Below are 115,343 nucleotides of genomic sequence, written 5' to 3'. Positions count from 1 at the left end.
AGGTGTGACGGCCGATCATGATACCGCATTAAGAACCTAGTTCACATTACCCTATTAGCAATGCGCATTTGATATAAACACACTTTATGTTCTTAATAAGTTACTCTTAACTGAATGCAATTTTAACAGAGTAACTTTCTAAAAAAGTCGATGCGTAGGAAACAAAATCTTGTAAGTATATGCCGCTTTATAGTTTCTTACTTTTTTACTTTAGTTGAATATGTTAAAAAATAACAAAAAAGCCTCATTGATTTATCAAAGAGGCTTTTATATTTTGGCTTCAAAGTTTGAAGCCATTTTCAATAACAATGAAAAGTGCTTGAGCAAATTGAAATATTACTAACGCACCGAAGAACAACATCACTAACGAGTAGATTCTACTTTTATTATTATCATTACGCCTAGGCGCCATAGTCGTACTTTCCCAAGCACTTACCCTCAATAACCATCTCATTAATGATTACTGAGGATTAATTGTATCTGTTAACCAATAACGGCTAAACCACCCATATATGGACGCAATACTGCAGGCACTGTAATAGTACCATCTGCATTTTGATAGTTTTCTAATACTGCCACTAAAGTACGTCCAACCGCTAAGCCCGATCCATTTAATGTATGTAATAAAGCAGGTTTATTATCCACTTTATTACGATATCTAGCCTGCATGCGACGCGCTTGGAAGTCCTTCATGTTTGAACAAGAAGATATTTCACGGTAAGTATTTTGGGCAGGTAACCAGACTTCAATGTCGAATGTTTTACTTGCGCCAAAGCCCATGTCACCAGTACACAATATAACTGTACGGTAAGGTAGTTCGAGCGCTTCTAAAATGCTTTCAGCATGTTTAGTTAACTCATCTAATGCGGCCATTGAATGGTCTGGGTGAACAATTTGCACTAATTCAACTTTATCAAATTGGTGCTGACGAATTAAACCTCGAGTATCACGACCGTATGAGCCTGCTTCACTTCTGAAACATGCTGTTAAGGCCGTCATTTTTATCGGCAATTCGGCTTCATCAACAATCGTGTCACGCACCAAGTTAGTTAGAGGGACTTCGGCTGTTGGGATCAAAGATAAGCTTTGTGCTTCTTCAGTTGCAGGCTTGGTGTGGAATAAGTCTTCACCAAACTTAGGCAACTGACCTGTGCCCAGTAAGCTATCTTCATTGACTAATAACGGCACATAGGCTTCGGTATAACCATGTTTACTAGTATGGGTATCAAGCATGAATTGACCAAGAGCACGATTTAAACGCGCGATTTGACCTTTCATCACAATAAAGCGCGAACCGGTAATTTTGACCGCATTTTTAAAATCTAGACCTTGGAGTGCTTCGCCTAAATCAAGGTGATCTTTAACTTCAAAATCAAACGATTTAGGTGTGCCCCAACGTCTCACTTCTACGTTGTCGTTTTCATCTGCACCTTGTGGAACAGCATCGTCAGGTAAGTTAGGTAAGCTCATTGCAATTAAGTTTAACTCTTGCAATAACGCGGTTAATTCGGTTTTTTTAGCATCTAACTGGGCACCTAAATCACCTACTTGCGCCATGATCGAACTGGTATCTTCACCACGAGCTTTTGCTTGGCCTATCGACTTAGAAATCGCGTTACGAGAAGCTTGTAACTCTTCTGTTTCGACTTGTAGCGTTTTGCGCTTGTCTTCTAATGTGGATAAGTGTTTTACATCCAAAGTAAAACCTCGGGCAGCTAAACGCTCAGCTGTGACTTCTAGTTCGTTACGCAAAAATTTTGGATCTAGCATGTTGTTAGTTCTTTTTAGTTAAACGCGTGAAAAAATCAGCTGCTGACCTAAATACACCATGAATAAACACAGTGATACATTCAGCAACACATTAAGCATACTTTTAAACCATAAACCCTGCTGCATCAGCAATAAGGTTTCATTGGAGAAAGTAGAAAAGGTAGTTAATGCCCCAAGTAAGCCAACACCAACCAGTGACTTTACTTCAGGGCTTAAATGGCTCAGTTGCCCTAAGGCATAAACTATCCCCATTAGAAACGATCCTAATACATTGACCAACAGTGTACCAAAAGGAAAACTGCTTCCAAATACTTGGATCATAAAAATTGAAATAAGATAACGTAAAACAGCACCTATTGACCCACCTAACGCAACAAATAGAATATTAGTCATAGCGTTTGTGCTCACTTTGGCGATTACGTTGCTCAAGGTTGGCTAATTTATCTTGTATACGCTTTTCAAAACCACGGTCTGTTGGTTGATAAAAATGACTGTCGAGTAAAGATTCTGGGAAATAATTCTCTCCCGCAGCAAATGCGTCAGGTTCATCATGGGCGTAGCGGTATTCTTGACCATAGCCAATATCTTTCATTAATTTGGTAGGAGCATTACGTAAATGGTTGGGTACAGGTTCATGCCCAGTTTGTTTTGCAAGCTCTCTGGCCTGTTTAAATGCGGTGTAAACAGCATTACTTTTTGGCGCGCTGGCTAAATAAAGTACCGCTTGGGCTATAGCACGCTCACCTTCAGCAGGTCCTAAGCGAAGAAAGCAATCCCAGGCATTTAACGCAACTGTCATTGCCATCGGGTCGGCATTACCAATATCTTCAGATGCAATAGCTAATAATCGCCTAGCAACATACAAAGGATCACCGCCACCCTCTAGAATACGGCAGAACCAGTATAAAGCGGCATCAGGGGCGGAGCCACGAACCGATTTATGAACCGCTGAGATTAAATCGTAAAACTGATCGCCATTTTTGTCATAACCTGCAACTTGATGACCGGCTACTTGAGTAAGCATATCAAGGCTGAATTGACCTTTATCGATTACCAGATCGCTCATTAACTCGATTAAATTTAGCGCTTTTCGGGCATCGCCATCACATATTTGCGCCAATGACTTAGCGACTAAACTAGGCAATTCAAGTTGTCTTTTACCCAAACCGCGCTCATTATCCATTAATGCTTGTTGCGCTATTTGGATAATTTCATCATCAGTTAACCGATTAATGAGATAAACACGCGCACGAGATAATAAAGCATTATTGATTTCAAAAGAGGGGTTTTCAGTGGTTGCGCCAATAAAAATCACCGTACCATCTTCAATAAAAGGTAAAAATGCATCCTGCTGACTTTTATTAAATCGATGTACTTCATCAACAAACAATAAGGTGCGTTGTCCACGGCTTTGGGCGATCGCTTTAGCTTGTTCAATAGCAGCACGGATGTCTTTTACACCTGATGTTACCGCAGAAATACGCTCAACGTGAGCATTGGCATAATGGGCAATAATTTCGGCTAAGGTGGTTTTACCGGTCCCAGGTGGCCCCCACAACAACATAGAATGGGCACGATTTGCCTCTAAGGCTTTACGTAAGGGTTGCCCTTCACCTAATAGATGTTTTTGGCCTATGTATTCGCTAATTTCACGCGGCCGCATTCTTGCCGCAAGTGGGCGAAAATCAGGCGCGAAATCAAAACCGAGATTTGCCACCTTCAGTTATTGGATCTGCTTTAAACGTTGATCGTCAATATCAACATTTTCAGGAATGGCAAACTTAAATAACGTTTTTTCAGATGGCGAAACAGGACGTTGCTCTGTCAGCATAAACTGACTTAAATTGCCTTGCTCATCTGTTAAATCAAACGCCGACAGTTGCTTACCTTTAAAACACACAGCTACCGCCACAACATTACCACGGGCTTCTTTAGGGGAAATATCAAAACACTCAGCTTTGCCAGCCGTTTTGGTGACATTATATTGCGACCATGTTGCTTCATCACGATGAACTAACAGCGCTATAGGAGAAGCATCGACCGCTTGTGATACATCCATCACAGTGACTTCCTCTGCAAATGGGTTATATACCCATACACTAAGACCATCGGCTACAATCAATGATTCATCAGGTTCAGTTAAGTGCCAGTAAAATTTATTCGGGTACGACAAAGCAAATATTCCGCTACCTGACTGAATAAGCTTTTGATTTACATCCGTTACTTTTTGCTCAAACTTAGCATGTAAGTTGTCAATATTAGTGAGCTTGGCTCGCAATGAATTGGCATCGTCAGCCATTACACTGTGGCTGCTTAATAAAGCCATTACTGTCATTGAAATCATGGTCGTACGCATAAATAGCATAAAAATTCCTACTAATTTCTTGGTGGCGGTGGCGCCAAAACTTCACGATTTCCGTTATGCCCTTGTGAGCTAACAATCCCTTGCGCTTCCATTGATTCAATAATTCGTGCTGCTCGGTTATAACCAATTTTGAATTTACGTTGCACACTTGAAATAGAGCCTCGTCGAGTTTCTGTGACAAACGCAACCGCATCATCATAAAGTGCATCTAACTCATCATCTGAGTCACCGGTCTCACCAGGTAACAGCACTTGTTCTCCATCTGAGATACCATTCAAAATTTCTTGAACATATTGAGGCTTACCGCGTTCACACCAATCTGCAACCACTTTATGAACTTCATGGTCATCAATAAAAGCACCATGAACACGGTTTGGCACGCTAGTACCTGGTGGTAAATACAACATATCGCCCATACCTAATAACGTTTCGGCACCCTGTTGATCTAAAATGGTTCTTGAGTCTATTCGAGACGATACCTGGAATGCGATTCGAGTCGGTATATTAGCTTTAATCAAACCAGTAATAACATCTACCGATGGGCGCTGGGTGGCCAAAATAAGATGAATACCTGCAGCTCGGGCTTTCTGGGCGATACGAGCAATAAGCTCTTCCACTTTTTTACCCACTATCATAATCATGTCAGCAAACTCATCTACCACAACGACAATTGCAGGTAATTTGTCTAATGGCGGTGCTTCATCTAACATGCTTTCAGACTGCTTCCAAAGTGGGTCCGGAATATATTCCCCTCTGGCTGCGGCTTCTTTAATTTTTATGTTGTAACCTTTTAAATTACGCACCCCTAAAGCCGACATCAATTTATAACGACGTTCCATTTCGCCCACACACCAACGCAGTGCATTGGCGGCTTCTTTCATATCGGTTACCACTTCACACAGTAAGTGTGGGATGCCTTCATATACTGACAATTCAAGCATCTTAGGGTCGATCATAATAAAGCGCACGTCATCAGGACCAGACTTATACAATAAGCTGGTGATCATCACGTTTACGCCTACTGATTTACCCGAGCCTGTGGTACCCGCTACCAATAGGTGTGGCATCTTACCTAAATCGACAATGACAGGCTCGCCGGAAATATCCTGGCCGAGCACCATAGATAAGGTTGATTTACTGTCTCTAAAAGCATCGCTGTCTAATACATCGCGCATGTACACAGTTTCACGGAACTTGTTAGGTAACTCTATACCGACATAGGCTTTACCTGGAATAACTTCCACAACACGGACATTTTCTGACAATAATGAGCGCGCTAAATCTTTTGACAAATTAGTGATTTTTGAGGCCTTCACTCCCGGTGCAAGTTCGAGTTCAAAACGTGTCACAACAGGGCCAGGATACACACCTACAACGTTAGCGATAATATTAAAATCGGCTAACTTCATTTCCACTAATCGCGCAACTTGCTCTAATTCTTCTTCACTAATCGGGTTTTTCTTTCTATCTGGCACATCTAATAAACTGATACTGGGCAATAAAGTCATCGGTTTTTTGGCTTGTTGAAGTGTTTGACCATCAATAAGCACAATGCCATCTACAATTTTGGCTTCTTTTTTAGGTTGCTGTTGTGCAACTAACGCGCCAGTAGAATGTACTGGTGCAAATTCGATGTCATCATTAGATTCATCTAAATCATCGTCAAGATCATCATCCAAATCATCAATAGCCGAAAAACTCGGGGGTCTGACTTCATCGTCTTCAGACCAAGAGGTAAAAGACGGGTCTAAATCATTAATGTCCTGTTGGAACATTTTAGGTTCCAAGCGTTCATCATCGTCATCTTCATTTATTTCAGACTCAACTTTAGGCTCAAGCGGCTCAGGTTTTATTTTACGACTAAAAATACTGCGCTTTTTCTCTATTGTTGGTGTTGGACTATCTTCATCAGTTGATGACTCATCAGCATCAAATACATTAGAAGTTGTTTGCTTTAATTCAGAATGTGATTTATCTGCTTTAAGTAAGCTTTGGATATTTCGTGATGAAGCAGTTTTCTTTTCATCAATATTAGCGGTAAAAGAATGTGACAACTCATCGTCAAACCCACTGTCACGGCGTTGTTTAAACTTATCTACAACAGACATAAAACCACGTGTATCTTCGGTTTCACGTTCACGTTTGAACACTTGCGGTAATTGCCATATCTTCTTTGCTAACCAAATAACGCCACGGCCAAGCAATTCAATAATCGTTAGCCAGCTAATTCCTGTTGCGAGGGTAAATCCCGCACCAATAAAACACAGTAATAATAACGTGGTACCCAATATACTAAAATAAGGCAACATGGCTTGACTGATGACATCGCCCGTTACACCACCAGCAGAAAATACATAGATATCATCGACATTCATGCTCACCATAGCAGCCAGCGCAAGTACCATTAACATGAAACCAATAATACGAAGACCTACAGAAAAATAATCGACTTCTAGCAATCGATGTGAGCGGTTAAAAAAGAACCAGCCGGTGGCAGCAATTATCACCGGAATGGTATAGGCGATAAAACCAAAAAAATAAAATAAAACATCAGCAGTCCATGCGCCAACAGCGCCGGTCCAATTGTGTATTTCACCTTGAAAATGCGATTGGCTCCAACCCGGATCATTAGGGCTAAAGCTAGATAACGCCAACAAAATGTAGGTGGCGACCATACAGCAAAGAATTAAACCGCCTTCAAGCAGTCGCTGCAGTCCACTGAGTGTTTTTAAATTGTTTCCCTGAGTCAAAGGAATCATCCATAAAAAATGAGAGAGATTAATAGTACAGAATATAACAGAATTAGTCTGTGTTATCAGTGATTATGCACTGAGTACACCATAAGCTCAATTGAATGTGAATAGGATTTAATCGCTTGAATTAAGGAATGATTAAGAATGGATGAATAATAAACAGAATTAGCCGATTCAACGACTAATTCTGTCGCAGTTTCTTTTTTTGACTCACTAATGTAGTACGCCATGTTAATGTGAAATCAATAATTGCGATTAATCCACCAGTAAATTTAGGGCAACTTTATTGGTTTGCTTCACTTCTTCCATCACCACGTATGTACGTGTATCAGAAACTGAAGGTAATTTTAGCAGAGTTTCGCCAAGTAAACGACGATAAGCAGACATGTCGGGTACCCGCGTTTTAAGCAAATAGTCAAAATCGCCGGAGACTAAATGACACTCTTGAATATCATCGAGTAGTTGAACAGCACGATTAAAACGGTCAAAAATATCAGGGGTATCGCGATTTAAGGTGATTTCGACAAATACCAATAAAGATGCGCCTAAATAGTGTGGATTAACTAATGCCGTGTACCCGTTTATATACCCTTGCTTTTCAAGACGCTTAACCCGTTCTAAACAAGGTGTTGGGCTAAGGCCAACACGTTTAGACAATTCGACATTTGAAATACGACCATCCACTTGGAGTTCATTCAAAATGTTTCTATCAATCCGGTCCAAATCTTTTATTGAATAGTTTTTATTGTTAGCCATATTTTAAACTCTAATTTAACACTTAAACGACATTTGTATCTTTTTATTATCAAACTTCAGCAGGATAAACTACTTAAGCAGTACTATACTAGAGTTCTCTGAAACAAGCACGTTCAGGGTAAATAATTAATAATAAAATTACTCGTCTATCCTACGAGTACAATTCTAATCGAGGCTCAAAAATGATTATTGGTGTTCCAACAGAAATCAAAAACCACGAATACCGTGTTGGCATGGTTCCTTCAAGTGTTCGCGAGTTGACTATTAAAGGTCATGATGTTTTTGTTCAATCTGATGCTGGTGTTGGTATTGGCTTTACCGATCAAGATTACATCGACGCAGGTGCTGTTATTTCAGCAACGGCTGCCGAAATTTTTGCTAAAGCTGACATGATCGTAAAAGTAAAAGAGCCACAAGCGATTGAGCGTGCCATGTTACGCCACGACCAAATTCTATTTACTTATTTACACCTTGCACCAGATCTAGCACAAACTGAAGATCTGGTTAAAAGTGGTGCTGTATGTATTGCTTACGAAACCGTTACAGATGACCGTGGCGGCTTGCCACTACTTGCTCCTATGTCTGAAGTTGCTGGTCGTATGTCAATACAAGCTGGTGCCCGTGCACTAGAGAAGTCACTTGGTGGTCGTGGTATGTTACTAGGTGGTGTACCAGGTGTTGAGCCAGCTAAAGTTGTGATTATTGGCGGCGGTATGGTCGGCACTAATGCTGCACAAATGGCTGTTGGTATGGGTGCTGATGTGGTTGTTCTTGACCGCAGCATTGATGCTCTTCGTCGCTTAAATGTGCAATTTGGCTCAGCAGTCAAAGCGATTTACTCTACAGCTGATGCTATTGAGCGCCATGTACTTGAAGCTGACTTAGTGATTGGCGGTGTATTAGTGCCAGGCGCTGCAGCACCTAAACTTATCACCAAAGAAATGGTTAAGCGTATGAAGCCTGGCAGTGCCATTGTTGACGTTGCTATTGACCAAGGTGGCTGTGTAGAAACTTCTCACGCAACTACTCACCAAGACCCAACTTATATCGTTGATGATGTAGTTCATTACTGTGTCGCTAACATGCCAGGTGCTGTTGCACGCACGTCAACTTTTGCATTAAATAATGCCACATTGCCTTATATCATTAAGTTAGCGAACCAAGGATATAAGCAAGCTTTATTGAATGATAAAAACTTCCTCAATGGCTTAAATGTTATGCATGGAAAGATCGTCTGTAAAGAAGTAGCTGAAGCACTTTCACTCACCTTTACCGATCCAAAGAGTTTACTTGCTTAATAAGCTTAAACATCAAATTTAAATACCGCTATTCAGCGGTATTTTTTTGCCCATAAAAAAGTGATGTTTAAAGTTGCACTATTGAATATCAGCATCGCCAAATAACAACTTACTGAATACAACTTAAGAAGGGTATTCCAAAGTTAACCCACTTTTTAGGTTAGTTTAATAACATCAAATTAAGAAAATCGGCTTTAGGCATCGGCTTATAGAAAAAATAGCCCTGTACTGCGGGAATATTCAAATGATTGACAAAGTCTAACTGGCTCTGAGTTTCAACCCCTTCGGCAACAACAGTCAGATCAAGTGCATTACTCATGCTCACAATAGCCTCGACCAAAGCATTATGCCGAGAGTCTGTCTCAAGCTTTTGGATAAAAGACTTATCTATTTTTATTTGGTCAACGGGGAAATTAACTAAATATGACAATGATGAATAGCCTGTACCGAAGTCATCTATGGAAATTTGTATGCCTCTTTTACGTAATAGCGACAAAACCTCGCACACTTCAGATTGCTGTTTCATCATAAGTGATTCAGTAATTTCTAGGGTAATCATCTCATAAGGAAATACATCAATACTTAGTGTTTCAAGGACTGTATCAAAATACTGTAAAAATCGTTTTTGAAGATCCCCAGACCAGAACTCTAATGTGGAGACATTAATCGATAGTGGAATGATTAGATTACGTTTTTTTAGCTCTATCGCGGTCATTACAGCTTGGGTTTTAACCCACTCGCCTATTTCAACAATTAAGCCTGATTGTTCTGCAATAGGTATAAACAGATCTGGGGAAATGAACTTACCGTCATGGCTCCAGCGCAGTAAGGCTTCGGCCTTAATTATTTTGCCACTAATAGGATCCACAATCGGCTGATAATATAATTCAAATTCATTTTGGCTTATTGCTTTTTTCAAATAAAAATGCAGCTGCGCTGTGCGCTCAGCTTCTAATTGTATGTCCTGATTAAAAAATTGATAACAATTACGTCCACTGGCCTTGGCATTGTACATCGCTTGGCTAGCACAATTTAATATGAGTTCTGCACTCGAAGCATCATTGGGGTATGTGGCAAATCCACTGCTAATACTCAAGCTCAGAAGTTCATTACTAATAGCTATTTCTTTACCTATTACAGCTTTAACTTGCTCAGCAAACACAGATAATTTTTCAATGGTTTGATTTCCAGGTAGCACGATCGCAAATTCATCTGCAGCAATTCGGCAAGGCAAGCTATTTTCAGGAATAATCTCGAGCAGACGCTTGCCTACTCGGCACAAAACTTCATCACCATTATCAGCACCCAAGGAATCATTAATTTGCTTAAAATGATCTAAATCTAGAATCATTAAACTGAACTGTGATTGGCCGTGTACGGCTGTGCTTTGATTAATTAATGTTTGTAATTTTTTGAATAAATATTTTCGATTCGCTAAGCCAGTAAGTTGATCATAATTATTTTGGAAGTCGATTAATTTTTCAGCTGTTTTTCTAGCGGAAATATCGGTAATCATCCAGGCATAACAATTTTGCTGGGTTAACGAATCGCGAATAACTGTAACAACCAGCTCAATATCGATAATATCGTCAACTGTTTTTAAGCCTTTTAATTCCCCTACCCACGAATGTCCACGATGAATAAATGTGAATAACTCATCAATAAGGTCTTGATCTGAAGACTGCAAATAAGCCTTAATATCAAAGGTTTTATTATTACAGTCATAAAGTGTGGTTGATTTAATAAAGCTAGGATTAGCGGATAATACCGCATTTTGCTCGTTAGTAATGACTAATGCTATTGGTAAATTTTCAAAAATTTTACTGCTTAAACGTTGTAAATGTAATCCTCGACTACGCTCAATAGCTAAGCTGGCTAATCTTGCTGCTTCTTGAATTAAATGTAAATCTTGCTCAGTGGGTGATTTTATCGTGTCGTAATACATGGCAAATGTACCGAGTATTCGATTGTCAGTATCAAAAATAGGTTCGGACCAGCATGCCCTTAACCCCGCTTCAAGAGGTAGAGATTTATAATCAATCCAATTAGGATCAGTTTCAATATCTTCGACTATTACTCTTTGCTGCAAATGTGCCGCGGTACCACATGAACCCACGTTAGGGCCAATTGCTACACCATTGATGGCATCATTATATTCGCTTGGAAGGTTAGGCGCTGCACCGGATAATAATCTTTTCCCATCATCACTGAGTAATAAGACTGATGCCCGGGTACCCACTTTTTGAGCTTCGATTAACAACACTAAGGAGTGTAAAATCTCACCCAATGAAACGCCTTCAAGCACCATGTTAAGAATAGTGCTATAGCGTTCAATACTGGACTTGTATTGTGCGGTTAATAATAACTCGGACACAAGGTTGGTATCTGGTTGACCTAAATCCATGCAACTCCAAACAGACAATAATTACAAGTTAAAACACTCAACATAAGTACCCAATCAAGGGTATGCATTATATTAAATATGATCAACATTTGTTTCGAAATTATTGTTTTTTAGTAAAAGAATTTTACATTTTCACCTAACACTATTCTGCATTTCGGCTCATTCTGGCGATATAAAAACCATCAAAACCATGCTCTGAAACCAAAATAGATTCATCATCAATTAAACTAAAATGAGGATTGTCTGCTAGAAAACGATTAACTTGATTGCGGTTTTCATCCGGCATAATTGAGCATGTCGCATAAACCAACATACCGCCGACTTTGACCATACGGCTGTAGCTGTCAATAATTTGCTTTTGCAGCTCAATTAATATCGGTAAACGCTCAGCGGTATCACGCCATTTTGAATCTGGGTTACGTTTTAACACCCCAAGCCCTGAACAAGGTACATCAAGTAATACCCGATCTGCTGTCAGCTTTAACCGTTTAATGGTTTTAGAGCTGGCAATAATGCGGGTTTCAACATTATGCGCACCCGCTCTTTTAGCACGGGTTTTTAGGTTATCAAGTTTCCACTGCTCAATATCCATTGCGAGTAAACGTCCTTTACCTTGCATTTGTGCTGCTATATGTAATGTTTTACCGCCAGCACCAGCACACGCATCTACTACCCGCATCCCAGGTTTAGCATCTACAGCTGCGGCAACTAATTGCGAGCCAGCGTCCTGTTGCTCAAATAACCCTTTTTGAAAGCAATCTGTTCTAAATAAGGCAGAATTAGATGTGACTTCAAGGGCGCTATCGACAGATTCAACTATTTGAGTTTCAACACCTTCTTTAGTGAGTTTGTCCATCAGGGTTTCACGATCGCACTTTAAGGTATTCACTCGAATATAACGCTTAGGCGCTTGCATTAATGCCGCGCGTTCAGCGGGCCATTTATCACCTAATTGCTCACTACCCAAAATATCTAACCATTCTGGGCAACCATCCCATAAGGTAGGTATCGTCTTAGCTAATTCAATCTTTTCTCTTAATGCAGCTTCATCAACTTGCAATGAATATTGCATTTTAGGCAAGGCTAAGTCATGAAAGAAATGCCAACCATTGAGTAATTTAGATCCTAAACGTTCAAATTCATCCTGTTCAATATCAACAATAAAACAGTACAAATTCAAGCGGCGTAATATATCACCGGTTACCACAGTAATCCGCGCCTGCTCAGCAGGTTCAAGCTGTAAGCCAGAGAAGTTATGTGAATAGGCACGATCTAATGGCTTGCCCTGGTTTAACACCATGGTTAACACATTTAACACCAGCTCAGAAGAACTGCCAGATAAAGAATAAGTCAGCATAACACTCTCAATTTAGACACAATGAAAAAACAGAAACATAATTGCGTCGATCATAGGTATTTACGCCACTGATAGCAATAAAAAAGCGACCTAAATGGTCGCTTTACATAGTCATATAGCCTAGTCGCTAATGAATGTAACCTAAATTACATTTTTGAGCCCTTTGCACCATAGAACAAGATAAACCCATAACATATCACGGGTAAAATAAACGCAGGTTGTAAGCCCATACTATCGGCCATAACACCTTGTAATAATGGGATGATTGCGCCGCCAACAATAGCCAAACATAAAATGCCTGAGCCCTGTGAAGTATGTGGGCCTAAATCACGTAACGCTAAACTGAAAATAGTCGGAAACATAATAGAGTTAAATAAGCCAACCGCTAAAATGGCCCACATGGCAAGCATGCCTTCAGTATTCATCGCCACTAACACTAAAGCCGCTGCCATTAATGAATTAAACGCAAGCACGGTTCCCGCTGGAATTTTTTGCATCACGGCGGAGCCAATAAAGCGCCCTACCATTGCCCCACCCCAGTAATAAGCAATATAGTTAGCGGCATCGGCTTCTTTTAATCCAGCGATATTTGCTTCACCTAAAAAGCTGACTAAAAAGCTGCCAATGGCGACTTCTGCACCCACATAAACAAAAATACCCACAGCACCTAAAACAAGATGTAACGATTGAAAAGCGCTGGTTTTGCCGTTGTGGCTAATTTTACCGGCGGCATCTGCAGGTTCATTATGTTCAACAATTTTGGGCAACGTGATTTTTGCAAAAATAGCCGCAAGTAGCGCCAACATACCCGCCAAAATTAAATAAGGCAGTTTTACCACTTCAGCTTCTGCCTGAGCATGGCTTAAGTCACCCGTTGCACCTGAAGCAACAGATAGAATTAATACCGCACCAAAAAAAGGCGCCACTGTAGTTCCTAAGGCATTAAACGCTTGAGTTAAATTGAGTCGACTTGATGCGGTTTCAGCGCTGCCTAATGCATTGACATAAGGATTAGCCGCAACTTGTAAAATAGTGATGCCTGAAGCAAGAACAAATAACGCCCCTAAAAACAGACCATAAACGGCTAAGGCAGCAGCAGGATAAAACAATAGGCAACCAATACTGGCAATCACTAATCCTGTGACTATGCCTTTTTGATAACCCAACTTTTTAACCAACATACCTGCTGGAAGTGACACTAGAAAATAGGCACCAAAGAAGCAAAATTGAATGAGCATTGCTTCTGCATAGCTCAGCGAGAATACTGATTTAAGATGGGGAATAAGAATATCGTTTAAGCACGTAATAAACCCCCACATAAAAAATAGTGAAGTTAATGATACGAGCGCAAAACGGTAACTACCATTGCCACCCGACACAGAGGTATTTGTTGCACCTGCTATTGTTGAAGCCATAATTAAGGTCTCTTATTTATTGTTTTTATTGTGGCACTTAAGCTTATTAAGTGCGGTTATTAACTAAAACGCCATTAACAATGAGGTTAACGGCGTATTATTATATTTATAATAAATCAGCAAAGAAACTAGCAAATGGCGGCAGCTCTATCTGCTTAGAGCCATCAATCTCTCCTGTAAGCAATCCATGCTCACTGTGGATATCACCTAGCGTAACTGAACTTGGCACATCTGAACTTAGTGCCAAAGCATCTAAGTCAAAATAAGCAGTTTCAGCGGCTAAATTGAATAACACCAGCATAGCTTTATCGGTATTGTATCGTTTAAACGCTAACACTGCCGGAGGTGCATCAATAAACTCAATATCCCCTTCTATCAATACAGTCTGTTTTTTACGCCACGCTAAGAAATGACGGTAGCTGTGCAATACTGAGTGTGGATCCATTTCTTGCACATCAACAGCTTGGTTAGCATGTTCAGGTGGAATAGGTAGCCAAGGTTGCCCTTGAGAAAATCCAGCCTGAGTTGCAGTTTTACTCCAAGGCATCGGCGTTCTGCATCCATCGCGGCCTTTAAACATCGGCCAAAATGCAATGCCAAATGGGTCTTGAAGCTGTTCAAACTCAATAGGCGCTTCTGTTAAGCCTAATTCTTCACCTTGATAACTGCAAATACTGCCACGCAATGAAAACAGCATACCATTAAGCATTTTAACTAAATCAGTATTAGTCTCACCTTTACCCCAGCGAGATGCCACACGTTGTACATCGTGATTCCCAATTGCCCAACATGGCCAGCCATCACCAATGCTGGCTTCTAACTCTTCAACAGTTTGACGAATATAGGCTGCACTAAAATCATCGGTTAACAGTTCAAAGCTATAAGCCATGTGTAAACGATCGTCACCTTGAGTGTATTCAGCCATAGTCGCTAACGAGTCTTCAGAAGAAACTTCACCTAAGGTCACAGCACCTGGATAGCGATTAATTAATGCACGTAACTGTTCAATAAAGCCAACGGTTTGCGGACGGGTATTATTATAGTAGTGATATTGATAAGCGTAAGGATTGTCTTCACTAAAACCACGACCTTGGCGCTGATCTTTGGGTTTTGCAGGGTTATCGCGCAGTTGCTCGTCATGATAACAAAAAGTAATTGCATCAAGACGGAAGCCATCAACCCCTTTTTTAAGCCAAAACTCGACATTATCTAGTACCGCTTGGCGTAAATCGGCGCAATGAAAGTTTAAATCCGGTTGGCTTTTTAAGAAGTTATGTAAATAATATTGCTGACGACGAGGCTCCCACTCCCAAGCACAACCACCAAAAATAGCTAACCAGTTATTCGGTGCACTGCCATCATCTTTAGGATCAGCCCATGCATACCAGTCAGCTTTAGGATTGGTTCTGCTTTGGCGACTTTCTTCAAACCATGCATGTTGATCAGAAGTATGGCTGAGTACCTGATCGATAATAATCTTAATATCTAAACGATGAGCTTTATTAATCAGTTCGTCAAAGTCAGCCATGGTACCGAACATAGGGTCAATATCACGATAATCGCTAATGTCGTAACCAAAGTCTTTCATCGGTGATTTGAAAAAAGGCGAAATCCAAATAGCATCCACATTTAGACTAGAAATGTAGTCAAGCTTAGCAATGATCCCCTGTAAGTCACCCACGCCATCATCGTTCGAATCCATCAAACTCCGTGGATAAACTTGGTAAATTATTCCGCCACGCCACCAGGTTACTTGACCCATAACATTCCCTCTAAATGATGTTTACCATCGACCCACTGCTTTAATGATGTTAAACACATGTTGCGGCGTTATAACACGTCATCGTTATATTGTTGTGGCATTGAGGATACGTGAATAGGGAAATGAGGTTCAATAGACCTGCATACGTATGCATAAAAATACTTTGAAAACAATCCATTCTAAAATTGCGATATCATAAATGTATACATAGGCTTAAGTGATATTAGTGACATCAAATTCAGGTTAGCAAAATGTAAACTCTGTACAACTTTATCACCGCAAAGCTTTTGAATACGTATGCATAATATTGTCGGTCAAACAATCCTAGGAGTAGTATCGTCACTGTTGTGCAACAATTTGGTCATAACTTCAGCACTTACTGCAGTCAATTAAGTATGCTGATACAAAAACACAATAAAGACTGTAACCAAAATCAAAAAGATTGCTAATACTTGAACTCGATATATCAAGGTTAAGCCGTCGTAAAAGGGGAACGATGAATGTTGCTATTTAAACCAAGCCTACTCACATTAGCGTTAGTTGCTGCAGGAGCAAGCATCAGTGCTTATGCTGCTGACGGCGTGAATGCCGCAGCCACTGCCGATGAAAATATCGAAGTGGTAAAAGTCACAGGTATTCGCCGCAGTTTACAAGAATCACAATCACTTAAAATGTCTTCATCTTCTATCGTAGAAGCCATTTCTGCTGAAGACATTGGTAAATTACCGGATGTGTCAATCGCTGAGTCACTAGCCCGTTTACCTGGTGTATCTGCACAGCGTCTTGATGGACGTGCAAACGTTATCTCTATTCGCGGTATGGGCCCAGATTTCACCACGGCAACATTAAACGGACGCGAACAAGCCTCTGTGAATGATAACCGTGGTGTCGAGTTTGACCAATATCCATCAGAATTATTAAACCGAGTCGTTGTATACAAAACACCTGACGCCTCTGTGATGGCCCAAGCCATTGGTGGCACGGTTGACATGCAAACTATTAGCCCATTAGCACACGGCGAGCAAACTTTTGCTATCGGCTTACGTGGCGAAATGAACGACCTAGGCGCACTTAACAGCGGCTCTGAAGACAAAGGTTATCGCGGCAGCATCTCTTATATCGACCAATTTGCTGATGATACTATTGGTATTGCTTTAGGCTATGCGCGTATGCAATCGCCTAACCAAGAAGAACGCTGGCAAGCATGGGGTTACCCAGAAAATGCTGCTGGTGATAGTGTATTAGGCGGCGCTAAGCCATTTGTACGTTCAAGTGAACTTGAGCGTGATGGTGTGCTAGCCGTTTTTGAATATGCACCAAATGACTTTTTCCATTCTGTGGTAGATGTTTACTACTCTAAATTTACCGATGACCAACGTTTACGTGGTATTGAAATTCCTGCTGCTTGGGGTTCTAACGGCGGTGTTGAAGCGACTAAAACTGAAGACGGCTTAGTCACTGAAGGCGTAATTCGTGGCGCAGAAGTTGTGGTGCGTAACGATGTAAACAAGCGTGATGCAGAATCATTATCTATTGGTTGGAATAACAAGTTCCAAATTAATAACAATTGGTCTGTAACAGCTGACATTGGTTTGTCTAAAGCTGACCGAACCGACATTGGTATGGAAAGTTACAGTGGTACAGGCCGTGGCACTGGTGTTGGTGCAGTTGACGACTTAGGTTTTGTGAATAATGGTAATGGTGGTTATGAATTCAACCACAGCCTAAATTATGCTGATCCTAGCGTAATTAGACTTGGCGATTCACTTGGTTGGGGCAGCCCATTAGGTGCTAATACTCAAGATGGCTTTATTAACAAACCTGAAATTGAAGATGAATTACAGTCTTTTCGTTTAAGTGCTGAGTATGTTTTTGATGGCGGCGCTTTCCGCAGTATCGAGTTTGGTGTGAACTACACTGAGCGTGACAAAACAAAATTAGACAAAGGTTACTACTTAACCCTTAAAGGTTATGACGGTACTGATCCTAATTATATGATGACAGTGCCAGATCAATACTTGTTATCACCTACATCACTTGGCTTCTTTGGTATGGGTGATGTACTCAGCTATGACTCATTAGCCTTCTATAATGACGGTAACTATACTGAAACTGACGTAGCAAATGTTGATTTATCACGTGCAACCAATTCTTGGGCTGTAAGTGAAGAAATTACCACTGCATACGTGATGGGTAATTTAGAAACTGAATTATTTGATATTCCAGTAACCGGTAACCTGGGTTTACAAGCAGTACAGTCTAAGCAAAGCTCTGACGGAACTGTGGCAACAGTTACTAATGGCGAAGTCACCATGACGCCACGCACTGCGGGCGATGATTATGTTGAGTGGTTGCCTAGTATCAACTTAGGCTTTGAAATTGCTGACAGCCAAATGATCCGCTTTGCCGCAGCGCGTACATTAACTCGCTCTCGCATGGATCAAATGAATGCTAACGTTAACTTTAGCTACAATGAAAATCCAAATGACGGTATTAACTGGTCTGGTGGTGCAGGAAATCCTGAACTTCGTCCATGGTTAGCCCGTCAGTTTGACATAAGTTACGAGAACTACTTTAGTGACCAAGGTTACTTTGCAGTAGCGGCATTCTACAAAGACTTAGAAAACTTCGTATACAATCAACAGGCTGTATTTGATTTCAGTACAATTTTACCGCAAAACCCAGGCGACAACCCATTGGGTGTTGTATCGCAACCACAAAATGGTGACGGCGGTTATGTACAAGGTATCGAAGCCACATTCTCTTTAGACTTCGGCTTATTTGCTGATTCACTAACGGGTTTTGGTACAGTACTAAGCGGTGCTTACAACGATTCTGAAGTAAAAGAAACCGCTGAAAGTGATCCAACTGCATTGCCTGGTTTATCAGAAAAAACATTCAGCGCAACGGTTTACTATGAAAACTCAGGCTTTGAAGCCCGTGTTAGCTCACGTTACCGTAGCGACTTCCTAGGTGAAGTCACGGCAATCAGTTTGACTCGTCAAAATGTTAACGTTAAAGCTGAAACCGTGGTTGATGCGCAAGTGGGTTATGACTTTACTGAAAGTGGAATTGATGCCTTATACGGTCTATCAGTAGTACTTCAAGTGAACAACTTAACCAATGAGCCATTCACTTCATATACGGGTGAAGATGCGCGTCATGTTCGTGACTATCAAAACTACGGTCGCAATTTCATGTTAGGTGCGAACTACAAGTTCTAATCTAGCGGCGACAAAAAAGCCTCTGTAACCTGTTACAGGGGCTTTTTTACTTTAAAGGTAATATCAAATAAGGCGATTACTATGAATAACAATAAAATCAATAACATTGTAATTGTAGGCGGCGGTACATCGGGTTGGATGACAGCGTCCATGCTCACTCGGCTATTTAAGTCACAGCTCAACATTACCTTAATCGAATCAGAGGACATTGGCACCATAGGCGTTGGCGAAGCAACGATTCCTCCGTTACAGATATTTAATAGTGTGCTGGGCATTAAAGAAACTGATTTTATTAAACACACCCAAGCCACCTTTAAATTAGGTATTGAATTTGAAAACTGGGGCAAGCAACAACAAAGTTATATGCATGCCTTTGGCGACATAGGTAAAGACATTGGCTTTACTCAATTTCATCATTACTGGCTAAAATCAAACCCGTTAGACAATAGCGACTTTTGGCAATACTCACTCAATTATCAGGCAGCTAAGGCCAATAAATTTACCGTCATGGACAAGGTTGCAGGCTCACCACTTGCCGGTATTACCCATGCCTATCATTTCGATGCCGGTCTTTACGCCTCATTACTGCGCCAATACAGCGAAAACCTCAACGTTAAACGGATTGAAGGATTAATTACCTCAACTCAATTGACCCCAAACGGTAATATTGAATCCGTCACATTAGAGGGTAATCAGTGTATTCGCGGCGATTTTTTTATCGATTGTTCTGGTTTTGCCGCACTGCTTATTGAAAAACAATTGCACGTTGGCTTTGAAAATTGGCAGCATTGGCTCCCCTGTGACAGTGCTTATGCTGTGCAATGTGAACGCACAGCAACACTCACGCCCTATACACGATCAATTGCCCACGATGCAGGCTGGCAATGGCGTATACCATTACAAACCCGTACCGGTAATGGTTTGGTTTATTGCAGTAAATTTATATCCGATGATGATGCCAAAGCACTGTTATTGAACAATCTTGACGGTAAACCATTAACCGAACCCAGAAAGATTAACTTTAAGACTGGCCGGCGTGAAAAGCAGTGGCACAAAAACTGTGTCGCCATTGGATTATCAAGTGGATTTTTAGAACCGCTGGAATCAACCAGCCTTCATTTGGTTCAATCCGCCATTATTCGGCTCAGCAAATTTTTTCCCCATAATGGGGTTCAACAAGCCAATATTGATGAATTTAATCGCCAGTCAAAAACAGAGTTTGAGCAAATTCGTGACTTTATCATTCTGCATTACCATCTAAATCAGCGGGAAAATAAGTGCGCTGAACAAGCGGATTTATGGCAACAATGCCGCGAAATGGCGATACCTGAATCACTGCAACAGAAGATAGATTTATTTACCGCAACAGGGACAGTGACTCGCCATCAAGATGAGTTATTTACCGAGGCCGCTTGGGTGCAAGTAATGTTAGGCCAAGGCATTACGCCAAAGGATTTCAACCCACTGGCTAATAGCATTCAAAACAGCGATTTGCAGGAGTTTCTGTCTAATATAAAAACCATCATAGGCCGAACTGTTGATGCAATGCCTGAACATGGGCATTTTATTAACAAGCTGTAAATAATGAGCAAAAAATTGTTGATTACAAAAATAACTAACCTCAACTCGAGTTAAGAGATGAGCTCAATAAGCTGAATTCAACAGATTTAGCTTATTTTTTAGCAAACTTGCTATTTGTTTTGAAAACAAGGCGCATTAACACGTCAATAGCTGGCCTATTGCACGTTAATGAAACGCAGTTAGCAAGACAAAGGGCTGTTTGGTAAGCGTTTATTATCCCGAGCTGAGGTTAACTAAAGACTAAATTTAATAAGGTACCCCATGGAATTAACTCGACACCAGCAGGCTTATTCTCTTATCACTGGCTTATTATTCAGTGCCACTGTGTTGTTCAGCGCTCATACATTTGCAGACATCAGTCCAATAAAAATTGAATCGTTCAAAGTGGAGCCCGAGTCCTGGTGGGCTGGCATGCACAATAGCCAATTACAACTATTAGTGTACGGCAAAAACATAAGCCAATTTGAGGTAAAGCTTATTCACGCAATCGATATAAATTTAGTCGATGTTAATGCCTCACAAAGCCAACATCACTTATTTATCAACTTAGATTTGACCAATGCACCGCCACAAAACTTAACGATTGGGCTTTATGATAATAATACGCTCATACAACGTATTGAATACCCTATTTTAGCGCGAGAGAAAGAGTCTAAAAACCGTCAAGGTTTTAGCAATAAAGATGTAATTTACCTCATTACACCCGACCGTTTTATTAACGGCAATTCGGAAAATGATAACCACCCTGACATGCTTGAACAGGTTAATCGAGCCGATAAAGATGGTCGCCATGGTGGTGACATTATGGGTATTCGTAAAGCACTGCCCTACTTGAAAGATTTAGGCGTCACCCAGCTTTGGATCAACCCACTACTTGAAAATAATCAACCGCAGTATTCTTATCATGGCTATTCGGCCACCAACTTTTACAACATTGATCCACGCTTTGGCAGTAATGAAGAATATAAATCCTTAGTAGAAGAAGCCAACATTTTTGGCATTGGCATCATTAAAGATGTGGTGGTTAATCATATGGGTTCTGGCCATCAATGGATGAAGCCATATGGCCTAGGTTTTCCCACCTCAAGCTGGATTAACGGCCAAGCTAAATGGCAGCAAGATGCTAAAAATATCACTTATACCAGCCACAGACGCACCACAGTACAAGACCCTTATGCAGTAGCATTAGACACCGCAGAGTTTGAAAGCGGCTGGTTTACCGACACTATGCCTGATCTGGATCAGCGCGATCCCTATTTAGCTACCTATTTAATTCAAAACAGTATTTGGTGGGTGGAATATGCAGGCCTTAGCGGTATTCGTGAAGACACCTACTCCTACGCCGACAAAGCTTTTTTGGCAAAGTGGTCTAAAGCGGTAATGGATGAATATCCCAACTTTAATATCGTCGGTGAAGAATGGACCGCCAACCCCATCACGGTCAGTTATTGGCAAGCAGGCAAAAACAATAAAGACGGTTATCAATCATATTCACCAAGCATGATGGATTTCCCTTTGTATGAAAAAATCATTTCAAGTTTAAACGAAAAAGAAGATTTGGGGACTGGGTTAATAAACTTATATGAAATGCTCGCCAATGATGTGGTTTATGCCAACCCAACAAAGTTGGTGTTATTTGAGGGTAATCATGACACTAATCGTTTATACAGCTTGTTAAATGAAGACATGGCGTTATACAAAATGGCCATGGCATACGTGCTAACCAGTAACCGTATTCCACAAATTTTTTATGGTACTGAAGTGGCGATGACCAGCCCCACAAAAGACCGAAATGACGGCGCGGTTCGGGCTGATTTTCCAGGTGGTTGGAATGGTGATAACCGCAGCGTGTTAGAAAATACCAATCTCACCGCCACTCAAGTTGATGCACTTAACTTTACGCGAACATTGCTCAATTACCGTAAGCAGTCTGAAGCGATTACGGCAGGTAAACTCACTCATTATGCGCCCCAAGATGGCGTTTATGTGCAATTTAGGCAAGCCGAAGATGAAACGTTAATGATCATTTATAACAAAAATGAGCAAGTGGTTGAATTAGAGTTAGCTCGATTTCAGTCAAGTATTACCGGTAATGAACCGAGTGCAGAACCTATCATCGTCAAAGATATTCTGACATCACAATCGTATTCATTAGAACAAAGCCTTAAATTAACGCAAAAAGGCGTCACCATTCTGCTACTTTCCAGTAGACAACATTAATCGTGACTGACACATGCCAGCATTTAAAATCAATAAATACGTTAACCAATAAGAATCCTAATATGAATTTAACGCCATTACCCTTAACTCTGTCTCGTGTATCCACTTTACTCATCCTCAGTGGTTGCTTAACGGCTTGCTCTGGTGACAAGCCTTCTGCAACAGGATCTATTATTGATACCACATCAGCACAAAATCAAAGTGCTGACATTGCCGCTGAACTGCCCCATAAAGCAGTGGTTTATCAAGTGTTCACCCGCCTATATGGCAATACCAACACAACCAACAAGCCTTGGGGTACTCTTGACGAAAACGGCGTGGGTAAATTCAGCGACTTCACCGATGTGGCATTACAAGACATTAAGTCGTTAGGCACAACCCATGTTTGGTATACAGGCGTTCCCCACCACGGCGTCATTAATGACTACACTGCAATAGGGATAGCAAACGATGACCCTGACGTAGTCAAAGGCCGTGCGGGATCACCTTACGCAGTAAAAGATTATTACAATGTTAATCCTGATCTAGCAGATGACCCAGCCAACCGTTTAGCCGAGTTTGAATCGCTCATTGCCCGCACCCATCAGCAAGGAATGAAGGTCATTATCGATATTGTACCCAACCATGTGGCGCGTAATTATCAATCCTTATCCTCGCCCGCAGGTGTAGAAGATTTTGGCGCTCAAGATGATAAAACTCAAACCTACAGTAAAAATAACAACTTCTATTATGTCGTTGGCGAAAACTTTCAAGTCCCTGACCCAGCCAATGGATATCAACCACTTGGCGGCGATGCTAATCCACTGAGTGACGGCTTATTTACTGAGTCACCAGCAAAATGGACAGGTAATGGCTCGAGATTAGCCAAACCGGACGCTAATGACTGGTATGAAACAGTCAAAATTAATTATGGTATTAAGCCCGATGGCAGCCATGACTTCCCTGCCTTGCCTAATGACTTTGACACAAAATCAGCTGCTGGACATTATCTATTCTGGCAGTCGCAACCCAATAAGGACATTCCAGATTCATGGCGTCAGTTTGAGCACATCACTCAATATTGGTTAGATAAAGGGGTTGATGGTTTTCGTTACGATATGGCCGAAATGGTGCCCGTAGAATTTTGGAGCTATCTCAACAGTCACATTAAACACACCAAACCCGATGCGTTTTTACTCGCCGAGGTGTATAACCCAAGTCTTTATCGCGCCTATATTCAACAAGGCAAAATGGACTATCTGTACGATAAAGTCGATTTATACGATACCCTCAAAAACATCATTCAAGATAAGGCTAGTACCGCACAAATTGCTATCGACCAGGTAAAAGTCGCCGACATTGAAGCCCATATGCTGCACTTTTTAGAAAACCACGATGAACAGCGGATTAACACTACTGACTTTGCGGGTTCAGCAGAAGCAGCCTTACCGGCTATGGTGGTTTCAACCTTAATTAGCCGCTCCCCCACTTTGCTTTACTTCGGACAAGATGTTGGCGAACAAGGCGCTGAACACGCAGGCTTTGGTCAGCCGACTCGTACCAGTATTTTTGATTATATTGGCGTACCGGCGCATCAACGTTGGATGAATAACGGCAAATTTGATGGAGGACAATCAACAGCGCAAGAAAAAGCCCTGCGCCATTATTATCAACGGCTATTAAATTTAAGCCACACAGCAACAGCATTAAAAGGTGAGTATCAAGAGTTAGATACATATCAGCGCAAACTTAACGTGGTCGGATATGACCATAAAGTGTTTGCATTTAGCCGCTATAACCAGCAGCAGCAATTGATTATAGCCAGTAACTTTAGCCAGCATGAAGCCAAGCAATTTAGCCTTGAACTCCCAAAAAACCTTATGCAAAAGTGGAACATTCATACTCACGTTAAGTTAACTGACTTACTGAGCGGATCGACATATCAGCTAAAATTAACACCACAAAAGCAGGGTAATGCCACAATTAATATCAGCTTACAACCACTAGAGTCGGTTATATTGAGCGTTTCACCATAGGCATCTTTACTGTATCCCCTAGCTTGGCAAAACTGGCTGGGGGATGAAGTCAAAGGCAATCCATCCATCGCTGGTCATTGCTTGTAGGTAATAATCATTACCACAAATTGGCCAGGCTGAATAAATAGCAATGTCATTTAGCCTCACCCAATACCATCACTCTCATTAATACCTCTAAGACCAAAACCCAAAACATACAAAGAAATAAGTATTAATCAATCTATCGACGCAGCAATATTTAAACTTATTGCTATGCTTAAAGCAACGTAATGAAAAACATATTATAGCAAGATAACCAATTTTTACGGTTTCAATGCCTAGGGCGCTTATGGAATATAAAACCCAACACACCATTATATTGCTTTATGTTTTGGCTTTTATTTACAAAGTCACTATTTATACTTTTGCTTGGCCTGAAGATTTAATTGAATTCGTTGCTGAAATTGCGATGCTGATCGCGTGTTTTGCGGTAATGTACTACATCAACCCTCTCAAAGTGTTTCCGAAAATATATTGGCTAATGCTGTTTGGTTCAGCCTTTTACAGCATGTCTGCATTTATGGATTTAACAGAAGAATTTTTTGTAGAAAGTACTGTTCGTAACAGTAACCTTGATGATTTTTTAAAAACCTCAGGCTTTATTCTTTTAAGCCTTGGGATCCATAGATGGATGAATTTACACCTGCAACTAATCAGCGAGTTAAAACGTAAAGCAGAAACGGATCAATTAACCGGATTGCTAAATCGGCGCGCTTTTATCCAAAGAATAACAGGCACATTTAAGCCTAAAAAGTCAGAAGGTCGTGCTTTTTTGTTACTCGATATCGATCATTTTAAAGCAATAAATGACAATTACGGCCATACGTGTGGCGATCAAGTATTAGCCGCTGCGGCAAAGTCATTAAAATCTCAAGTACGAAAAGACGATATTTTAGCCCGTTGGGGGGGAGAAGAATTTCTGTTTTTCCTCGCGAATGTGACCAAGGATGAAGCCATTGCTATCGCAAATTCATTAAGGCAACACATCGCACAACTGACATTTGAATGTAATAACGAAGCCATTCAATGCACCACAAGTATCGGCATTTACCATGCTTTTAGCTCAAGTGGCCTTGAAAAAGAAATTGACAGTGCGGATCAAGCCTTATATCAAGCTAAGTCAAATGGGCGTAATTGCGTTGTGTTATACGAGTAACAGAGTCCCTTTCCTTTTGATTAATACCATTCACAAACGGCTTAAATCGTCTTCTGCCTATATCAATCAAACACACCCTTAAATCAATTTTAGCGTTACAGCCTGTAGTAAAACTGAGATAATGCCATGAGGATTTATTATCTTTATGCGAATCCTAATATTGCGCATAGCCTTCATAATTTATCGGTGTTTTTTGCGTCTTTTTATTTCAATAGGATATTTTCATGCGCGCCTTTGTTTTACGAGCCAGAGCGGCTCCCGTCGACAGCAAACTTTTTCTAGCAGGCATTGGCCAAGAAGCCCACACCGAGATTTTAGCCCACGTACTAATGAACACGATTTTTGTGGCGCAATCATACCGCGGCGATGTAGTGGTGCATTTGGTGCTTGAAAGCACTAATGACTTTTCCCGCACCATCAGTTTTACCTCAAGCGAACTGCGCAATATTGGCGGCTTTCATGAACAAAATCTCACCGCTAAAATCGCCAAAGCGTTAGATGCCTCTAAAGGCATGAGTAAAGAGCAGTCCCGTGTCGTTGAATCTGGTATTACTGTGCGCACTGTCAGTTTTGAAAAGTTAATCCAAGAGTTAGCTGAACATTATCAGCTGTATATGTTGGAGAAAAAAGGCACCCCAGTACGGGAAGTCGAGTTTGCTCATAATGCGTGCTTTCTACTCACTGACCATATTCCCATGCCTAAAAAGAGCTTTAATAGTTTAAAGCGTCTTGGCACCCAACATATCAATTTGGGTCCTAAAATGCTGTTTGCATCTCAGTGTGTGTTGTTAATTCACAATGAGTTAGACATGAGATTGTAATGGATATTGGCTAAGGCAGAAATCTTATTATTCCATATTCAATGACTTGACGTAGGGATATTTTGTATGACAACAATGTCCTGTTAGCATAACGGTGACACCGCTATGATTAGTCCACAACCATCATCAAATGGTGGTTTTTTATTTCTTAATAAACATCTACAAGGGCTTTCTAAAATATTCCTTCCACCGCCAAATGTTCCAGCTGCATTTTTATAAAAACAAATCATATCCTCAGATAAAAATTAACATACAGGTTTCACATTAACTTACTCTCATTGAGCCGTGAGGTAATACGCTGCGCCATGCTAGAGCACGCTTTACCGGCCTTGTAAGAGTCGCTGGCGAGTGCCTTATTTATCATCACAGCAATACAAAAGACATTCGCCGCCTTTTAAAAGGCGCATCAGAGCAGAGGCTTAGCCGGCGTTGTCTATAAAAAAACTACCATAAAAAATAAATTCCTCTAGTCTTTTATGTAATGTGAAAGTTACCGACTAAAATTGACGTGGTATAGACCCTGCCCTATAAGTCATCTATACCTTACAAATCACATAATCACATAATCACATAATCACATAATCGATTTTCAGCTATAAAGGAATAGAACGATGAGCATGATGAAAGAATTTAAAGATTTTGCAGTAAAAGGCAATGTAGTTGATATGGCTGTTGGTATTGTCATAGGCGCGTCTTTTGGCAAGATTGTCACTGCATTAGTTGCGGGGGTTATTATGCCTCCGATAGGCGTGTTATTAGGTGGAGTAAATTTTACTGATTTAGCCATTGTGGTAAAAGATGCGGTTGGTGATGCGCCAGCTGTGGTGATAAGTTATGGGGCTTTTATCCAAACCGTTATTGATTTTACTCTCATTGCATTGGCAATATTTGTGATTGTAAAAGGCATTAACAAATTAAAGAAAAAAGAACAGGCAGCGCCTAAAGCACCACCAGCCCCGACTGCACAGGAAATATTACTAACGGAAATACGTGATTTATTAAAAGCTAAATCATGATGATTCCTGCTAGCTAAAAATGATCGCAATCGATGCCACCCCTTTGATTCTTACATTGTTAAGCATTGTAAAATAGCGCTCATTGCAAGCTCCCTCGATTACGGAAAAAGGTGGCTAATACTGATTAGCCACTGAAATTTAATCGAGTTAAGGTCATCTATTTTTCTGTGAACCAAATTGACTTGATATTGTCATCAAAAACAGAAATTTATCTTATTGTTAATATTACATTATTTATATTAATGTGATCTTAAACATAATTCCAAATACGAATAGTTTGCATTATTCATATCAATTGGTAGAATCCGTGTAATTTCCACTTTTACTATTAATTGAGATGAAAATGATGAAGAAAACATTACTTGCCACAGCATTATTGGGCATGTTTGCAAGCCACTCTGCCGTTGCGTCACAAGAGACTCAAGAGCTACGTAAAATTATTGAACAGCAGCAAAAAGTATTAAAAGACTTAGAAAAACGCCTTGAACAGACAGAACAACGTGTGGAAAAAACCGCTGATGTTGTTGAATCTACTGCATCAAGCAAATCTGCCACCACTATCGGTGGTTACGGTGAATTGCACTACAACAACATCTCTAACAATCTGAATAACACCGATAAGAAAGAATTCGATTTCCACCGTTTCGTATTATTTGTGGGCCATGAATTTAACAGCACAACACGTTTCTTCTCTGAATTAGAAGTTGAGCATTCAATTGCTGGTGAAGGCAAAAAAGGCGAAGTGGAATTAGAGCAAGCTTATATCGAACATGACTTTAATAACATGTTCACCGGTAAAGCGGGTCTATTCCTGATGCCAGTGGGTATTATCAACGAAACTCACGAACCGACAACTTTTTACGGTGTTGAGCGTAACCCTGTTGAAAAAGACATCATCCCAGCAACGTGGTGGGAAGGTGGTCTTAACTTAAATATTAAAGCGGCTCCTGGTATTACGTTTGATACCGCTGTGACTTCAGGTCTTTATCTAAACCAAGATTCAGGTTATAAAATCCGTAACGGTCGCCAAAAAGTCTCTGAAGCCAAAGGCGAAGATTTAGCTTATACCGGCCGTGTTAAGTACACTGCGGTGCCGGGTCTTGAGCTTGCAGCGACGGTACAATATCAATCAGATTTAACCCAGGGTGAAGCCGGCGTTGATACTGCATCAGCGACATTAATGACAGCTCATGCTATCTACAACATCGAAAAACTCTCTGTTAAAGCGCTTTACGCTCAATGGGATATCGATGGTAAAGAAGCTGAAACCTTAGGCCGTGATAAGCAAAACGGTTTCTACATCGAGCCTTCTTATCGCATTAATGACCAATTTGGCGTATTCGCTCGTTACAACGAGTGGGACAACAATGCGGGCGACGATGCAGACACTAAGAAAAAGCAAACTAACGTAGGTATTAACTACTGGTTACATGAAAACGTAGTCTTTAAAGCAGACTATGAAAACATCGGCGGCGCCGCTGATTCAGACGGCTTTAACTTAGGCGTTGGCTATCAATTCTAAGTAATTGAGTCTGTGGATATAAGCCTTTGGGCTTAATCACATAAAACACTTGGGGTGGCTATCATTTTTTCAGTATGATAGGCACCTTTGTTTTATGTGCCTTTTTTTCAATAGTGCCTAATTAAACCGATTCTAATTAGTCGACCCTAACTAAGAGCTCCATTGATTTATGAGATTACTTTACTGCATCGTACTTGGTATCAGTTTATTAATGCCTCAGGCTCAGGCCGAAACCACTCAATATTTATCTTCTCAGGATTTTATCAAACAGGCTTTTGCAGGCGAATTACCTAAAGCTAAGGTGTTTTGGCTTGATAATGAAGCCAAAGCGGCTATTGAAGATATTTTATCCCACAGTTTTAATAAAATGCGGGTGCGTTATTGGCAAAAAGATGACGCCAGTGTGTGGATTTTGGATGAAATTGGTAAAGAAGCCCTGATAACGGTAGGCATTCACGTCAAGGCTGCTGAGATAGCTCAGACAAAAGTGCTAGTTTACCGTGAAAGCCGCGGTGATGAGGTGCGCCATGATTTTTTTACCGACCAATTTAAGGCTGCCAAGCTTAATGCTGATAATAAGCTCGACAGACATATTGATGGCATTACTGGGGCAACCTTGTCTGTACGCGCCTTAACCAAATTATCCCGTATTGCACTGTGGCTCGATGCCCATGTTAATAAAGCTGAGAATTAGTCCATAACAATGACAGATATGACGAGCAAAGGTAATGACAAAAAGTAGACGCCCAAACCAACAACTGAGACGCCAAGGGATTAAATATCAAATCCTCAGAGCACTGCGTCCTTGGCATCGTCGACTTGGTCTATTCAGTGGCTTGTTTATTCTATTATTAGCCCTCACAGGTGTGGCCATTAATCATAGCCAAGACTTCAACCTAGATACAGCCAAGGTGAAACAGGCTTGGTTGCTGGACTATTACGGCATCAATGCACCGCAACAAATAACGGTATTTTGCCTTGATTCGATTACAGGATCTGCTTCTGACGCCAATGTGACAGCTAATGCGGCATCGCCTTCCCAATGTAAAGTTTTAGTGGCGGCTACAGACCGCCAACTCTGGCTGAAAGACAAACTTATTCTGGAAAGTCAGTTACCAATAATTGGTGCTACACAGGTTGGAAACTCCCTGGTGGCCGTTGATGCTAAGCATGTGTATTTGTTTTCAGCAGCTGGTGAGCTTTACGAAACCCAAGGCCCAAGTACCGGACTTCCACAGGGCATATTGGCTCTGGCTAATACTGATGCTGGAGTGTGGATAAATACTGCTAAAGGGCTGTTTTTAAGTGATGTCGATTTACTGGAATGGTCGCCACAACCAGCCAATGCTGATTTTGCTTGGTTAGCCCCAATGGCTAAAAATGAATTAGTGCCATCACAATGGCAAACTATCGAGCTCAATGCCCGTAGTGTTCACTTAACCTGGGAGCGAGTCATGCTAGACTTACATAGTGGTCGATTATTTGGTGCGTTAACAATCTGGTTGTGGGATTTATTCGCCCTCGCCTTGTTGTTAGTTGCCAGCAGCGGTGTGTGGATTTGGGCAAAACAGCGCTAAAATCATCAACAATTTCCTGTCATAAACGCTTGTATTCGACAATACTTAGATTCTAAAACACATCAATTCAAAAACACTTAGAGTTAAAAATAGTTAGATCGAAAAATAATTGGGATCAAAAATAATTGCCGTCTCTGCCCGAGTGCCCCTACTCGTATGATTCGCATGACTGCGTAAGCTTGATTAACGCTTTTAGCACCTGATTACTGCTCGCCATTTATGGTACTTAGCGATTTATATATCTTTAAACATTTAATGCCAGAATAAGTATTAAAATTGCCCCCCTCTTCGAATAAAAAGATGATAAATTGAGTTACCACTACCAATATAAAATGATAAGTAACGATAAGTAACAAATGAGAAGTAACTTAAGTGGCTGACATCAACATAAGAGTCATTTCACTAGATGTCAGATAATTACTTTACAGTCAAGATTTAGACCATTCAGGAGCATATCAAATTGAACCAATTAACTGAGCAGCTTATAGATTGTCCCTACTGTGGTGAAGCTATTGACATTCTGATTGATTCATCCGACATGGGGCAAGAGTACATTGAAGATTGCCAGGTGTGTTGTAAACCCATTAATTTCCTGGTTTCTGAAAGCGTTAATGGCGAACTGACGGTTAATGTTTATGGTGAAGACGAAGCTTACTAATCATTGATTAAATGGCGATAATTTCGGCCTAATCCCAAAGCAATTCGAGTTTTTAAAAGTTTATTAAATACATATAATTGATTGTGATCAAATACATGCCACAGCCAGACTCGGTATCAACGCGATACCACCAATACTGGCTGTGAAACAATGATATCTAGTATACTAACCACAATTTAATAAATCGAAAAATCGTCGATGCGCAATACCCTAGGGGAAATAGCCCTTGCACTCAATCATCCAGGTACCCCTATGACACATAAACTCTCCCAGGACACTTCTGCAACTGCCGAGACCGTCAATACCATCGACGACCTCACTAAATTGGCTAACTATTCATTCATGGATACGCTCAACTGCGATCCTGACGCAAAAGAAAATGGCATCGACTATGCGCCGCGCCAAGTATTTAGCGGACACTACGTCACCATTAAACCGACGCCTATCGAAAACCCCGAATATGTAGTGCATAGCAACAGCTTATTTAGAGATTTGGGTTTTGCAGACAGCATGGCGCAGTCAGCCGACTTTATGAATATGTTTTCCGGCGACCTCTCAAATGTGCCAGCACCCATGAGTAAACTTGGTTGGGCAAGTGGCTATGCTTTGTCTATCTTTGGCACTGAATACATTCAACAATGCCCGTTCAAAACCGGTAACGGCTATGGTGACGGCCGCGCTATGTCTGTATTTGAAGCTGTCATAAAGGGAAAACGCTGGGAAATGCAGCTTAAAGGTGGTGGTCGCACGCCATATTGTCGCGGTGCAGACGGTCGTGCAGTGTTACGTTCAAGTGTCCGTGAGTTTTTAGCACAGGAGCACATGCACGCGCTGGGTGTACCAACATCGCGTTCGCTAAGTTTGTATGTGTCGAAAACCGAGACGGTAAAACGGCCGTGGTACTCTGAGGGTTCGCGTTCGCAAGATCCTGACAGAATGATTACGGAGGCAGTTGCGATTTCAACGCGTGTGGCATCTTCATTTATTCGAGTGGGGCAACTCGAGCTTTTCGGTCGCCGTGCCCGCAAACAAGAGCACCCGCAAGCAATGGCTGAGCTTGAACAACTGGTATTACACTTAATCGATCGTGAATACGCTGATATAATCGACTCACAGCTTAGTATCAACGACAAAGTGTTGCTGCTAGCAAGCGAGTTCCGTCACCGCCTAACCTCATTGGTGGCAAACTGGATCCGCGTCGGCTATTGCCAAGGCAACTTTAATAGTGATAATTGCGCCGCCGGTGGTTTCACCCTCGACTACGGTCCTTTCGGATTTTGCGATGTGTTTAACCCACAATATCAACCCTGGACAGGCGGCGGTCAGCACTTTGCGTTTTTGAATCAAGGCGTGGCTGCAGAACGTAATTTTCTGATGTTTTGCAAGGCATTAAGCCCATTATTAGTCAGTACACCCAATGACTTAGAGCAACTCCAACAGTTAGTAAATGGCTTTTCGAGCGAAATGCAAACAAAAATGCAGCAGATGTGGGCCGCTAAACTTGGGCTTAACACATTCAATGCTTCGCTATTTACAGAGCTTGAAACGCTTATGGTGCAAACACCTGTTGATTACACCTTGTTCTTCCGCGAACTCTCAGCACTACCTGCCGATATTACCCCTCTGAAAAAAAGTTTTTACCAGGATCTACATCACGCTCCCGAAGGATTTGAGCAGCGCTGGTCAGCCTGGTTAAGCCAGTGGCAGTCATTACTGGGTTGCACAGCTGATTCGGATATTGATGTGAGTTCTGGTGAAAGTGCAGATGCAAAAAACAATGTCAATTCAGCGCAGCCTCGCACCCATGATGAAATAACTAAGCAGATGACACTGGTTAACCCAAAATACACTCTGCGTGAATGGTTACTGGTGCCAGCCTACACCCAAGCAAACGAAAGCAATTACTCACTAGTTAGAGAATTGCAGGCTGTGATGACTCAACCTTATGCCGAGCAGCCTAAACAAGTGGAAGATAAGTTTTATCGACTTAAGGCATCTGAGTTTTTTGCGATCGGTGGCCTGTCGCACTTAAGTTGCTCATCGTAAGCCAAGGGGAGCTGGTCGATCAGGAATAAGCGCTGAATACGTATGCAGATCTTTGCGGTAAAATCGTAAAGCGTCATATATTGCTTGTTGCATAAATAAAATAATAAACAACAAGGATTTTGTATGGCGCACGCTTCTTTATCTGGCTCAACTAAATTACCTAAGCTCACTAAATTAACCCGCTTAGTTCATTCAACGGGATCAACTCACTCAACGGCCTCGACAACAACTCACAATGCTGGCATAGCTAAATATGTAAGCTTTACACCTAGCGCAATTAGCTTGTCATGTGCTTTAGCAGTTTTCAGCTTGGCCATTCCAAACATGGCGCAAGCTGAAACAGTAAACGTCGTCTCCCCTGATAAACACATTTCAGTCAGTTTGACAGACGACAATGGTCGTCCTGAATATCAGGTTAAATTTAACGGTAACACCGTGGTTAACCCAAGCAAACTGGGCTTGGTATTCCAGCAGTTGGGTGAGTTTGGCGTTGATTTCAGCATTAAAGAGGTTAAAAGTAACAGCGTTGATCAAACCTGGCAGCTACCTTGGGGCGAGCGAGAAAATGTGCGTGATCATTACAATCGTATTGTCGCGACGCTCAGTAATGGCAAAGTCGATTTTGATATTGAATTTAAAGCCTTTAACGACGGTATTGGTTTTCGCTACATAGTGCCAAAACAAGCTGGACTGGCTAAAACACCCAAGCTGGATATTACTGACGAATTAACTGAATTTGCCATACCTAATCCGCAAACGGCTACCGCATGGTGGATCCCCGGTCGTGGCTGGAACCGTTACGAGTATTTATACCGCACTACCTCGCTGGATAAAATCGATAGAGCCCACACGCCAATGACGTTTAGAACCGCTGATGGCGTGCATTTAAGCATCCATGAAGCCGCCCTCACCGACTATGCGGCTATGGTACTTAATCAAGGTCGTGATGGTATTTTACGCGCAGATTTAACCCCCTGGTCCGGCGGTATTAGGGTTAAAACCCAGCCAGGTTTTTCAACACCCTGGCGTACTATTCAAATTGCTAAAGATGCCCCAGGACTGCTTAACTCAGACATTATTATTAACCTCAACGAGCCGAATAAACTCGGTGATGTGTCATGGGTGCAACCGGGTAAATACGTGGGTATTTGGTGGGGTATGCACTTAAATGAAAACACCTGGGGCAGCGGGCCTAAACATGGCGCGACCACCAGTGAAACTAAGCAATACATGGACTTTGCCGCCAAGTATGGTTTTGATGGCGTATTGGTTGAAGGCTGGAATGAAGGCTGGGACGGCAGTTGGTTTGATAACGGTGATGTGTTCAGCTTTACTAAAGCCTACCCTGATTTTGACCTTGATGGGATTAGCCAATATGGCAAAAGTAAAAATGTGCGCTTAATTGGTCACCATGAAACCTCAGGTTCAGTCACTAATTACCGTAAACAAATGAGTGATGCCTATGATTTGTACAAAAAGCATGGCGTAACTCAAGTTAAAACCGGCTATGTGGCCGATGGTGGTGATATTAAACGGGTTGATGAACACGGTATTACCCGCCATGAATGGCACGACGGCCAGTTTATGGTTAATGAGTACCTTCACAGTGTCACCGAAGCGGCTAAGCGCGGTATTAGCATTAATACCCATGAACCGATTAAAGATACTGGGCTTCGCCGTACTTATCCTAACTGGATAGCCCGTGAAGGCGCTAGAGGCCAAGAGTTCAATGCATGGGGCTCGCCACCTAATAACCCTGAACACACGGCCATTTTACCTTACACTCGCATGTTGTCGGGCCCGATGGATTTTACCCCTGGCATATTCAATCTTGCGCCTGAAGGCTTAGATGCGGTTAATCGGGTACAAACCACATTAATGAAGCAGCTTGCGCTTTATGTGGTGCTTTATAGTCCTATTCAAATGGCGGCAGACTTACCGCGTAACTATGTTGAGCGTTTAGATGCATTTCAATTTATTTTGGATGTGCCAACCGATTGGAGCGAATCAAAAGCACTTGCTGGCGAAGTCGGCGATTATGTGGTTTTTGCACGTAAATCACGTAAAAGTGATGATTGGTTTATCGGTGGATTAACCGATGAAACACCGCGCAGTGTCGAAGTGGCGTTAGATTTTTTAACCCCTAATACACAATACCAGGCGCAAATTTATCGTGACGGTGATAAAGCTGATTGGTTAACTAACCCATACGACTATGTTATTGAACAAAAAGTGGTTTCAGCTAAAGACAAGCTGACACTAACGATGGCCGCCAGTGGTGGTACTGCGATTAGATTTAAATTAATTAAATAACATAGACTTGCTAAAGAATATTGGCTTGAGTATTAAGCTAAAAAATGTAGCGAGAATGTGCTACTTAAGTTACCTATAATTGATGAATACGTATGTATTCAGTTGTGCAAATCCAGACAGCGAGGCTACTATAAAACCTGCTAAATTCGCTCTCGCTTGTGGAGATGAAGAAGGCTAGGTCGTTTCTGATACTGACCAGACTATGGCAAGTATCGGCTTTGGAGTACCTCGATTAACTTTGTTTAGCGTTTTGTTTGCTGAATAAGGATATTAGGTCATTGGCGAATACCCGTCTTAGGGAGATGTGTATTCGCCATTTTTTTATCTATCGACTGAACAACCGCCTACCCATAATAAGGATAAAAAATGTCGGCAAATAACCATATATCGCAAGAGCTAGGTCAGCAAAGCCATACTCAAAAAAGTAATAGCTCAAAAAATAATAACCAACAGGTTCAGCCGCAACTCAATTTTTGGCAAATATTTAATATGTGTTTTGGCTTTCTAGGCATTCAATTTGGCTTTGCCCTGCAAAATGCCAATGTCAGCCGAATATTTCAAACCTTAGGCGCTGAGATAGACGACATTCCTATTTTATGGATTGCAGCACCGCTCACCGGATTAATCGTTCAACCCATTATTGGTTACTTAAGCGATAATACCTGGAACTTTTTAGGTCGCCGTCGTCCTTATTTCTTAATCGGTGCCATTTTTACCACTCTGTCGTTATTCATTATGCCCCACTCGCCAACCTTATGGATCGCCGCGGGGATGTTATGGATTATGGATGCTTCAATTAACATCGCCATGGAACCATTTCGCGCTTTTGTGGGCGATAATTTACCGCAAAACCAACGCACCCAGGGCTATGCAATGCAAAGCTTTTTTATTGGTGTCGGCGCGGTAATTGCATCAGCATTACCCTATATTTTGACTAATTATTTTGATGTCGCCAATACCGCACCTGCGGGTGAAATTGCCGACTCAGTACGCTACGCTTTCTACTTTGGTGGCGCGGTACTGTTTCTAGCTGTTGGTTGGACAGTTGTGTCCAGTAAAGAATACTCTCCTGAAGAATTGGCGGATTTTCATCAGCAAGAAACTGATCAACAGCAACCGCTAGTGGAAAACCAGCGCAGCGTAAGCCAGTATCGAAATGGCGCAATGATTTGGATGGCGATTGGGGCAATATTTACTGCCATCATTGTGACTCAAGATCTCGATAAACAGCTTTATATCTTAAGTTTAGGCATTTTTGCTTTTGGTCCTTTGCAACTCATTTGTTCAATAAAACTGGCAAACAAGAACCAACAAGCACGCAGTTCTTTGGGATTAGTGTTTAACGTGGTTGACGACTTATTCCACATGCCAAAAGCGATGCGACAACTGGCTGTAGTACAGTTTTTTGCCTGGTTTGCCCTATTCGCCATGTGGATTTACACCACAGCCGCGGTCACCTCATATCATTATGGTTCTACTGACGTGGTTACCCAAGCCTATAATGACGGCGCTGATTGGGTCGGCATGTTATTCGCTTCATACAATGGCTTTGCTGCCATTGCGGCAATCATTATTCCTTTTTTAGCCAAAGCTGTCGGCATTAAGTTTACTCACACTATCAATATGTTTTTAGGCGGCATTGGCTTAATCAGTTTTTACTTTATTAAAGACCCGACTCAATTGTGGATCCCGATGATAGGTGTCGGTTTCGCTTGGGCTTCTATTTTATCTGTGCCGTACGCCATGTTATCGGGGGTTATTCCACCGAAAAAAATGGGTGTATATATGGGCATTTTTAACTTTTTCATCGTGATACCCCAACTGTTGGCCGCCAGTATTTTAGGATTATTACTGAAAATATTCTTTGATGGTCAGCCAATATATGCCGTGGTATTAGGTGGGGTATTTATGATGATTTCAGGCATAGCCGTGCTATTTGTTGATCAAAACAAACACACTCAATAATAAGTAATTAATAAACAATCAGTCACCGTTTTATAAAGGCTAAACAGCTCAAACAAGTGCCTTCATAGCGACTATAAAAATAGTTGATACACATAATTAACAATAAGAAATTGGGGAACTCAATGTCAAAAATTGAATCACTTATCAAGCAGACAACAGTTGCCAGTGCAATTAGCCTTGCGCTACTCAGTTTAAGCGCCTGTTCAGATAGCACAACGGCACCAATAGATGAGCCTATCGCTAGCACAGTGACTCATATTGCACCTGGCGCTCCGGGAGCGGATCCTGTGTGGGCATTTTCAGGAAAAACCGGTATTGGCACTTCCTATGAGCCTTATTCCAGTGGCCAGTATGTTGACAGCGAAGCTAACCCTGTCAGTAAAGTGTGGTTCTCAGTCGCCCAAGGTATTTTAACAGAAACCATGTTCGGCATGATCCACAATGCACAGCTAAAAGAATTGCAATTTGTGATTGTGGGTAATGGTTTTGTTGATACTGAAAAAGAGAATACCAACAGTACTATTGAATATCTGCATACCGACGACCAAGGTCGACCATTATCTTTGGCCTATAAAATTGTTAACACGGATAAAGACGGTAAATACAAGATTGAAAAACATCTTTTCACCGATCCAAACCGCGACAGCTTAATGATGAAGGTGGTTTTTACCGCATTTGAAGATGGTATTACCCCTTATCTTTATGCTAACCCACACATAGACAATAGCGGCGCAAATGATATTGCCAGTATTGAAAATGATGCCTTGGTGGCTTATACCAGTGCTGATGATTCATCGGTATTAACCATTAAATCCGATATTGATTACGTCAAAGCCAGTGTGGGTTTTGTTGGCACCTCAGACGGTTTAGTCGACTTAGCCGATAATGGCCAGCTTGATAAGCTGTATCAAAGTACCAGTAAAGACAAGTCAACCGTAGGAAATGTCGCATTAACGGCGCAATATCCTACCCTTAATAGCAACAGCTATACGGTCAACTTTGCTATCGGTTTTGGTCACAATAAAGAGGCAAGCCTCAACAATGCTAACATCACCCTTGAAACCGGTTATGACGCTGTATTAAGCGCCTATCTTGGTGATGATAAACATATTGGCTGGAAAGACTATTTAGCCTCGCTAACACCCCTTAATAATATGTCGACTAACACTGCCGATAGTGGCAAGTTACTTTACACCAGTGCATTAGTGCTAAAAGCGCAGGAAGATAAAACCCATGCGGGTGCCTTAATTGCCTCACTGTCTAACCCATGGGGCGACACGGTGTCAGCTAAAGTCGGCAGTACGGGTTATAAAGCGGTATGGCCGCGAGATTTCTATCAATGTGCGATGGCATTCTTAGCCATGGGCGATACGCAAACGCCTAAAGTCGCATTTGAGTATTTGAAAAAAGTCCAAGTAACCGCTCAAACACCTGGTTATGAGGGAACGCCCGGCTGGTTTTTACAAAAAACCCATGTTGATGGCGAAATTGAATGGGTGGGTGTACAGCTAGATCAAACCGCCATGCCTATTATGTTAGGTTGGAAACTGTGGCAAGCGGGTGTATTAACCGATGCCGAAACGGTGAAGTGGTATCATGACATGCTTAAACCTGCAGCTGATTTCTTAATCACAGGCGGCAAAGTTAAATTAGATTGGAATGAGACTGAAATTACCCCGCCAAGCACTCAACAAGAGCGCTGGGAAGAACAAGCAGGATACTCTCCGTCGACCACTGCTGCAGTAATTGCAGGCCTAGTCGCAGCAAGCGAGTTAGCTGTGTTAGCGAAAGATGAAAACAGCACTCAATACTTAAATGCAGCGCGCAAGTTAGCTGCCGAATTAGAAACCACTATGGTGGCTAATACAGGTGATTTTGCTGTAAACCAGCACGCTGAAGTTGCCCCTTACTATGTCCGCATTAGCCCTAATGGCACCCCTAACACGGCAGATAAACTGCTTGATAACAATGGAAAAATGGGTGTTGATCAACGTACCATTTTAGACGGTGGATTTTTAGAACTTGTGCGTTATGGTGTTAAAAACGCTCAGGACCCAACAATTAAGAACAGCGTGTTGCTGATTGATAACACCAAATTGGACGATAACCTGAGGGTAAAATATGAATTTACCGCCAAAGATGGCAGCACTGTGCCAGGTTATCGCCGCTATGGAAACGATGGCTATGGTGAAGATATTGTCACAGGATTAAGTTATGCCGAAAAGGGCAATACTGAACAGCAACGCGGACGTGTCTGGCCATTCTTTACCGGTGAGCGCGGCCACTATGAATTAGCACGGGCTAAAGCATCTGGCACGCTTAACCCAAACACTAAATCGCAACTTATCCAAACTTATGTACAAGGGATGGAAATGTTTGCTAATGAAGGGTTAATGCTGCCAGAACAAGCTTGGGATGGTGTGGGCAATGCCACTCGCTATAACTACAAAATGGGCCAAGGCACAAACTCAGCCACCCCACTAGCGTGGACACATGCTGAATACGTTAAATTGGTTCGTTCAATAACAGATGAAAATGTATGGGATCACTACCCTATTGTCACTGAACAGTTAAGCCAATAAACACCAACTATATCAACTTAAGTTATTATTAATATTCAGATAATTTAACAACTTAATACCGTGACATCGAAAGATGTTACGGTATTTTTTTAGTTTTTTCACTTGTTAACTCACGGTAAAATTGTTACAAAAGCATATGCAAATTTTGCATTATAAAAAATTGGGATTAGGAAAAAACAATGGAATGGTATTTAACAGTTTTAAAAAAGTATTTTGTATTTAGTGGCCGTGCCCGCCGTAAAGAATATTGGATGTTTGCTTTATTCAACTTCATCATTAGCTTTGTGTTATCGCTAGTCGACATGGGAATTGGTAGCTACAATGAAATTATGGGATTAGGTACGCTAAGTGGTATTTATACCCTACTGGTGCTTATACCAAGTATTGCAGTCGCCATTAGACGTTTACATGACACCAATCATTCTGGCTGGTGGCTATTAATCGCATTAATTCCGCTATTGGGTGCATTATTCTTACTCGTTGTTTTCTGTTTCGATAGTAAAGAAGATAATGAATATGGTCCAAACCCAAAAACGTTAAATGATAATGACAGTGGCAATAGTGCCACCGTCGAAGCCTAGAAAGTAAATTAACTCGGTAAAATCAATTGACATAAATTGGTTTTAAAATGAGTAACAAAGCATAGCGTGAGACTTTATCAGCCTCACGCTATGCTTTTTTGTTAATGCCAAATTAATAATTTTATTACGACTAGCTAATAATGTTCGTTACAAAATGGGTGGCACTAAAACTAACACTAACACTAACACTAATTATGCCCTTACCTTCTGTATTAAACTCATTATCGCTAACGCTATCGCGCCTGCAACAATACCAAACAAGGCATTTAGAATACTTGGCGTGAGCATTTTCAATAGGCCACCTATATAGTCTAATTGCTCAACCAAAACAGCAGCATGTTCAATATAGGCTCCAACCACATGAATACCGTGGGTTAAAATACCACCGCCCACCATAAACATTGCAATTGTTCCCACCACGGTTAATATTTTCATTAAATATGGCGCGGCGATAATTAATTTAAGCCCAATGTATCGCCCTACGCGATTTAAAAAACCTTCACCTTGGCGTTTATTGAGATAGAATCCAAGGTCGTCAATTTTAACAATACCCGCGACTAAACCATACACGCCGACTGTCATCACTACCGCGATAACCGATAAGGTTAAAAACTGACTCATTAAATCAGACTCAGCGACCACACCTAAACTAATAGCAATAATCTCTGCAGAAAGTACAAAGTCGGTGCGAATTGCCCCTTTTATCTTTTCTTTTTCATAGGTTTGTAAGTCAGCAACATCTCTGGATAATTTTCGTTCAACTTCGACAGCATCCGATTTTTGAGAAGGTTTATCCAGTGAAGGCTTATGCTGATAAGAATGATGTAATTTTTCAAAGCCTTCGTAGCATAAGAATAATCCACCAAACATTAACAATGGCATAATAGCCCAGGGAATAAATGCACTAATTACTAGCGCCGCCGGCACTAATATTAACTTGTTGCGAAAAGAGCCTAACGCTACCGCCCAAACGACAGGTAGCTCACGTTCTGACGCGACCCCAGACACTTGCTGAGCGTTTAATGCTAAATCGTCGCCCAGCACGCCTGCGGTTTTACGTGCTGCGACTTTACTCATCGCAGCAACGTCATCTAAAATGGTTGCAATATCATCTAGTAATGTCAGTAAGCTTGCACCAGCCATAGTGAGTTAATATCCTTGAAATAAAGTAAAATAAAATTATAAAACGTACTGCCAAAGCACACCGAATGAGTCAAAGTCATTTCCAATACGGGTGATGACACCAGTATTGGCATAAAGTTTTACGCTATGATGTTGATTTAAAGCTAATGAATACGTTAATCCAAAACGTGAATTATCTTGATCATCATGGGCTTCAATCCCATTTTTACTGGTTTCACCACCGATAAAATAATTGCCACTTAATGATAACCACTGGCCTCTGGCCAAACTATAAATCAAATGTCCTTGCAAAGAATATTGCGGTGCTTTGTCTAAATGTACACCGTTATAAAACTCATCGTTGTCACTGTATAAGCGCACCGTGGTATTAGCACCGTAATACCAGTTACCCTGTCGAAAAGACACACCGAAACCAGGTCTAAACACCCATTGATTAGCGCCAATATTGACTAATTTACTGGGATCATATTCACCAATTGGTGCAGTAACTTGCAGACTCGCCCCCATAACTAGCCCTTCTTGGTATTGACCAAACTCTTGTTGTGTTAACGCCGGCGCGCCATAAAAGTTCCAGGTTAATTTAACGACGGGATCAGCATAACCACAGCGTTCAGCTTCAACATACTCACCTTGAAAGACCGCAGAACCGGCCATACAGACACGACTTGCAACCACATCAAACTTAGATGAACTGCCGCCTAAATCAAATGTAGTAGCATAACCGATAATCCCAGCATTAATTTCAATTTGTGATTGTTCGATAGGCACTTCTGGCGCAGGTGATAAGCCGCCCTGTGAGCGACCATAGCCAGCCACTAAAAAGTGCATATCAATAGGTATGTTGGTGTAACTGCGGGGTTCTAAATCTTGAGCCATGCTTTGAAAACTGCTTACACTTGTGAGTACAGCAAAAGCGAAAACTTGTAGTCTAAAGAATTGGCGATATGATGGCGTTTTCATTGAATCTATTTATCCTTAAATGATAACGGATGCAGAGGCATTAAAAACTCATTCAGGAATATCATTAAGGTTAAGAACAATTAAAACCTTAATGATATTTACCCATTAATCTATTGTTGAACCGCAAGATTGACGTACCACTAGATTAGTAGGAATTAACATAGGTGACACTTCTTGCCCGCGGATCAGTTTGAGTACACTGTCCACTAAAATCTCCCCCGCCAATTGGGTGTTTTGCTTAATGGTGGTTAGTGGCGGATTAGCAAAGCTAGCCACTGGTATATCATCATAACCAATAATGGCGACATCTTCGGGTACGTTAACACCGCGTTTTTTTAACGCCCTAAGTGCACCAATAGCAATTAAATCACTGGCTGCAAAAATAGCATCAAATTGAGTCCCTTTGTCCAGCAAGGCATTGGCGGCATCAAAGCCTGAGCTTTCTGTGCTAATAGCATCAAATTGTAATTGCTTATCAAGGGGAATATTTTGGTTTTTCAGGGCTTCACAATGGCCTAAGTAACGGTCTCTAAATTCTGGGCTACGGCTTGAGGAATCTCCTAAGAATGCAATTTTTTTCCGACCTTGTTGCAACATATGCTCTGTGGCTATAACGCCACCTTGATGATTATCACACCCGATTGATAGTACAGATTTATTATTATGTTCAGCGCCCCATATTACAAAGTGAGTATTTTGCTCTAGCAGTTTTTCAAGCTTGTGGGCGTAATCCATATAATCGCCATAACCAAGCAAGATAATACCATCGGCCTTATTACTGTCTTCATAGTCCGCATGCCAGTCACTAGAAAGCTGTTGAAATGACACCAGTAAGTCATAACCCTGACGTGCGGTAGCACGGGTAATGGAACCCAACATAGAAAGAAAGAACGGATTAATCAATGAATCATCATTAGTGGGATCTTCACAAATCAGTAGCGCCAATGTATGACTATTTTGAGTACGAAGATTACTGGCGTTTTTATCCACTTTATAATTTAATTCTTTAGCTATCGCTTGTATGCGTTGCCGGGTTTCTAAATTAACTAAAGGACTATTTCTTAACGCGCGAGAAACCGTTGACTGGGATACCCCTGCACGATAGGCAATGTCAATTGAGGTTGCTTTAGATGCCATTTTTACTGTTCTACCTTGTTAATTTAATGAGTGAAATAATGGTTATTTATATTCCTAACTCATCAAGCAAGCTATCTGCCTCATCTGTCACTGAGTCTTTAACTGCGATTGAGTTGGCTGACTCACTTGCAGTTTTATCATGTTGCTTTCTATGGGTTTCAATTAATGCATCAGGATCAAACTCTTCATCCATTTCGAAATCTCTTGAACGAATAAACTCAGTTTTATCCATGGCAAACTCAAGATAAAATATATGATTGTTCTGTGTTCTAAAGGATACACGGCGGGCAACTGCATTATCTAAATTGGTATCAACAGAAATAGTAAGCTCTTTATTAAGTGTCAGCATTTTAGGCTGGCTTTGGCTAATAGAGGTTTGTAACTCTTTCGATACTTTGCTGATAAAATCACCCAGCATTTGGTTCATCAACTCACCCATCACATTGGCAACGTCATCAGATGTATGAGAAAAAGCCAATTCATTTTCAGGCATACCCATATTGATCATATAGCGGCGATAAATTTCAATTGCTGCATCAGCTGAGAAGTTGATCACCACTAAACCAGAAAAGCCACCGTCAAAAATAGAAAAGCAACCTAAGTCAGGCTTTAAACGAGTACGAGAAATAGATTGCACCATTCCAGCATGGATAACACTACTTGCAGTGGTATTGGATAATACATGGGAAACTGAATGACACAGTTTTAGTAAAATATCGTCGTTTTTAACGGTTTGAGAAGCGTTCATGGCATACACCTTATTTTTATAATTAAGCTAATCTTGCGGGTAAAATGATAAAAAATCAAAATTAAAACAAGTCTTTAGGGCGAAATATGAAATAATAGGACATTTAACAAATTAAACTATTGATTTACAATAAATTAATAAATTATAGCTGTTATTTAAATTTTTTCTATTAAATGTATGTTGCCTCACATTTTTGCGACAATAAACTCCTGTAAAGTCCATTAATCTTTATAATCAACGGCTTCTAGGGTTAATAATTTTAAGGATAAAAATGATTGCTTCATTACGTCAGTTGACCATATTAAAACGCCTATTTATTATGCTAATTCTTGCGGCAATCGGTACTGTATGCTTTGGTAGTTTTTCTGTTAAAGAACAATACGACAATCTGGTTAATGAAAAATATCATCAATTAGCGGGTAATATTGTTCAATTCAATGCAACCATAGAGGAATTAGCCTCTCAAAACATCCCTAGTTTAACTGTTGTAGCCATTCTTGATGCTATTAATCAGCAAGCTCAAAATCCTATTTATCTGCTAGATAACAACAAACAGCTATTATCACCGTCTACTGATGTCTTTTTTTCTAAAGCCGACATTTCCAAGTTAACCGATATCAATGGCCATTTCAGTCTTAATGCATTGCTTGATTTAGCTAAAAGTCAGGGATTATCGAATGGGTCGATTGAATTCACTATAAATGGCGACTCTCAAACACGTTTATTATCAATAAAATATGATAACCGGCAGCAACATTATGTACTTTCTTATGCCGATAACGACAGCATTAATACCGCACTCAAAAGTATCATAATTGACTACTTAATCATTATGATGATGATTTCTGTGCCTATTTTTATCTTCTTCTTATTGCTTAATCATTCAATCACCCAACCTATCAATATCGCCATCGAAACTATGCGGGACATTGCCGCAGGTGAAGGCGATTTACGTCAAAGACTGGATGAAAATGGTAAAGATGAAGTCTCTGAATTAGCCAAAGCATTTAACTTATTTGTCGTCAAAATTGCTAATGTTGTTGCAGAATTAACTCCAATTGGCAATCAACTCAACATCAATGCCAACGAGCTATTAAAGGCGGTCAGCACCTCACAGCAGAGCAGTCAAAATGTGAATCAAGAAACTCAAAGTGTTGCAGCAGCAATTAATGAAATGTTAACTACTACCCAAGATATGGCGCGTAACACACAACAAACCGCTGAAAATGCCAACAAAGTGACTGAAGAGGCTAAACATGGTCAACAATTGATGTTATCAACAGTGGTTCAAAGTGAGGCGCTAGGCAATGAGCTACAACATAATGTGCAAGTCAGCGAAAGCTTATCCCTTGCATCTAATGAAATAAGCTCTATTTTAGATGTGATTAAAGCGATAGCAGACCAAACTAACTTACTGGCTTTAAATGCCGCCATTGAAGCCGCACGGGCGGGCGGCCATGGTCGTGGCTTTGCGGTTGTAGCAGATGAAGTGAGAGCATTGGCAAACCGAACTCAAGACTCGACCAATGAAATCAATCAAATTGTGTCTAAAATTCATAAAGGAATTGAATCTTTACGCGAGAGTAATAGTCAAACCCTTAAACAATCCGATGACTTACAATTAAAAGCACGTCAATCAAGTGATTCTATGGTAAGCATTCTCGCGTTAGTTGATAACATCAACGACATGACCAGCCAACTTGCCAGTGCAACCGAGCAACAAGCTATGGTGACTGAAGAGGTAAATATTAATATTAACGCCATTTCAGGCTTAACCCATCAAGTGGTAGCGGCAAATGAATCTAATGAACATGAAGCCAATGAGTTAGAAAAGATCAGTAAAAAAATGGATAACACCCTCAAACAATTTAAGATTTAATTCATATACAACGAAAATCACATTGCTTACTTTGATGCCCTGTTGCATTAAGGTATAGTGATTTGTTTTTCTTTTTAGCTATTAATAAGAGTTCAAGCAGTATGTATCAAAAAACGGTGACCATCATAGCGCCACACGGGATTCACACTCGCCCGGCAGCATTACTGGTGAAAGAGGCCAAAAGTTTCGATTGCGATGTCATCGTAGAATGCAACGGTAAGCAAGCTAGCGCTAAAAGCTTATTTAAATTACAGACACTCGGTTTATACCAAGGCGTTGAAGTCACGGTAATCGCCCAGGGCGAACAAGCTCAACAGGCCGTTGAAAGGGTTTCAGAACTACTTATCACCTTAAGCTAAGAGGTTATCATGCAAGTTAATGGCATTGTGGTTTCAACAGGTATCGCCTTTGGGCATGCGCTCAATATTACCACCCAGCCTCAACCGCTTGATCTTCGTTTGTTACCCCTTTCTAGTATAGAAACTGAAAAAAAGTCGTTAAACACCGCAATTAGTAAACTGATAAAATACTTACAAGACTGCCAACAACGTGTTTGCCCAAGTTGTGACAATTTTCAACTTATCGATGCCGATATATTGCTACTTGAAGATGATGAGTTATTAACTGACATGCAACAACATATTGTGCAATATCGCGTCAGTGCCGCTGTTGCCATCGATAGAACCTTTAATGATCAAGCGCAAGTCATCGCAGAAATGGCAGACCCTTATCTTGCTAACCGTAGTCAAGATATTTTGTTACTCGGTCAGCGCCTAATAACCATATTACAGGGTGCTAACCAACACGACTTATCCAAACTGAGCCAAGATACCATCTTATTAGCAGACGATCTTACCCCTGGTGATTTTGCTATGCTGCCACTCGAGTTTATTAAAGGGATAGTGCTAGAGTCTGGCGGTTTAACAAGCCATACAGCCATTCTTGCTCGGTCCGCCGGTATTCCTGCATTACTTAATTGTCCTTGGTCTAGTCAAGATGGCCATATTACAGATGGATCACCGCTGATTTTAGATGGCATGAGTGGTGTTTTATATATCAATCCAACACCGACTGAATTAGCCTCTTTACAGCTAAAACAAGCTCATCACCTTGAGCAACAACAAGCGCTAATGACTTACAAAGATATGCTGAGTCAAACCCGTGATGGCCATCCACTTATATTACGCGCTAACGTCGGTAGCCTAAATGATATCAGCTCATTAATGCAGGTAGGTGCTGAGGGTATTGGCCTGTTTAGAACTGAGTTTTTATTGATGAACGCTAAAGCGTTACCGGATGAAAATCAGCAATACAAATTATATTCTGAGGCTATGCACGCACTCAGTGGGCAAATGCTATCGATTAGAACATTTGATGTCGGCGCAGATAAAGAGATCCCCTGTTTACATCAGCATACCGAAGACAATCCCGCTTTGGGGGTGAGAGGTATTCGTTATAGTTTGCAGCACCCAGAAATGTTTATGGTGCAAATTAAGGCTATTTTACGGGCTGCTAGTCACGGTCAAATTCGATTAATGTTTCCAATGGTGAGTCAACTTGAAGAGCTGCAACAAGCGCTTGAATTAATAGAGCAAGCTAAGCAACAACTGCGTGAACAAGGCGCCCGCTTTGGCTCAGTAGAATATGGCATAGTGGTTGAAACACCCGCTGCCGTATTAGCATTAGCAAGTATGTTACCGTATTTAGATTTTGTCAGTATTGGTAGTAACGACTTAACCCAATATACCCTTGCCGCTGACCGAACTAACCCTAAGCTTGTCAGCAGTTATCCCACTTTGTCTCCTGCGGTAATAAGGCTTATCGCCATGACAATCAGTGACTGTCAAGAGGCTAATGTTAAGGTCTGTTTATGTGGGGAACTGGCAGGAAATGAGCACGTCTTACCTTTATTGATGGGCATGGGATTAAATGAGTTAAGTATTAACCCCAGTAATCTATTAGCGGTAAAATCCCGAGTCATTAATGGTAATTACCACACATTTTTACAACATGCACAACTGGTTAAACAACTAAAAACCAATGCAGCCATTGACGAAGCGATAAAAAAGTTTAACTTAGACAATTAACATTAAATCAGTTTAACAATTGCCCTAGTTTAATACGCTATAGCTCTAAAATAGATGCTTTATTGAGATAATATAAAGCCTAATACTGAAACAACAAAATAAAATACATTAGCCAAAGCTTATGCATAGAGCAAAGCTTAACCATTGGCACCTAATAGGTATAAAGTGATATACAGTTCGCTGTGTACTATAACCATAAAGATAACGACATAATAAGAGGCTTGTTCTAATGGGATTTTTAAGCCGTATTCGACGACTAATATCTGGTCAAACTGAACTCACTGGCGGCATTGCTATTTTAGCGCCAGTATCAGGTCAAATTGTGCCAATTGAGAAAGTACCCGGCGTGGTATTTGCTGAAAAAATTGTAGGTGATGGCATTGCCATTAATCCTGAGGGTGAGTTTATTGTCGCGCCAATTGACGGCACGATTGGTAAAATTTTTGAAACCAACCATGCATTTAGCATTGAATCTGCCCAAGGATTAGAATTGTTTGTCCATTTTGGTGTAGGGACGGTTGAGCTGCGCGGTAATGGCTTTAAGCGCCTTGCTGAAGAAGGCCAACAAGTTAAAGCCGGCGATCCTATATTATCGTTCGACTTGGCTTTTTTACAAGGTCAAGTAGAAAGCTTATTAACCCCTGTGGTACTGGCCAATATGGAAGACATTAAAGGCTTAGATAAATCTCCTCAAGGTTATGTCACCGCCGGTAAAGATGTGATTTTCACTGTGCAGTTGTCTTAATAAAAACGCTATAAGGCGTAACCTATGAATGTTAAATGCAGATCGAGTATCTGCATTTTTGCTTTTATAATTGGGTATATTAAGATTAAATTTTTACATGATTGAATTTTATTCAAATGCACGTCTTTATCTTGTTCAAGCCAAATCACAATGCCACAATACTAACTAAATTGTTGTTTCATTAATTTAGCTTACAAAAGAGCTTAAATGCATTCATTAATCGCTTTCATTTACAACATTTAACAGCGTAACGAATAATTTAGCTAAGGGAGAATTCAGGTTGAAGTTATATGGTATCAAGAATTGCGACACGGTTCGTAAAGCGCGTAAATGGTTAGACGCCAACAAAATAGAACATCAATTCCATGACTTTCGTGAGCAGGGCTTAGATCAAGATACTGTCGCTAAATGGTGTAAAACCTTGGGATGGGAAACCGTATTCAATAAACGTAGCACCAGTTTTAGAAGCTTAGATGACGCGGAAAAAACAGATTTGACCGAGCAAAAAGCAATTGCATTAATGCTACAACACCCTACCCTGATCAAGCGTCCGGTGTTAGATAATCATTCAACTATTATGGTTGGCTTTAAAGAAGCTGACTATCAAGCGTGGTTTACCAAATGAGTCAAGTTATCGATTTAGCCAAAGATTTACTATCACGTAAATCTGTTACCCCACTTGATGAAGGCTGCCAACCGCTTATGGCTGAACGTCTTAGCAAAGTCGGATTTAATATTGAGTCGATGGTATTTCACGACACCACCAATTTATGGGCACGTCGTGGCACTGAATCTCCGGTTTTTTGTTTTGCGGGCCACACCGATGTAGTACCAACAGGCGATTTAAATCGCTGGCATACCCCGCCCTTTGAGCCAACCGTAATAGACGGTTACTTACATGGACGTGGCGCCGCTGACATGAAAGGATCATTAGCTGCTATGGTCGTCGCTACTGAACGCTTTGTTGCTAAACATCCCGATCATAAAGGCTCTATTGCCTACCTAATTACCAGTGATGAAGAAGGCCCATTTATTAATGGCACCCCAAAAGTCATCGAAACCTTAGAAGCGCGTAACGAAAAAATTACCTGGGCATTAGTGGGCGAGCCTTCATCTACACATAAACTCGGTGACGTCGTTAAAAATGGCCGTCGCGGAAGCTTAACGGGCAATTTAACCGTTAAGGGCATTCAAGGCCATGTTGCCTATCCTCACCTTGCAGATAACCCTATTCATAAAGCCACTCCTGCATTAACTGAGCTGGCACAAATGCACTGGGATAGCGGCAATGAGTTTTTCCCGCCAACCAGTTTTCAAATAGCCAATATTAATGGCGGCACAGGGGCATCAAATGTGATCCCTGGTGATCTTCAAGTGATGTTTAACTTCCGGTACTCAACCGAAGTGACTGCCGAAATATTAATACAACGGGTGTTAAGTATTCTTGATGCCCATGGTTTAGATTACGATATAAACTGGGTATACAATGGACTGCCTTTTTTAACCGGCGGCGGTCCGTTATTAGAAGCGACCAAACAAAGTATTTTTGAAATTACCGGTTATAACACTGATCCACAAACCACAGGAGGCACGTCCGATGGCCGCTTTATTGCGCCAACGGGTGCGCAAGTTATCGAGTTAGGTCCTGTTAATGCAACCATTCATAAAGTGAACGAGTCTGTGAATATAGCCGACCTTGAGCTACTGACGTTATGTTATGAGCGAATACTGGAAAAACTATTGTGCGACTAGAGCCTATTACAGATTCAAGCATTAACAAAAATGCATTAGCGATCTCACATCCTCACCTTTATGGCTTGGATGACGCACATTTAGTTAAGTTTGAATCTGTTTTATTACAACCAGAAGCCGCAAAAGCATTTTCGACTATGCGTGATGCGGCAAAGCGCCAAGGTATTGATATGGCGATATGCTCAGCTTATCGCAGCTTTGATAAGCAATTATCAATTTGGAATGCCAAAGCTACCGGTAAGCGGCCACTGCTTGATAAACAACATCAACCGCTTCATTTTGAATCCTTATCATCGCAGCAAATTATCGATTCAATCTTAATTTGGTCTGCACTTCCTGGTGCATCTAGGCACCACTGGGGAACAGATATTGATGTATATGACCCCAGTAAGATTGACCGTGATGCATTACAGTTAGTTGCCGCTGAATATCAAGCTAATGGCCCTTGCCATGCTTTATATCAATGGCTACAACAACATGCTAACCAATTTGGTTTTTACTTCCCTTTTCAACAAGGAAAAAGTGGAGTGAGCACCGAAGAATGGCATTTAAGTTATTACCCTGTTGCCAGTCATTACACAGAGTCATATCTGTGCCAGGATTTATATAAGGTTTTTGAATACGCGGAATTCGAATTAAAATCTCCCGTAATGGCTAGGCTAGATGAACTTGTTAACCATTACGTTAAGTTTGTGGCCAACGTGCCAAAATAACCCATTGTAAACATGTGGCGAAACCATTGAGTGCACACCAATTGTTATGTCGAATTAATCTTCAAAAATACAATGAATAACAACCATAGCTACCCTTTTCCCATTTACTGAGTCTTATTATGTTATCCAGTTCAAAGCATTGTTTAATTGACCAACAGCCGCTGCATTTCACTGACATTGGCCAAGGTGATGTCATTGTATTATTACATGGCTTATTTGCTAATAGACAAATCTGGCAAGCTCAACTACAAAGTCTAAGTCAGCACTATCGTTGTATTGCCATTGACTTATGGGGCCACGGTGACAGTAAAAGTATACCTGCCACCACCAAAAACTTACTTGATGTTGCACAGCACATTGCGTCTGCTTTAGCAGAATTAAATATCGAGAAGTACCATATTATTGGCCACGGTTGCGGCGGTGCGATTGCAGCAGAAATGGTGTTAAACGCTCCTGAAAAAGTACAATCGCTGGTAATGATCAACGCATTTATAGGCTTCGAGCCAGAAGTGAATTGTGTTAAATATCAGCAATGGTTAGATATTATGAATGATACTAAAACCATCACTCGCGAATTAGCTGACACTATTAGCCCATTAATGTTTGCTAAAACAAACCAAGATAAGACTGCTGTTGAGCTATTTAGCCAAAAACTGCAAAACATTGATAGCCAACAAGTGCCGGTATTAAGTCGTTTTGCCCATATGGCAATATTTAAGCGCGATACCATGGAGTTAGTGGAACAATTTACCCTACCAACACTGGTGATAGTTGGCGTGGAAAATCATTTACGTACCGTATTAGAAAGTTACTTGATGAGTGATGAAATTAGCGGCGCAAAACTACACCATGTGCAGCTTGCAGGCCATTTAGCCATACAAGAAAAAGCGGATGAGATAAATCAATTATTGATTAACTTTTACCAGTAATGGATCCACTCTGCTTATATTAACCATAAAACCAGTAACACACACTGATGGCGGCAATAATGCCGCCCAAGTCAGCCGCTAAACCACAGCCTAATGCATGACGACCGTTTCGAACACCTACCGAGCCAAAATAAACCGCCAACACATAAAAGGTGGTTTCAGTACTGCCTTGAAAAATAGCCGCTAAACGCCCAGCAAAGGAGTCAACCCCATGATATTCCATGGTTTCTAGCATCATAGCCCTAGCACCTGAGCCGCTAAATGGCTTCATAATAGCGGTTGGCATAGCATCAATAAATCGTGTGTCATAACCCAGCATAGACACTAAACTTGCCAGCCCTTGTAATACATAATCTAACGCGCCTGAAGCCCGTAATAATCCAATGGCCAACAACATAGCTAATAGGTAAGGAATTAATTGTACCGCCTGATTAAAGCCGCCTTTTGCACCTTCAATAAACTCATCATATATTTCGACCTTTTTAATTCCAGCCACTATCACAAAACTCATCACCAGTAATAATAAAATGCCATTACCTAATACACTTGAGACTTGACCGATAGCTTCTGCGCTTAAGCTTAATAAGTAAAACATCGACGCCATGATCAGCGACAATAGCAAAGCACCATAAGCTAAAATAACGCTGTTAAATAATGAAATGCGTTGCACGATTGCCACCACTAATAAACCGGCGATTGTTGAGGCACAAGTGGCTAATAAAATGGGTAAAAAAATCTCCGCTGGTGATGCTGCGCCCTGTTGTGCTCGATATAAAAATACCGTGACAGGCACTAATGTTACTGAAGAAGTATTCAGTACCAAGAAAAGAATTTGAGCATTAGTCGCCACGGTTTTATTCGGATTTAGGCTTTGTAAATCTTGCATGGCTTTTAAGCCAAGCGGCGTAGCTGCATTGTCTAATCCAAGCATATTGGCGGTTAAATTCATGCTAATGCTGCCATAAGCAGGATGTCCACGCGGAACATCAGGCATTAGTTTGCACAGTAATGGCTCAAACAGTTTAGCAAATAACCCTACTACACCGGCTTTTTCACCTACCTGCATTAATCCCATCCAAAGGGCTAATACACCAATTAATCCCAGAGATATATCAGCAGCAAGTTTAGCGCTGGCAAAAAGCGCACTCACAGAATCGCTTAATACGGTCACATTGCCAGATAATAACTGCAATACTATAGCCATTGCTGCAACAATGAAAAAACCTAACCACACTCGATTTAGCACATAATCTCCCTTTGCTTGGCAAATTTACTTTGAAGCGTTTAACGCATTTGTCGCGGCTAGTTTATATCGCTGAATAACCAAGCGGATACATTCCATGATATGATCTCGTTAATTATGCCACGTGAGTAAACAATGTCTGCATTATGGTTCAATTAAATCCAAATTTTATCAAACACATCAGCGATGAATTACCCAAACACCTTTCATTGGATGAGTTTATCGCCATCTGTGACAAACCGCTGCGAAAATCAATTCGAGTCAATACATTAAAAATCAGTCGCGCTGAATTTGTACTATTGATGCAAAAAAAAGGCTGGCTGTTTGAGCCCGTACCTTGGTGTGATGATGGTTTTTGGATTAATGTGGATGATGAGCAACAACTGGGTAATTTAGTTGAGCATATCCAAGGACTGTTTTACATTCAAGAAGCCAGCTCAATGCTTCCGCCAACAGCGTTATTTGATGATATATCGGCTGAACTCATTTTAGATGTCGCTTCTGCACCTGGTTCAAAAACCACTCAGATGGCCGCACTAATGCAAAATAAAGGCTTACTCGTGGCCAATGAGTATTCTGCTAGTCGGGTAAAAGTACTGCATGCCAATGTGCTTCGTATGGGCGCAAGTAATGTGGCGTTAACCCATTTTGACGGCCGAGTATTTGGCGAATATATGTATGATACTTTTGACGCCATATTATTAGATGCTCCCTGTGGTGGTGAAGGTACAGTTCGCAAAGATGCTAATGCATTAAAAAATTGGGATATCAGCGATGTTACCGCAATAGCAGATACCCAGAAAGATCTTATCGAAGCGGCTTTTCTCGCATTAAAGACTGGCGGCACCTTAGTATATTCAACGTGCACATTGAGCCAATTAGAGAATCAGCACATTTGCTATCACCTGCAGCAAACCTATCCTGATGCGGTAGAGTTTGTGCCATTGAATGATTTATTCCCCAATGCGCAAGCCGCCTGTACTCCAGAAGGCTTCTTACATGTATGGCCACAAATTTTTGATAGTGAAGGCTTCTTCGTTGCTAAAATCCGTAAAATAGCTCCGATTGAACGAATTAAAAAACAGCCTAAACTGCAAAAAAACTTTCCGTTTAGCATTGCAACAGATAAACAAACTGAAGCCTTAAGCGACTATTTATTATCTCACTTTGATATCGACTTGCCCCATGAGACTTCTGTCATGCAAAGAGACGATGAGTTTTGGCTATTCCCAAATCAATTTATGCCAATGGTAGGAAAAATGCGTTTCCAACGGATTGGTCTTAAGCTTGCTGATGCGTTAAAAAAAGGCTTTAAGGTCAGACATGAAGCTATCATAGCTTTAGTAGGTTCCACCCTAAACAATCAAAATTGCATTGAGTTAACATCACTACAAGCACAACAGTTTTTGATGGGTAGAGATATTGAAACGGCCAGTTTTAGCCCTGAGCGACAACAGTGGCTCAATCAACATGCACACGGCGAAATGTTAGTTAGTCATCATCAATGTGCATTAGGCGTTGTTAAGCACTTAGGCCATAGACTGAAGAACAATCTGCCACGTGAATTGGTGAGAGACAAAGTGGCTTACACATAATAGCGCTTGTAGCATGTAACTACTGGCACTTGAAACACATGATCTAAAAACACAGCTAACTAAAGCAAAAAGCCTGAAATGATTCAGGCTTTTTTGCTTTTTCATAGTCGACTAATCATCTGATAATTAATGCGTTTATTTAACTTTGCTAAAAAAATAACCGAAAAAAATAAATAAATGATGTTTTTTTAAGCACAAACCCAAAGTGCTGACTATAATTTGTGCAGAGATTAATTCCTCAACTCTAGCGCACGGCTCTGTAAAGAGCCATTTCCCTAGGCCCAAGACAATCGGATCGTTTTGGGTCTTTTTTTTGCAAAAAAATAACTATTTAAACAACGCATAATCTTGTTTAACGACCGATCAACTTCCCGGCATCCTTAAACAAATTAAAGAAGTTCTCTGAAGTGTAGTCCGCCAGATCTTGATACTTTTCACCGCGAAGCTCTGCAACAAACTCCGCCACATCACGAACATAAGCTGGTTGGTTTTCTTGGCCGCGATGTGGCACAGGCGCAAGATAAGGGGAATCTGTTTCAACCAATAATCTATCTTTTGGGACTTTACGGATCACGCTACGTAGCTCACCGGCATTTTTAAAAGTGACAATACCCGAGACTGAAATATAAAAACCCAAATCCATTGCGGCTTTGGCCATTTCCCATGTTTCTGTAAAACAATGGAGCACCCCTGCCACTTTGTCAGCTTGACCATTTTTAAGCATGGCTATAGTGTCTTCTCTGGCATCACGAGTATGGACAATAAGGGGTTTATTGACTTCAACAGCTAAGGCTATTTGTTGTTCAAAACATTGTTGTTGCAGAATTTTAGTTTCATCGGCATAAAAATAATCTAAACCTGTTTCACCAATCGCAATCACTTTAGGATCGGTGGCAAAACGTCTAATTTGATCAACATCTAGGCCTTCTTGAACATCTAAAGGATGTACCCCTGATGATAAAAAAATATTATCAAACTGCGCTACTTTATCGCGCATTTGTTCAAAACCTTGCTGGCGCACATTCACACACAATAGATAATCCACCCCTTGGGCTTTGGCGTTATCCATAATAATTTGTAACGAGGCTTGATCTGGCGCCGCTTTTAAACGGTCCAGGTGACAATGTGAATCAATTAGCATAATAACAGACGAGAATTAGATAAATGGGATGCAGAGGATACCGAGCTACATGGTACAGGTCAAATCACCTGACGATAATTCTTGTGCTAATAACTTTTCAATATGGTGTTTATGGCTTTCAGGGTCGGTTCTAATTTTAATACCAATCCCTGCAGGTCTTCCACCCGATGCGCCAATAGGATTAATCCATACCACAGAGCCTTTAAATTCATTAATTTGGCTAGTGTTAGGTAAACGGTATGCAATGGTGAGCTCTTGACCTAAAAAATGACTTTCTGTAGTTGCCACAAATAATCCCGCCGGTTTAATAAACGGCATATAGGCACGATATAGCTGGTGCAGAGTATCGTAATTAACCACCAAGTCGACCATATTATCTCTTAATTCTCTTATAAAATGATGTGAGTACTTATATTAAGCGGTTTAAGCATAGCACTTAGCTTAATGCTAGCACGTGCCTGAATTGTAAAACATAATTTTGACATAAAGCCTGTGTGTTTACATTAGCCATTGTAGCTAATTTATGGGTCATGTGCATAACATCACCAGCTAATTCAATCACTTTTGATTGAATTAATGGATTTAACTTATTACTTTTTAACACATATTGCCTTAAGTACAAATATAAAACCTTCAAAGCATCTATTATTTGTATATCAGTTAACTTTAACAAACTATTTTGCAAGTGACCCGATTGTAAGCTTGCGGACCAATCTTGTCGATATTCAAGCAATTGCGGGTAATGTTGTGACTTCAGGCTAGCTGCTAACTTTAACGGACCACCTACCACGCCTAAACACCAAGTAACATCATGTCGTTGCCCCTGGGCATTAGCAATTGGTAATAAATCCAGTGCGTCAAGCCAATCAGTTATATGTGTTTTAGTTGGGTGAGTAAAGGCTATTTTTTGGCAACGGCTTGTTATGGTCGGCAATAAACTCGCTGGGGTATCGGTTTGTAATAATAATAACGTATTCGCGCCAGGTTCTTCTAATGTTTTAAGCAGGGCATTGGCCGCGGCAATGTTCATCCGTTCGCTTTGCTCTATTACAGCAACACGAGCACCTGACTGCTGTGCGGTATGCAGTAATGATTGACATAACTCGCGTATTTGATCGACTTTGATTTGATTGCCATCACTGCGAACCCAATGTAAATCGGGATGATTACCTGATTTGCATAACAAGCATGCTTTACATATACCACAAGCGCCCACTGGGGTTTTGTCGATACACAATGCCATTTGGGCCATTTCAGTAGCCAGTTCGATACCCCCTAACGCAATATCGACAGGGATAAGCTGGGCATGACTATGCTGATTTTGGTAACACAACTTAGCGAACAGCTCAAATGGGGTAGCCAACCAAGGTAGTTGTGTCAAAGTATAGTCTGTCATCTTGTTACCCCTTGTATCAGCGATTGCTTAAGGCAGTTTTACTGCTAATAATCTTTTGGTTAATTTATCGCGAATATCTTGATGTACTTTGTCGATTGACTGACTTGCATCAATAACAATAATGGACTCGTCTTCGGCTGCAAAGGCTAAAAAGGTAGCACGGGCACGTTCAAAAAATGCAATATGTTGTAACTCAATTCGGTCCAGTGCACCCCGGGCAGATGCGCGTTGTAAACCCAGGCTAGGGTCAATATCTAAATACAGGGTTAAGTCAGGTTTAAAGCCATGCAAACTTGCATCACTAATGGCTTTAACTAATGGCATTAAGCCTCTGCCACCGCCTTGATATGCTAGCGATGATAAATTGTGACGATCACCTAATACCCATTGCCCTTTGGCTAATGCAGGCTTAATCACATTAGTAATTAACTGGGTACGTGCTGCATAAAATAGTAAGCATTCTGCTTCATCGCATAAGGGATCGTTTTCATCGGCAATTTTAACTAAGTCGCGAATTTTTTCAGCCAGAGGTGTGCCGCCAGGTTCTCGGGTACATACTGGTGTTTGACCTGTATGTTCAGTAATAATGCTTTGAACTAAAGACACCGCACTAGATTTACCAGCACCCTCTAGGCCTTCGATAACAATAAATTGTCCTAATTGTTGACTCATTTTTTCTTTCTCTGATATTCATTTACAGCACGGTTATGTTCTTTATAAGTAGATGAAAAAATATGACTGCCATCATTTCTTGATACAAAAAACAAATAATTCACTTTGGCCGGGTTTGCTGCCGCATATAAAGACGCCTTGCTTGGAGCCGCTATCGGTGTAGGGGGTAAGCCATCAATTCGATAAGTGTTAAAAGCGGTTTTCTCTAGTATGTCTTTCTTAGTAATATTGCCTTTATATCTGTCGCCCATACCATAAATAATGGTGGGATCCGTTTGTAAACGCATGCCCTTTTTCAAACGATTATTAAATACTGCACTGACCCAATTACGTTCTTCATCTTTAGCGGTTTCTTTTTCGATAATTGAAGCAATAATCAGCAGTTCATAGGGCGAGTTTAATTTTAGATCAGGATCACGCTGTTCCCAGGCTTGCGCCAAATGAGTTTGCATCATTAAGTAACTGCGTTGCATCATTGAAAATAACGTTTCATCGACACGATAGTGATAAGTTTCAGGGAAAAACTTACCCTCAGGTAATCCTGTCGTATCGCCATTTGCTTCAAGTACTTTAATAAACACATTCTCATCATATTGCATGTGTTCTAGACCTTGTAATACTGGTATCCATTCCTTAATGGTTTTACCTTCAACAAATGTCACTGAAAATACCATTTCTTGGCCTAATCTCAGTCGGTTGATAAAATCCACCAGCTTATCGCCTGGCACCATCTGATAAAGCCCAGCTTTAATATCGCCTAAATAAGGTTCTAGTTTGACTAACAAGCGCACTTTCCAGCTTTCAGTAATAATGCCTTGTTGTTCTAATTCCTGGGTTAATTTCAGTAAAGATGTACCAGATGTCACGGTAATGATTGTGGGTTCCGTCAGCGTTAATGGCTGATTTTTGTATTGCAAAATATCTTTTGCATACCAATAAGCCACTAAACACATAATGGCTAAAAGTGGAATTAAACTGGCTAACAATCGGGTTATTATTGTTGTTTTCATAGACATCTAATTAGGTGAATGATTCTTGTTGGCACAAGTAAAGTGCCTTAGCTTAATAGCGTTTGCAACTGCTGTGCAATAGCTTGCGTGTGAGACCATGGCTGATAGCTGTTTTTATCGACTCGTACAACATCAATAAGGCCGAGCAAACTATTACTCATCATAATAGCATCAGCCATTAATACACTATTACTGTTTAGCTGAGTCGCATGAACTGCAACACCCCGTGCTAACATGATGTCAATCACAGCTTCACGCATTGCACCACTCACACCAGCTTGATTAATCGCAGGAGTAAACACTTGATTATCTTTAACTATAAAGATATTCGCCATTGAGGCTTCAATCAAATATCCCTGAGTATCGTAGACTAACCAATCATCAAATCCAGTGGGTAAAGTATGTGATTTTATCAGCACTTGCTCTAACCGATTAAGGTGTTTAATACCCGCTAACAGTGGTTGTCGAGCTAAAGTGACTGGTGAGGTAGTTAACGCAACGCCACTTTTTTGCCAAGATTTATAATGCTCAGGTATTTCATGTACTGAGGTGATTTCGGTAATATTGGCTATTTCAGGCGCTTGATAACCACGGCCACCAACACCACGAGTCAGCAGTAATTTGACACATGCATTGGGATAACTACTGGCGAGATAAATTAAATGCTTGCGTAATTGACTAGATGCAGACCAATTAAGGTTAAGTCGTTTACTGCCTTGCTCCAGTCTAGTTAAGTGTAAATCTAACAACATAATGCCAGCTTTGATGGACGTAGAAGGATAGGTTCGCATAGTCGCAAACAGACCATCGCCATAAGCTAAACCACGATCAAACGGGTTGACGCTTGCCATATGTTGTTGATTTACCCAAACTTGCGTCATTTATCGTCCTGACTTATCCGGCTGGCTACGGCATCTTGCTGGTTGTTATATTTTGCACTTTTACGTTTATTGTATGGCCGCGCCACTGGACCGCTTAAACGCTCAAAATTTAATGCACCAATGGTCATGCCAGGACGAAGCGCCAATGGCAATTTACCACTATTGAAAAACTCTAATACAATCTTGCCTTGCCAACCGGGATCGATTCGATGGGCGGTAACATGAACCATTAAGCCTAATCGGGCTAATGATGACCTGCCATCTAACCAACCGACAATATCGGCCGGTAAGGTAACAGTTTCAAGGGTAACAGCTAAAGCTAATTCGCCAGGATGAAGAAAAAACGCTTCACCGTCAGCAATATTAATTTTATCGCCCATCACCTTATCCAAGGCAACTTGCATTTCAGCGGCAGGACCACTTAAGTCAATATAGGGTGCAGTATGATCTTGAAATACCCTAAACTGGCTGCCAAGGCGGACGTCAACACTGACACCTGAAATAGCTTCAACTGGAGGTCTTGGGTCAATAATAATCAACCCATCATCTAAGCTTTGTTCTATTTCGATATCGGTTAAACGCATTAGCACAACCTTAATTAAGTAATCGAGCCTTTAATAGTGAGTGATGTTACTTAGCCAGCAAGTGTTGAATACGTGCCTTTAATATATCGGTTGCGATACGATTTTTGCCACCACGGGGCACAATGATATCGGCATATTGCTTTGACGGTTCAATAAACTGTAAAAACATCGGACGTACTGTTTTCTTGTATTGTGAGATAACCGATTCCATTGTTCTACCACGTTCTGCAACATCTCGTGTTAATCGCCTTAAAAAACAGATGTCTAGTGGTGTGTCCATGAACACACTGGCATCCATGAGTTCACGTAACTTAGGATCGGTTAGTAACAAAATCCCTTCTAGAATAATGACTTTTTTAGGCTGCATTTCGAGCGTTTCAGATATACGAGTATGTTCGGTGTAACTATAACGTGGAATGTTAACAGCCTCACCACGTTTTAATGTTTCTAAATGGCTAGCAAGCAGTTGATGGTCAAGTGCTTTAGGGTGGTCATAGTTGGTTTGAATCCGCTCATCCATGGTCAAATGAGATTGATCACGATAATACGCATCTTCATTGATAACCCCTATTTGGTTGGTGCCCAGATCACGGCAAAGCTCTTGAAAAATAGTATTCGCAATTAAGCTTTTACCTGATGCCGATGCACCGGCGATACCAATAATGACACACTGTGGAGAATTCATGCTTTGACCTTACTCGTCGTCCGATATACTAATAGAAACAGTTGATTTAACTTGTTGTAATGCTAATTGCGCGCCTAACTTGCGCGCAATTTCACGATAAATACCAGACACTTCAGAATCAGGCTCAGTGACCACGCTAGGCGCACCATTGTCCATCGATTCACGAATATTAATATTTAACGGCAACGCCCCTAATAATGGCACATTATAGCGTTCAGCAATTTTACTTCCGCCATGGGTTCCAAATGGGTGTTCTTTGTGACCGCACTCTGGGCATAAATGAAAGCTCATGTTCTCAACAATACCGAGTACTGGAATTTGTACTTTATTGAACATGCTAATGCCTTTTTGCGCATCGGCTAAGGCAATATCCTGTGGCGTAGTTACAATTACCGCGCCACTTACGGGAAATTTTTGCGATAGGGTTAATTGAATATCACCTGTACCTGGCGGCATATCTATAATCAGATAATCTAATTCTGGCCACTGGGTTTCATTCATTAATTGTACTAATGCGCCTGCTGCCATTGGCCCACGCCATACAGCAGCCTCACCATCACCTAGCATAAAACCAATTGATTGTGCTGCAATGCCGTGAGCCGAAGCGGCTGTCATCATTTTGCCGTCGGGGCTTTGTGGACGAAAATTTGGAATACCTAGCATAAGCGGAATCGATGGACCATATATGTCGGCATCTAAAATGCCCACTTCTGCCCCTTCAGCTTTTAATGCTAAGGCTAAATTAACTGCTGTAGTTGATTTACCAACGCCACCCTTGCCTGAGGCAATAGCAATGACTTGTTTGACATTTTTTATCGGTTCAACAGAGGTAATGGCTGAATAAACCCGCGGCTGAAAATCTATTTCACATTCAACTTCGTCAATGGCATCTAGCACTGCAAGTTTATTGGTTATAGCCATCACGGTGTCGCGATATTGAGTCATACAAGGGTAAGGATATACCAAACCTAATTGTAATCTTTTACCTTCAATGGCTAATTTTACAACACAACCGGCAGAGACTAAGCCTTGTTTTAAATAGGGATCTTGATGTGCATCTAAAATGGCAAGCACTGAGGCTAATAATTGTGCATCAAGTTGATAATCAGGATAGGAAATAGACAAAAGCATGACTCCCGTTGACAAATTTGTGCAAGTGTATCAGAACTTCATTATTTTTTAGTTATAAATACACCTTTTTAGTGCATGTTTTGGTGAAAATATTGCATTTTTCAGTTAGTATCTTGGCAATATTTTTAGCGAAATTCGATGTTGAGAAAAAATGACCCAATCACAACGTAAAATTCTGGTTACCAGCGCCCTTCCTTATGCCAATGGCCCAATTCACTTAGGCCACATGCTTGAATACATTCAAACTGATATCTGGTCTCGCTATCAAAAGTTGCGCGGACATGAATGTCACTTTATTTGTGCAGACGATGCCCACGGCACGCCTATCATGCTTAAAGCTCAGCAACTTGGTATTGCACCAGAAGAAATGATTGCGCAAGTTCAAGAAGAACATCAACAGGATTTTGCTGATTTCAATATTCAGTTCGATAATTTCCACAGCACCCATAGTCCTGAAAATCGTGAGCTGGCCAGCAGCATTTATTTGAAACTTCGCGACGGCGGCTACATCAAAACCAAGACTATTTCACAGCTATTTGATCCTGAAAAGTCGATGTTTTTACCAGACAGATTTGTAAAGGGAACCTGCCCTAAATGTAAGTCTGAAGATCAGTACGGTGATAACTGTGACAATTGTGGCGCAACCTACAGCCCTACAGATCTTATTAATCCTAAGTCTGCGGTTTCTGGTGCAACACCAATAATGAAAGACAGCGAGCATTTCTTCTTTGACCTACCGGCATTTGAAGGCATGTTGCATACCTGGCTTAATTCAGGTTCATTGCAACCTGAAGTGTCTAACAAGCTAAAAGAGTGGTTTGAGCAAGGCTTGCAACAATGGGATATTTCTCGTGATGCGCCCTATTTTGGTTTTGAAATACCTGATGCCCCTGGTAAATACTTCTATGTATGGTTAGATGCACCAATCGGTTACATGGGCTCTTTCAAAAACTTCTGTGATAAAAACCCTAGCGTTAACTTTGATGAGTTTTGGGCCAAAGATTCAACCGCAGAGGTTTATCACTTCATCGGTAAAGATATTGTCAATTTCCATGGTTTATTCTGGCCAGCAATGCTTCATGGCGCTAACTATCGCCAACCGACCAGCGTTTTTGCCCATGGGTATGTGACTGTGAATGGCGCGAAAATGTCTAAATCAAAGGGCACCTTTATTAAGGCGCGTACTTATTTAGACAATTTAGACCCTGAGTTTTTGCGTTACTACTACGCGGCAAAACTGAGCAGCCGTATTGATGACTTAGATTTAAACCTTGAAGACTTTGCGCAGCGTGTTAACTCTGATCTTGTCGGCAAATTAGTCAACCTAGCATCACGGACAGCTGGCTTTATCAGCAAACGTTTTGATGGCAAGTTAGCGACCATTGAAGATAACAGCCTAGCTGAATTATTCTTGGCCAAACAAAATCAAATTGCAGAGTTTTACGAAACCCGTGAATATGGTAAGGCAATGCGTGAAATCATGGCATTGGCTGACATAGCCAATGCTTTTGTGGCTGAGCAAGCCCCTTGGCAGTTAATTAAGCATGAAGACCAGCAGCAACAAGCGCATCAAGTGTGCTCTATTTCATTAAACTTGTTCCGTATCTTAGTGACTTACTTAAAGCCGGTATTACCGCGTTTAAGCCAAGATGTTGAAGCATTTTTACAAGTTGAATTAACCTGGGAAAACCTAGGTAGAGATATGGCTAATCATGAAATAGTGCCTTTTAAAGCGATGATGCAACGTGTGGACCTAGACAAAGTTGCTGCTATGGTTGATGCCTCTAAAGACAACTTACAAGTTACCCAAGCTCCTGAAGAAGTAAAACCTAAAAAGGCTGCTAAAGCTGATAAAGCACCTGTAAAAGTCAGTACAGGTAATCCGCTACAGGATGACCCAATCAGTGACACGATTGAATTTGATGATTTTGCGAAATTGGATTTGCGCATTGCCCGCATAGCCAAAGCTGAACATGTGCCTGACGCAGACAAATTGCTTAGGCTTGAACTTGATTTAGGCGGCGAGACTAAACAAGTGTTTGCCGGTATTAAATCAGCCTATGCGCCAGAAGACCTAGTGGGTAAGTTGACTGTCATGGTCGCCAACCTTGCACCTCGAAAAATGCGTTTTGGTATGTCAGAAGGCATGGTATTAGCTGCAGGTCCTGGTGGTAATGAGTTATGGATTCTTGAGCCCCACGAAGGTGCTCAACCAGGAATGCGAGTCAAGTAATCACTGCAAACAGTTTCTATGATGTTGGTGAAATACAATTAATGGCTATGCCATTTAAAAGCCAGAAATATTTACTTCTGGCTTTTTTGTTTGTTTTTTCTACAAAAATAGCCGTTAATTTAAATTATTCTAAGTTATTACCATAAAATGTGTAAATAAATTACCATTTCCCTTTATTCGCTATTGCAAACAACATCAATAGCGGTTAAGTTTTATGGCATAGAAGTTTACGGCCGTATGAACGGTAACTTCATCAGAATTTATCAAGATAACCACTTGGGTATCTTCATTAACATTATTAAGAGACAAACAATGATATTCATCCTAGCTACTATAATCCATCATCACCACCATATGCGGTAGCCTTCGGATGCTTACTGCCGAGGGTCTATTTCCCTTCCGGCGGTGAAACTATCACAAACCCCTGGAAGCAATTTCAGGGGTTTTTTGTTTTCTTAAGTTTGCTTTTTATTTTTAACTAATTGTTTTTATATTTAAAATCTTACTATTTATTTTCAACTTTATTATACAGGTATATATCAATGACTGAATCAAACCGTTTACGCATCGCTATTCAAAAATCAGGTCGCTTATCTAAAGAGTCACAACAACTGCTGAAAAGCTGTGGTGTGAAGTTTAATGTAAATGAGCAGCGCCTTATCGCCCACGCCGACAATATGCCTATCGACTTACTTCGAGTACGTGATGATGATATTCCAGGATTGGTGATGGACGGCGTCGTTGACCTAGGTATTATCGGCGAGAACGTTCTAGAAGAAGAACAGTTAGAACGTCAACTGGTCAACAAGCCAGCTGACTTCACCAAATTACGTGAACTTGACTTTGGTGCCTGTCGCCTATCTCTCGCAGTGCCTAATGAATTCAGCTACAAGGATGCCAGCTCATTAGAGGGTCTGCGTATTGCCACTTCATACCCCAATATCCTTCGCCGTTTTATGCAAGAAAAAGGTATTAGTTACAGCGACTGTATGCTCAAAGGTTCAGTTGAAGTCGCACCACGTGCAGGTCTATCCGATGGTATTTGTGACTTAGTGTCAACGGGTGCGACCCTTGAAGCCAATGGATTATATGAAACTGAAGTCATTTACCGCTCAATGGCCTGCATCATTCAATCTAATCAAACTCAAACACCGGCTAAGCAAGCGTTAATCGACAAAATACTGTCACGAGTTAATGGCGTTATCCGCGCACGTGAAAGCAAGTACATCCTGTTACACGCGCCAACAGCCACTTTAGATCAAATTGTGGCTTTATTACCAGGTGCAGAAAATCCAACTGTATTACCGCTTAATGATGATTCTAATCGTGTTGCTGTGCATGCAGTCAGCTCTGAAGATTTATTCTGGGACACAATGGAGCAGTTAACGGCCTTAGGTGCCACCTCTATTTTAGTAATGCCAATTGAAAAAATGATGGGGTAATACTGATGACCATGACACAATCACCATTACAGTCTTCATCACCAATGCAAATCCTTAATTGGAATAGTTTATCTGCTAACCAGCAAGTTGCGGCATTAAAACGCTCACCTTTGGTGGGTGATAACAGTGTTGAGCAGCTAGTTCGCAGCATTATCGAACAAGTGGTATTAGATGGTGATGCGGCTATTTCTAAATTTAATCAGCAGTTTGATGGCGCTATCATTGATGATCTTGCCCTAACAACTGCAGAGATAGATTCTGCCAGTGCTAGAGTGTCAGACAAGGTAAAACAAAGCATTGCCCAGGCAGTTGCTAATATTGAAGCGTTTCATCAGGCACAAATATTTAAGCCGATTGATATTGAAACTCAAGTAGGCGTGCGATGTGAGCTTAGATCTGAAGCGATTGAAAAAGTCGGCTTGTATATTCCAGGTGGCACTGCCCCACTTATATCAACAGTAATGATGCTGGCCCTGCCCGCTAGAATTGCCGGTTGTGAGCAACGTGTATTAGTTAGCCCACCGCCAATCAATGATGCGATTATTTATGCGGCTAAGGTGTGTGGTATTACCGAGATTTATCAAGTCGGTGGTGCTCAAGCCATCGCCGCTTTGGCATTTGGTACAGAGACTATACCTAAAGTCGATAAAATATTTGGCCCAGGTAATCGTTATGTTACCGAAGCTAAACGCTTAGTGTCACAAGATAACCGCGTCAGTGTCACCATTGATATGCCTGCTGGACCGTCTGAAGTGTTGGTGATTGCCGATGACCAAGCCAATCCTGCTTTTATTGCAGCGGATTTGCTGTCACAAGCTGAGCACGGCGTGGACTCGCAAGTGATGTTGGTGACCAACAGCGTAGGGCAAGCTGATGCTGTGAATGCTCAGCTCACTATTCAACTAGCACTGTTACCACGACAAGATATTGCCGCCAAAGCACTTGAATGTAGCCGAAGCTTAGTGGTTAATGATCTCGCTCAAGCGGTACAAGTATCCAACCAATATGGCCCGGAGCACTTAATCGTTCAAACTGAAAACCCACGGGCTTTGCTCAGCACTATCCGTGCTGCAGGTTCGGTTTTTCTAGGTGCATACACACCAGAATCCGTTGGCGATTATGCCAGTGGCACTAACCATGTGTTACCCACTTACGGTTATAGCCGAGCGGTATCGAGTTTATCACTAGCGGATTTTAGTCGGCGCTTTACAGTGCAAGAACTCAGCGCAGAAGGCCTGAAAAACATTGGCCAAACCGTGATGACCTTAGCCGAAAATGAACTGTTAGATGCGCACAAGAATGCCGTTGCAATTAGGTTAGCAAGCTTAGAACAATAACAGTAATCTTGGCGCTGTGATGATAAATCCATCGTTGACAGCAATAATAGAATTGATTTATGAGCACACGTTGATGAACACATTTGATGCAAAAAAATTAGCCAGACCCGAGTTACTCGACCTTACCCCTTATCAAAGTGCTAGGCGCATTGGTGGCCGAGGCGACATTTGGATTAATGCTAATGAATCACCTTTTAACAATAGTGATTTAGATAAATTAAATCGCTACCCAGAGTGCCAACCACCTGCACTAATCAATGCATATGCTGATTATTCAGGGGTTAAGCCAAGTCAGATTATTGCAAGTCGCGGCGCAGATGAAGCTATTGAATTACTTATCCGCACTTTTTGTACGCCGGGTAAAGATACCATTGCCTCATTTGGTCCAACTTATGGCATGTATGCCATCAGTGCAGCCACCTTTAATGTCGGTGTAACAGCACTGAGTTTAACCAATGATTATCAGTTACCCGACAACTGGCCAGCTGAAATTGGCGATGCCAAACTGGTATTTATTTGTAATCCCAACAACCCGACTGGCACTATCATCAGCAAACAAGATATTGAAAAGGCGATTGCAAGTGCGCCTCAAGCGATAGTAGTGGTTGATGAAGCTTATATTGAATTTAGCCCTGAGTATTCGGTTGCAGATTTACTGTCGACATACCCAAATCTTGTGGTGTTACGGACTTTATCTAAAGCGTTTGCTTTAGCCGGTGCCCGTTGCGGATTTATGCTAGCAAATGAAGCCATTATTGATTTAGTCATGTTAGTGATTGCGCCTTACCCTGTACCACTGCCAGTGTCTGAATTAGCCACCAAAGCGTTAAGTTCTGATGGTATTAAGCTGATGCGTGAGCAAGTGGCTAGCTTAAACCAACAAGGTGAGCGACTTACTCAGGTACTACAACAAATTGGTGCCCAGGTGCTGACAGCAAAAGGTAACTTTGCCCTAGCTCGCTTTAAAAATGTGACCGAAATAGCACAATTACTGACAGACAATGGCATTGTCGCTAGGGCCTATAAAGATCCTCGTTTAGCCGGCGCTATTCGCTTCAGTTTTGCCTCTAGCGCGCAAACAGATAAATTAATTGACGTGCTATCAAGCAGCAAAAATACATAAATTATAACAATATTCCTACAAAGTTAAGGTCGGCAACATGAAACAGAAAATACTTTTTATTGATCGTGACGGCACATTAGTCGAAGAGCCTGCAATTGATAAGCAATTAGACAGCCTAGCTAAATTAGTGTTCGAGCCACAGGTGATCCCTGCGCTACTAAAATTACAAAAAGCCGGTTTTAGATTAGTGATGGTCAGTAATCAGGACGGTTTAGGGACACCTTCTTTCCCTAAAGAAGATTTTGATGCGCCGCACAACATGATGATGCAAATCTTTCAAAGCCAAGGGGTGATGTTTGACGATGTGGTTATTTGCCCGCACTTTAATGATGAAAACTGCAGTTGTCGCAAACCAAAACTTGGGCTTGTAAAAAGCTACTTAACTGAAGGCAGAGTAGACTTTACTGAATCCGCTGTTATTGGTGATCGCACTACAGATGTGGAACTCGCCAATGCTATGGGGATTAAAAGCTTCCTATACAATCGTCAAACCTTAGATTGGGACGCTATTTGTCAAGCGCTATTAAGTAAAGGCCGTCAAGCCACGGTTGTGCGCACCACCAAAGAAACTGACATTAAAGTGACCATTGATTTAGATAATCAATCAAAAGGTAAAATTGAAACCGGCATTGGCTTTTTTGATCACATGCTTGACCAAATTCAAACCCACGGCAATTTCAAAATGGATGTACACGTCGATGGCGATTTAGAAATTGATGATCATCACAGCGTTGAAGACACTGCACTAGCGATTGGTGATGCGATTCGCCAGGCCTTAGGCGACAAGCGTGGTATTGCTCGTTTTGGTTTCAGCTTACCGATGGATGAAGCCAGTGGCGAATGCTTAATGGACATATCTGGTCGTCCGTTCATCAAGTTCAATGCTGACTTTGACCGTGAAATGGTAGGTGAAATGGCCATCGAAATGGTGCCACACTTCTTCCGTTCATTCGCTGATGGCCTCCGTTGTACCTTACACATTGGCTCGAAAGGCGATAACGATCATCACAAAGTAGAAGCGCTGTTTAAAGTGTTAGGCCGTACGCTTCGCCAAGCGGTGAAAGTGGAAGGTGACATACTGCCATCAAGCAAAGGTGTGCTGTAAGGAGTTAACGTGACAGACTTATCCATAAAAGAGCAGTCAGCTGTTCCTAATCGCGCTAAAGGCAATGACTTAGATGATCTTACTGTGATTATCGATACTGGTTGTGCCAATTTAAGCTCGGTGCGCTTTGCGTTTGAACGCCTTAATGCCAATATCGTCGTCAGCGCTGACTTTGATGTTATTCGCAGTGCTTCTAGAGTTGTTTTACCGGGCGTGGGTACTGCTGGTGCGGCTATGGCTGCATTAAAGTCAAAAGACTTAATCGAGTTAATTAAAAGCCTGACGCAACCCGTTATGGGCGTTTGCTTAGGGATGCAAATGCTTGCTTCCCTGTCAAATGAGTATGGCGGACGTGGCACACAGGCCATTGAATGTTTAGGCCTTATCCCGACAGAGATAGGTGATTTAGACAGCAAAGGCTTACCTTTGCCACACATGGGCTGGAATCAAATCACAGTATCTGATCATCCACTTTTTGCCGGCATAGAAAACGGCTGTTATGTGTACTTTGTGCATGGCTATCGTGCGCCAATCAGTGAATATACCTTAGCAAGCAGTAATTACGGTGAAGATTTCAGCGCCGCTATTGGCAAAGATAACTTTTTTGGAGTGCAATTTCACCCAGAAAAAAGTGCTACCGTTGGCGCTAAGATTTTACAAAACTTTTTAAACATGGGGAAAGCACAATGATCATTCCAGCAATTGATTTAATTGATGGTCAAGTGGTGCGTTTATATCAAGGCGATTACCAGCAAAAAACCACTTTTGACCTAAGCCCCCTCGCCCAACTGCAATCCTATGAAGCACAGGGTGCGAAATTACTCCATATTGTCGATTTGACTGGCGCTAAAGACCCGTCAAAACGCCAAATAGCCTTAATTGGCGAATTAGTGGCTGGGTTAACAACCGATATTCAAGTTGGTGGCGGTATTCGCAGCGAGCAGCAAGTTGAAGAGTTATTAGCACTAGGTGTTAAGCGTGTGGTAATAGGCTCACTGGCGGTGAAAGAGCCAGAATTAGTTAAAAGCTGGTTTGTTAAATATGGCAGCCAAGCTATTTGTTTAGCGCTTGATGTTAACATTAATGATGCTGGTGAAAAAATAGTTGCCGTATCTGGCTGGCAAACGGGTGGTGGCAAGTCTTTAGAGTCACTGGTAGCCGAATATCAAAGCGTTGGCTTACAACATGCCTTAGTAACTGATATCAGCCGTGATGGCACCCTACAAGGGGCTAATACTGATTTATACCGCGAACTGGCAGCGAAGTATCCTGACATTAATTGGCAAGCTTCTGGCGGTATCGCCACATTAGATGATGTTGCTGCAGTGCGTGATAGCAAAGCCAATGGCATTATCATCGGCAAAGCACTACTGATTAAAAACTTCACCGTTGAGGAGGCGATCACATGCTGGCCAAACGCATAGTTCCTTGCCTAGATGTTCGTGAAGGTAAAGTCGTTAAAGGGGTACAATTTCGCGACCATGAAATTGTTGGCGACATAGTACCGCTCGCAGCTCGATATGCTCTTGAAGGAGCTGATGAGCTGGTGTTTTATGATATTACCGCTAGCGCCCACGATAGAGTGATTGATAAGTCATGGGTCAGTCGCGTGGCTGAACAAATTGATATCCCCTTCTGCGTGGCCGGTGGAATTAAAACCATTGAACAAGCCCGTGAGAAGTTAGCCTTTGGAGCTGATAAAATATCAATTAACTCTCCTGCATTAACCGACCCAAGTTTAATTTCTCGTCTACAGGATGAATTTGGCCGCCAGTGTATTGTGATTGGTATCGATTCGTTCTATGACGCAGCATCAGACAGCTATAAAGTAAAGCAATTTACCGGTGATGAAGCTTCGACTAAAGACACTCAGTGGTACACTCAGGACTGGGTTGAAGAAGTTCAAAAGCGTGGCTGTGGTGAAATTGTACTCAATGTGATGAACCAAGATGGTGTACGTGGCGGCTATGATATTAAGCAGCTCAGTATGGTTCGCGCTATTTGTGATGTACCGTTAATCGCATCAGGCGGCGCCGGCACCATGGAACATTTTAAAGAAGTGTTTGAGCTGGCCAAAGTTGATGCAGCATTAGCTGCCAGTGTATTCCATAAAGGCATAATCGATATTGGTGATTTAAAACAATACCTACACGGCCAAAAAATCGCGATTCGACTATAAAACGCATCAAATAAAGAGATAAATTATGACACAAGTAACATTGGATAGTGCAAGCCTAGCTTGGGATAAACAGGATGGATTGATTCCTGCCGTGGTTCAAAACCACTTAACGGGTAAAGTCTTAATGCTGGGCTACATGAATGAAGCTGCCCTTGAGAAAACCCTATCGACCAATCAAGTTACTTTTTTTAGTCGTTCAAAACAGCGCTTATGGACCAAGGGCGAAAGCTCAGGCAATACCCTACAACTTATCGCCATTGATAAAGATTGCGATAACGACAGCCTGTTAGTGCAAGTTATTCCTAATGGACCAACCTGCCATACTGGGGCGGAAAGCTGCTGGCCAGATGGCAATGCTCATCCTTTTATTGATAATCTAACAAACGTCATTATTTCACGTAAGGGTCAAAGTGCAGACTCAAGCTATACCGCCTCGTTATTTGAACGGGGCACTAAACGAATTGCACAAAAGGTTGGTGAAGAAGGATTAGAAACGGCGCTAGCTGCGGTCACCAATGATAAAGAAGAGCTAATCAATGAAGCGTCTGACTTGATGTATCACTTAATTGTGTTACTCGAAGATCAAGGCTTGTCGATGGCAGATATTAATCAAAACTTGCTTGCTCGTCATACTAAAGCGACAAAGTAACGCCAAGTGATTTACGCTAAAATAAAAAAGACGCCTAAGCGTCTTTTTTATTTTAGTAATCATTATGTTATACGCACAACCCCAAAATAATTTATGTTTATTGGGATCTGTCACTATTAGTAATCGTTAGATTGCCATCGACATGAATGTCACGTTGCGGAAAGGCGATAGCAATATCGTTTTTACCAAATAAGTCATAAATTCTAAAACGAATTTCACTGCGACGGCGGCGAATGTCGGTTTCAGACACTGCGTTAACCCAAAAAACCATATCAAATATTAATGCACTATCACCAAAATCTTCAAATAGTACCGTCGGTTTAGGGTGCGGTAAAATATCATCACGCTCTTCGATAACATCAAACAATAACTTTTGCACTAACATAACATCAGAACCGTAAGCGAGCGCCAACTCGCACAAAAGTGCGGGCATTTTTATCAATCAATGTCCAATTGGTTACCGTATTTTCAAGCAGTTGGCTGTTCGGAACTAACATATGAACACCATCATTTCGACGAATTAACGTCGAGCGGGTGTTTATCGACTCAACTACACCTCTAGCGTCACCCACTTCTAAAAAGTCACCAATACGAATGGGACGTTCCCACATTAAAATCCAACCTGAAATAAAGTTGTTAATAATGTTTTGCGCACCAAAACCCACACCAATCGCAATTGCGCCTGAAACAAACGCAAATGCAGTTAGGGGGATATTGAGAATATCCATACTGGTAATAGCTAAAATAGCGATAGACAATACTAAATACATACGAGAAAACAAATGTACAGCATCAGCACTCACGTTACGTTTTCTTAAGGCGCTAGTAATTAACTTACCCACTCTGCTCACAATAAACCAAGCTAAAAAGATATACAGGGGTACCTGAATAATTTGCAGTAGAGTGATCGGGCGGTTATCGTAGGTGTAGACCACAAACGATAGCACCGAAAGTAACTCATTAAAGTCCATTAGATTGCTCTCTTGGTTATATTTATTGTTTAAGTTTAGTAAAGCTCTGCTTCACCCGGCGGACGAGTTTTCAATATTTTTAAAAACCACATGTATTGCTCAGGGTAAGCTTTTATCACTTGCTCAACAATTTGATTAAGCACTAAAGATTCATCTTCTTTAGTGACCATACTATCGGGATCTAATGCCGGCAATATCGTGGTATGAAATACCATGGCTTTTTTATCATAGCCGATTTTAACGGGAAACACTTTTGCATTACCCGCTTTGGCTAAACGTCCTACTACGGGCAATGTGGCTTTAGTGGTACCAAAAAATGGCGCAAACACGCTTTGTTCTGGTCCCAAGTCTTCATCGGGCAAATAAAAGAAGCTATTATCTTTTTTCAGTTCTGACAATAGTGCTCGAATACCTGCTTCACGCATATACACTCGGCCACCCTGGCTACTGCGTAAACGGTTACTAAACCAGTTAAATAACCCATTACGGTGGGCTTTTGCCATTGTCACCATAGGTATTTCGATATTAACTCGTAACCCTGCATATTCCATAGGCCAAACATGCGGCATAATAAAAATAATCGGGTGCCCTGCAGCTCTTGCTTGAGTCACATTTTCAAAACCCTGTAATTGAACGCGACGTTTAATGTGTTCGTTGGAACGAAACAGCATTTCTGCTTGCGATAATAAAATAAGGATAAAGGCTTCGACATTGTCACGGATCAGGCTATCGACTTCATCAGGGGTCAATTCAGGTAAACATTGACTAATATTGATCCGGGCTATGCCAATTGGCTTAGTGGCAATACGCATCACTAATTTAGCTAAAACACGGCTAATGGGATCGCGAATAAAGGCCGGTAAAATACCAAATAAAGATAATATTAGGATAGCCAGCCAGGTAACCCAGTATCGTGGATGTAATAACCCTGCATTAAAGCGAGTATCAAAATGCTTTTGTTGTCGAGCCAATGGATTAACCTCATCGAAAAAATCTGCGGCAGAATAATATCATGACTATTTTATTCGGCAAATTCAAAAAAAAAGCCACTCTACCAGAGTGGCTCTTTTAATTTTTACTGTGTAAAGCAGATAAGCTAATTTAACTAGTGAACTTATTTCTTACCGGCGTTAGCCGCTTCCACACGTGCTTTTAACTTTTGTCCAGGACGGAAAGTCACCACACGGCGTGCAGAAATTGGAATGTCTTCACCAGTTTTCGGGTTCCGTCCCGGTCTTTGATTCTTGTCCCTAAGGTCAAAGTTGCCGAAGCCAGATAACTTGACCTGCTCACCATGTTCGAGTGCTTCACGAATTTCTTCAAAGAAAGACTCCACCATCTCTTTAGCCACACGCTTATTGATGCCAAGTGTTTCAAATAGATGTTCTGCCATTTCGGCTTTGGTAAGTGCCATACTTTAATCCCTCAACGATGCGTTGAACTCGGTCTTTAGCGCCGATACCACTAATTCCATAGTCTCAGTGATATCTTTATCTTCAAGCGTACGAGTAATGTCTTGTAACGTAAGTGCGATTGCCAGGCTCTTTTTGCCAGGTTCAACACCTTTACCTAGGTATACATCGAACAAGTTTAAGCCAACCAACTGATTTTCGCCAACTTTTCTTATCAAATTCATAACATCGGTTGCAGATATATGATCATCTACGACTACTGCGATATCACGTCGATTAGCAGGAAACTTAGATACAGCTTGGGCTAGCGGCAAACTGGCATGTAATAATGCGTCCAGTTCTAACTCAAAAACAATTGTTTTACCATTAAGTCCAAAAGGCTTTTCCAAGCTAGGATGGATAGCACCAATATGACCAATGACTCGATTATTTCTTAATATTTCAGCACATTGTCCTGGATGCAGCGCAGGATGAGTAGCTGCTTTAAAACTAAATTCAGAAGCGGCAACTGTCAAGCCGATTATTGCTTCTAAATCACCTTTTAAATCAAAGAAGTCTACAGACTTAGATTCCATTGACCAATGTTCATCATTTTGAGCACCGGAAATTACCGCACCAATCATAGCTTGTTGACGGACGCCAGCATCTGAGTTTGTGTCAGGCACAAAGCGTAAACCAGTCTCAAATAAACGTACACGGCTTTGCTGGCGATTTTGATTATAGCCCACCGCTGACAATAATCCGGTAAACATAGACAAACGCATTGACGACATTTCTGTCGAAATAGGATTTGGCAAAATCATGGTGTCTTGTTCTGGGTGAACAAGGGCTTGCATTTTGGGGTCAACAAAACTGTAAGTAATTGCTTCTTGGAACCCGCGAGCCACCAGCATGTTACGAACACGTTTGAGTGGAATGTTAGCTTCAGTATGATCAGACATACTTAATGCAGCTTGCGGCGCTGTATTAGGGATATTGTTATAACCATAAATGCGGGCAACTTCTTCAATTAAATCTTCTTCAATTGCCATATCAAAACGGTAAGTCGCTGTAGTGACAACCCAAGTATCATTAACAGCTTCAACACTGAATCCTAAACGCTGTAAAATATCAACTACATCGGCATCAGGAATTGAATGGCCTAAGGTTTTATCTAGTTTACCGCGACGTAATGTAATTTTAGCTGCTGCTGGTAAATGTTCAACGGCCACCGCTTCAATTACTTGCCCAGCTTCACCACCACAAATATCCAATACAAGGCGTGTAGCACGATCCATTACCTTATGTTGCAGCTGTGGGTCAACACCACGCTCGAAACGATGTGAGGCATCTGTGTGTAAGCCTAAACGACGTGATTTACCCATAATCGCTAGAGGTGCAAAAAAAGCACATTCTAATAAGATATCTTGAGTACTATCAGTCACACCCGTTGCTTCACCACCAAATACTCCGGCTAATGCTACGGCTTGCTTATCATCAGCAATCACTAAGGTGTCATTAGGCACAGTAATTTCATTACCATCTAATAACGTCAGCTTTTCCACACCATCGCCTAAACGCACGTTGATTGCACCATTTAAGGTATTCAAGTCAAATGCATGCATTGGCTGACCAAACTCAATTAATACATAGTTGGTAATATCAACAATGGGATCAATTGAGCGAATACCACTACGACGTAACTTTTCTTGCATCCATAGAGGCGTTGCCGCTTTTACGTTGATATTTTTTACTATACGACCTAAATAACGTGGACAGGCTTCTTTTGCCTGCACGTTAATAGCTATCGGCGCGTCAATGGCTGCTTCAACCGCTTTCCAGGTAGGCTCAGTCACTACTTGACGGTTTAATACACCCACTTCACGTGCAAGACCTGCCATACCTAAACAATCGGCACGGTTAGCGGTTAAATCAACATCAATAATTGCATCATCTAAATCTAAGTACTGACGAACGTCTTGACCAATTGGTGCATCTTGCGGTAATTCAATAATGCCATCACTTTCAATATTGATACCTAACTCGCTGTAAGAGCACAACATACCCATTGACGGCTGGCCCCGCAGCTTGGCTTTCTTAATTTTAAAATCACCAGGCAATACTGCGCCAACCATGGCAACAGCCACTTTTAATCCTAAACGACAATTTGGTGCGCCACAAACAATATCAATTAACTCATCGCTACCGACATTAATTTTGGTCACGCGTAATTTATCAGCATCGGGATGCTGGCCACACTCAACAACTTCACCCACAATAACACCGCTAAATGCAGCAGCTACTGGGTCTATGCCATCCACTTCAAGGCCGGCCATGGTAATTTGGTGTGATAATTCGTCACGACTTACTGATGGATTAACCCACTCACGAAGCCAAGATTCACTGAATTTCATCGCTTTGTTGCTCCGTTATTTGAATTGCTTAAGGAAACGTAAATCGTTTTCAAAGAAGGCACGTAAATCGTTTACGCCGTAACGCAACATAGTCAAACGCTCAACGCCCATACCAAAAGCAAAACCAGAGTATTTCTCAGGATCTATGCCGACACTGCGAAGTACATTTGGGTGCACCATGCCGCAACCTAATACTTCTAACCACTTGCCGTTTTTACCCATTACATCTACTTCAGCAGAAGGCTCTGTGAAAGGAAAGTATGACGGACGGAAACGCACTTGTAAGTCTTCTTCAAAAAAGTTGCGTAAGAAATCATGCAATATGCCTTTCAATTCGGCAAAGTTAACATTTTCAGCAACCATCAAACCTTCAACCTGATGAAACATCGGTGTATGAGTTTGATCATAGTCGTTACGGTATACACGACCTGGTGAAATAATACGTAATGGCGGCTTTTCATGCTCCATAGTACGAATTTGAACCCCAGATGTTTGCGTACGCAACATCACTTTAGGGTTAAAATAAAACGTATCGTGATCCGCACGAGCTGGATGATGTTCTGAGATATTTAATGCATCGAAGTTATGAAAATCATCTTCGATTTCAGGGCCATCTTTAACCGTAAACCCAAGCTCACCAAAAAAGGTTTCGATACGATCAATAGTGCGGGTCACTGGATGTAATCCGCCGTTATCAATGGTACGACCTGGTAAAGTGACATCAATTTGTTCAGCGGCCAATTTAGTGGCTAACTCTGATGCTTTTAAGCCATCAATACGTTCAGATAATTTCTGCTGGACTGCTTGTTTTGCTAGATTGACGGCTTGACCAAATGCAGGTTTCTCTTCTGCACTTAATTTCCCCATCATTTTCATCATGTCAGTGATTTGACCTTTTTTACCAAGGTAGTCGACACGGATATCATCCAATGCCTTTAGATCACTGGCCTGCTCTATCACCGCCAAGGCTTGTTCTACGATCTCTGTTAACTGCTGCATTTATTCATCCACTGCATCTGGGCATTACTAATGCGATTTTTACCATTAAACATAACGGCAAGATGTTGATAACACCTTTTAGATTATTCTAAAGGCACTACCCATCAATTAAAATAAAAGAGATAAATTTTACGTTAGCAGCCAGCATATTACTAGGCTTTTTAAGGGTAATTATAAGCTTTTACTCAGGTTTATTAGCTTAAAGCAACTCAGCCTGACGGCGTTAAGGATTAATCGTCAATTTATCGTGAATATTATCAATAGAGCTTTACTATAATAAAAGGTGCAATTAGCATTATATCATTGATGCAACTCAACCAGTCTGATTGAAAAGTAGATAAATTAATCAGGTAACACTGAAAAAAGCTTTATGTATTAAAGTTTACCTTTTTCCCCCCGATAAACTATGTACTTACCTAAGTACTTATTTAATTTAGGTACTTATTTACCTGAGATGGTTTTTACCTGAGTTCATAGCCAAAAAATAAAAAGAGGCACTGATGAAAGAAGTTAAATTTAGATGGATAGATCAATATCTTATCCATATGACCTTAAAAACAAAGTTTACTATTTTAGCGGTTGTACCCATGTTGATGATTATTGGTTTAACGCTTTTCTTAAATAACCTTCATGCCGATAACTTACAAAAAACAAATAATAACAATCAATTGCAGTTCATTAAGCAAGCCAATGATTACATGGGAAGCGCCTATGACTTAATTGACGAAAGCAAGCGTAATGAGTTAAAAACTCAGTTATCGAATACTAGTCAAATAGTCAGTATTGATGATCTAGACAACCGATTGAAGGTGCTTGCACAGCAAGGTGGTGGAATTAGTGAACAAGATACTATCACCCGCATCGTGAGTGGTATTAATAACCATAACATGGTTATAGTGAGTGAGATATCATCACAGCAGCTGGCTCATAACAATACCAATGCTAACTTAGCTTATATAATGATGGTGGTATTATTGGCTGTTCTTGCTGCCTTTGCTTACTACATTTCAACCTTTGTTGGTGGAGCATTATATACCACGGTAATGGCTTTAAGACGTGCAGCTAGCGGTGATTTAACCGGCAGACTTAATTTCTTTGAAGTAAAAGATGAATTCAGTCTACTTGCTATCAGTATTGATGCCTTAGTCGATCGTCAGCACACTTTGGTTAAGCAAATAACCCAAGCCACTGAACAAATTCGCACCGTTGTGTCAGGTTTTAGAACCACAGCCCAAGATGGCCAAGCGATGGCTGTGGATCAGCGAGAACATTTAGACTCATTGGCAACAGCCATGGAACAAATGACGGCTGCAGTAAAAGAAGTTGCCCGCAATGCAGAGCAATCTTCAAGTGAAACTGAAGAGACCAATAATCAAGTGGCCGCAGGCTCAAAAGATATTGCAACCACAGTGCATGCAATTGATATTTTATCGGAAGAAATTGGTCAAGCGTCCAATGCTGTCGGAATATTGAATGACAATGCCAGTAAAATTGACGCTGTGGTTACCACTATTAACGCTATTTCCGAACAAACTAACTTACTCGCACTTAACGCCGCCATTGAAGCTGCGCGTGCTGGTGAGCAAGGACGAGGATTTGCTGTGGTTGCAGATGAAGTACGTACTCTAGCAGGTAGAACACAAGCTGCCACAGTGGAAATTAAAACTATGATTGAAGCGCTTCAATCAGGTACTCGTAATTTAACTCAAGTAATGTCTCGTACCGTTGAGCAGGCCAGTGAAGGTAAGAAGCATGTTCTTCAAACCGGCGAAGATTTGAATAATATTGCTCACCATAGTCATCGTGTACTTGAAATGAGTGTGTTAATTGCAACCTCAGCGGATGAACAATCTGCTGTTGCCAACGAAATAGCAACCAATTTAATGGAAATACGTAATCAGTCACATAATGTAGAGCAGTCAGCTAATCAGTCAGTATCTGGTTGTGATGAATTACACGCTACTGCTGAACAACTAGATCAATTATTGGTAGGTTTGAAATTATAGTATTTGAGCTTGTGTTAGCTGAACCTAAAAACACAGCTATAGCATTGTAAAGTAGAAGTTTAATCTAGGCGCTGCGGCGCCTTTTTTATTTGTCAGATCATAAAACACTAATAAAATAAACGAGTTAAACACTTATTTAAATTCAAATACGCTCTGTGACCGTTATGCGGTGCAATCAGTAAGACCTACTACATTATGTTAGCAATTTAACCTCAACAGGGCTGTTAAAAATTGCATCAAATAATGCTGATTCAATAGGTTAAACCTATTTTTTAGTAAACTGAGCGTTTGCTTGGAATACAAAGCACGTTAATGTAACGTCGTTAGCAAGACAACGAACTGTTTGATAAGTATTTAATCGGCAGAGGTTATTACGATGAAGTGCTGATTAAACATCTGATAAGCTGTTTGAAGGAGTTGGTCCAAGGTTTATCTACCCGTACAAAAAAGCCTTAGCGCTTACGCTAAGGCTTTTATATTAAATCTGAGAAAGACTCTCTTTAGAAACATCTACCATATAGGTGTCCTGTAACCAATTACGGCCAATTAATAATTTATGACCCATTTCACTACGATCAGTTAAATTGACGTCAACTAAATATTCCTGCCCTAGTTCACCAACACTTAAACGAACCCTATAACGAATTTCAGACCCTTGTGCATTACGGATAAGCGTTTTACCATAAATTTTAGTGCGAATATCAACGGCATTACCTTTCTCATTCTCGGTAGTAAATGTCACCATCTTACCGATGTTGTTTTTCATATCACTTTTATCTTCTTCTTCAATACGAATATTGATTGCGTGGAGTGAGTTTTGACCTGCTCCAGTATCAATACGTGTTTTGAACATTAGACTAGCTTGTTTTATGTTTAACTTGGCAATTGGGCCAATAATATTATCAATCTTCTTTCCTGATATATCGACTATATAGTCATCTTTGAGAAAGTTACGTCCTATTAACAATTTGTAATTCATGTGGCTACGGTCACGCAAATTGACATGGACCGTTTTTAACGCATCAGGAAAACCAATTTCAAGTTTGACCATGTAACGTGTTTCAATACCTTGAGAGTTTCTCACCGTTGAGGTTTTAAGAATTTCAGCTTGTAAACGCTTTTGCTCACCTTGTTCATTTTCAGTGGTAAATTCGATCATTTTACCAATGTTATGTTTCATTTTTTTCGCCGCACCACCGATAATCTCTAAATCGACAGCATGTAAAGACGAATTGACTGCACCAGTATCCATTCGCGCTTTATACATTAAACCCGACTGCGCAACAGTCATCACTTCCTTTTGTTTTAAAATTTGTTTTTCTGTCGCATTGGCAAAAGACAAACTCAAACAAAATACAACAAGCAAGGTTATGCTTTTAAACATGTTTATTCCCAAAAATAAATATTAAACTATAAAAAATTAATGCAGTATTTTATCAATTTCTTGGTCGAACAAATTCTTAATTAAACCGGAAAATTCGGTTATAAAAATGCTTTGTTCAGGAGTGGCATTCTGATCAGCAACTTTAGCTAATATCTCTTCTAAATCATAAACAATCGCATCAATTTCTCGAATAACCATATTGCGTTGAGCAAATGATAATTGCGGATTTTGACCACAAACCATAATGATTTGAGCTGATAACTGTTCCTCAAATAACTCTAAAACGGTTTCAGACGCCAAGACATTATTTTCAAAGGTTTCAAATAACCCTAAATGTTCAGTTAAATACTGAATTAAATGCGTATAACCGTCTTTATCTGTAACCATCTGAACTCCGATAAACTGGATGAGTATGTGTTGGTAAAGCTAGGTTATCCAAAAAATTGATAACCTATTTAATGATATTACTTCAGCATTAACGATATCATTAGGCCTGATCTACTGTGATAAGGTTAGCACAAAAGACACTGGAACCGCTAAACTGATACTGGTTAGCCCGGCGATATCACGTAACTTTTCAACCCCTGATACTAAATTAAAATCTCCAGCGTGAACAACTACTGGCATTAAACTTGTCACTAACATTTTAGTAGCTGACAATTTAGCGACCACCACATTGAAAGGTAAAACTTGCTGCTCACCATGGAGCGCAACTTTAGCATCTACTTGGGTGGTTAACGTTTCGCCTACTTTTAAATCACTTATGAGCTTTGGGTTAATATTGGCTGTCAGTTGTAATTTTGGAAACTGAGCAACTTCAAATAACAAACCTTGCATTCTGTCATCGCGAACACTAATTCCGCTATCTACGCTGCTTAAATCTATTGTTAAACTAAATCCACCAGAATCACTCAGAACACCTTCTATTTGTTTAAATCGATGAACCTCTCCCACGTCAGCTTTTTTAATTGATATAAAGCTGACTGTAGACTGACTATTATTCACCTTCCAATCACTTGCTAAAGCCTGATTAGACAGTAATCCTAGCACCATTAACGATATCCATAGTTTCATCTTAAAATCCTTTTGCGAGTTTATAACACAATAAGTATAGATCAGCGTTGTTTAACTAACCATTTATCCAACGATTGAGCAAATGCATGCTTATCTGTTTGTGAAAAAGTATTAGGGCCTTGGGTATGCACACCACTGCTGCGCATTTCCTCCATAAAATCACGCATAGTGACTGTTTGCTTGATATTTTCAGTTGTATAGACATTGCCTCTAGGGTTAATAGCTAAAGCACCTTTTTCAATTGCATCTGAAGCAAGCGGGATGTCGGCTGTGATCACTAAATCACCTTGTTTAAGTTGCTCGACAATATAATTATCTGCTTCATCAAAGCCAGAGCTGACTCGGATCATCTTAATGAAAGGAGATATTGGTATTTTAATCATCTGATTCGCTACCAAGACAATGTTAATCGATTTACGCTCGGCGGCTCTAAACAGCATCTCTTTTACTGGATTAGGACATGCATCGGCGTCCACCCAAATCTTAGCTTGCATAGCTCGTCCTCATTAAGGTGCTAAACGATCAATTTGCCATATTGACTCAGGCAATTGACTGTAAATAAACCTATCATGCAATCTATGCTCTCCACCTTGCCAAAACTCGATACTTTGTGGACGCACTAAGTATCCTCCCCAAAACTTAGGTAACGGGACTTCGCCTTGAGCGAATTTAGCCTTCATTTCAGTAAACTTACCTTCTAAAACTTGGCGAGCAGAAATTTTACTCGACTGTTTAGATACCCAAGCAGCGATTTGGCTGTCCTTAGGTCGGCTCATAAAGTATTTAGCGACTTCAATCATGGATAATGGCTCAGCTTGACCAATAACCGCAACTTGTCGCTCTAAAGGATGCCAAGGAAATAATAAGCTTATCTTATTATTGGTTGATAATTGCTCTGCTTTGCGACTGGCCAGATTAGTAAAAAATATAAATCCATTATCATCAAATTTTTTAAGCAATACGATGCGCTGAAAAGGCTGGCCATTTTCATCAACGGTAGCAACACACATAGCGGTAGGATCGGTTAAATTGGCATTTTTGGCCTGTGAGAGCCACTTTTCAAATAAATCCATCGGATTTATCGGTAAATCAGCGCGGCGTAATCCACCTTGAGTATACTCCCGACGAATATCACTTAAATCGCTCATACCTTCCCCTTATAGGATAAAACCTACTTCATGCAGGCTTGTATCAAAAAAATTGGTTAACTAAACTTATGGCTTAAGCCCAAACATGTGGTATTTAAAGACTAAGCGTAGCAGTTGCCAAGTAATAGATATCCAATGATTCTTAACATGGTGCAACTGCAGCCGAATCTAGACTAACTATATTCATTCGATGTAGACCGTAAATGACTTTCATCGCTTTATCGCTGGTTATTCAACTGGACACTGAAGGTACTGGCACTGTCAAAACATTCAATATCAAACGAGGTATACAGCGGTACACTGGCGCACTTAAATCAGCATTTAGACATATGGAATAATAAGGCTTGCTACGAAAATGGCAATACACTCTCCAAATTGCTAACTTACAAAAACTCAGGGCTCAATAATTCAGCACAAGTCTGCTGATAGTGGCTGAAAATCACATTATAACCTTGCTTAATTGGATATGAGCAATGCCCTACACATATATTTTTAGGTTCTATTGCCGCGGCTATCTCGGTATTGAATCCTATAGTATCCCAACTTCTTGGCTTCAATATTGCTAACAGGGTTGACGCTATATAAGATTGATGTTGTTCAAGGTCTACATTAGTTTCTAAACTGACGTACGAGCTTTGCTCTTGTGGCGTAATATGTACTGTGTAATAAAAATTATCTTTAATGCCGTTGATTGAAAAACCAAGCGGAGTAAACACATGTGCATCGTACTCAAAGTCTGCAAAAAGCTCATCTAGCAATAACAGTTTATATATCTCAGCTACTGTTTGCTGCTCAGTACATAAATAGTCTGCCACTGGTCCACTAATGTGGTACATCAATAATTCGCAGGTTTTATCCTGTGACATAATTTGGCAACTTTTATCACTGCTAAATAAAAAGTGATGATGATTATCTAAATGACCGACTCGAAAAGCGGTGCCAGGAACCCGAAGCCTTAAGGTATCAATGTCATCTATAAACGTGCTGGTCTGTAAATGAGCTAAATATTCATTTTTACGTTGATAGCTAATGAATGTCAGCTTATCTTCAGTCACTTTATCAATTAACGCACTCACTGAATCGATTAATGTCGATAAACCACACGTTAGCATTACCACCCGATGGTCCCACACGAACAAACTGGACTCACTGAGCAAGTAGGCATCACATTGATCATTGTTAATATGTGACAGGATATCTGCCTTGGCTAAACTGACAATATGTTCCCAGAAAGATAACGGCAAGGCACGAAGTGAACCGAAACTCGGATCAACGCATAACGCTACTTTTTTTCTGAACCTTCAAAAAACATATTAATCACACATAACTCAATTGATTGAAAATAAATAAAGGCTTAGTCATTATTCATAACTAAGCCTTTTCTTCAATGATTTACTGATTAAGATTTACATAAATTAATCTTAAAAATCTTCAAGATAAGTGTAACCGTCTAGACCAGCTTGAAGCTCTTCAAGAGTACTTACACGCTCATCAGGTGCAATATGCTGTTCTACTAACTCTTCAAATGTACGCATAAATGCATTGGCATCTAGGTTTACATAACGTAATACATCAGCAACTGTGTCACCTTGTAGTACTGATTCGATGTTAGTCAATCCGTTTTCATCTAAACGAATAACTGCAGAGTTAGTATCACCAAATAAGTTGTGCATATCACCAAGAATTTCTTGGTATGCACCCACCATAAAGAAGCCGATTAAGTACGGACTTTCCGCACTCCATGCTGGCACAGGCAATGTAGTTTCAATCCCTTGACCATCAACGTATTGATCAACAATGCCATCTGAGTCACAGGTAATATCCAGCATAACCGCACGGCGCTCTGGTGCTTTATCAAGGCCAGATAAAGGCAGCACAGGGAATACTTGATCGATACCCCAAGCATCCGGTAATGATTGGAATAAAGAGAAATTAACAAAGAACTTGTCAGCTAATTTTTCATTCAATTCATCAATCACTGGGCGATGATAGCGGTTATTATTACTTAATAAGCCCTTTACTTCGTGACAGACGCGTAAATGAGCTTGTTCAGCCCAAGCACGATGCGCCAAAGTAAACTGACCAGCAGCGAATAACGAATGTGCTTCAGCAATGTCGCTTTGGGTATCATGATAAATCTCAATGATGGCGCGTTGATCTTGACCACCACTGATTTCTTCCCATGATTGCCACATATTGTGTAACAACTGAGGGTCATCTTCGTTAGGCGCAACAATCACTTCTGGCATGTAAGCTTCTGTGCCAATAACATCTGTGATCAATACTGCATGATGCGCGGTTAAATGGCGGCCAGACTCTGAAATAATACGCGGCATTGGCTGCTCGTATTCATTACACAAATCAGTTAATACGTTAACAATGTTGTTAGCATATTCATTTAAACCATAATTCATTGAGTTGTTGCTTTGGCTTCTTGTGCCATCATAATCGACAGCTAAGCCACCGCCGACGTCAAAACAATCAATTTTGGCGCCTAATTCGCGCAGTTCACAATAAAAACGACCCGCTTCACCCACACCTTGGCGAATATCACGAATATTGGCAATTTGCGATCCTAAATGGAAATGCAACAGCTGTAATGAATCAAGCATATCAGCGGTTTTTAATTGCTCGAGTACTTTAAGAACTTGCGCAGCAGACAAACCAAACTTTGACTTTTCGCCGCCGCTAGCTTGCCATTTGCCTTTGCCCTGGAATGCTAAGCGCACTCGTAGACCTAAACGAGGTGTCACACCTAATAACTTGGCTTGCTCTAGTACCATAAGCAGTTCAGACATCTTTTCTAGCACGATGTAAACTTTATGGCCCAACTTTTCACCAATAAGTGCTAAACGCACATATTCTTTATCTTTATAGCCATTACAAACGATCACAGAACTGGCTTTTTGAGCCATTGCCAATACAGCCATTAACTCAGGCTTACTACCGGCTTCTAAACCTAGCTGTGGAACTTCTTTTGATTTTTGGCTCGCTAAAATTTCTTCAACAACTGTTTGCTGTTGATTAACTTTAATCGGGTAAACTAATAAATAATCATTTTGATATTCGTATTTTTGAATAGCATCATTGAATGCCTCACATAAGCTCTCTACACGATGGTGTAGAATTTGAGGGAAACGAACCAGCACAGGCAATGACACACCCTCTTTAACCAAATCTTTGGCTAAAGTACTTAATGCAACTTTATGATCGGGTTGACTTGGGTTAGGTGATACAGTCACTTCCCCATCTTCACGAATACCATAGAAGCCGTGACTCCAATGAGTGACATTATAGCCCGCACGAGCATCTTCAATTGACCAATCAGACATAATTATTTTCCGTATTTCCCCTACCACATCAAAATCACATTCTGACGTAATATGGCTTGTGAATAAAATCATCATAACGTTAGCACATTATGAGATGTATAGTAGATGATAAGCTTTCTCTTTGTCGGCTAAATTATAGTTATTTAGTGACACTGTTAGCATCTATACGTACTTTATTTGCCGCTTTACTGCCTAGCGCATATCAATTCTAGGGCGACAATACAAACGCTTGTCTAAGTTTACTAAACGCATAAATGAATACTTATGATCCATAACCGCATAAATACTTAAGTCTATTTTTACAAGGCCATAAAGACTTATCAGTCAGTGTGTTAAACCTTAAAACTTGAGCCTTTAAAAGCGGCGCAATTAAACCGCGCATTGTGCTTCAATGCAAGTAGAATAAGCTTTGGTATTAATAAAAAGCCTAGATTCCTTTTGTCTTTACAGATGAATTTCGACCCAATACGGTGTAATACTATTATCGGCTCACTCTTAATCTAAAATCACTCATAATTTTAAAAAACGTGTATACTAATGGCCTTTGAATATTTGCAATATTCACCTATTATTTTGCCCCAACAGATAGAGATTCACATGATACAAATCGGAAAAAGCTATTCACTCGAAGTCGTTAAAGAAGTCAGTTTTGGTATATATGTTAATGCCCTCGAACTTGGCCAAGTGTTAGTTCCGAAAAAGTTTGTTCCTAAAACATATGAAATAGGTCAAAACATTGATGTTTTTTTATACCTAGACTCTGAAGATAAAGTGATTGCAACCACACAAAAACCTTTCGCACAGATAGGTGAGTTTGCCTATTTAAAGGTTGCTGCTCTTAGCGAGTATGGCGCATTTTTAGATTGGGGTCTGGATAAAGATCTTTTCTTACCCTTTGGCGAACAGCACAAAACCATCGAAGAAGGCCGTTCATATTTAGTGTACGTCCATGCCAATAAGGCCGACGAACGCATAGTTGCATCATCTAAAGTTGATAAGTTTTTAGATAAAACTCCAGCAGATTATGAAGTTGGCGAGCAAGTAAACTTGATTATCGGTGGTTCAACCGACTTAGGCTTTAAAGCGATTATCAATAATAAGCATTGGGGCGTTATTTATGAAAATGAAGTTTTTCAAAAATTACGTTTTGGCCAAACACTCACTGGCTTTATTAAAACATTACGCAGTGATGGCAAAATTGACCTAGTGCTTCAGAAAGGTTCTCAACAGGAACTGGATAAACAAGCGATTCAAATTATGAATAAACTTGCTAAAGCAGATGGTTTTTTACCTTTACATGACAAAACAGATGCCGACGTTATTTATGCACAATTGGCTATGAGTAAGAAAGCCTTTAAAAGATCCATTGGTGGATTATTCAAAGGTGGACAAATTACTATCGAGAAAGACGGTATCCGTCTGGTTTAATAGATAAATTGATTTTATTGTACACTAGATAAACGATTACATTGATATCGTTGTTAAAACAAGCATGAGGATGCTATAACATCTTCATGCTTTTTTATTTAAGGAACACCATCAATGGAATTAAATACACTAGAAGCCAGAGTGATTGGCTGTTTGATGGAAAAAGAAATAACCACTCCCGATCAGTATCCCTTATCTCTTAACTCAATCACTTTAGCGTGTAACCAAAAAAGTAGCCGTGAACCTGTGATGTCTTTAACTGAATCTGAAGTACAGATTATCATTGATGGTTTGACTAAAAAGCGATTGCTCAGTGAACAATCGGGGGTTGGCAGTAGAGTCATTAAATATAAACACCGTTTTTGTAATACAGAATTTAGCGATTTAAAGCTCAACTCAGCCGAATACGCCTTAGTGTGTGTTTTACTGTTAAGAGGGGCTCAGACACCTGGTGAATTAAAAACACGCACTAATCGTTTACATGAATTCTCAGATGTTACCCAAGTAGAATCTATTTTGCTCGAGCGAGCAAAACAAGATAAACCTTTTATTGCACAACTGGCTAGAGAAGCGGGTAAACGAGATTGCCGTTACATTGAATTATTCAGTACCTCGGTAGATGATTACCAAGCCAATAGTATTGCGAATTTAGAGGTCTCAGCACAAGCGCAGCAAAACTCTCTACAAGATAATAAAATAGCTGAATTAGAACAACGAATTGAGGTATTAGAGACAGCATTCGCAAAATTATTATCACAGTCTTAGCAAGCTCACTTGCTTAATCGTATTTTAATTTCGGGCGTTAATCACTAAAGGATCTTTATGAATAACCCAGCAATATCATCTCCATCAGCCCTTTCCCATATCTGGCTGCTTGCTTGTTTCGAACTGACAAAGCGTTTCAGTAGCCGCAGTGGCATAATTGCATTAATCGCCTTTATCATGGTGTGGAGTATTATTTTAATTTACCCTGTTAAAGAAGCCGCTAGCATTATTATGCAACCCAGCTTTAAGGAATTTATGGCGGCGGTATTTGGCCCTACTACACTTGACAAATTGTTTAATTGGAAGGTTGCAGAGTTTGCTGTCTTTTGGGTTGCAGCGCTATATTTGTTCCCATTATTTAGTATTTTTATCTCGGCAGACCAATTTAGCTCAGATAAACAGCGGGGGACTTTACGCTTTATCAGTTTAAGAGTTAGCCGTAACAGCTTATTTTTAGGGCGATTTATAGGTCAAGTATTGATTCAATCATTACTTATTGTACTGACGTTAATCGTCGCTATTGCGTTAATTATGAGCAGAGACAGTAGCTTACTTTTTCCTGCAATCAACACAGCTTTGATTATTTTTGCCAGTGTATTGATTGTTGTATTACCTTACATTGCCATGATGGCGCTATTGTCTATTATTGCCAATAGTGCACGTCAGGCAAGTATCTTCGCTGTTATTTTATGGATTATTGTCTCACTGGTAATTACCTTAATTAATGTTCAATTGCCAGGTTTTGACGTTGTCAGTTATTTACTGCCGGGTTCGCAATTATCTGACATGGTCAATACCAAAGGTTTAGCTGCATTTGCCTACACTCCCATTCCATTGTTACAAACTGTGGCCATATTAATCATAGGCCGCATTGTTATGCAAAGGAGCGCATTATGAATCTAATACACTGCAAGCAGCTCAGTAAAAGCTATAACGGTAAGCCAGCCTTAGATAAGGTTGATATATCATTGGTTGCCGGTGCCCCCATTGCCCTCGTAGGCCCTAATGGGGCAGGGAAAACAACTCTTTTTAGTATTTTGTGTGGTTATATTAAACCCAGTGCAGGGGAAGTCACTATTTTGGGCGAGCCCGTTGGTAGCCCTAAATTACAAGGCCTGCTTTCTGCATTACCACAAGATGCGCAACTAGACCCGGACAGTTCTATTTTTAGTCAACTAAAATTATTTGCTGAACTTCAGGGGATGAAAGGTAAAGCAGCAAAGCAAGAAGCTATGCGCGTCTTAGAGTTGGTAGATTTAGTTAATGTGGCTAAAGCAAAACCGAAAAGCTTAAGTCATGGTATGAGTAAACGGGTTTCGATTGCCCAGGCTTTAATCGGCTCGCCTAAATTGGTGTTACTAGATGAACCAACTGCCGGCCTTGATCCAGCTAATGCTAAGAAAATTCGTGAAATTGTTAGAGACCAATCTGAACGTACCACGTTTGTGATTAGCTCACACAATTTGGATGAATTAGAGAAATTGTGTGATCAGGTAATTTATTTAGAAAGAGGCCAGCTTAAACAGTCATTATCGATACATACGGCGCAAGATGTTGATTACCTAACATTAATTATGAAAAAGGCTGATATGGCGGCGGTGCATCATGCTCTACTTGGGTTAACTGCTATCACTAAAGTCAGTCAAAGTGCTAATAATCAATTTATTATTGAATACCCCACTCAATCTAATTTCACCTTAGAACAACAACTGTTCAGTTTATTAGCTCAACATCAATGGCAATATAAGTCGATTATGAAGGGACGTACATTAGAAGACACCTTGTTCTCTTCTGAGTTTCAACACGCAACCTAGAAGCTGTTTTTGTGGACATAGTTTGATTCTGTCTAGTACGAACAAAAAAGCCGGATAACTGTTCAGTTAACCGGCTTTTTATATATCTGAATTTATAAGTTATCATTTCAATTGATGCAAAAAATTTATCATATTGGGATAAATTATACTTACGATGATATTTATTTTTTCCTAAAAAAAAGCAAAAAAAACTGCGGCAAATGCCACAGCTTTAAGTCCATTTCACCTAAGTGAAATATTATAGCTTAAACTAAAGAAACGTTTTCAGCTTGAGGACCTTTCTGACCTTGGGTCACAGTGAAAGAAACTTTTTGACCTTCGTCTAAAGTTTTGAAACCGTCTGAGTTGATTGCACGGAAGTGAACGAATACGTCTGGACCAGACTCTTGCTCGATAAATCCGAAACCTTTGTCAGAGTTGAACCACTTAACAACACCAGTAACTTGAGACATGATATAAATCCTGTAAATATAAAATAAAGCCTAAACGGCGGTAACGCTGGAAAATGCCGGTATTACTTATGTTAACAGGACGAAACTGGTCGTATTGAAACACAAAAAATAAGTCCAACCTTCAAGCTATGTAAACTATAAACCATTTTAAGAATAAGTCAACAGGCATGATAACCATGGCTTAATTAATTACTACATAACTTAATTCTGTTTATCTAAATTCATCAATAAGTTATTGGTGTATTTACTCTGTTTACACTGCTACACTATGACGCTTATGTACTTCGATTTTAAAATCTAATTCACAGTTAAGCCCTTCCTCTGCCATCTGTTGCTTTTGACTTAAGGATAACTTCCAGGCATAAGGTGTCATATTGAGTAAATGTTCAATATCACTTTCATCTGTTAATGACAGCATGTACTCAAGACTATGCTGACCAAGATAGTCAAAACCTTGCAATACTAATGACTCTTGTGGATGGAGTCTGGGTTTTTCATAAATTTTTTGTTTGATAGCAAAGTGATGTTTTGGCCCAGGAGAGACAGTAATTAGTATCCCTTCAGGTTTGATGACTCGTTGTAGCTCTTCTACTTTAGATGGCGCATAAATGCGAATAGCTAAATCAAAACTATTTTCAATAAATGGCATTTCAAATACACTCGCCACACAAAAGTGCATGTCTGGATATTTTTTGGCGGCATATTTAATTGCAATTTTAGAAATATCTAATCCCCATAATTGGCAATCACTTTGTGTCTGATAAAGTTGATTAATTAAACGATGGCTGTAATACCCCTCCCCGCAGCCAATATCTAAAATGGTTTTTGCCAGTGGCTGGTACTCACTCGCTAACTGATTCACTTTATCACTGAGCGCTTGATAATGTCCTTTATTCAAAAACTCACGTCTAGCCAACATCATTTCTTTATTGTCGCCAGGATCTTTCGATTTCTTTTTTTGTACTGGTAACAAATTCACATAGCCTTCTTTAGCCGTGTCAAATTGATGATTGTTTGTACAATACCAGGTTTTCGTTTGATTTTGAGCTAAAGGAAGCTGACAAATAGGACAGATATACGACATCAATAATTCTTAATAAGTTGTTAGTTTTCATCATCTGATAGTTGATTAACTAATTCAGTGACATCAAAAGGAGCCAGTATGTTATAGCATTCTAGTTTTTGCTGTAGCTTTTCGATATCTAATGAAGCTTCATTTGCAGCCCTAGATAAACTAGGACGCTCTAAAGACTGATGATAAGTACGTAAAAGCCATTGACGTTTATTTTGCAATAAATGATCTAGTTTTAACAGTTCAGTCGACACACCTGGGTGAATTTTTCCGGATTCACCACGCATATAACCTGCAATATCACGCCTAACCTGCTCCAATTCACTAATGTGTAGAGCAAGTGCTGCCGTAGATTCACTGTGCTTAGGTTTTTGCCCTAAAATAGTTTTAGCAACAACCAACACTTGTGGCTCGCATAATAATCGTAAGTCATGCTCTAGTGGGATTAATTCAAACTTACCCTGCTCAACAGTACTAAAAAACATCTTACCGTCAGCTTGAATGATGATCTCAATACCTGCTTTCAACTGTTCAATACATACCCTAGGGGCTACGGCCATTCTAGAGTAGAGCCTAACACCTTGGCCAATCAGGCGATTGACATCATATTGTTCAGCAATACAATGCGTTGGTTGATAGTCAATATTCACAAATGCTTGCTGGCGAACAATTAACGTAGCCTCAACACCTGCTACTTGGCTCACTATCATTTCGAATAATGGGTTAGTTAAAGAAGCCAAAACCAGTAAATCATCAATATTGTCCAATAAACGAACCGTAATCAGAGTTGGATGGTCTATTTGAATCACATTGGGATGACTAAAAATATGCTGGTGCATTCAAAAAATCCTTTTTACATTATGATTTGCGAATGTTATCGGCTGACATCGTATTATCTGCATATTAAACTAGCAATCATTCAATTGATAAATCAACAAGCACTTAACCTAACCAGAATTAATGCTAAGATAATAAAATCACTTAGCAAGAAACTTCATTATGGCTGATGCAATACAACCCACTTTATTTTGGCACGATTATGAAACATTCGGGGCAAATCCAGCCAAAGACCGCCCTTGTCAGTTTGCCGGGATCCGCACGGATCTTGAATTAAATATTATCGGCGAGCCAGAAACCTTTTATTGCCAGCTTGCGCCCGATTATTTACCTTCGCCAGAAGCGATATTAATCACCGGAATAACGCCACAACTGGCTAATGGTAAGGGTATGCCTGAAGCTGAGTTCATGAAGCGTATTAATGAATTATTCAGCCAACCTAATACCTGTGTTGTCGGCTACAATTCCTTACGCTTTGATGACGAAGTCAGCCGTTATGGTTTTTATCGTAACTTTATCGACCCATACGCACGGGAATGGCAACAGGGGAATTCACGCTGGGACTTAATTGATCTCGTTCGAGCCTGTTATGCGTTTCGTCCTGATGGCATTAGTTGGCCAACAAAGGAAGATGGCTCTCCTAGCTTCAAATTAGAGCAATTAACTGTTGCCAATGGCTTAAGCCATGAAAAAGCCCATGATGCCATGTCTGATGTATACGCAACTATCGCTATGGCTAAGCTAATAAAACAACAGCAGCCTAAATTATATGACTATTATTTTAAATTACGCCGAAAACAAGCTGTAAGTGATCAAATTGATGTTTTAAAAATGCAGCCTTTGGTGCATGTGAGTTCTAAAATTAGCGCACTCAATGGCTGCACCACATTAATTGCCCCAGTGACTTTTCATCCGACCAATAAAAATGCGGTTATTTGTATCAATTTATCCATGGATATTTCACCTTTATTGACATTAACGGCTGAAGAAATTCAAGCTAGAATGTATACTTCACGCGAAGATTTAGCACCAGGTGAACTGCCTATCCCTATTAAGCAAATTCACATTAATAAATGTCCGTTTATTGGCTCAGCTAAGTTATTAGATGATGATGTAGCACTGCGGTTAAATGTGGATAAAGCCTTCGCCCGAGAGCAATATAAACGCCTAAAACAATCAAGCGATATTCGTGAGAAATTAAATGCTGTATTTGAAATAGAATCAGATAGGCCAGCGATAACCAATCCTGACTTAATGCTCTACAGTGGCGGCTTTTTCAGTCATGCTGATAAAACCAAAATAGACATAGTAAGCCATACTCAACCGCAGAATTTAGCCGCATTGGAATTACAGTTTGATGACCCTCGTATTAATACCATGCTATTTCGTTATCGAGCTCGTAATTACCCACATACATTAAGCCACCTAGAAAGCCTTAAGTGGCGTGAATACTGCCAAGAGCAGTTAATGAATGCCGATTATGTGATGCGTCTCGAAAACTTAGTTGAAGAAACCAGCGACAATGAACACAAACAAAAGCTATTAAAAGCCCTGTATCAATACTTACAATCACTTTAGTTTATTCATTTTAGTCATAAGCTTAAGCCCAAATATGACGTTTTTTATTTTAAGGATAAGGGAAAATGCAAAATCGATTTATAGATGGTATCAATCAACTGCCAAAGCCACTTGCAACAGCTTTAGTGCCATTATTAAGTGATGATTTCGGTGGTCATATTAATGCCATTCAATTATCAAATTTAATGACCACAAGCCAATTAAATGAACAAGATCTTTTAATGGCTTTGTTACCCATAGCAGCAGCACTAGCAAGTCCAAGCCTTAGCCAGTTTTATGTTGGCGCAATTGTAAAAGGCAGTAGTGGTGATATTTATATGGGAGCCAACCTTGAGTTACCTGGAGAAGCACTGTTTCACACTGTTCATGCTGAGCAAAGTGCTATAAGCCATGCATGGCTGTGTGGCGAAACACATATAATGGACATAGTTGTTAATTTCAGCCCTTGTGGTCATTGCCGTCAATTCATCAACGAACTTGTTGATGGCAGTAAAATCAATATTCACTTACCGGGTCAAGCAACTGCGCCATTGAGCCATTACTTACCGTATGCATTTGGGCCTAAAGACTTAAATGTGACCCGCCCATTACTGTCAAAAAGCCATATTGAGTTTGCTTTAGAGTCAAATGACCCTGTCATTATCGAAGCGTTAGATCAAGTAGGGTTAAGTTATGCCCCTTATACTCATTGTCATGCTGCAGTTGTGTTAGAAACCCATGACGGCGCTACTTTTTGTGGACGATATGCTGAAAATGCGGCGTTTAATCCCTCTATGCAGCCAATGCAGATGGCACTATCAAACTTGATAAGACACAATCGAGACTATAGCGAGATTAAACGTGCGATATTAATTGAGTCATCTAAAGGCATGATAAGCCTTGTTGGCGCGGCTATGGATGCCTTACATACTGTCGCGGCAGTGGAATTAGAACATATTGTAGTAGAGCCAACTGATATCTAGTAGACACCTATATTTTAAAAAAGGACTGCATCATAGCAGTCCTTTTTATTTGTATATGAAATAGATGCTTAACGATTCTTCTCTAGACGTGCTAACAAGCTTGAAGTGTCCCAGCGATTACCCTTCATTGCTTGAACGTCAGCGTAGAATTGATCAACCAGTGCAGTTACAGGCAAAGTCGATCCATTACGTCGAGCTTCATCAAGTGCTATACCTAAATCTTTACGCATCCAGTCAATAGCAAACCCGAAGTTATACTCGCCTTGCCACATGGTTTTATAGCGATTCTCCATTTGCCAGCTTTGTGCGGCTCCCTGGCTAATAACTTCAATCACCTTCAAACCATCAAGACCAGCACTTTTGGCAAAGTGTAATCCTTCTGCCAAACCTTGAACCACACCTGCGATACAAATTTGATTGACCATTTTAGTTAGTTGTCCTGAACCAACCGGCCCTAATAACTCAGCACAGCGACTATAAGCAGCAATAACAGGTTTAACGGCATCAAAAGTAGCCTGTTCGCCACCCATCATGACAGTAAGCATGCCTTTTTCGGCCCCTGCTTGACCGCCTGAAATAGGTGCATCTAAGAAGGCAATGTCTTTGGCAGCTAACACTGCAAAAATTTCACGGGCAACGTCAGCGGATGCTGTCGTGTGGTCAACTAAAATAGTGCCAGCATGCATACCATGAATAGCACCCTGCTCACCTAAAACAACCTGACGTAAATCATCGTCATTACCCACACAGGTAAAGACAATATCCTGACCCATTGAAGCAGCTTTAGGTGTCGGAGCTGATTTACCTTGGTAAGTTTGGGTCCATAAATCTGATTTAGCCTGTGTACGATTGTACACAGTCACCTCATGCCCCTGGCTCACTAAATGACCTGCCATGGGAAACCCCATCACACCTAAACCTAAAAATGCAACCTTAGCCATAACTTCTCCGATATGTAATTAATATTTACTCAACGATTGGTTTTACGTGGGCTTCCATCTCAGCACCAATGCGTTTACGCATGTCCATTAACCGTAATGCTGAATCGCGTAAACGAATGTCATCCTCGGTCTTGGGGATCCACTCAGGTACATCTGTCGGTTTACCAGCATCATCAACCGCAACCATAATCACAATGCAATGGGTTGTTAAATGACGTTCTGAATATTTTGGGTCACCCGCTTTAACATCAATCGCCACATGCATAGATGTTGTTCCAGTGTAGATAATTTTACCAGTCACTTCGACTATGTTACCCACATGAATAGGTTTAACAAAACGAATACCACCGGCGTATACAGTAATACAATACTTTCCGCTCCAACCTGCAGCAGATGCGTAAGCGGCTAAATCGATCCACTTCATTACCGCACCGCCATGAACTTTGCCGCCAAAATTCACATCTGCAGGCTCAGCTAAAAAACGTAATGTCAGCTGTCTGTCTATACCGGCCATATATTTAATCCTCTAAAATGTATTTTGTCAGTTTACGCTAAATAAACTAGGCAAAGGAATGGTTAATTAGCCATATTAAGATTTATCATACAAAAAAGGGAAGACATCATCTTCCCTTTATATAAATACCATTCGCAAGTGAATTAGATTTTCTTGAATAACAGTGACGCGTTGGTGCCACCAAATCCAAATGAGTTACATAAAGCGTAATCAAATTGATGTTTACGTGAGGTATGGGCAACAAAATCTAAATCACAACCCTCATCAGGATTATCAAGATTGATTGTTGGTGGGATATGTTGATCTTGTAAAGCCAGCAAGGTAATAATCGCTTCAACTGACCCCGCAGCCCCTAATAAATGACCCGTCATTGATTTAGTGGAGCTGACGAGCAAATCATAGGCATGTGCACCAAATACCGACTTAACCGCCGCAGCTTCAGCTTTATCGCCGGCTGGTGTCGAAGTGCCGTGAGCATTAATATAACCAATCGACTCTTTAGTAATGCCAGCATCATTAATCGCATTAACCATTGCCGCAGCGGCACCCGCACCATCTGCTGGAGGAGATGTCATGTGAAACGCATCTCCGCTCATGCCAAAGCCGACTAATTCGCCGTAAATTTTTGCACCACGAGCCTTGGCGTGTTCATACTCTTCCATCACTAACACACCGGCACCATCACCAATAACAAAACCATCACGGTCTTTATCCCATGGGCGACTGGCGGCTTGATAGTCATCGTTACGAGTGGATAGCGCTTTAGCAGAACCAAAACCGGCAACAGCTAACGGGCTAGTAACATCTTCAGCTCCGCCTGCAACCATCACATCAGCATCACCATAAGCAATAGTACGCGCTGCAAAACCAATATTATGAACACCTGTTGTACAAGCAGTGGTGACGGCAAAATTAGGACCTGTCATGCCATACATAATTGATAAATGGCCTGAAATCATATTAATAATAGTACTAGGCACATAAAATGGTGAAACTTTACGGGGACCACCTTTAAGTAAAGCGCTATGATTTTGCTCTATTAAATGCATTCCGCCCATACCAGAACCTATTGCGGTGCCTACACGCTCTGGTCGCTCTAGGCTCATGTCTAAGCCAGAGTCCTTCATGGCTTGAATTCCTGCCGCCATGCCGTATTGGATAAATAGATCCATTTTACGGGCATCTTTTTTAGTTAAATATTGTTCAACATCAAAGTTTTTAACTGAGCCACTAAAGCGAGTACTGAATTCTGTAGCATCAAATTTAGTAATAGGCTCAATACCACTTTGACCAGCAAGTAACGCTTTCCAGGATGATTCGACATCATTACCCACTGGAGTCACTAATCCTAGACCTGTAATAACAACACGACGTTTAGACATGATTTTCACCTTTTATTCTGAATGTACAATGCCAATGAGTCTAGCAACGGCGATTAACCGGAAGGAGAAATATAAAGAGAGGTTAACCTACTAGAACAGGCGTTTTATATGAATAGCTATGACTGCTTACTTTTTCTTAGAGTGCCAGAAACAAAAAAAGACGACAATAAATGCCGCCTTTCTCTGTGAATTTTGGATTACTGATTCTTAGAAACGTAATCGATCGCTGCTTGAACAGTAGTGATCTTTTCAGCTTCTTCATCAGGGATCTCGGTATCAAACTCTTCTTCTAGAGCCATAACCAATTCAACTGTGTCCAGAGAATCGGCACCTAAATCGTCCACGAAAGAAGCAGCAGATTTAACGTCTTCTTCTTTAACACCTAGTTGCTCAATAATGATTTTCTTTACACGTTCTTCGATGTTGCTCATTAGTTCTCTTTCCTATTCAAATTACGCACTTGCGTAAGATTGCGAGTAGTTTATTCGATTTAGATAACATTGCAAGCTTAGATTTTGTGGTCTAACCACAAAAAATAAATATACCCTGCTTCTAACTCTGACTCAAATGAAGGTAGTTTCCTACCAATCGTCCTTAAACCATGTACATTCCGCCATTCACATGCAGTGTTTCACCTGTGATGTAAGCGGCTGAATCTGAGGCCAAAAACAATACTGCATTGGCAATTTCTTGCGCTTGCCCTAAACGTTCCATCGGAACTTGCGACATAATAGCCTGTTGCTGCTCTGGTGTCAGCTCATCTGTCATATCAGTCTGAATAAATCCAGGTGAAACAGCATTAACTGTTATTTGACGAGATGCAACCTCCCTTGCAAGAGATTTAGTAAATCCTATTAAACCGGCTTTAGCGGCAGAGTAATTGACTTGGCCAGCATTACCCATAGTACCAACAACAGATCCGATACTGATGATACGCCCAAAACGCTTTTTCATCATAGATCGCATCACAGGCTTAGACAATTTAAATAATGAAGTTAAATTAGTGTCAATGATATCTTGCCACTCATCGTCTTTCATTCTCATTAATAAATTATCACGTGTAATACCTGCATTATTCACGAGAATATCAACATCGCCAGCTTTTTCTTTAATTTGGCTATATAATTGTGCAACAGATTCGCTATCTGTGACATTAAGCACAAGACCTAAACCTTTGTCGCCAAGATACTCTTGAATCGCTGCAGCGCCTTTCTCACTGGTTGCTGTACCAATGACAACCGCGCCAGCTTGTACCAATGTTTCTGCAATTGCACGTCCAATACCACGACTAGCACCAGTGACAAGTGCCACTTTACCTTCTAAATTAAAGCTAATACTCATTATTATTCCTTACTCAGTTAATGCAGCAAATGATGCAACATCATTGACTGCTTGGGCTGAAACAGATTTATTAATTCTTTTTGTCAAACCAGTTAATACTTTACCCGGTCCCATTTCAACTAATTCAGTGACACCTTTTTCAGCAATATAATTCACGGTATCGCTCCAACGAACCGGGCAATATAACTGGCGTACTAAAGCATCTTTTATTTCTTCGCTGAGTGTAGGCATAGCCACATCAACGTTATTAATGACATTAATTATCGGGGTTGAAAATGAAATATCAGCTAAGGCCTGAGCTAGTTTATCAGCAGCAGGCTTCATCAGGGCACAATGAGATGGCACGCTTACTGGCAATGCTACAGCCATTTTAGCGCCAGCCGCTTTACACGCAGCAGCGGCACGTTCAACAGCGTTTTTCTCTCCGGCTATAACGACCTGTCCTGGGCTGTTGTAGTTAACAGGACTAACAACATCGCCTTGTGCAGAGGCTTCACATGCGGTTGCAATTGCAGCATCGTCTAAACCAATAATGGCGAACATAGCACCGGTTCCTGCGGGAACGGCTTGTTGCATTAATTGACCACGAAGTTCAACTAACTTAACCGCGTCTGTAAATTGCATTACACCTGCACACACAAGAGCTGAATATTCACCTAAACTGTGACCGGCAAGATAAGCTGGCATGGCTTTACCGCTAGCTTGATAAGCACGCCAAATAGCCACGCTTGCTGTAAGTAATGCTGGCTGGGTTTTATCGGTTTCATTTAATGATTCTACTGGTCCGTCTTTTACAAGTGCCCATAAATCATAGCCAAGTACCTGTGAAGCCTCGGCAAATGTTTGTGCAACCACATCATGCTCTTGGGCTAAGTCAGCTAACATACCGACAGCTTGTGAGCCTTGACCCGGAAATACAAAAGCCACATTTTCCATTGTTAATTACCTGTATTAAATTAAAGAAATTAGAAGCGAACTAACGCACTGCCCCAAGCAAATCCTGCCCCGAAGGCTTCTAAAAGTAATAATTGACCACGTTGAATTCGACCATCTCGTACCGCTTCATCTAGTGCAATCGGTACAGATGCAGCTGAAGTGTTACCATGCCTTGCTAAAGTTAAGACAACTTTATCTAAACTCATATTCAATTTTTTAGCGGTCGCATTAATAATTCTAAAATTAGCTTGATGTGGGACTAACCAATCAATTTCGGATTTGTCGATATTATTAATCCGCAAGGTTTCTGTGACAACATTTGACAGTTGAGTGACGGCTACTTTAAATACATCGTTGCCCTTCATGGTCATATAACCGACCGCTTCTGAGGATTCATTCGCGCGTGGAGGGAATGAGCATTTTAATAAATCCCCCTGGCTGCCATCTGCATATATATGGGTATTAATAATACCTGGAGTATCACTGGCACCAATCACGACAGCACCGGCACCATCACCGAATAAAATGACCGTTGAACGATCATCAGGTCCACACATGCGCGATAATACATCTGCGCCAATAACTAACACCTTTTTAGCCGCGCCGGTTTTGACAAATTGGTCTGCTACAGATAATGCGTAAACAAAGCCTGAACACGCGGCAGCAATATCAAAAGCAGGGATTTGTTTAACACCTAACATGGCTTGTATTTCACAAGCTGCCGCAGGAAAAGCATTAGGGGCACTCGTGGTACCACACACAATCATGTCAAGATCAGTTGCTTCGATACCCGCCATCTCAAGCGCTTTAAGTGCAGCTTGATACCCCATAGTCGACACTGATTCATCAGTGGCTGCTATGCGACGTTCTGAAATACCTGTTCGATCCATAATCCATTGATCACTGGTGTCGACCATTTTTTCTAAATCTTGATTACTGCGCACTTGCACAGGCAGATAACTGCCTGTTCCGAGAATTTTTGTATGCATATGATGTGATCAGCTATTGATGTCTAAAAGAATCGACTCCAAACGATCATTGATCATTTCAGGAAGACGACGTTTCGCTTCAGTTGCTGCTAAATTAATGGCTTGTAGATAGGCAGCTTCATCAGCGTTTCCATGACTCTTTACTACTATTCCGCGCAATCCTATCAGACTTGCACCGTTATAGTGGTCGGGGTTCATCTTACTGAGTACAGCTTGTATGCGTGGCGCGATGAGTTTGGACAATAAACGAACAAATATGCCGCTATTTAAACCACGTTTTAACTGGTGAACTAAAAGCTTGGCAATACCTTCTGAGGTTTTTAAAGTAATATTGCCGACAAAACCGCCGCACACTATTACATCTAAATTACCAGTGTAGATTTCATCACCTTCGAGCGAAACCAACATAATTGAGTTGATCTGTGTGTTGCAGAAGACGTCCAGCTTGTTGTACTTGATCGTTACCTTTAATCTCTTCAATGCCGACATTTAATAAAGCGACTTTAGGCCGAGATTTTTTATGTACCGCTTCGCACAAGACTGACCCCATAACAGCAAACTGAAATAAGGTTTCTGAATCACATGCGACATTAGCACCTAAGTCTAACAAATAAACAGGCTTGCCCGTCACTGTCGGTAAACATGAAACTAAAGCTGGTCGGTCGATACCTGGTAGCGTTTTCAATAGCACTTTTGCCATTGCCATTAACGCGCCAGTATTGCCGGCACTAATACAAGCTTCAGCTTTTCCATCCCTGACTTGTTCTAGGGCAACGCGCATTGAGCTATTTTTACGAGTACGTAAAGCATGTACAGGCCGATCATCCATAGCCACTACTTCTGTAGTATGAATTCGTTCAATTCGAGATAAAATAGTGGGGTCAACTGATGAAAGAAATGGTTCGATTTCAGCTTGGTTGCCGATAAGGATAATATGAATAGAGGAATTAGATTTCAGTGCCTGCAAGGCTGCAGGCACTGTGACGTGGGGACCATGATCGCCGCCCATCGCATCTAACGCGAGCGTCAGATTCGTCATTAAGTCGTCAACAAATTACTTGTTGATAACCTTTACACCGCGGTAAAAACCATCGGCAGTCACATTGTGACGTAGATGTAATTCACCGCTAGTTGCGTCTACAGATAATTGAGCAGTGCTCAATGAATCATGTGAACGGCGCATTCCGCGCTTTGAACGAGATTTTTTATTCTGTTGTACAGCCATTTGACTTGTCTCCTACGATTACTTGCTCTTCAGTTTTTGTAACACTGCAAACGGATTTGGACGCTCCTCATGAGCGGGGTCGATCTCGCCTACAACTATATCTTTCGATCCCAAACTGCAATCAGTATCTTCATGCACTGGGATAATCGGCATAGCGACTATCAATTCATCTTCAATCAATTGATGCAGACGTACTTCACCAATATCATTACACTCAATTGGGTCATACGCATCCGGGAGCTCATCGATTTCTGTTTCATTCTTACAAGGACTGAAACAAAACTCGACCGTAACCTCAGTAGTATATTGTGTCATGCAACGTTGACATAGCAGAGTGAGCTCCGTCACAGCCTTCCCGCGAAGGTAGACTATCCCCTGTAAGTCGACACCACATTCCAACGACACAACTACGTCGGAACAGTCGCCGGCACATAACTCATTTAATCGCTTATTCTGCTTACTAGGAACTATGCCATCATAACGAAGACTGCTACTAGCGGCGCGAAAAGGATCAATTGAAACCGGTATCTTTACTGTTTGCATAAGGCGCGCATATTATAGTTTGAAAACGTTAGAGTCAAAGAAAATTTCTGCAAAATGCACTAAAATATACCCTAAGGTATATTCAAGCTCTCTATCACTACCAACATTAAATTTGAATGATGGCAAATTTTACCGAACAGTCCCTGCATACACAAGCATTTGCAGCGATATTTACCGCATATTAACGATTAATGGTAAACTTTGTGCTATCAAAGACTGATTAGATAAAAAATCATGCCTATAAAGTTAATTTTAGCCTCGACATCCGTTTACCGTCAGCAACTATTATCTAAATTAAATTATCCATTTACTACTATTAACCCCAATATTGATGAATCACCACTAATAGATGAAACAGCAATACAGTTGGTTGAGCGTCTAGCACAGCAAAAAGCATTGGCGGGTAGTGCATTAATCGCTGCGGACACATCATCACAACACAATAACCATAACAATATCGTTATTGGCTCTGATCAAGTGGCACTTATAAATGGTGACATAGTGGGTAAACCCTACACGGTTGAAAATGCGATTAAACAGCTCACAAAAGCTTCAGGCCAAGCCATTACCTTTTATACTGGTCTAGCAGTTTATAGCACTGAGACCAAAGTAATGCACAGTTGTATAGAAAAATTTACAGTTCACTTCAGACAGCTAACAGAGGCACAAATTGGTTTTTACGTTAAGACTGAACAGCCGCTGTATTGTGCGGGTAGCTTTAAAAGTGAGGGATTAGGCATTGCACTGTTTGACAAGCTTGAAGGCGATGATCCCAATACACTTATCGGCTTACCACTCATAAAGCTTATTGATTTATTAGCATTGCAAGGTATTGATGTATTGGCATAGCAACCTCACCCACTAGAGCAGATTTATTTACCTTTAATTTAATGCCTAACACATTAGATTAAAGGTAATAGACTAATTCAGCGACATTATCGACAATGGCTAACGGGTTAGCGGCTTGCAGTTGTTCAACCAAATTAGCACCGTAACTCACCCCAATAGCTGCAACGCCAGCATTATTGGCCATATGCAAATCATGAACCGAATCCCCAATCATCACAGCTCGATGGGCGGGCACATTAAAATGTGCAAGCAGAGAATCAATCATCATAGGATCAGGTTTACTTTTCATTTCGTCAGCACAACGACTAGCAGCAAAATAATGCCCCATACCACTGAGCGCTAATACCCTGTCCAAGCCCGGGCGGCCTTTACCTGTAGCAATAGCTAATGTGTAACCATGGGTAAAAAGCTGGTTTAATAAAAGTTCACTACCCTCGAATAATGGGCTAACTGTATTAGCTGATAAGAAATGGTGTCTATAACGACTAACAATATCTTCATGCAGATGAACTAAATCAGTGAATAAAATATTGAGTATTTTGGGTAATGAAAGGCCTATCAAGTCACGAATAGCACGTTCACTTGGTACCTCTATACTAAGATCATGAGCCGCGGCTTGCATGCAGCTCACAATGGCCCCGATGGAATCCATTAAGGTGCCATCCCAATCAAAAATCACTAAGTCAAATTTATTCTGCAATGTCATATCATTCACTTTTTCAGTCATTACAACTAATATTAAATCTTTTTGAGTTTTTCTAATGTTTGTAACAACACATCATCCAACGGCGCACTGACTTGCATTGTGGTATCGGTTTCAGGATGGGTAAACTTCAGTTCTGCAGCATGTAAGAACAAACGATTTAAGCCAATTGCACGCATACTGTCGTCAAACTTTTGCTCGCTATACTTATCATCGCAAGCAATAGCATGACCAGCAAATTGACAGTGAACTCGGATCTGATGAGTTCGCCCTGTCACTGGGCTTGCTTTTACTAACGTTGCGCCTTCAAAGCGTTGCATAATCCGGTAACGCGTTTCGCATTCTTTTCCTTCCGGATTCACCCTAACTATACGCTCACCCGATTTTAAGGTAATTTTTAGTAAAGGAGCTTTTATGACCTTGTCTTTAGCCTGCCAATCGCCACGTACTAATGCCAAATAATCTTTTTGCATTGTTTTGCTGCGTAGCTGCTCATGTAGGTGTTTTAACGCGCTGCGTTTTTTAGCCACCAATAAGACGCCTGAGGTATCTTTATCTAAACGATGCACCAGTTCTAAAAACTTTTGTTGAGGTCGTAGCGAGCGCAAACCTTCAATCACGCCATAATCTACCCCACTGCCTCCATGTACAGCAATCCCAGCGGGTTTATTCAATACGATAAGAAACTTATCTTCATGAATAATTCGCTCTTCTAATTGAGAGACTCTAGATAGATTAGGTGACGGTGCTGTACGATTATCTTTTTCTGCCACCCTAACCGGCGGAATACGAACAACATCATCTATTTGAAGTTTATACTCAGGTTTAATTCGCTTCTTATTAACTCTCACCTCACCTTTTCGCACGATTCGATAAATCATGCTTTTAGGAACGCCTTTAAGCTTAGTTAATAAAAAATTATCAATTCGTTGTTCAACATTATCTTCGTCTATGGTGACGAAGTGAACTTGGGGGGTAGTTTCAGTATTCATGATGCGCCAATTTGTGAGAACGTCGCTATTGTAGCTTATTTCAATAAAACTTGGCTATCACAAGCACAGGACAATCATACTCTCTTATATAAATGCTGTTTTACAAACCACTAACGTACGCATGAATGACGTTTAAATGAATAACAAGTGGCTGCCTTCAAAGAAAAGGGAAATAAGAAATTGCATCAGTAACACAGCAATCCATTGCACAACACCCCATAATAGGTAACTGAAACAATCATCACTTAAAAGATTATAGGCTTTTGATTGCCGAACTTAGCTAATATTGCTATATTTGCGCATTGAATGAGGACAAACCGTGGATAAACTGTTCACAACCTATTCAATTAATGAAATTCAGTGCAATTTACACATGAGCTTTATCGGTAGCAAATCATTGATTTGCAAATTATAAGTTTTTAAAACACGTCATTATTATGTGTTTATAATTAAACCGTAAGTTTAGTTTAAAAAAATGTAAAAACTGCCTGATTTCAACCGCCAAATTCGAACAATATTTTAGCTTGTTATCAAACAACCGATTCGATTAGGCATTACTGGAAGAAACTGATATTTATGGGGTTGGTTGTTAATGCAACGGATTCCTTGTTTTTGTAAACACTAGAAAATAAGCCATAAATTAGGCCGCGACACGCAGAGAATGCGTTTAACAGTCGTACTGCGCGCCTATATAGCCTGTAACAAGCCGTGAGGCTGCTAAACTATTCGCAGGCCCGTAATGCAAATAATTGTTGTTTGATGACCTTTATAGAAGAATCACGTCATCATGAAACGTATGTTAATTAATGCAACTCAATCTGAAGAGTTGCGTGTCGCCCTAGTAGATGGGCAACAATTGTATGATCTGGACATTGAAAGCCCAGGACATGAACAAAAAAAATCAAATATTTACAAAGGTAAAATCACCCGCGTAGAACCCTCTTTAGAAGCTGCATTTGTTGACTATGGCGCTGATCGTCATGGTTTTCTTCCGTTAAAAGAAATTGCCCGCGAATACTTCCCTAAAGGTTACTCTTTTCAAGGTCGTCCTAACATCAAAGAAGTGGTGCAGGAAGGTCAAGAAGTTATCGTTCAAATCGATAAAGAAGAACGTGGCAACAAAGGCGCTGCCTTAACCACCTTTATCAGTCTTGCGGGGTCTTATTTAGTATTAATGCCAAACAATCCGCGCGCGGGTGGCATATCTCGTCGCATTGAAGGTGATGAGCGTACTGAATTAAAAGAAGCGATGTCTGAACTTGAAGTGCCACATGGCATGGGTTTAATTGTTCGTACTGCGGGTGTAGGCAAAGAATCAACTGAATTAAAATGGGACTTAAAAGTCTTACAGCATCACTGGGATGCTATTCAAGAAGCGTCTAAAACAAAAGGTGCTCCTTTCTTAATTCATCAAGAAAGTAATGTTATTGTTCGCGCAATTCGTGACTATTTACGTCGTGATGTTGGTGAAATTCTCATCGATCATCCACGTATTTATGAAGAAGCTAAATTACATATTGGCTTAGTTCGTCCAGACTTCCTTGAACGCGTCAAAATGTACGATTCTGAAGTACCTTTATTTACCCATTTCCAAATCGAATCTCAAATTGAGTCAGCTTTCCAGCGTGAAGTTCGTTTACCCTCTGGCGGTTCAATTGTTATTGACCCAACAGAAGCATTAACCTCTATCGATATTAACTCTGCCCGCGCCACTAAAGGCGGTGATATCGAAGAAACGGCATTAAATACTAACCTTGAAGCGGCAGACGAAATTGCCCGTCAATTACGTTTACGTGATTTGGGTGGATTAGTGGTTATCGACTTTATTGATATGACGCCTGTTCGTCATCAACGTGAAGTGGAAAATCGCATGCGTGATGCAGTGCATCATGACCGCGCACGAGTGCAATTAGGTCGTATTTCACGTTTTGGTCTGATGGAAATGTCGCGTCAGCGCTTGCGCCCTTCTTTAGAAGAGTCTGCTGCACATTTATGTCCTCGCTGTCATGGCCAAGGTACTATCCGTAGTACAGAATCTTTAGCATTATCGATTTTACGCTTAATGGAAGAAGAAGCCATTAAAGAGCATACCACTCAAATCGAAGCCATTGTTCCGGTTGATGTTGCAGCGTTTTTACTTAACGAAAAACGTAAAGCCATTCGGATTACCGAAGAACGTCATGGTGTAGAAGTGTATGTTATTCCTGATGCGCACATGCAAACACCTGAATATCGAGTGATCCGCCGTAAAAATGATGATGAAATCACCGAATCAAGCTTTAAGCGCGTTGAAGCACCTAAATCAGAATTGTACGAGCCACGTAAATTAGAGCGTACCTTAGCACCAGAGCCAGCTTTAAAAGGTTTTGCTGCACCGCAAAAAACCGTTGAAGAACCTAAAGCTGCTCCAGTTAAGCCTGTAGTTGCTGCTACACCTGGTTTATTCAGCCGCATTACATCTGCAATTAGTGCTTTCTTTAGCAGTGATGAAACTGAAACAAAAGAAAAGCCTGTAGTTAAGCCTGCGGTAACACAAGATAAAACTAACCCTCGTCGCAGCCGCCGTAATGATAGCGGTGATAATCGTAATGAAAGTCGCAACGACAGCCGTAACGATACTCGTCCGCAAACGTAACGATAAAGATTCGACAACAACTGATAACAAGAATACTCGTGGCCGTAATAAGCCTAGTCGTGACAAAGATGACACTAAAACAGCTAACAAACCCGAACCTGTTAGCAAACCGGTAGTCAGTGACGATAAACCGACCAAAACTGTTGCGGCTGAAAAAACACCTAAACAGGAAGCTGCACGTGAACGCCGTCAGCGCCGTAATATGCGCAGAAAAGTACGCATTGAGAATGAGCAAACTAATGACCAAACACTGTTAACCACTACGCCTAATGAATCCGCACCAACGGATTTAGCTAAAGATGTGCGAAGTGATGTTAATAATGTTGAGACAAATGAGTTGGTAGCTAACGTTAATGCTGAAGCTAATTCTGAAGTTAACAATTCAGCTAAAGATAGTAAGCCTGTGCGTAAGCGTCAGCCTCGTAAAGAAAAACCTGCTGATAACCAATCAGCCGATAAATCAGCGACAGTTGAACAAACTACAACCGCAGCGACGGAAGAAACAGCTGAGTTAAAAGTAGACACTAGTGTTGCAGCAACTGTAGAAGCTGTTGCTCCAACGGTACCAACTACAACTGCAGCAACAACTGCAACTATACCAGCAGATGAAACGGTTAACGTAACCGAAACAGTGTCTGAAACTGATGAGTCTGATGATGATAAACGTGAAGGTCAGCGTCGCAGCCGCCGCAGTCCACGTCATCTTCGTGCAGCAGGTCAACGCCGCCGCCGTGATGATGACGAAGGTGCTTCTTCTGATACCACGCCAGTGTTCACCCCTGTTGATGAACTTGATAGACAGTTAACCGAAGAGCTCGCACAAACTCAAGCTGTTACCGCAGCCGACGTTAATCAACCTACTGCAAAGGCTGAACCAGTGTTAGAGAGTAAAGCTGCTAACACATCAGTTGCTGAGGTTACTGAGGTGAAAGTAGAAGCATTTGCTGAATCAACAAGGGTTGAAGCAGTACAAACAGCTCCTATCGTTGAAAGTAAAGTTGACGTTGAAGCTAAAGTCGAAGCTGAAACTAAAGTTGTTCCTGTTGCTGCTGAAAAATCAGTATCTGTAACAACTGAGGCGTTACCAGTTTCTGAACCTGCGGTAAAAGCTGAAGTCACTAAAGAAGCTGAAGTTATTACACCCGTAAAAGACGTGCAGTCAAAATCAACGGAAGCAAAGCCAACCAAAGCCGCAGTTAACGCGCCTATGGCAAAGCCGGCCCCAATAGTGCGTAAAGTGGTTGAGAAAGCTGTAGAGCCGAAAGCTGAGCAAACCAAAGCTGAAGTTGTTGTGGCACCAAAACCTGCCAGCAATAGTCGTTTTGGTTCAATGGTAAGTTCAACTACAACTAAGCCTACGGTTGAAGTTCGTGAGCAGCAAGCTGTACCTCAAGGTAAAAGCTACGCTGAAACAGACAAGCCAGCTGCAGCAAAATCAAATTTTGCTAATAGCGCAACTGCTGAGATGACTAAACCACAGCCATAACAAAGTCGTTTAATAAGTTAAAGCCATGCTAAAGCATGGCTTTTTTTTTTAAATTAATTTTGATGTAAGCTTAATTCCTCGCTGTTCAAATCATATCAACTTCATTAATTGTTCTTCATGTCAGATTATTGGTTTAGAAGTGGTACGATTTTTGTTAAGATTACGACCTTAATCATCATTAAAATAAACTTAATAGAGGCTAAATGTTCGATATCATTCGTCATAAAACTGCCAGCAGTAAGGCAGATATTCTATCAGGCTTAACCGTTGCGCTTGCGCTGATCCCTGAAGCTGTAGCGTTTGCATTTGTTGCACATGTTGAGCCAATGGTCGGGTTATATGCGGCATTCATCATGGGCTTAATAACAGCTGTTATCGGTGGCCGTCCAGGAATGATCTCTGGTGCAACGGGAGCTATGGCTGTTGTGATGGTGTCATTAGTTGTGGAACACGGGGTACAGTATTTATTTGCAGCTGTGGTACTTGCGGGTATTATCCAAATTTCAGCGGGTGTCTTTAAACTGGGAAAGTTCATCCGCATAGTACCCTATCCTGTCATGATAGGGTTTGTAAATGGGCTAGCTATTGTTATCTTCCTCGCGCAACTTGGACAATTTAAAGTTAAAGATGCGGCAGGTAACATGGTTTGGATGGCACAAGAACCTATGATGATTATGGTTGGCTTAATTTTACTCACCATGGCCATTATCCACTTTTTACCCAAATTAACCACAGCAATACCGTCTTCATTAGTGGCCATCTTAACCGTAACAGCAATTGTTGTTGGTTTAGAGATGGATACTCGTAATGTGTTAGACTTCTTGAAAACCATGAGTGGCAACGATGCTGCCACTATTGCAGGCTCTTTACCTAGTTTCGCAATTCCTAGCGTGCCATTCAATTTTGATACCTTTTACATTATTTTACCCTATGCCTGTATTTTGGCTGCGGTGGGATTAATTGAATCATTACTGACATTAACCGTTATCGATGAAATGACTAATACCCGTGGTCGTGGTAATAAAGAATGTGTTGGTCAAGGTGTGGGTAACATTACCAGTGGTTTCTTCGGTGCTATGGGTGGCTGTGCCATGATTGGTCAGTCAATGATCAACATTAACTCAGGCGGTCGTGGGCGTTTATCTGGTATTACAGCAGCGCTTGCTCTGTTGGCATTTATTCTATTTGGTTCGGCATTCATTGAAATTATCCCATTAGCAGCTTTAGTTGGGGTGATGTTCATTGTTGTACTGGGCACATTTGAATGGGCAAGCTTTAAGGTAATGCGTAAAGTACCTAAACATGATGCTTTCGTTATCGTACTCGTGACAACGGTTACCGTGTTTACTGATTTAGCTTTTGCAGTATTTGTCGGTGTTATTGTATCGGCGTTAGTGTTTGCTTGGGAACATGCCAAACACATCAATGTTGATGTCAGTGAAGATGAAAATGGCTGGAAAGTTTATCGTTTAAACGGCCCATTATTTTTCGGTTCAGTGGCGCATTTTCTTGAACTGTTTGATGCGCAAAATGATACGCAGGATGTAATTGTTGATTTCCAAAACTCACGGGTTGCTGACCACTCCGCGTTGGATGCAATAGATACCTTAGCGGAACGTTATGTTAATGCAGGCAAACGTTTACATCTTCGTCATTTAAGCCAAGACTGTGTGGCTTTATTGCATAAAGCTGGTGATTTAGTTGAAGTTAATTTAATTGAAGATCCGCATTATAAAGTCGCTGATGACAAGTTAGATTCATAAATTCAAACTGAAATCTTTTGTGGTATACCCATAAAAGATCGCTAAAAAGGGCGACAATAATTAATATTGTCGCCCTTTTTATATACAAAATACGAACTAAATATATAAAGATAGCTAACAGTGGCTTAGATTGCTGATTTCAATTTATCCGCAAACAGCGACTTAAACTTATCAAATTTAGGTTTTACCACCATTTGACAATAAGGTTGTTCACCATGTTTAGCAAAATAATCATTGTGATAGTTTTCTGCTGGATAAAATACATCAAAAGCAGCTACTTCCGTCACAATAGGATCAGGCCAAATTTGCGCTTGCTGTAAAGCATCAATCATCTTATTAGCACTGTCTACTTGAGCGGCTGTGTGCGCAAAAATAACCGAACGATATTGCGGACCTTTATCATTGCCCTGCTGATTTAATGTTGTCGGATTATGGCTTTTAAATAATATTTCTAATAACTCTTCAAAACTGATAATTGTAGGATTAAAGCTGATATGCACCACTTCAGCATGACCGGTTTTACCAGAACAAACCGCATCATAATTTGCGTGTCTCTCCTCTCCACCAGCATAACCAGATTGCACACTCTCAACCCCCTTAAGCGCCAAAAATATCGCTTCGATACACCAAAAACAACCCGCACCAAAAGTAGCTTGCTCTAACACAGGCACTGAAGCATTGCTCGACTCATCATCTAAAGTTGAGGTTGATTTAAACACCATGGAAACAGAGTTAACACAATGACGAGTATTTTTATCGGTTAATAGCTCCCCCTCAAAAACATGGCCTAAGTGCCCGCCACATTGATGACAGGTTATCTCTACTCTTTGCCCATCTGCATCCATTATGCGATCGACTGCACCAGCAATTTCATCGTCAAAAGCTGGCCAACCACAATGTGCATTAAACTTATGTTCACTTCTATATAATGGCGCTAAACATTTTTTACAACAATATAGACCTTCGGCATCGTGATTAACATATTCACCTGAAAAAGGCCTTTCAGTGCCTTTTTGCTCAATGACAAACTTTTCAAATTCAGTTAATACTTGCATTCATTATCTCCACTTTAATCATTGGTCCAACCAACTGAATCATTCTACGTTAGTTAACCGCTAATCGTTCAACATAAAAGACCGTGAACAACCGCAAAAAATTGCAGCATTCTATGACAAGCGTTACCATTACCACGGGTCAAAACAAATAAGAAACTAATATGAAACTAGAAACGATTGATTATCGTGCACCTGACAGTGCCGAGCGCTTTGTAAAATCATTGCATGAAACTGGATTTGGGGTGTTATCAAACCACCCAATCAAACAATCTTTAGTCGAAAAAATTTATCAAGAGTGGTACGCATTTTTCAATAGCGAAGAGAAACAAGCGTATTTATTTAAACCTGAAACCCAAGATGGCTTTTTTCCTGCTTCAGTATCTGAAACTGCAAAAGGAAATAGCGTAAAAGATATCAAAGAATATTTTCACGTCTATCCTTGGGGCCGTATACCCGATTCATTGCGCGATAATATTTTAGAATATTACCAACAAGCTAATCATTTTGCAGCCGAGTTACTTGGATGGATAGAACAATATTCACCAGCAGATGTTGCTGAAAAATATTCGATACAGCTATCAGAAATGATCAGCAATAGCCAAAAAACACTACTACGTATTCTACATTACCCGCCAATGCAAGGTGATGAAGAATTAGGTGCCATTCG

The 115,343-nt window shown here is 40.8% G+C and carries 97 protein-coding genes and 3 pseudogenes (2 of these 100 cut by a window edge); 48 read left to right on the top strand and 52 right to left on the bottom strand.

Going from position 1 to position 115,343, the window contains the following annotated elements; translation table 11 throughout:
• Positions 1–40: the 3' end of a carbonate dehydratase gene (gene can, locus ACRWQN_RS10105; RefSeq protein WP_434937548.1), read on the top strand. The gene continues 572 nt to the left of window position 1, outside the view; the window shows 40 of its 612 coding nt (coding positions 573–612); its start codon lies beyond the left edge, outside the window; the stop codon is at positions 38–40.
• A 443-nt stretch (positions 41–483) separates the two neighbouring features.
• Here can and serS read toward each other — a convergent pair whose 3' ends face one another.
• The 6 genes from serS to lrp all read right to left on the bottom strand — a co-directional run bounded on the left by serS (position 484) and on the right by lrp (position 7,644).
• Positions 484–1,770 carry a serine--tRNA ligase gene (gene serS, locus ACRWQN_RS10100; protein WP_434937546.1) on the bottom strand — a complete coding sequence of 429 codons (1,287 nt, stop codon included), beginning with the start codon at positions 1,768–1,770 and terminating at the stop codon, positions 484–486.
• A gap of 18 nt (positions 1,771–1,788) precedes the next feature.
• The gene (gene crcB, locus ACRWQN_RS10095) at positions 1,789–2,163 is read right to left on the bottom strand and encodes a fluoride efflux transporter CrcB (protein ID WP_226410047.1); all 375 of its coding nucleotides are present in this window, start codon (positions 2,161–2,163) and stop codon (positions 1,789–1,791) included.
• Positions 2,156–3,433, bottom strand: a complete 1,278-nt coding sequence (locus ACRWQN_RS10090) for a replication-associated recombination protein A (protein WP_434940638.1) — start codon at positions 3,431–3,433, stop codon at positions 2,156–2,158. Before ACRWQN_RS10090 ends, crcB begins: the two co-directional genes overlap by 8 nt.
• 60 nt (positions 3,434–3,493) lie before the next feature.
• Positions 3,494–4,126 carry an outer membrane lipoprotein chaperone LolA gene (gene lolA, locus ACRWQN_RS10085; RefSeq protein ID WP_434940637.1) on the bottom strand — a complete coding sequence of 211 codons (633 nt, stop codon included), beginning with the start codon at positions 4,124–4,126 and terminating at the stop codon, positions 3,494–3,496.
• Between the two features lie 20 nt (positions 4,127–4,146).
• On the bottom strand, positions 4,147–6,885 hold the full coding sequence (locus tag ACRWQN_RS10080) for a DNA translocase FtsK 4TM domain-containing protein (RefSeq protein ID WP_434937544.1): 2,739 nt from the start codon (positions 6,883–6,885) through the stop codon (positions 4,147–4,149).
• Between the two features lie 258 nt (positions 6,886–7,143).
• On the bottom strand, positions 7,144–7,644 hold the full coding sequence (lrp, locus tag ACRWQN_RS10075) for a leucine-responsive transcriptional regulator Lrp (protein WP_226410050.1): 501 nt from the start codon (positions 7,642–7,644) through the stop codon (positions 7,144–7,146).
• A 182-nt stretch (positions 7,645–7,826) separates the two neighbouring features.
• Between lrp and ald the strand changes: the two genes are divergently transcribed.
• Complete coding sequence (gene ald, locus ACRWQN_RS10070) at positions 7,827–8,942, top strand: alanine dehydrogenase (protein ID WP_434929840.1); 1,116 nt, start codon at positions 7,827–7,829, stop codon at positions 8,940–8,942.
• 160 nt (positions 8,943–9,102) lie between these two features.
• Here the strand turns inward: ald and ACRWQN_RS10065 are convergent, their stop codons facing one another.
• The 4 genes from ACRWQN_RS10065 to ACRWQN_RS10050 all read right to left on the bottom strand — a co-directional run bounded on the left by ACRWQN_RS10065 (position 9,103) and on the right by ACRWQN_RS10050 (position 15,880).
• Positions 9,103–11,346 carry a sensor domain-containing phosphodiesterase gene (locus tag ACRWQN_RS10065; RefSeq protein WP_434937542.1) on the bottom strand — a complete coding sequence of 748 codons (2,244 nt, stop codon included), beginning with the start codon at positions 11,344–11,346 and terminating at the stop codon, positions 9,103–9,105.
• Between the two features lie 142 nt (positions 11,347–11,488).
• A complete protein-coding gene (locus ACRWQN_RS10060) occupies positions 11,489–12,703 on the bottom strand; it encodes an RsmB/NOP family class I SAM-dependent RNA methyltransferase (protein ID WP_434937540.1) in 1,215 nt (404 codons plus the stop codon).
• A 146-nt stretch (positions 12,704–12,849) separates the two neighbouring features.
• The gene (locus tag ACRWQN_RS10055; protein ID WP_434937538.1) at positions 12,850–14,118 is read right to left on the bottom strand and encodes a sugar MFS transporter; all 1,269 of its coding nucleotides are present in this window, start codon (positions 14,116–14,118) and stop codon (positions 12,850–12,852) included.
• A gap of 106 nt (positions 14,119–14,224) precedes the next feature.
• Positions 14,225–15,880, bottom strand: coding sequence for an alpha-glucosidase (locus ACRWQN_RS10050; RefSeq protein ID WP_434937536.1), 1,656 nt, complete (start codon positions 15,878–15,880; stop codon positions 14,225–14,227).
• Positions 15,881–16,380: 500 nt separating this feature from the next.
• On the opposite strand from ACRWQN_RS10050, the gene ACRWQN_RS10045 reads away from it, so the two are divergent.
• From ACRWQN_RS10045 to ACRWQN_RS09970, 16 genes are all read left to right on the top strand, one after another.
• The gene (locus ACRWQN_RS10045; RefSeq protein ID WP_434937534.1) at positions 16,381–19,104 is read left to right on the top strand and encodes a TonB-dependent receptor; all 2,724 of its coding nucleotides are present in this window, start codon (positions 16,381–16,383) and stop codon (positions 19,102–19,104) included.
• A gap of 81 nt (positions 19,105–19,185) precedes the next feature.
• A complete protein-coding gene (locus tag ACRWQN_RS10040) occupies positions 19,186–20,685 on the top strand; it encodes a tryptophan halogenase family protein (RefSeq protein ID WP_434937532.1) in 1,500 nt (499 codons plus the stop codon).
• Positions 20,686–20,946: 261 nt separating this feature from the next.
• Complete coding sequence (locus tag ACRWQN_RS10035; RefSeq protein ID WP_434937530.1) at positions 20,947–22,905, top strand: glycoside hydrolase family 13 protein; 1,959 nt, start codon at positions 20,947–20,949, stop codon at positions 22,903–22,905.
• Positions 22,906–22,967: 62 nt separating this feature from the next.
• Entirely contained in the window at positions 22,968–24,920 is a 1,953-nt protein-coding gene (locus tag ACRWQN_RS10030; protein ID WP_434937528.1) for an alpha-amylase family glycosyl hydrolase, read from the top strand.
• Positions 24,921–25,248: 328 nt separating this feature from the next.
• A complete protein-coding gene (locus ACRWQN_RS10025; protein ID WP_434937526.1) occupies positions 25,249–26,115 on the top strand; it encodes a GGDEF domain-containing protein in 867 nt (288 codons plus the stop codon).
• 224 nt (positions 26,116–26,339) lie between these two features.
• Positions 26,340–26,936 carry a tRNA (pseudouridine(54)-N(1))-methyltransferase TrmY gene (gene trmY, locus ACRWQN_RS10020; RefSeq protein WP_434937524.1) on the top strand — a complete coding sequence of 199 codons (597 nt, stop codon included), beginning with the start codon at positions 26,340–26,342 and terminating at the stop codon, positions 26,934–26,936.
• A gap of 611 nt (positions 26,937–27,547) precedes the next feature.
• Positions 27,548–27,952, top strand: coding sequence for a large-conductance mechanosensitive channel protein MscL (gene mscL, locus ACRWQN_RS10015; RefSeq protein ID WP_434937522.1), 405 nt, complete (start codon positions 27,548–27,550; stop codon positions 27,950–27,952).
• A 346-nt stretch (positions 27,953–28,298) separates the two neighbouring features.
• Positions 28,299–29,474: a porin gene (locus ACRWQN_RS10010; protein ID WP_434940636.1), complete on the top strand. Its 1,176-nt coding sequence runs from the start codon at positions 28,299–28,301 to the stop codon at positions 29,472–29,474.
• 211 nt (positions 29,475–29,685) lie between these two features.
• The gene (locus ACRWQN_RS10005; RefSeq protein ID WP_434940635.1) at positions 29,686–30,168 is read left to right on the top strand and encodes an FMN-binding protein; all 483 of its coding nucleotides are present in this window, start codon (positions 29,686–29,688) and stop codon (positions 30,166–30,168) included.
• A 34-nt stretch (positions 30,169–30,202) separates the two neighbouring features.
• Positions 30,203–31,051 carry a PepSY domain-containing protein gene (locus ACRWQN_RS10000; RefSeq protein ID WP_434937520.1) on the top strand — a complete coding sequence of 283 codons (849 nt, stop codon included), beginning with the start codon at positions 30,203–30,205 and terminating at the stop codon, positions 31,049–31,051.
• Positions 31,052–31,511: 460 nt separating this feature from the next.
• Entirely contained in the window at positions 31,512–31,709 is a 198-nt protein-coding gene (locus tag ACRWQN_RS09995) for a CPXCG motif-containing cysteine-rich protein (protein ID WP_434929854.1), read from the top strand.
• A gap of 252 nt (positions 31,710–31,961) precedes the next feature.
• Positions 31,962–33,755 (top strand): protein adenylyltransferase SelO, encoded by a 1,794-nt coding sequence (locus ACRWQN_RS09990; RefSeq protein WP_434937518.1) that lies wholly within the window; start codon positions 31,962–31,964, stop codon positions 33,753–33,755.
• Between the two features lie 324 nt (positions 33,756–34,079).
• On the top strand, positions 34,080–36,068 hold the full coding sequence (locus ACRWQN_RS09985) for a glycoside hydrolase family 97 protein (RefSeq protein WP_434940634.1): 1,989 nt from the start codon (positions 34,080–34,082) through the stop codon (positions 36,066–36,068).
• Between the two features lie 366 nt (positions 36,069–36,434).
• The gene (locus tag ACRWQN_RS09980; protein WP_434937516.1) at positions 36,435–38,033 is read left to right on the top strand and encodes an MFS transporter; all 1,599 of its coding nucleotides are present in this window, start codon (positions 36,435–36,437) and stop codon (positions 38,031–38,033) included.
• A 122-nt stretch (positions 38,034–38,155) separates the two neighbouring features.
• On the top strand, positions 38,156–40,615 hold the full coding sequence (locus ACRWQN_RS09975; protein ID WP_434937514.1) for a glucan 1,4-alpha-glucosidase: 2,460 nt from the start codon (positions 38,156–38,158) through the stop codon (positions 40,613–40,615).
• Between the two features lie 179 nt (positions 40,616–40,794).
• On the top strand, positions 40,795–41,196 hold the full coding sequence (locus tag ACRWQN_RS09970) for a DUF805 domain-containing protein (RefSeq protein ID WP_434937512.1): 402 nt from the start codon (positions 40,795–40,797) through the stop codon (positions 41,194–41,196).
• A gap of 192 nt (positions 41,197–41,388) precedes the next feature.
• On the opposite strand, the gene ACRWQN_RS09965 is transcribed toward ACRWQN_RS09970, so the two are convergent.
• The 4 genes from ACRWQN_RS09965 to ACRWQN_RS09950 form a co-directional block, all read right to left on the bottom strand.
• Entirely contained in the window at positions 41,389–42,339 is a 951-nt protein-coding gene (locus ACRWQN_RS09965) for a DUF808 domain-containing protein (RefSeq protein WP_434937510.1), read from the bottom strand.
• Between the two features lie 36 nt (positions 42,340–42,375).
• A complete protein-coding gene (locus ACRWQN_RS09960; protein WP_434937508.1) occupies positions 42,376–43,299 on the bottom strand; it encodes a transporter in 924 nt (307 codons plus the stop codon).
• A 105-nt stretch (positions 43,300–43,404) separates the two neighbouring features.
• Positions 43,405–44,436: a LacI family DNA-binding transcriptional regulator gene (locus tag ACRWQN_RS09955; protein ID WP_434929860.1), complete on the bottom strand. Its 1,032-nt coding sequence runs from the start codon at positions 44,434–44,436 to the stop codon at positions 43,405–43,407.
• Between the two features lie 46 nt (positions 44,437–44,482).
• Positions 44,483–45,184 carry a DUF3334 family protein gene (locus tag ACRWQN_RS09950; RefSeq protein WP_226410076.1) on the bottom strand — a complete coding sequence of 234 codons (702 nt, stop codon included), beginning with the start codon at positions 45,182–45,184 and terminating at the stop codon, positions 44,483–44,485.
• A gap of 271 nt (positions 45,185–45,455) precedes the next feature.
• Between ACRWQN_RS09950 and ACRWQN_RS09945 the strand changes: the two genes are divergently transcribed.
• The 8 genes from ACRWQN_RS09945 to ACRWQN_RS09910 all read left to right on the top strand — a co-directional run bounded on the left by ACRWQN_RS09945 (position 45,456) and on the right by ACRWQN_RS09910 (position 53,289).
• Entirely contained in the window at positions 45,456–47,063 is a 1,608-nt protein-coding gene (locus tag ACRWQN_RS09945) for a methyl-accepting chemotaxis protein (RefSeq protein WP_434937506.1), read from the top strand.
• Between the two features lie 101 nt (positions 47,064–47,164).
• Complete coding sequence (locus ACRWQN_RS09940) at positions 47,165–47,422, top strand: HPr family phosphocarrier protein (RefSeq protein WP_434929023.1); 258 nt, start codon at positions 47,165–47,167, stop codon at positions 47,420–47,422.
• A gap of 9 nt (positions 47,423–47,431) precedes the next feature.
• Positions 47,432–49,150, top strand: coding sequence for a phosphoenolpyruvate--protein phosphotransferase (ptsP, locus tag ACRWQN_RS09935; RefSeq protein ID WP_434937505.1), 1,719 nt, complete (start codon positions 47,432–47,434; stop codon positions 49,148–49,150).
• A 229-nt stretch (positions 49,151–49,379) separates the two neighbouring features.
• On the top strand, positions 49,380–49,895 hold the full coding sequence (gene crr, locus ACRWQN_RS09930) for a PTS glucose transporter subunit IIA (protein WP_434937503.1): 516 nt from the start codon (positions 49,380–49,382) through the stop codon (positions 49,893–49,895).
• Between the two features lie 280 nt (positions 49,896–50,175).
• Positions 50,176–50,520 carry an ArsC family reductase gene (locus ACRWQN_RS09925; protein WP_434925962.1) on the top strand — a complete coding sequence of 115 codons (345 nt, stop codon included), beginning with the start codon at positions 50,176–50,178 and terminating at the stop codon, positions 50,518–50,520.
• On the top strand, positions 50,517–51,647 hold the full coding sequence (dapE, locus tag ACRWQN_RS09920; protein ID WP_434937501.1) for a succinyl-diaminopimelate desuccinylase: 1,131 nt from the start codon (positions 50,517–50,519) through the stop codon (positions 51,645–51,647). The genes ACRWQN_RS09925 and dapE overlap by 4 nt, the downstream gene beginning before the upstream one ends.
• Positions 51,638–52,360, top strand: coding sequence for a M15 family metallopeptidase (locus ACRWQN_RS09915; RefSeq protein WP_434937500.1), 723 nt, complete (start codon positions 51,638–51,640; stop codon positions 52,358–52,360). The genes dapE and ACRWQN_RS09915 overlap by 10 nt, the downstream gene beginning before the upstream one ends.
• A gap of 119 nt (positions 52,361–52,479) precedes the next feature.
• Positions 52,480–53,289, top strand: coding sequence for an alpha/beta fold hydrolase (locus tag ACRWQN_RS09910; RefSeq protein ID WP_434925959.1), 810 nt, complete (start codon positions 52,480–52,482; stop codon positions 53,287–53,289).
• Between the two features lie 19 nt (positions 53,290–53,308).
• Here the strand turns inward: ACRWQN_RS09910 and ACRWQN_RS09905 are convergent, their stop codons facing one another.
• Positions 53,309–54,535 (bottom strand): nucleoside recognition domain-containing protein, encoded by a 1,227-nt coding sequence (locus ACRWQN_RS09905; protein WP_434937498.1) that lies wholly within the window; start codon positions 54,533–54,535, stop codon positions 53,309–53,311.
• 143 nt (positions 54,536–54,678) lie between these two features.
• Here ACRWQN_RS09905 and rsmF point away from each other — a divergent pair, with 143 nt between their 5' ends.
• Positions 54,679–56,127 (top strand): 16S rRNA (cytosine(1407)-C(5))-methyltransferase RsmF, encoded by a 1,449-nt coding sequence (gene rsmF / locus ACRWQN_RS09900; RefSeq protein ID WP_434937496.1) that lies wholly within the window; start codon positions 54,679–54,681, stop codon positions 56,125–56,127.
• A gap of 352 nt (positions 56,128–56,479) precedes the next feature.
• Here rsmF and ACRWQN_RS09895 read toward each other — a convergent pair whose 3' ends face one another.
• From ACRWQN_RS09895 to apbC, 9 genes are all read right to left on the bottom strand, one after another.
• The gene (locus tag ACRWQN_RS09895) at positions 56,480–57,268 is read right to left on the bottom strand and encodes a TatD family hydrolase (protein WP_434937494.1); all 789 of its coding nucleotides are present in this window, start codon (positions 57,266–57,268) and stop codon (positions 56,480–56,482) included.
• Positions 57,269–57,313: 45 nt separating this feature from the next.
• Positions 57,314–57,640, bottom strand: coding sequence for a PilZ domain-containing protein (locus ACRWQN_RS09890; RefSeq protein WP_226410088.1), 327 nt, complete (start codon positions 57,638–57,640; stop codon positions 57,314–57,316).
• 64 nt (positions 57,641–57,704) lie between these two features.
• Positions 57,705–58,664, bottom strand: a complete 960-nt coding sequence (gene holB, locus ACRWQN_RS09885) for a DNA polymerase III subunit delta' (protein WP_434937493.1) — start codon at positions 58,662–58,664, stop codon at positions 57,705–57,707.
• Between the two features lie 27 nt (positions 58,665–58,691).
• A complete protein-coding gene (gene tmk, locus ACRWQN_RS09880) occupies positions 58,692–59,336 on the bottom strand; it encodes a dTMP kinase (RefSeq protein WP_434937491.1) in 645 nt (214 codons plus the stop codon).
• On the bottom strand, positions 59,333–60,346 hold the full coding sequence (gene mltG, locus ACRWQN_RS09875; RefSeq protein ID WP_434937489.1) for an endolytic transglycosylase MltG: 1,014 nt from the start codon (positions 60,344–60,346) through the stop codon (positions 59,333–59,335). Before mltG ends, tmk begins: the two co-directional genes overlap by 4 nt.
• 47 nt (positions 60,347–60,393) lie before the next feature.
• Entirely contained in the window at positions 60,394–61,227 is an 834-nt protein-coding gene (pabC, locus tag ACRWQN_RS09870) for an aminodeoxychorismate lyase (protein WP_434937487.1), read from the bottom strand.
• Positions 61,224–61,811 (bottom strand): dCTP deaminase, encoded by a 588-nt coding sequence (gene dcd, locus ACRWQN_RS09865; RefSeq protein ID WP_226410093.1) that lies wholly within the window; start codon positions 61,809–61,811, stop codon positions 61,224–61,226. The genes pabC and dcd overlap by 4 nt, the downstream gene beginning before the upstream one ends.
• Before the next feature lie 46 nt (positions 61,812–61,857).
• Positions 61,858–62,496 (bottom strand): uridine kinase, encoded by a 639-nt coding sequence (udk, locus tag ACRWQN_RS09860; RefSeq protein ID WP_434925951.1) that lies wholly within the window; start codon positions 62,494–62,496, stop codon positions 61,858–61,860.
• A 9-nt stretch (positions 62,497–62,505) separates the two neighbouring features.
• Positions 62,506–63,627 (bottom strand): iron-sulfur cluster carrier protein ApbC, encoded by a 1,122-nt coding sequence (apbC, locus tag ACRWQN_RS09855; protein WP_434937485.1) that lies wholly within the window; start codon positions 63,625–63,627, stop codon positions 62,506–62,508.
• Positions 63,628–63,778: 151 nt separating this feature from the next.
• On the opposite strand from apbC, the gene metG reads away from it, so the two are divergent.
• The 9 genes from metG to hisIE all read left to right on the top strand — a co-directional run bounded on the left by metG (position 63,779) and on the right by hisIE (position 73,695).
• Positions 63,779–65,860, top strand: a complete 2,082-nt coding sequence (gene metG, locus ACRWQN_RS09850; RefSeq protein WP_434929871.1) for a methionine--tRNA ligase — start codon at positions 63,779–63,781, stop codon at positions 65,858–65,860.
• Between the two features lie 542 nt (positions 65,861–66,402).
• Positions 66,403–67,302 (top strand): ATP phosphoribosyltransferase, encoded by a 900-nt coding sequence (gene hisG / locus ACRWQN_RS09845; protein WP_434929872.1) that lies wholly within the window; start codon positions 66,403–66,405, stop codon positions 67,300–67,302.
• A gap of 44 nt (positions 67,303–67,346) precedes the next feature.
• Entirely contained in the window at positions 67,347–68,639 is a 1,293-nt protein-coding gene (hisD, locus tag ACRWQN_RS09840; protein ID WP_434940633.1) for a histidinol dehydrogenase, read from the top strand.
• Between the two features lie 73 nt (positions 68,640–68,712).
• Positions 68,713–69,762, top strand: coding sequence for a histidinol-phosphate transaminase (hisC, locus tag ACRWQN_RS09835; protein WP_434937484.1), 1,050 nt, complete (start codon positions 68,713–68,715; stop codon positions 69,760–69,762).
• 37 nt (positions 69,763–69,799) lie between these two features.
• A complete protein-coding gene (gene hisB / locus ACRWQN_RS09830; protein ID WP_434925947.1) occupies positions 69,800–70,867 on the top strand; it encodes a bifunctional histidinol-phosphatase/imidazoleglycerol-phosphate dehydratase HisB in 1,068 nt (355 codons plus the stop codon).
• 24 nt (positions 70,868–70,891) lie between these two features.
• On the top strand, positions 70,892–71,557 hold the full coding sequence (gene hisH / locus ACRWQN_RS09825) for an imidazole glycerol phosphate synthase subunit HisH (protein ID WP_434940632.1): 666 nt from the start codon (positions 70,892–70,894) through the stop codon (positions 71,555–71,557).
• Complete coding sequence (gene hisA / locus ACRWQN_RS09820) at positions 71,554–72,291, top strand: 1-(5-phosphoribosyl)-5-[(5-phosphoribosylamino)methylideneamino]imidazole-4-carboxamide isomerase (protein WP_434929874.1); 738 nt, start codon at positions 71,554–71,556, stop codon at positions 72,289–72,291. Before hisH ends, hisA begins: the two co-directional genes overlap by 4 nt.
• Positions 72,273–73,046, top strand: a complete 774-nt coding sequence (gene hisF, locus ACRWQN_RS09815; protein ID WP_434929875.1) for an imidazole glycerol phosphate synthase subunit HisF — start codon at positions 72,273–72,275, stop codon at positions 73,044–73,046. Before hisA ends, hisF begins: the two co-directional genes overlap by 19 nt.
• A gap of 25 nt (positions 73,047–73,071) precedes the next feature.
• Complete coding sequence (gene hisIE, locus ACRWQN_RS09810; protein ID WP_434929876.1) at positions 73,072–73,695, top strand: bifunctional phosphoribosyl-AMP cyclohydrolase/phosphoribosyl-ATP diphosphatase HisIE; 624 nt, start codon at positions 73,072–73,074, stop codon at positions 73,693–73,695.
• Between the two features lie 97 nt (positions 73,696–73,792).
• Here the strand turns inward: hisIE and ACRWQN_RS09805 are convergent.
• The 5 genes and pseudogenes from ACRWQN_RS09805 to pheS form a co-directional block, all read right to left on the bottom strand.
• A pseudogene (locus tag ACRWQN_RS09805) lies at positions 73,793–74,666 on the bottom strand (mechanosensitive ion channel family protein).
• 35 nt (positions 74,667–74,701) lie between these two features.
• Positions 74,702–75,637, bottom strand: a complete 936-nt coding sequence (lpxM, locus tag ACRWQN_RS09800; RefSeq protein ID WP_434925943.1) for a lauroyl-Kdo(2)-lipid IV(A) myristoyltransferase — start codon at positions 75,635–75,637, stop codon at positions 74,702–74,704.
• 143 nt (positions 75,638–75,780) lie between these two features.
• Positions 75,781–76,080, bottom strand: a complete 300-nt coding sequence (gene ihfA / locus ACRWQN_RS09795) for an integration host factor subunit alpha (RefSeq protein ID WP_226410105.1) — start codon at positions 76,078–76,080, stop codon at positions 75,781–75,783.
• Positions 76,081–76,083: 3 nt separating this feature from the next.
• A complete protein-coding gene (pheT, locus tag ACRWQN_RS09790; protein ID WP_434937482.1) occupies positions 76,084–78,471 on the bottom strand; it encodes a phenylalanine--tRNA ligase subunit beta in 2,388 nt (795 codons plus the stop codon).
• A 15-nt stretch (positions 78,472–78,486) separates the two neighbouring features.
• On the bottom strand, positions 78,487–79,470 hold the full coding sequence (gene pheS, locus ACRWQN_RS09785) for a phenylalanine--tRNA ligase subunit alpha (protein ID WP_226410107.1): 984 nt from the start codon (positions 79,468–79,470) through the stop codon (positions 78,487–78,489).
• A gap of 500 nt (positions 79,471–79,970) precedes the next feature.
• On the opposite strand from pheS, the gene ACRWQN_RS09780 reads away from it, so the two are divergent.
• Positions 79,971–81,476 carry a methyl-accepting chemotaxis protein gene (locus ACRWQN_RS09780; protein WP_434937480.1) on the top strand — a complete coding sequence of 502 codons (1,506 nt, stop codon included), beginning with the start codon at positions 79,971–79,973 and terminating at the stop codon, positions 81,474–81,476.
• Positions 81,477–81,954: 478 nt separating this feature from the next.
• Here ACRWQN_RS09780 and ACRWQN_RS09775 read toward each other — a convergent pair whose 3' ends face one another.
• From ACRWQN_RS09775 to pdxH, 5 genes are all read right to left on the bottom strand, one after another.
• The gene (locus tag ACRWQN_RS09775) at positions 81,955–82,860 is read right to left on the bottom strand and encodes a RimK/LysX family protein (protein WP_434925940.1); all 906 of its coding nucleotides are present in this window, start codon (positions 82,858–82,860) and stop codon (positions 81,955–81,957) included.
• Positions 82,861–82,896: 36 nt separating this feature from the next.
• Positions 82,897–83,247: a DUF3802 family protein gene (locus ACRWQN_RS09770; protein WP_434925939.1), complete on the bottom strand. Its 351-nt coding sequence runs from the start codon at positions 83,245–83,247 to the stop codon at positions 82,897–82,899.
• 111 nt (positions 83,248–83,358) lie between these two features.
• Positions 83,359–83,934 (bottom strand): YceI family protein, encoded by a 576-nt coding sequence (locus tag ACRWQN_RS09765; protein WP_434937478.1) that lies wholly within the window; start codon positions 83,932–83,934, stop codon positions 83,359–83,361.
• A gap of 41 nt (positions 83,935–83,975) precedes the next feature.
• On the bottom strand, positions 83,976–84,428 hold the full coding sequence (locus ACRWQN_RS09760; RefSeq protein ID WP_434937476.1) for a YaiI/YqxD family protein: 453 nt from the start codon (positions 84,426–84,428) through the stop codon (positions 83,976–83,978).
• Between the two features lie 12 nt (positions 84,429–84,440).
• Complete coding sequence (gene pdxH / locus ACRWQN_RS09755) at positions 84,441–85,082, bottom strand: pyridoxamine 5'-phosphate oxidase (RefSeq protein ID WP_434937474.1); 642 nt, start codon at positions 85,080–85,082, stop codon at positions 84,441–84,443.
• A gap of 203 nt (positions 85,083–85,285) precedes the next feature.
• On the opposite strand from pdxH, the gene ACRWQN_RS09750 reads away from it, so the two are divergent.
• A complete protein-coding gene (locus tag ACRWQN_RS09750; RefSeq protein WP_434937473.1) occupies positions 85,286–85,420 on the top strand; it encodes a hypothetical protein in 135 nt (44 codons plus the stop codon).
• 45 nt (positions 85,421–85,465) lie between these two features.
• Here ACRWQN_RS09750 and ACRWQN_RS09745 read toward each other — a convergent pair whose 3' ends face one another.
• Together ACRWQN_RS09745 and speA are read right to left on the bottom strand one after the other, a co-directional pair.
• Entirely contained in the window at positions 85,466–86,326 is an 861-nt protein-coding gene (locus ACRWQN_RS09745) for an adenosylmethionine decarboxylase (protein ID WP_434937471.1), read from the bottom strand.
• A gap of 177 nt (positions 86,327–86,503) precedes the next feature.
• Positions 86,504–88,414 carry a biosynthetic arginine decarboxylase gene (gene speA / locus ACRWQN_RS09740; RefSeq protein ID WP_434925935.1) on the bottom strand — a complete coding sequence of 637 codons (1,911 nt, stop codon included), beginning with the start codon at positions 88,412–88,414 and terminating at the stop codon, positions 86,504–86,506.
• 597 nt (positions 88,415–89,011) lie between these two features.
• On the opposite strand from speA, the gene ACRWQN_RS09735 reads away from it, so the two are divergent.
• The 4 genes from ACRWQN_RS09735 to ACRWQN_RS09720 all read left to right on the top strand — a co-directional run bounded on the left by ACRWQN_RS09735 (position 89,012) and on the right by ACRWQN_RS09720 (position 92,421).
• Positions 89,012–89,842, top strand: coding sequence for a CvfB family protein (locus ACRWQN_RS09735; protein ID WP_434925934.1), 831 nt, complete (start codon positions 89,012–89,014; stop codon positions 89,840–89,842).
• A 114-nt stretch (positions 89,843–89,956) separates the two neighbouring features.
• Positions 89,957–90,607, top strand: a complete 651-nt coding sequence (locus ACRWQN_RS09730; RefSeq protein ID WP_434925933.1) for a YceH family protein — start codon at positions 89,957–89,959, stop codon at positions 90,605–90,607.
• A gap of 57 nt (positions 90,608–90,664) precedes the next feature.
• Positions 90,665–91,504 (top strand): ABC transporter permease, encoded by an 840-nt coding sequence (locus tag ACRWQN_RS09725; protein WP_434937469.1) that lies wholly within the window; start codon positions 90,665–90,667, stop codon positions 91,502–91,504.
• Positions 91,501–92,421: an ABC transporter ATP-binding protein gene (locus ACRWQN_RS09720; RefSeq protein WP_434937468.1), complete on the top strand. Its 921-nt coding sequence runs from the start codon at positions 91,501–91,503 to the stop codon at positions 92,419–92,421. Before ACRWQN_RS09725 ends, ACRWQN_RS09720 begins: the two co-directional genes overlap by 4 nt.
• Before the next feature lie 245 nt (positions 92,422–92,666).
• Here ACRWQN_RS09720 and ACRWQN_RS09715 read toward each other — a convergent pair whose 3' ends face one another.
• The 3 genes from ACRWQN_RS09715 to ACRWQN_RS09705 all read right to left on the bottom strand — a co-directional run bounded on the left by ACRWQN_RS09715 (position 92,667) and on the right by ACRWQN_RS09705 (position 94,784).
• Positions 92,667–92,873, bottom strand: coding sequence for a cold-shock protein (locus tag ACRWQN_RS09715; RefSeq protein ID WP_226410119.1), 207 nt, complete (start codon positions 92,871–92,873; stop codon positions 92,667–92,669).
• Positions 92,874–93,126: 253 nt separating this feature from the next.
• Positions 93,127–93,957: a 23S rRNA (guanine(745)-N(1))-methyltransferase gene (gene rlmA, locus ACRWQN_RS09710; RefSeq protein ID WP_434925930.1), complete on the bottom strand. Its 831-nt coding sequence runs from the start codon at positions 93,955–93,957 to the stop codon at positions 93,127–93,129.
• Between the two features lie 20 nt (positions 93,958–93,977).
• Positions 93,978–94,784, bottom strand: coding sequence for a hypothetical protein (locus ACRWQN_RS09705; RefSeq protein ID WP_434937466.1), 807 nt, complete (start codon positions 94,782–94,784; stop codon positions 93,978–93,980).
• Positions 94,785–94,944: 160 nt separating this feature from the next.
• Between ACRWQN_RS09705 and sbcB the strand changes: the two genes are divergently transcribed.
• Positions 94,945–96,360 (top strand): exodeoxyribonuclease I, encoded by a 1,416-nt coding sequence (gene sbcB / locus ACRWQN_RS09700; RefSeq protein WP_434937464.1) that lies wholly within the window; start codon positions 94,945–94,947, stop codon positions 96,358–96,360.
• Positions 96,361–96,425: 65 nt separating this feature from the next.
• A complete protein-coding gene (gene cdd / locus ACRWQN_RS09695) occupies positions 96,426–97,322 on the top strand; it encodes a cytidine deaminase (RefSeq protein WP_434929916.1) in 897 nt (298 codons plus the stop codon).
• Between the two features lie 68 nt (positions 97,323–97,390).
• Here cdd and ACRWQN_RS09690 read toward each other — a convergent pair whose 3' ends face one another.
• The 10 genes and pseudogenes from ACRWQN_RS09690 to yceD all read right to left on the bottom strand — a co-directional run bounded on the left by ACRWQN_RS09690 (position 97,391) and on the right by yceD (position 105,193).
• Positions 97,391–98,263, bottom strand: coding sequence for an NAD(P)-dependent oxidoreductase (locus tag ACRWQN_RS09690; RefSeq protein ID WP_434925926.1), 873 nt, complete (start codon positions 98,261–98,263; stop codon positions 97,391–97,393).
• Between the two features lie 25 nt (positions 98,264–98,288).
• Complete coding sequence (locus ACRWQN_RS09685) at positions 98,289–98,777, bottom strand: acyl-CoA thioesterase (RefSeq protein ID WP_226410177.1); 489 nt, start codon at positions 98,775–98,777, stop codon at positions 98,289–98,291.
• A gap of 143 nt (positions 98,778–98,920) precedes the next feature.
• Positions 98,921–100,159, bottom strand: coding sequence for a beta-ketoacyl-ACP synthase II (gene fabF, locus ACRWQN_RS09680; protein WP_434937462.1), 1,239 nt, complete (start codon positions 100,157–100,159; stop codon positions 98,921–98,923).
• Between the two features lie 197 nt (positions 100,160–100,356).
• A complete protein-coding gene (gene acpP, locus ACRWQN_RS09675; protein WP_011496723.1) occupies positions 100,357–100,590 on the bottom strand; it encodes an acyl carrier protein in 234 nt (77 codons plus the stop codon).
• Between the two features lie 163 nt (positions 100,591–100,753).
• Positions 100,754–101,500, bottom strand: a complete 747-nt coding sequence (gene fabG / locus ACRWQN_RS09670) for a 3-oxoacyl-ACP reductase FabG (protein WP_235085327.1) — start codon at positions 101,498–101,500, stop codon at positions 100,754–100,756.
• A 9-nt stretch (positions 101,501–101,509) separates the two neighbouring features.
• Positions 101,510–102,436 carry an ACP S-malonyltransferase gene (gene fabD, locus ACRWQN_RS09665; protein WP_434937460.1) on the bottom strand — a complete coding sequence of 309 codons (927 nt, stop codon included), beginning with the start codon at positions 102,434–102,436 and terminating at the stop codon, positions 101,510–101,512.
• Positions 102,437–102,465: 29 nt separating this feature from the next.
• Positions 102,466–103,425 (bottom strand): beta-ketoacyl-ACP synthase III, encoded by a 960-nt coding sequence (locus ACRWQN_RS09660; RefSeq protein WP_434925923.1) that lies wholly within the window; start codon positions 103,423–103,425, stop codon positions 102,466–102,468.
• A gap of 9 nt (positions 103,426–103,434) precedes the next feature.
• Positions 103,435–104,464: pseudogene (gene plsX / locus ACRWQN_RS09655) on the bottom strand (phosphate acyltransferase PlsX).
• A 15-nt stretch (positions 104,465–104,479) separates the two neighbouring features.
• Positions 104,480–104,650 (bottom strand): 50S ribosomal protein L32, encoded by a 171-nt coding sequence (rpmF, locus tag ACRWQN_RS09650; protein WP_226410183.1) that lies wholly within the window; start codon positions 104,648–104,650, stop codon positions 104,480–104,482.
• 18 nt (positions 104,651–104,668) lie between these two features.
• Entirely contained in the window at positions 104,669–105,193 is a 525-nt protein-coding gene (gene yceD / locus ACRWQN_RS09645; protein WP_434925921.1) for a 23S rRNA accumulation protein YceD, read from the bottom strand.
• Positions 105,194–105,427: 234 nt separating this feature from the next.
• On the opposite strand from yceD, the gene ACRWQN_RS09640 reads away from it, so the two are divergent.
• Positions 105,428–106,042, top strand: coding sequence for a Maf family protein (locus tag ACRWQN_RS09640; RefSeq protein WP_434937458.1), 615 nt, complete (start codon positions 105,428–105,430; stop codon positions 106,040–106,042).
• Between the two features lie 58 nt (positions 106,043–106,100).
• On the opposite strand, the gene ACRWQN_RS09635 is transcribed toward ACRWQN_RS09640, so the two are convergent.
• Together ACRWQN_RS09635 and rluC are read right to left on the bottom strand one after the other, a co-directional pair.
• Positions 106,101–106,748 carry an HAD-IA family hydrolase gene (locus tag ACRWQN_RS09635; RefSeq protein ID WP_434937457.1) on the bottom strand — a complete coding sequence of 216 codons (648 nt, stop codon included), beginning with the start codon at positions 106,746–106,748 and terminating at the stop codon, positions 106,101–106,103.
• A 32-nt stretch (positions 106,749–106,780) separates the two neighbouring features.
• Positions 106,781–107,737: a 23S rRNA pseudouridine(955/2504/2580) synthase RluC gene (rluC, locus tag ACRWQN_RS09630; protein ID WP_434937455.1), complete on the bottom strand. Its 957-nt coding sequence runs from the start codon at positions 107,735–107,737 to the stop codon at positions 106,781–106,783.
• A gap of 787 nt (positions 107,738–108,524) precedes the next feature.
• Between rluC and rne the strand changes: the two are divergent.
• Together rne and ACRWQN_RS09620 are read left to right on the top strand one after the other, a co-directional pair.
• Positions 108,525–111,858: pseudogene (gene rne, locus ACRWQN_RS09625) on the top strand (ribonuclease E).
• Positions 111,859–112,061: 203 nt separating this feature from the next.
• On the top strand, positions 112,062–113,621 hold the full coding sequence (locus tag ACRWQN_RS09620) for a SulP family inorganic anion transporter (RefSeq protein WP_434925916.1): 1,560 nt from the start codon (positions 112,062–112,064) through the stop codon (positions 113,619–113,621).
• A 125-nt stretch (positions 113,622–113,746) separates the two neighbouring features.
• Here the strand turns inward: ACRWQN_RS09620 and ACRWQN_RS09615 are convergent, their stop codons facing one another.
• The gene (locus tag ACRWQN_RS09615; RefSeq protein WP_434937453.1) at positions 113,747–114,676 is read right to left on the bottom strand and encodes a bifunctional methionine sulfoxide reductase B/A protein; all 930 of its coding nucleotides are present in this window, start codon (positions 114,674–114,676) and stop codon (positions 113,747–113,749) included.
• A 161-nt stretch (positions 114,677–114,837) separates the two neighbouring features.
• Here ACRWQN_RS09615 and ACRWQN_RS09610 point away from each other — a divergent pair, with 161 nt between their 5' ends.
• Positions 114,838–115,343: the 5' portion of an isopenicillin N synthase family dioxygenase gene (locus tag ACRWQN_RS09610; RefSeq protein WP_434937451.1), read on the top strand. Its footprint extends 334 nt past the window's final position; only the first 506 of its 840 coding nucleotides appear in the window; it begins with the start codon at positions 114,838–114,840; the stop codon falls past the right edge of the window.

It is taken from the genome of Shewanella sp. HL-SH8 (genome assembly GCF_051165765.1).
Lineage (GTDB): Bacteria > Pseudomonadota > Gammaproteobacteria > Enterobacterales > Shewanellaceae > Shewanella > Shewanella glacialimarina.
Note: the sequence above shows the minus strand (reverse complement) of the source record. Positions and strands in the feature narration are given on the sequence as shown.

What these genes read in the sequence shown, in the direction of transcription:
- serS (WP_434937546.1), bottom strand. Translation starts at nt 1,770, where the DNA reads ATGCTAGATCCAAAATTTTTGCGTAACGAACTAGAAGTCACAGCTGAG.
- crcB (WP_226410047.1), bottom strand. Translation starts at nt 2,163, where the DNA reads ATGACTAATATTCTATTTGTTGCGTTAGGTGGGTCAATAGGTGCTGTT.
- ACRWQN_RS10090 (WP_434940638.1), bottom strand. Translation starts at nt 3,433, where the DNA reads ATGCGGCCGCGTGAAATTAGCGAATACATAGGCCAAAAACATCTATTA.
- lolA (WP_434940637.1), bottom strand. Translation starts at nt 4,126, where the DNA reads ATGCGTACGACCATGATTTCAATGACAGTAATGGCTTTATTAAGCAGC.
- lrp (WP_226410050.1), bottom strand. Translation starts at nt 7,644, where the DNA reads ATGGCTAACAATAAAAACTATTCAATAAAAGATTTGGACCGGATTGAT.
- ald (WP_434929840.1), top strand. Translation starts at nt 7,827, where the DNA reads ATGATTATTGGTGTTCCAACAGAAATCAAAAACCACGAATACCGTGTT.
- ACRWQN_RS10065 (WP_434937542.1), bottom strand. Translation starts at nt 11,346, where the DNA reads ATGGATTTAGGTCAACCAGATACCAACCTTGTGTCCGAGTTATTATTA.
- ACRWQN_RS10060 (WP_434937540.1), bottom strand. Translation starts at nt 12,703, where the DNA reads ATGCTGACTTATTCTTTATCTGGCAGTTCTTCTGAGCTGGTGTTAAAT.
- ACRWQN_RS10055 (WP_434937538.1), bottom strand. Translation starts at nt 14,118, where the DNA reads ATGGCTTCAACAATAGCAGGTGCAACAAATACCTCTGTGTCGGGTGGC.
- ACRWQN_RS10050 (WP_434937536.1), bottom strand. Translation starts at nt 15,880, where the DNA reads ATGGGTCAAGTAACCTGGTGGCGTGGCGGAATAATTTACCAAGTTTAT.
- ACRWQN_RS10045 (WP_434937534.1), top strand. Translation starts at nt 16,381, where the DNA reads ATGTTGCTATTTAAACCAAGCCTACTCACATTAGCGTTAGTTGCTGCA.
- ACRWQN_RS10040 (WP_434937532.1), top strand. Translation starts at nt 19,186, where the DNA reads ATGAATAACAATAAAATCAATAACATTGTAATTGTAGGCGGCGGTACA.
- ACRWQN_RS10035 (WP_434937530.1), top strand. Translation starts at nt 20,947, where the DNA reads ATGGAATTAACTCGACACCAGCAGGCTTATTCTCTTATCACTGGCTTA.
- ACRWQN_RS10030 (WP_434937528.1), top strand. Translation starts at nt 22,968, where the DNA reads ATGAATTTAACGCCATTACCCTTAACTCTGTCTCGTGTATCCACTTTA.
- ACRWQN_RS10025 (WP_434937526.1), top strand. Translation starts at nt 25,249, where the DNA reads ATGGAATATAAAACCCAACACACCATTATATTGCTTTATGTTTTGGCT.
- trmY (WP_434937524.1), top strand. Translation starts at nt 26,340, where the DNA reads ATGCGCGCCTTTGTTTTACGAGCCAGAGCGGCTCCCGTCGACAGCAAA.
- mscL (WP_434937522.1), top strand. Translation starts at nt 27,548, where the DNA reads ATGAGCATGATGAAAGAATTTAAAGATTTTGCAGTAAAAGGCAATGTA.
- ACRWQN_RS10010 (WP_434940636.1), top strand. Translation starts at nt 28,299, where the DNA reads ATGAAGAAAACATTACTTGCCACAGCATTATTGGGCATGTTTGCAAGC.
- ACRWQN_RS10005 (WP_434940635.1), top strand. Translation starts at nt 29,686, where the DNA reads ATGCCTCAGGCTCAGGCCGAAACCACTCAATATTTATCTTCTCAGGAT.
- ACRWQN_RS10000 (WP_434937520.1), top strand. Translation starts at nt 30,203, where the DNA reads ATGACAAAAAGTAGACGCCCAAACCAACAACTGAGACGCCAAGGGATT.
- ACRWQN_RS09990 (WP_434937518.1), top strand. Translation starts at nt 31,962, where the DNA reads ATGACACATAAACTCTCCCAGGACACTTCTGCAACTGCCGAGACCGTC.
- ACRWQN_RS09985 (WP_434940634.1), top strand. Translation starts at nt 34,080, where the DNA reads ATGGCGCAAGCTGAAACAGTAAACGTCGTCTCCCCTGATAAACACATT.
- ACRWQN_RS09980 (WP_434937516.1), top strand. Translation starts at nt 36,435, where the DNA reads ATGTCGGCAAATAACCATATATCGCAAGAGCTAGGTCAGCAAAGCCAT.
- ACRWQN_RS09975 (WP_434937514.1), top strand. Translation starts at nt 38,156, where the DNA reads ATGTCAAAAATTGAATCACTTATCAAGCAGACAACAGTTGCCAGTGCA.
- ACRWQN_RS09970 (WP_434937512.1), top strand. Translation starts at nt 40,795, where the DNA reads ATGGAATGGTATTTAACAGTTTTAAAAAAGTATTTTGTATTTAGTGGC.
- ACRWQN_RS09965 (WP_434937510.1), bottom strand. Translation starts at nt 42,339, where the DNA reads ATGGCTGGTGCAAGCTTACTGACATTACTAGATGATATTGCAACCATT.
- ACRWQN_RS09960 (WP_434937508.1), bottom strand. Translation starts at nt 43,299, where the DNA reads ATGAAAACGCCATCATATCGCCAATTCTTTAGACTACAAGTTTTCGCT.
- ACRWQN_RS09955 (WP_434929860.1), bottom strand. Translation starts at nt 44,436, where the DNA reads ATGGCATCTAAAGCAACCTCAATTGACATTGCCTATCGTGCAGGGGTA.
- ACRWQN_RS09950 (WP_226410076.1), bottom strand. Translation starts at nt 45,184, where the DNA reads ATGAACGCTTCTCAAACCGTTAAAAACGACGATATTTTACTAAAACTG.
- ACRWQN_RS09945 (WP_434937506.1), top strand. Translation starts at nt 45,456, where the DNA reads ATGATTGCTTCATTACGTCAGTTGACCATATTAAAACGCCTATTTATT.
- ACRWQN_RS09940 (WP_434929023.1), top strand. Translation starts at nt 47,165, where the DNA reads ATGTATCAAAAAACGGTGACCATCATAGCGCCACACGGGATTCACACT.
- ptsP (WP_434937505.1), top strand. Translation starts at nt 47,432, where the DNA reads ATGCAAGTTAATGGCATTGTGGTTTCAACAGGTATCGCCTTTGGGCAT.
- crr (WP_434937503.1), top strand. Translation starts at nt 49,380, where the DNA reads ATGGGATTTTTAAGCCGTATTCGACGACTAATATCTGGTCAAACTGAA.
- dapE (WP_434937501.1), top strand. Translation starts at nt 50,517, where the DNA reads ATGAGTCAAGTTATCGATTTAGCCAAAGATTTACTATCACGTAAATCT.
- ACRWQN_RS09910 (WP_434925959.1), top strand. Translation starts at nt 52,480, where the DNA reads ATGTTATCCAGTTCAAAGCATTGTTTAATTGACCAACAGCCGCTGCAT.
- rsmF (WP_434937496.1), top strand. Translation starts at nt 54,679, where the DNA reads ATGGTTCAATTAAATCCAAATTTTATCAAACACATCAGCGATGAATTA.
- ACRWQN_RS09895 (WP_434937494.1), bottom strand. Translation starts at nt 57,268, where the DNA reads ATGCTAATTGATTCACATTGTCACCTGGACCGTTTAAAAGCGGCGCCA.
- ACRWQN_RS09890 (WP_226410088.1), bottom strand. Translation starts at nt 57,640, where the DNA reads ATGGTCGACTTGGTGGTTAATTACGATACTCTGCACCAGCTATATCGT.
- holB (WP_434937493.1), bottom strand. Translation starts at nt 58,664, where the DNA reads ATGACAGACTATACTTTGACACAACTACCTTGGTTGGCTACCCCATTT.
- tmk (WP_434937491.1), bottom strand. Translation starts at nt 59,336, where the DNA reads ATGAGTCAACAATTAGGACAATTTATTGTTATCGAAGGCCTAGAGGGT.
- mltG (WP_434937489.1), bottom strand. Translation starts at nt 60,346, where the DNA reads ATGAAAACAACAATAATAACCCGATTGTTAGCCAGTTTAATTCCACTT.
- pabC (WP_434937487.1), bottom strand. Translation starts at nt 61,227, where the DNA reads ATGACGCAAGTTTGGGTAAATCAACAACATATGGCAAGCGTCAACCCG.
- dcd (WP_226410093.1), bottom strand. Translation starts at nt 61,811, where the DNA reads ATGCGTTTAACCGATATCGAAATAGAACAAAGCTTAGATGATGGGTTG.
- udk (WP_434925951.1), bottom strand. Translation starts at nt 62,496, where the DNA reads ATGAATTCTCCACAGTGTGTCATTATTGGTATCGCCGGTGCATCGGCA.
- apbC (WP_434937485.1), bottom strand. Translation starts at nt 63,627, where the DNA reads ATGCTTTTGTCTATTTCCTATCCTGATTATCAACTTGATGCACAATTA.
- metG (WP_434929871.1), top strand. Translation starts at nt 63,779, where the DNA reads ATGACCCAATCACAACGTAAAATTCTGGTTACCAGCGCCCTTCCTTAT.
- hisG (WP_434929872.1), top strand. Translation starts at nt 66,403, where the DNA reads ATGACTGAATCAAACCGTTTACGCATCGCTATTCAAAAATCAGGTCGC.
- hisD (WP_434940633.1), top strand. Translation starts at nt 67,347, where the DNA reads ATGCAAATCCTTAATTGGAATAGTTTATCTGCTAACCAGCAAGTTGCG.
- hisC (WP_434937484.1), top strand. Translation starts at nt 68,713, where the DNA reads ATGAACACATTTGATGCAAAAAAATTAGCCAGACCCGAGTTACTCGAC.
- hisB (WP_434925947.1), top strand. Translation starts at nt 69,800, where the DNA reads ATGAAACAGAAAATACTTTTTATTGATCGTGACGGCACATTAGTCGAA.
- hisA (WP_434929874.1), top strand. Translation starts at nt 71,554, where the DNA reads ATGATCATTCCAGCAATTGATTTAATTGATGGTCAAGTGGTGCGTTTA.
- hisF (WP_434929875.1), top strand. Translation starts at nt 72,273, where the DNA reads ATGCTGGCCAAACGCATAGTTCCTTGCCTAGATGTTCGTGAAGGTAAA.
- hisIE (WP_434929876.1), top strand. Translation starts at nt 73,072, where the DNA reads ATGACACAAGTAACATTGGATAGTGCAAGCCTAGCTTGGGATAAACAG.
- ihfA (WP_226410105.1), bottom strand. Translation starts at nt 76,080, where the DNA reads ATGGCACTTACCAAAGCCGAAATGGCAGAACATCTATTTGAAACACTT.
- pheT (WP_434937482.1), bottom strand. Translation starts at nt 78,471, where the DNA reads ATGAAATTCAGTGAATCTTGGCTTCGTGAGTGGGTTAATCCATCAGTA.
- pheS (WP_226410107.1), bottom strand. Translation starts at nt 79,470, where the DNA reads ATGCAGCAGTTAACAGAGATCGTAGAACAAGCCTTGGCGGTGATAGAG.
- ACRWQN_RS09780 (WP_434937480.1), top strand. Translation starts at nt 79,971, where the DNA reads ATGAAAGAAGTTAAATTTAGATGGATAGATCAATATCTTATCCATATG.
- ACRWQN_RS09775 (WP_434925940.1), bottom strand. Translation starts at nt 82,860, where the DNA reads ATGTTTAAAAGCATAACCTTGCTTGTTGTATTTTGTTTGAGTTTGTCT.
- ACRWQN_RS09770 (WP_434925939.1), bottom strand. Translation starts at nt 83,247, where the DNA reads ATGGTTACAGATAAAGACGGTTATACGCATTTAATTCAGTATTTAACT.
- ACRWQN_RS09765 (WP_434937478.1), bottom strand. Translation starts at nt 83,934, where the DNA reads ATGAAACTATGGATATCGTTAATGGTGCTAGGATTACTGTCTAATCAG.
- ACRWQN_RS09760 (WP_434937476.1), bottom strand. Translation starts at nt 84,428, where the DNA reads ATGCAAGCTAAGATTTGGGTGGACGCCGATGCATGTCCTAATCCAGTA.
- pdxH (WP_434937474.1), bottom strand. Translation starts at nt 85,082, where the DNA reads ATGAGCGATTTAAGTGATATTCGTCGGGAGTATACTCAAGGTGGATTA.
- ACRWQN_RS09750 (WP_434937473.1), top strand. Translation starts at nt 85,286, where the DNA reads ATGACTTTCATCGCTTTATCGCTGGTTATTCAACTGGACACTGAAGGT.
- speA (WP_434925935.1), bottom strand. Translation starts at nt 88,414, where the DNA reads ATGTCTGATTGGTCAATTGAAGATGCTCGTGCGGGCTATAATGTCACT.
- ACRWQN_RS09735 (WP_434925934.1), top strand. Translation starts at nt 89,012, where the DNA reads ATGATACAAATCGGAAAAAGCTATTCACTCGAAGTCGTTAAAGAAGTC.
- ACRWQN_RS09730 (WP_434925933.1), top strand. Translation starts at nt 89,957, where the DNA reads ATGGAATTAAATACACTAGAAGCCAGAGTGATTGGCTGTTTGATGGAA.
- ACRWQN_RS09725 (WP_434937469.1), top strand. Translation starts at nt 90,665, where the DNA reads ATGAATAACCCAGCAATATCATCTCCATCAGCCCTTTCCCATATCTGG.
- ACRWQN_RS09720 (WP_434937468.1), top strand. Translation starts at nt 91,501, where the DNA reads ATGAATCTAATACACTGCAAGCAGCTCAGTAAAAGCTATAACGGTAAG.
- ACRWQN_RS09715 (WP_226410119.1), bottom strand. Translation starts at nt 92,873, where the DNA reads ATGTCTCAAGTTACTGGTGTTGTTAAGTGGTTCAACTCTGACAAAGGT.
- rlmA (WP_434925930.1), bottom strand. Translation starts at nt 93,957, where the DNA reads ATGTCGTATATCTGTCCTATTTGTCAGCTTCCTTTAGCTCAAAATCAA.
- ACRWQN_RS09705 (WP_434937466.1), bottom strand. Translation starts at nt 94,784, where the DNA reads ATGCACCAGCATATTTTTAGTCATCCCAATGTGATTCAAATAGACCAT.
- sbcB (WP_434937464.1), top strand. Translation starts at nt 94,945, where the DNA reads ATGGCTGATGCAATACAACCCACTTTATTTTGGCACGATTATGAAACA.
- cdd (WP_434929916.1), top strand. Translation starts at nt 96,426, where the DNA reads ATGCAAAATCGATTTATAGATGGTATCAATCAACTGCCAAAGCCACTT.
- ACRWQN_RS09690 (WP_434925926.1), bottom strand. Translation starts at nt 98,263, where the DNA reads ATGGCTAAGGTTGCATTTTTAGGTTTAGGTGTGATGGGGTTTCCCATG.
- ACRWQN_RS09685 (WP_226410177.1), bottom strand. Translation starts at nt 98,777, where the DNA reads ATGGCCGGTATAGACAGACAGCTGACATTACGTTTTTTAGCTGAGCCT.
- fabF (WP_434937462.1), bottom strand. Translation starts at nt 100,159, where the DNA reads ATGTCTAAACGTCGTGTTGTTATTACAGGTCTAGGATTAGTGACTCCA.
- acpP (WP_011496723.1), bottom strand. Translation starts at nt 100,590, where the DNA reads ATGAGCAACATCGAAGAACGTGTAAAGAAAATCATTATTGAGCAACTA.
- fabG (WP_235085327.1), bottom strand. Translation starts at nt 101,500, where the DNA reads ATGAGTATTAGCTTTAATTTAGAAGGTAAAGTGGCACTTGTCACTGGT.
- fabD (WP_434937460.1), bottom strand. Translation starts at nt 102,436, where the DNA reads ATGGAAAATGTGGCTTTTGTATTTCCGGGTCAAGGCTCACAAGCTGTC.
- ACRWQN_RS09660 (WP_434925923.1), bottom strand. Translation starts at nt 103,425, where the DNA reads ATGCATACAAAAATTCTCGGAACAGGCAGTTATCTGCCTGTGCAAGTG.
- rpmF (WP_226410183.1), bottom strand. Translation starts at nt 104,650, where the DNA reads ATGGCTGTACAACAGAATAAAAAATCTCGTTCAAAGCGCGGAATGCGC.
- yceD (WP_434925921.1), bottom strand. Translation starts at nt 105,193, where the DNA reads ATGCAAACAGTAAAGATACCGGTTTCAATTGATCCTTTTCGCGCCGCT.
- ACRWQN_RS09640 (WP_434937458.1), top strand. Translation starts at nt 105,428, where the DNA reads ATGCCTATAAAGTTAATTTTAGCCTCGACATCCGTTTACCGTCAGCAA.
- ACRWQN_RS09635 (WP_434937457.1), bottom strand. Translation starts at nt 106,748, where the DNA reads ATGACATTGCAGAATAAATTTGACTTAGTGATTTTTGATTGGGATGGC.
- rluC (WP_434937455.1), bottom strand. Translation starts at nt 107,737, where the DNA reads ATGAATACTGAAACTACCCCCCAAGTTCACTTCGTCACCATAGACGAA.
- ACRWQN_RS09620 (WP_434925916.1), top strand. Translation starts at nt 112,062, where the DNA reads ATGTTCGATATCATTCGTCATAAAACTGCCAGCAGTAAGGCAGATATT.
- ACRWQN_RS09615 (WP_434937453.1), bottom strand. Translation starts at nt 114,676, where the DNA reads ATGCAAGTATTAACTGAATTTGAAAAGTTTGTCATTGAGCAAAAAGGC.